90 protein-coding genes (1 of these 90 running past the window's edge) are annotated in these 115,343 nt (G+C 38.6%); 62 read left to right on the top strand and 28 right to left on the bottom strand.

Features of this window, described 5'->3' with window-relative positions:
* The 3 genes from AN944_RS10605 to AN944_RS10595 all read left to right on the top strand — a co-directional run.
* Positions 1 to 1,198, top strand: the 3' portion of a protein-coding gene (locus AN944_RS10605) for an AbgT family transporter (protein WP_055024586.1). It extends 353 nt beyond the left edge of the window; only the last 1,198 of its 1,551 coding nucleotides appear in the window; its start codon lies beyond the left edge, outside the window; it ends in the stop codon at positions 1,196 to 1,198.
* A 193-nt stretch (positions 1,199 to 1,391) separates the two neighbouring features.
* Positions 1,392 to 2,630 carry a GGDEF domain-containing protein gene (locus tag AN944_RS10600; RefSeq protein WP_200913370.1) on the top strand — a complete coding sequence of 413 codons (1,239 nt, stop codon included), beginning with the start codon at positions 1,392 to 1,394 and terminating at the stop codon, positions 2,628 to 2,630.
* 99 nt (positions 2,631 to 2,729) lie between these two features.
* Complete coding sequence (locus AN944_RS10595) at positions 2,730 to 3,248, top strand: YciI family protein (RefSeq protein WP_055024584.1); 519 nt, start codon at positions 2,730 to 2,732, stop codon at positions 3,246 to 3,248.
* A gap of 14 nt (positions 3,249 to 3,262) precedes the next feature.
* On the opposite strand, the gene AN944_RS10590 is transcribed toward AN944_RS10595, so the two are convergent.
* Positions 3,263 to 4,612, bottom strand: a complete 1,350-nt coding sequence (locus tag AN944_RS10590) for an MATE family efflux transporter (protein WP_055024583.1) — start codon at positions 4,610 to 4,612, stop codon at positions 3,263 to 3,265.
* Between the two features lie 134 nt (positions 4,613 to 4,746).
* On the opposite strand from AN944_RS10590, the gene AN944_RS10585 reads away from it, so the two are divergent.
* Positions 4,747 to 5,637, top strand: coding sequence for a LysR family transcriptional regulator (locus tag AN944_RS10585; protein ID WP_055024582.1), 891 nt, complete (start codon positions 4,747 to 4,749; stop codon positions 5,635 to 5,637).
* Positions 5,638 to 5,759: 122 nt separating this feature from the next.
* Here the strand turns inward: AN944_RS10585 and yfaE are convergent, their stop codons facing one another.
* The 5 genes from yfaE to ubiG form a co-directional block, all read right to left on the bottom strand.
* Positions 5,760 to 6,113, bottom strand: coding sequence for a class I ribonucleotide reductase maintenance protein YfaE (gene yfaE / locus AN944_RS10580; RefSeq protein WP_055024581.1), 354 nt, complete (start codon positions 6,111 to 6,113; stop codon positions 5,760 to 5,762).
* Complete coding sequence (gene nrdB / locus AN944_RS10575) at positions 6,088 to 7,218, bottom strand: class Ia ribonucleoside-diphosphate reductase subunit beta (protein WP_055024580.1); 1,131 nt, start codon at positions 7,216 to 7,218, stop codon at positions 6,088 to 6,090. Before nrdB ends, yfaE begins: the two co-directional genes overlap by 26 nt.
* 56 nt (positions 7,219 to 7,274) lie before the next feature.
* Positions 7,275 to 9,563, bottom strand: coding sequence for a class 1a ribonucleoside-diphosphate reductase subunit alpha (nrdA, locus tag AN944_RS10570; RefSeq protein ID WP_055024579.1), 2,289 nt, complete (start codon positions 9,561 to 9,563; stop codon positions 7,275 to 7,277).
* An 807-nt stretch (positions 9,564 to 10,370) separates the two neighbouring features.
* Positions 10,371 to 11,042: an HAD family hydrolase gene (locus AN944_RS10565; RefSeq protein ID WP_055024578.1), complete on the bottom strand. Its 672-nt coding sequence runs from the start codon at positions 11,040 to 11,042 to the stop codon at positions 10,371 to 10,373.
* 258 nt (positions 11,043 to 11,300) lie between these two features.
* Entirely contained in the window at positions 11,301 to 12,026 is a 726-nt protein-coding gene (gene ubiG, locus AN944_RS10560; RefSeq protein WP_055024619.1) for a bifunctional 2-polyprenyl-6-hydroxyphenol methylase/3-demethylubiquinol 3-O-methyltransferase UbiG, read from the bottom strand.
* Positions 12,027 to 12,381: 355 nt separating this feature from the next.
* Between ubiG and gyrA the strand changes: the two genes are divergently transcribed.
* Positions 12,382 to 15,063 carry a DNA gyrase subunit A gene (gene gyrA / locus AN944_RS10555; RefSeq protein WP_055024577.1) on the top strand — a complete coding sequence of 894 codons (2,682 nt, stop codon included), beginning with the start codon at positions 12,382 to 12,384 and terminating at the stop codon, positions 15,061 to 15,063.
* Positions 15,064 to 15,170: 107 nt separating this feature from the next.
* Here gyrA and AN944_RS10550 read toward each other — a convergent pair whose 3' ends face one another.
* Complete coding sequence (locus AN944_RS10550; protein WP_055024576.1) at positions 15,171 to 16,322, bottom strand: serine hydrolase; 1,152 nt, start codon at positions 16,320 to 16,322, stop codon at positions 15,171 to 15,173.
* A gap of 376 nt (positions 16,323 to 16,698) precedes the next feature.
* Here AN944_RS10550 and serC point away from each other — a divergent pair, with 376 nt between their 5' ends.
* Positions 16,699 to 17,790 (top strand): 3-phosphoserine/phosphohydroxythreonine transaminase, encoded by a 1,092-nt coding sequence (serC, locus tag AN944_RS10545; RefSeq protein ID WP_055024575.1) that lies wholly within the window; start codon positions 16,699 to 16,701, stop codon positions 17,788 to 17,790.
* Between the two features lie 255 nt (positions 17,791 to 18,045).
* Here serC and AN944_RS10540 read toward each other — a convergent pair whose 3' ends face one another.
* Positions 18,046 to 19,236: an amino acid aminotransferase gene (locus tag AN944_RS10540; RefSeq protein ID WP_055024574.1), complete on the bottom strand. Its 1,191-nt coding sequence runs from the start codon at positions 19,234 to 19,236 to the stop codon at positions 18,046 to 18,048.
* 394 nt (positions 19,237 to 19,630) lie between these two features.
* Between AN944_RS10540 and aroA the strand changes: the two genes are divergently transcribed.
* The 11 genes from aroA (at position 19,631) to AN944_RS10485 (ending at position 30,708) form a co-directional block, all read left to right on the top strand.
* On the top strand, positions 19,631 to 20,911 hold the full coding sequence (gene aroA, locus AN944_RS10535; RefSeq protein ID WP_055024573.1) for a 3-phosphoshikimate 1-carboxyvinyltransferase: 1,281 nt from the start codon (positions 19,631 to 19,633) through the stop codon (positions 20,909 to 20,911).
* A 180-nt stretch (positions 20,912 to 21,091) separates the two neighbouring features.
* The gene (gene cmk / locus AN944_RS10530; protein ID WP_055024572.1) at positions 21,092 to 21,769 is read left to right on the top strand and encodes a (d)CMP kinase; all 678 of its coding nucleotides are present in this window, start codon (positions 21,092 to 21,094) and stop codon (positions 21,767 to 21,769) included.
* A 92-nt stretch (positions 21,770 to 21,861) separates the two neighbouring features.
* Positions 21,862 to 23,550, top strand: a complete 1,689-nt coding sequence (rpsA, locus tag AN944_RS10525; protein ID WP_263863673.1) for a 30S ribosomal protein S1 — start codon at positions 21,862 to 21,864, stop codon at positions 23,548 to 23,550.
* Between the two features lie 78 nt (positions 23,551 to 23,628).
* Positions 23,629 to 23,916, top strand: coding sequence for an integration host factor subunit beta (ihfB, locus tag AN944_RS10520; RefSeq protein WP_055024570.1), 288 nt, complete (start codon positions 23,629 to 23,631; stop codon positions 23,914 to 23,916).
* Between the two features lie 133 nt (positions 23,917 to 24,049).
* Positions 24,050 to 24,349, top strand: a complete 300-nt coding sequence (locus tag AN944_RS10515; RefSeq protein WP_247663178.1) for a LapA family protein — start codon at positions 24,050 to 24,052, stop codon at positions 24,347 to 24,349.
* A 1-nt stretch (position 24,350) separates the two neighbouring features.
* Entirely contained in the window at positions 24,351 to 25,511 is a 1,161-nt protein-coding gene (lapB, locus tag AN944_RS10510) for a lipopolysaccharide assembly protein LapB (RefSeq protein WP_055024568.1), read from the top strand.
* Positions 25,512 to 25,607: 96 nt separating this feature from the next.
* Positions 25,608 to 26,303 (top strand): orotidine-5'-phosphate decarboxylase, encoded by a 696-nt coding sequence (gene pyrF / locus AN944_RS10505; protein ID WP_055024567.1) that lies wholly within the window; start codon positions 25,608 to 25,610, stop codon positions 26,301 to 26,303.
* Between the two features lie 94 nt (positions 26,304 to 26,397).
* Positions 26,398 to 27,225 (top strand): SDR family oxidoreductase, encoded by an 828-nt coding sequence (locus AN944_RS10500; protein ID WP_055024566.1) that lies wholly within the window; start codon positions 26,398 to 26,400, stop codon positions 27,223 to 27,225.
* 23 nt (positions 27,226 to 27,248) lie between these two features.
* The gene (locus tag AN944_RS10495) at positions 27,249 to 27,800 is read left to right on the top strand and encodes a DUF2058 domain-containing protein (protein WP_055024565.1); all 552 of its coding nucleotides are present in this window, start codon (positions 27,249 to 27,251) and stop codon (positions 27,798 to 27,800) included.
* Positions 27,801 to 27,889: 89 nt separating this feature from the next.
* Positions 27,890 to 28,678: a CLCA_X family protein gene (locus AN944_RS10490; protein ID WP_055024564.1), complete on the top strand. Its 789-nt coding sequence runs from the start codon at positions 27,890 to 27,892 to the stop codon at positions 28,676 to 28,678.
* Positions 28,679 to 28,950: 272 nt separating this feature from the next.
* Positions 28,951 to 30,708, top strand: a complete 1,758-nt coding sequence (locus AN944_RS10485) for an acyl-CoA dehydrogenase family protein (RefSeq protein WP_055024563.1) — start codon at positions 28,951 to 28,953, stop codon at positions 30,706 to 30,708.
* 119 nt (positions 30,709 to 30,827) lie between these two features.
* On the opposite strand, the gene dacB is transcribed toward AN944_RS10485, so the two are convergent.
* Positions 30,828 to 32,270: a D-alanyl-D-alanine carboxypeptidase/D-alanyl-D-alanine-endopeptidase gene (gene dacB / locus AN944_RS10480; protein WP_055024562.1), complete on the bottom strand. Its 1,443-nt coding sequence runs from the start codon at positions 32,268 to 32,270 to the stop codon at positions 30,828 to 30,830.
* Positions 32,271 to 32,739: 469 nt separating this feature from the next.
* Between dacB and pssA the strand changes: the two genes are divergently transcribed.
* The 5 genes from pssA to AN944_RS10455 all read left to right on the top strand — a co-directional run bounded on the left by pssA (position 32,740) and on the right by AN944_RS10455 (position 37,748).
* A complete protein-coding gene (gene pssA / locus AN944_RS10475) occupies positions 32,740 to 34,053 on the top strand; it encodes a CDP-diacylglycerol--serine O-phosphatidyltransferase (protein WP_055024561.1) in 1,314 nt (437 codons plus the stop codon).
* A 171-nt stretch (positions 34,054 to 34,224) separates the two neighbouring features.
* The gene (locus AN944_RS10470; RefSeq protein WP_055024560.1) at positions 34,225 to 35,040 is read left to right on the top strand and encodes a tRNA-uridine aminocarboxypropyltransferase; all 816 of its coding nucleotides are present in this window, start codon (positions 34,225 to 34,227) and stop codon (positions 35,038 to 35,040) included.
* A gap of 68 nt (positions 35,041 to 35,108) precedes the next feature.
* Complete coding sequence (locus AN944_RS10465; RefSeq protein ID WP_055024559.1) at positions 35,109 to 35,432, top strand: hypothetical protein; 324 nt, start codon at positions 35,109 to 35,111, stop codon at positions 35,430 to 35,432.
* 49 nt (positions 35,433 to 35,481) lie between these two features.
* Positions 35,482 to 37,452, top strand: a complete 1,971-nt coding sequence (locus AN944_RS10460; protein WP_055024618.1) for an ATP-dependent DNA helicase RecQ — start codon at positions 35,482 to 35,484, stop codon at positions 37,450 to 37,452.
* Between the two features lie 17 nt (positions 37,453 to 37,469).
* Positions 37,470 to 37,748: a hypothetical protein gene (locus tag AN944_RS10455; protein ID WP_055024558.1), complete on the top strand. Its 279-nt coding sequence runs from the start codon at positions 37,470 to 37,472 to the stop codon at positions 37,746 to 37,748.
* Positions 37,749 to 37,840: 92 nt separating this feature from the next.
* On the opposite strand, the gene eco is transcribed toward AN944_RS10455, so the two are convergent.
* Complete coding sequence (eco, locus tag AN944_RS10450; RefSeq protein WP_055024557.1) at positions 37,841 to 38,407, bottom strand: serine protease inhibitor ecotin; 567 nt, start codon at positions 38,405 to 38,407, stop codon at positions 37,841 to 37,843.
* A gap of 350 nt (positions 38,408 to 38,757) precedes the next feature.
* Here eco and AN944_RS10445 point away from each other — a divergent pair, with 350 nt between their 5' ends.
* Positions 38,758 to 39,732, top strand: coding sequence for a GGDEF domain-containing protein (locus tag AN944_RS10445; protein WP_055024617.1), 975 nt, complete (start codon positions 38,758 to 38,760; stop codon positions 39,730 to 39,732).
* 175 nt (positions 39,733 to 39,907) lie between these two features.
* Here the strand turns inward: AN944_RS10445 and AN944_RS10440 are convergent, their stop codons facing one another.
* Both AN944_RS10440 and AN944_RS10435 read right to left on the bottom strand, forming a co-directional pair.
* The gene (locus AN944_RS10440) at positions 39,908 to 42,616 is read right to left on the bottom strand and encodes a bifunctional acetate--CoA ligase family protein/GNAT family N-acetyltransferase (RefSeq protein ID WP_055024556.1); all 2,709 of its coding nucleotides are present in this window, start codon (positions 42,614 to 42,616) and stop codon (positions 39,908 to 39,910) included.
* A 60-nt stretch (positions 42,617 to 42,676) separates the two neighbouring features.
* Complete coding sequence (locus AN944_RS10435) at positions 42,677 to 43,483, bottom strand: LysR family transcriptional regulator (RefSeq protein ID WP_055024555.1); 807 nt, start codon at positions 43,481 to 43,483, stop codon at positions 42,677 to 42,679.
* Between the two features lie 167 nt (positions 43,484 to 43,650).
* Between AN944_RS10435 and AN944_RS10430 the strand changes: the two genes are divergently transcribed.
* On the top strand, positions 43,651 to 44,133 hold the full coding sequence (locus AN944_RS10430) for a hypothetical protein (RefSeq protein ID WP_055024554.1): 483 nt from the start codon (positions 43,651 to 43,653) through the stop codon (positions 44,131 to 44,133).
* The gene (locus tag AN944_RS10425) at positions 44,134 to 45,207 is read left to right on the top strand and encodes an HlyD family secretion protein (protein WP_055024553.1); all 1,074 of its coding nucleotides are present in this window, start codon (positions 44,134 to 44,136) and stop codon (positions 45,205 to 45,207) included.
* Positions 45,208 to 45,331: 124 nt separating this feature from the next.
* Here AN944_RS10425 and AN944_RS10420 read toward each other — a convergent pair whose 3' ends face one another.
* From AN944_RS10420 to AN944_RS10410, 3 genes are all read right to left on the bottom strand, one after another.
* Positions 45,332 to 45,913 (bottom strand): YgjV family protein, encoded by a 582-nt coding sequence (locus AN944_RS10420; protein WP_235530888.1) that lies wholly within the window; start codon positions 45,911 to 45,913, stop codon positions 45,332 to 45,334.
* Positions 45,914 to 46,197: 284 nt separating this feature from the next.
* A complete protein-coding gene (locus tag AN944_RS10415; RefSeq protein ID WP_055024551.1) occupies positions 46,198 to 47,454 on the bottom strand; it encodes a Y-family DNA polymerase in 1,257 nt (418 codons plus the stop codon).
* A gap of 3 nt (positions 47,455 to 47,457) precedes the next feature.
* Positions 47,458 to 47,865, bottom strand: coding sequence for a LexA family transcriptional regulator (locus tag AN944_RS10410; protein WP_055024550.1), 408 nt, complete (start codon positions 47,863 to 47,865; stop codon positions 47,458 to 47,460).
* Positions 47,866 to 48,295: 430 nt separating this feature from the next.
* On the opposite strand from AN944_RS10410, the gene AN944_RS10405 reads away from it, so the two are divergent.
* Positions 48,296 to 48,715 carry a hypothetical protein gene (locus tag AN944_RS10405; RefSeq protein ID WP_055024549.1) on the top strand — a complete coding sequence of 140 codons (420 nt, stop codon included), beginning with the start codon at positions 48,296 to 48,298 and terminating at the stop codon, positions 48,713 to 48,715.
* Positions 48,716 to 48,841: 126 nt separating this feature from the next.
* On the opposite strand, the gene AN944_RS10400 is transcribed toward AN944_RS10405, so the two are convergent.
* The gene (locus AN944_RS10400; RefSeq protein WP_055024548.1) at positions 48,842 to 49,162 is read right to left on the bottom strand and encodes a glutaredoxin family protein; all 321 of its coding nucleotides are present in this window, start codon (positions 49,160 to 49,162) and stop codon (positions 48,842 to 48,844) included.
* A 352-nt stretch (positions 49,163 to 49,514) separates the two neighbouring features.
* On the opposite strand from AN944_RS10400, the gene AN944_RS10395 reads away from it, so the two are divergent.
* Positions 49,515 to 51,509 (top strand): TonB-dependent copper receptor, encoded by a 1,995-nt coding sequence (locus tag AN944_RS10395; RefSeq protein ID WP_055024547.1) that lies wholly within the window; start codon positions 49,515 to 49,517, stop codon positions 51,507 to 51,509.
* Between the two features lie 83 nt (positions 51,510 to 51,592).
* On the opposite strand, the gene AN944_RS10390 is transcribed toward AN944_RS10395, so the two are convergent.
* Positions 51,593 to 52,441 carry an enoyl-CoA hydratase/isomerase family protein gene (locus AN944_RS10390; RefSeq protein ID WP_055024546.1) on the bottom strand — a complete coding sequence of 283 codons (849 nt, stop codon included), beginning with the start codon at positions 52,439 to 52,441 and terminating at the stop codon, positions 51,593 to 51,595.
* A gap of 267 nt (positions 52,442 to 52,708) precedes the next feature.
* On the opposite strand from AN944_RS10390, the gene AN944_RS10385 reads away from it, so the two are divergent.
* Positions 52,709 to 53,623 (top strand): LysR family transcriptional regulator, encoded by a 915-nt coding sequence (locus AN944_RS10385; protein ID WP_055024545.1) that lies wholly within the window; start codon positions 52,709 to 52,711, stop codon positions 53,621 to 53,623.
* Positions 53,624 to 53,822: 199 nt separating this feature from the next.
* Here the strand turns inward: AN944_RS10385 and AN944_RS10380 are convergent, their stop codons facing one another.
* Entirely contained in the window at positions 53,823 to 54,905 is a 1,083-nt protein-coding gene (locus tag AN944_RS10380; protein WP_055024544.1) for a hypothetical protein, read from the bottom strand.
* Positions 54,906 to 55,057: 152 nt separating this feature from the next.
* Here AN944_RS10380 and AN944_RS10375 point away from each other — a divergent pair, with 152 nt between their 5' ends.
* The 6 genes from AN944_RS10375 to AN944_RS10350 all read left to right on the top strand — a co-directional run bounded on the left by AN944_RS10375 (position 55,058) and on the right by AN944_RS10350 (position 61,530).
* On the top strand, positions 55,058 to 55,927 hold the full coding sequence (locus AN944_RS10375) for an AraC family transcriptional regulator (RefSeq protein ID WP_055024543.1): 870 nt from the start codon (positions 55,058 to 55,060) through the stop codon (positions 55,925 to 55,927).
* Between the two features lie 239 nt (positions 55,928 to 56,166).
* Entirely contained in the window at positions 56,167 to 57,276 is a 1,110-nt protein-coding gene (locus tag AN944_RS10370; protein ID WP_055024542.1) for a mandelate racemase/muconate lactonizing enzyme family protein, read from the top strand.
* 10 nt (positions 57,277 to 57,286) lie between these two features.
* Positions 57,287 to 58,309 (top strand): (R,R)-butanediol dehydrogenase, encoded by a 1,023-nt coding sequence (locus AN944_RS10365; RefSeq protein WP_055024541.1) that lies wholly within the window; start codon positions 57,287 to 57,289, stop codon positions 58,307 to 58,309.
* 10 nt (positions 58,310 to 58,319) lie between these two features.
* The gene (locus tag AN944_RS10360; RefSeq protein WP_055024540.1) at positions 58,320 to 59,096 is read left to right on the top strand and encodes an SDR family oxidoreductase; all 777 of its coding nucleotides are present in this window, start codon (positions 58,320 to 58,322) and stop codon (positions 59,094 to 59,096) included.
* A 4-nt stretch (positions 59,097 to 59,100) separates the two neighbouring features.
* Positions 59,101 to 60,549, top strand: a complete 1,449-nt coding sequence (gene aldA, locus AN944_RS10355) for an aldehyde dehydrogenase (RefSeq protein ID WP_144430171.1) — start codon at positions 59,101 to 59,103, stop codon at positions 60,547 to 60,549.
* 345 nt (positions 60,550 to 60,894) lie between these two features.
* Positions 60,895 to 61,530 (top strand): HAD family phosphatase, encoded by a 636-nt coding sequence (locus AN944_RS10350; RefSeq protein WP_055024538.1) that lies wholly within the window; start codon positions 60,895 to 60,897, stop codon positions 61,528 to 61,530.
* A gap of 92 nt (positions 61,531 to 61,622) precedes the next feature.
* Here the strand turns inward: AN944_RS10350 and AN944_RS10345 are convergent, their stop codons facing one another.
* Positions 61,623 to 63,971, bottom strand: coding sequence for a CRTAC1 family protein (locus AN944_RS10345; protein WP_055024537.1), 2,349 nt, complete (start codon positions 63,969 to 63,971; stop codon positions 61,623 to 61,625).
* A 465-nt stretch (positions 63,972 to 64,436) separates the two neighbouring features.
* On the opposite strand from AN944_RS10345, the gene AN944_RS10340 reads away from it, so the two are divergent.
* The 3 genes from AN944_RS10340 to AN944_RS10330 all read left to right on the top strand — a co-directional run bounded on the left by AN944_RS10340 (position 64,437) and on the right by AN944_RS10330 (position 69,797).
* Positions 64,437 to 67,211 carry a TonB-dependent receptor gene (locus tag AN944_RS10340; RefSeq protein ID WP_055024536.1) on the top strand — a complete coding sequence of 925 codons (2,775 nt, stop codon included), beginning with the start codon at positions 64,437 to 64,439 and terminating at the stop codon, positions 67,209 to 67,211.
* 207 nt (positions 67,212 to 67,418) lie between these two features.
* Positions 67,419 to 69,020: a tryptophan halogenase family protein gene (locus AN944_RS10335; protein WP_055024535.1), complete on the top strand. Its 1,602-nt coding sequence runs from the start codon at positions 67,419 to 67,421 to the stop codon at positions 69,018 to 69,020.
* 18 nt (positions 69,021 to 69,038) lie between these two features.
* A complete protein-coding gene (locus tag AN944_RS10330; protein ID WP_055024534.1) occupies positions 69,039 to 69,797 on the top strand; it encodes a SapC family protein in 759 nt (252 codons plus the stop codon).
* A gap of 102 nt (positions 69,798 to 69,899) precedes the next feature.
* On the opposite strand, the gene AN944_RS10325 is transcribed toward AN944_RS10330, so the two are convergent.
* On the bottom strand, positions 69,900 to 70,328 hold the full coding sequence (locus AN944_RS10325; protein ID WP_055024533.1) for a hypothetical protein: 429 nt from the start codon (positions 70,326 to 70,328) through the stop codon (positions 69,900 to 69,902).
* 364 nt (positions 70,329 to 70,692) lie between these two features.
* Here AN944_RS10325 and AN944_RS10320 point away from each other — a divergent pair, with 364 nt between their 5' ends.
* From AN944_RS10320 to AN944_RS10305, 4 genes are all read left to right on the top strand, one after another.
* Positions 70,693 to 71,445, top strand: coding sequence for a hypothetical protein (locus AN944_RS10320; RefSeq protein ID WP_055024532.1), 753 nt, complete (start codon positions 70,693 to 70,695; stop codon positions 71,443 to 71,445).
* 96 nt (positions 71,446 to 71,541) lie between these two features.
* A complete protein-coding gene (locus AN944_RS10315; RefSeq protein WP_055024531.1) occupies positions 71,542 to 72,246 on the top strand; it encodes a pseudouridine synthase in 705 nt (234 codons plus the stop codon).
* Between the two features lie 109 nt (positions 72,247 to 72,355).
* Positions 72,356 to 72,676 carry a YkgJ family cysteine cluster protein gene (locus tag AN944_RS10310; protein WP_055024530.1) on the top strand — a complete coding sequence of 107 codons (321 nt, stop codon included), beginning with the start codon at positions 72,356 to 72,358 and terminating at the stop codon, positions 72,674 to 72,676.
* A gap of 68 nt (positions 72,677 to 72,744) precedes the next feature.
* Positions 72,745 to 73,290: a HEPN domain-containing protein gene (locus AN944_RS10305; protein WP_235530887.1), complete on the top strand. Its 546-nt coding sequence runs from the start codon at positions 72,745 to 72,747 to the stop codon at positions 73,288 to 73,290.
* Positions 73,291 to 73,447: 157 nt separating this feature from the next.
* Here the strand turns inward: AN944_RS10305 and AN944_RS10300 are convergent, their stop codons facing one another.
* The 4 genes from AN944_RS10300 to AN944_RS10285 form a co-directional block, all read right to left on the bottom strand.
* A complete protein-coding gene (locus AN944_RS10300) occupies positions 73,448 to 74,821 on the bottom strand; it encodes an RICIN domain-containing protein (RefSeq protein WP_235530886.1) in 1,374 nt (457 codons plus the stop codon).
* A 198-nt stretch (positions 74,822 to 75,019) separates the two neighbouring features.
* Positions 75,020 to 75,352, bottom strand: a complete 333-nt coding sequence (locus AN944_RS10295; RefSeq protein ID WP_055024528.1) for a hypothetical protein — start codon at positions 75,350 to 75,352, stop codon at positions 75,020 to 75,022.
* A gap of 681 nt (positions 75,353 to 76,033) precedes the next feature.
* Complete coding sequence (locus AN944_RS10290) at positions 76,034 to 76,651, bottom strand: GntR family transcriptional regulator (RefSeq protein ID WP_055024527.1); 618 nt, start codon at positions 76,649 to 76,651, stop codon at positions 76,034 to 76,036.
* A gap of 315 nt (positions 76,652 to 76,966) precedes the next feature.
* Positions 76,967 to 79,333, bottom strand: a complete 2,367-nt coding sequence (locus tag AN944_RS10285; protein WP_055024526.1) for a beta-galactosidase — start codon at positions 79,331 to 79,333, stop codon at positions 76,967 to 76,969.
* A 441-nt stretch (positions 79,334 to 79,774) separates the two neighbouring features.
* Between AN944_RS10285 and AN944_RS10280 the strand changes: the two genes are divergently transcribed.
* The 9 genes from AN944_RS10280 (at position 79,775) to AN944_RS10240 (ending at position 98,711) form a co-directional block, all read left to right on the top strand.
* Positions 79,775 to 81,388: a sugar porter family MFS transporter gene (locus AN944_RS10280; protein ID WP_055024525.1), complete on the top strand. Its 1,614-nt coding sequence runs from the start codon at positions 79,775 to 79,777 to the stop codon at positions 81,386 to 81,388.
* A 2-nt stretch (positions 81,389 to 81,390) separates the two neighbouring features.
* Positions 81,391 to 82,341, top strand: coding sequence for a sugar kinase (locus AN944_RS10275; protein ID WP_055024524.1), 951 nt, complete (start codon positions 81,391 to 81,393; stop codon positions 82,339 to 82,341).
* 76 nt (positions 82,342 to 82,417) lie between these two features.
* The gene (locus tag AN944_RS10270; RefSeq protein WP_055024523.1) at positions 82,418 to 83,494 is read left to right on the top strand and encodes a family 43 glycosylhydrolase; all 1,077 of its coding nucleotides are present in this window, start codon (positions 82,418 to 82,420) and stop codon (positions 83,492 to 83,494) included.
* A gap of 81 nt (positions 83,495 to 83,575) precedes the next feature.
* Positions 83,576 to 85,939: a hypothetical protein gene (locus tag AN944_RS10265; protein ID WP_055024522.1), complete on the top strand. Its 2,364-nt coding sequence runs from the start codon at positions 83,576 to 83,578 to the stop codon at positions 85,937 to 85,939.
* Between the two features lie 583 nt (positions 85,940 to 86,522).
* Positions 86,523 to 89,981, top strand: a complete 3,459-nt coding sequence (locus tag AN944_RS10260; protein WP_055024521.1) for a TonB-dependent receptor — start codon at positions 86,523 to 86,525, stop codon at positions 89,979 to 89,981.
* A gap of 194 nt (positions 89,982 to 90,175) precedes the next feature.
* Complete coding sequence (locus AN944_RS10255; RefSeq protein WP_055024520.1) at positions 90,176 to 91,390, top strand: EAL domain-containing protein; 1,215 nt, start codon at positions 90,176 to 90,178, stop codon at positions 91,388 to 91,390.
* On the top strand, positions 91,387 to 96,174 hold the full coding sequence (locus AN944_RS10250) for a PAS domain S-box protein (protein ID WP_055024519.1): 4,788 nt from the start codon (positions 91,387 to 91,389) through the stop codon (positions 96,172 to 96,174). The genes AN944_RS10255 and AN944_RS10250 overlap by 4 nt, the downstream gene beginning before the upstream one ends.
* A 53-nt stretch (positions 96,175 to 96,227) precedes the next feature.
* Positions 96,228 to 97,313, top strand: a complete 1,086-nt coding sequence (locus AN944_RS10245) for a PleD family two-component system response regulator (RefSeq protein ID WP_055024518.1) — start codon at positions 96,228 to 96,230, stop codon at positions 97,311 to 97,313.
* Between the two features lie 114 nt (positions 97,314 to 97,427).
* Complete coding sequence (locus tag AN944_RS10240; RefSeq protein ID WP_055024517.1) at positions 97,428 to 98,711, top strand: site-specific integrase; 1,284 nt, start codon at positions 97,428 to 97,430, stop codon at positions 98,709 to 98,711.
* 1,156 nt (positions 98,712 to 99,867) lie between these two features.
* Here the strand turns inward: AN944_RS10240 and AN944_RS10230 are convergent.
* On the bottom strand, positions 99,868 to 100,320 hold the full coding sequence (locus AN944_RS10230; protein ID WP_119969270.1) for a hypothetical protein: 453 nt from the start codon (positions 100,318 to 100,320) through the stop codon (positions 99,868 to 99,870).
* Between the two features lie 271 nt (positions 100,321 to 100,591).
* Between AN944_RS10230 and ccoN the strand changes: the two genes are divergently transcribed.
* From ccoN to ttcA, 11 genes are all read left to right on the top strand, one after another.
* A complete protein-coding gene (gene ccoN, locus AN944_RS10225) occupies positions 100,592 to 102,025 on the top strand; it encodes a cytochrome-c oxidase, cbb3-type subunit I (protein ID WP_055024514.1) in 1,434 nt (477 codons plus the stop codon).
* Positions 102,026 to 102,036: 11 nt separating this feature from the next.
* Complete coding sequence (gene ccoO, locus AN944_RS10220) at positions 102,037 to 102,651, top strand: cytochrome-c oxidase, cbb3-type subunit II (protein ID WP_055024513.1); 615 nt, start codon at positions 102,037 to 102,039, stop codon at positions 102,649 to 102,651.
* A 10-nt stretch (positions 102,652 to 102,661) separates the two neighbouring features.
* Positions 102,662 to 102,838, top strand: a complete 177-nt coding sequence (locus tag AN944_RS10215; RefSeq protein ID WP_055024512.1) for a cbb3-type cytochrome c oxidase subunit 3 — start codon at positions 102,662 to 102,664, stop codon at positions 102,836 to 102,838.
* Positions 102,838 to 103,806 carry a cytochrome-c oxidase, cbb3-type subunit III gene (gene ccoP, locus AN944_RS10210; protein WP_055024511.1) on the top strand — a complete coding sequence of 323 codons (969 nt, stop codon included), beginning with the start codon at positions 102,838 to 102,840 and terminating at the stop codon, positions 103,804 to 103,806. Before AN944_RS10215 ends, ccoP begins: the two co-directional genes overlap by 1 nt.
* A 114-nt stretch (positions 103,807 to 103,920) precedes the next feature.
* A complete protein-coding gene (locus AN944_RS10205) occupies positions 103,921 to 104,400 on the top strand; it encodes a FixH family protein (protein ID WP_055024510.1) in 480 nt (159 codons plus the stop codon).
* A 5-nt stretch (positions 104,401 to 104,405) separates the two neighbouring features.
* Positions 104,406 to 106,799 carry a heavy metal translocating P-type ATPase gene (locus AN944_RS10200; RefSeq protein WP_055024509.1) on the top strand — a complete coding sequence of 798 codons (2,394 nt, stop codon included), beginning with the start codon at positions 104,406 to 104,408 and terminating at the stop codon, positions 106,797 to 106,799.
* Positions 106,796 to 107,059: a cbb3-type cytochrome oxidase assembly protein CcoS gene (ccoS, locus tag AN944_RS21865; protein ID WP_055024508.1), complete on the top strand. Its 264-nt coding sequence runs from the start codon at positions 106,796 to 106,798 to the stop codon at positions 107,057 to 107,059. Before AN944_RS10200 ends, ccoS begins: the two co-directional genes overlap by 4 nt.
* Positions 107,052 to 107,741, top strand: coding sequence for a sulfite exporter TauE/SafE family protein (locus AN944_RS10190; protein WP_055024507.1), 690 nt, complete (start codon positions 107,052 to 107,054; stop codon positions 107,739 to 107,741). The genes ccoS and AN944_RS10190 overlap by 8 nt, the downstream gene beginning before the upstream one ends.
* A gap of 55 nt (positions 107,742 to 107,796) precedes the next feature.
* On the top strand, positions 107,797 to 108,549 hold the full coding sequence (gene etrA, locus AN944_RS10185; RefSeq protein WP_055024506.1) for an electron transport transcriptional regulator EtrA: 753 nt from the start codon (positions 107,797 to 107,799) through the stop codon (positions 108,547 to 108,549).
* Between the two features lie 81 nt (positions 108,550 to 108,630).
* Complete coding sequence (gene uspE, locus AN944_RS10180; protein ID WP_055024505.1) at positions 108,631 to 109,560, top strand: universal stress protein UspE; 930 nt, start codon at positions 108,631 to 108,633, stop codon at positions 109,558 to 109,560.
* A 69-nt stretch (positions 109,561 to 109,629) separates the two neighbouring features.
* A complete protein-coding gene (gene ttcA, locus AN944_RS10175) occupies positions 109,630 to 110,568 on the top strand; it encodes a tRNA 2-thiocytidine(32) synthetase TtcA (protein WP_055024504.1) in 939 nt (312 codons plus the stop codon).
* A 77-nt stretch (positions 110,569 to 110,645) separates the two neighbouring features.
* Here ttcA and AN944_RS10170 read toward each other — a convergent pair whose 3' ends face one another.
* Entirely contained in the window at positions 110,646 to 111,281 is a 636-nt protein-coding gene (locus AN944_RS10170; protein WP_055024503.1) for a DUF2987 domain-containing protein, read from the bottom strand.
* Positions 111,282 to 112,088: a glucosaminidase domain-containing protein gene (locus AN944_RS10165; RefSeq protein WP_055024502.1), complete on the bottom strand. Its 807-nt coding sequence runs from the start codon at positions 112,086 to 112,088 to the stop codon at positions 111,282 to 111,284.
* 173 nt (positions 112,089 to 112,261) lie between these two features.
* On the opposite strand from AN944_RS10165, the gene yvcK reads away from it, so the two are divergent.
* Positions 112,262 to 113,158 (top strand): uridine diphosphate-N-acetylglucosamine-binding protein YvcK, encoded by an 897-nt coding sequence (yvcK, locus tag AN944_RS10160; protein WP_144430170.1) that lies wholly within the window; start codon positions 112,262 to 112,264, stop codon positions 113,156 to 113,158.
* A gap of 141 nt (positions 113,159 to 113,299) precedes the next feature.
* Here the strand turns inward: yvcK and AN944_RS10155 are convergent, their stop codons facing one another.
* A complete protein-coding gene (locus AN944_RS10155; protein WP_055024501.1) occupies positions 113,300 to 114,493 on the bottom strand; it encodes an amino acid aminotransferase in 1,194 nt (397 codons plus the stop codon).
* Positions 114,494 to 115,343: the final 850 nt, after the last annotated feature.

The raw sequence follows: 115,343 nt of genomic DNA, 5'->3' as shown, positions 1-115,343 counted from the left end.
ACAAATGCTTAAAGTCACACCTGCTAAGCTATTAACGCCAGCGGTTGTTGTGGTCGGTATTATTTCGCATACCGCAACAGATGCGGGCTATGTTGTAGTAATACCACTTGCGGGTGTTATATTCTTTACCGTTGGTCGCCACCCACTTGCTGGTATTGCAGCGGCTTTTGCTGGTGTTTCTGGTGGATTCTGTGCCAACTTTATTCCATCAGGTATCGATCCTTTATTACAAAGCTTTACCCAGTCAGCAGCCCAGATTGTCGATCCTGATATTCAAATTAACCCATTGAATAATTGGTTTTTCGCGGCATCTTCGTGTATTCCGATTACCTTAGTGATTTGGTATTTAACCGATAAAATTTTAGAGCCAAGATTAAATAAAACGCACAAAGTAGAACGTGACCAAGTTGACTTACCAGCAATGGAAGAAGCAACACCAAAAGAAATGCGTGCATTTAGTGTGGCTTCTCTTGTTATGTTCGTTGCAATCATTGGTTTTTTCTCGCTTACCATTCCTGAAACTTCAACACTGCGAGATGAGCATGGTTCACTGACTAGCTTTGGTGCGCCGTTAATGCAATCTATTGTGCCATTGATTTTCATATTCTTTATGCTTCCGGGGGTAGTATATGGTTATATGACTGGCAGCTTTAAGTCGTCTGCAGACATCGTGCATGCAATGTCTAAATCCATGAGCGGCATGTCGCATTACATCGTAATGGCATTTTTCTGTGCTCAGTTTGTTGCTGCTTTTTCGGCGTCTAATTTAGGTGCATTAATTGCTGTTGAAGGAGCAGGTGGCCTTAAGGCGCTCAACCTTCCAGCTGAAGTGACCGTGGTCGGGATGATTATTTTAGTTGGATTTGTTAACTTATTCGTTGGGTCATCTTCTGCAAAATGGGCGTTGATTGGCCCAGTACTTGTGCCAATGTTAATGCAGCTAAACATTAGTCCAGACTTATCGCAAGCGGCTTACCGTATTGGTGACTCAAGTTCAAACATCATTACGCCATTAATGCCTTATTTCCCACTTGTCGTCGTATATTGTCAGCGCTATGTCAAAGGTATTGGGATAGGGACCTTAATCTCGATGATGTTGCCATTTAGTTTGGCACTTTTATCAATATGGAGTACATGGCTACTCATATACTGGTCCATTGGTTTACCTTTAGGACTAGGTGCAAGTTACACTTATTAACTGATTTTAAAATGAAAGTAGCGATATTATTCGCTACTTTTTTTTGGGGCCAACAAAAAGTCTTTTCATAAAACTAAAAGATTTAGAGGTCATTACAGTTAACATTTTTAACTTCGCAAGCTAGTGCAGTTAAGTTGTTTCTGCCTATAATTGTTGTATATCAATTAAAAGATTAATTTTATTAAAATCATTTATGCCAAAGATCAATATTGATTCAAGTTATGGAGTTATCATTATTCAGGACATGAATGCTGTTCATGTTGATGAACGATATGCTCAAATATATGGTTATAATTCAGCCAAAGAACTACTTACCAGCATCGATTCTTTTCTTGACCTTTTACCTGCAGAAAACCATCAAATTGCCACTCAAAACTACCATGACATAGTCAATGGAACACTTTATCCACGTGGTCATACATTCGTTAATATTGACAGAAATGGCCGAGAGTTCACGGTTTTTTCAGTGGATCATTTAATTGAATGGCAAGGACGTCCAGCATTACAGGTGACAGTGATTGATCTTTCAGTGTTAGTCGAAGCCAATAAGCGCATACGTGAAAAAGACCTAATGTATAAGCGGCTCATTACACGATCAGGTCAAGGTATTATGGTGCATCGGGAATTTAAGCCACTGATGGTAAACCAAGCCTGTGTAAAGCATTTACACGCAGACTCAATAGAGCAAGTGATGAGTTTGAGCTCGCTACTCACACTCATTCCTAAAACAGTTCAACAACAGGCCAAGCAGCATTATCAAGATATTGTTAATGGCGTGGCTGTTGGCAGTAACAGTGTGGTCGAAAATATCTGCTTTGATGGCATAAATCGATTTTTTAATATTTATGACAACCTTATTGAGTGGGACGGAGAACCTGCAGTACAAGTCGTAATGGAAGATGTAACCGAGAAAGTACAATTAGAAAAAGAACTGGCATTTAAAGCAAGTCATGATGGTTTGACGCACCTTTTAAATCGCAGTGCAGTGCAAGAATGGTTACAGAAACATATTGAAATCAGTGACCAGTTGACCTGTGTTTTACTTGATATTGATAATTTCAAATTAGTTAATGATACTCATGGTCATCACAATGGCGATCTCGTTATTCAAGCTCTTGCTGAAATTATACGTGATGCGTTTGCAGATCATAGTGGGGCTGTTGGTCGTTGGGGGGGAGAAGAGTTTATTGCATTCTTACCTTCAGCAAACCAACAAGCCGCATTACAAACTGCTGAAGTGATAAGAAGTCGTTTTGCTGAAAGGCATTTTAACGATTCTACTCATTCATTTTCTGTTTCAGTGAGCATCGGTTTAGCTGAGTCAAGTGACTGCTGCATGATGAACGATGTTGAGAGTTTAATAAAACTCACTGATAAACGTTTATATATTGCTAAATCCCAAGGCAAAAATACTATTTGTAGCGAAGGGTAATTTATACCATAACAGCTTATTCTTACCTTATTGAGTCGAATTTACATCTTAATTTAATTGCTCCATGATATTCATTATTGATAATAATTGGAGCAAACAATGACTTTCTTAGCATCAAACACATCACATTGTCAGTTCATATCAAGCTTTCGCTTATTGTGTTTTCTGACTTTGTTCTTGTCGGTTTCGTCTCTATGGGCTTCAGAAACCGTTACCAAGGTCAAAGATAACCCGAAATTTGATCCTGCATTAGCTAGCGAAGTTGGCGCAGATGAGTATGGCATGAAGCAATACGTTGTTGCATTCTTGAAACGAGGACCCAATCACGAACGAAGTGAGGAGGATGCCTTAGCTTTGCAAAAATCTCATATGGACAATATTACTAAGTTAGCCAATGAAGGAAAATTAGTTCTGGCTGGGCCTTTTCTTGGTAACGATGATTTACGAGGAATTTATATTTTTGATGTAAAAACCGTTGCTGAAGCCAAATTACTCACTGAATCAGATCCCGCCATTAAAGCTGGTAGCCTTACTTTGGAGTTAAAGCCTTGGTATGGCAGCGCTGCATTAATGAAAGTAAATCAGTTACATCAGCAAATGTCTAAAAAGCTGATGTAATGATAGATTGCTGATTAGTTATGTAGTACGTTTATCCGTTTATTTTCTGACAAAATTAATGGCGTCAGAATAAGACATAAGGCGACATTAGAAAGTGGCACTGATAGCCATATACCGTTGACGCCAATCAAGTTGGGCAACGTGAGTAAAAACGGAATTTGTATTGCCATATTAGCCATCGAAATAAACAATGACTTATTTCCTTGATTGACAGCCATAAAATACATGGTTGCGATAAAAATAAACCCATCCAGTACTAACGCAAATAAATGTAGACGCATACCGATTAAAGTTTCAGCCATAAGAGCATTATCATGATTACTGAAAAAACCTATGACAAAGTTGGGAAAAATATTTATAAATAAAACGGTAAAAACCCCCAGAATAGCAACAACTTTTACGGTCAGTTTCACTGTTTGTTTGATCTGTGGGATCTGCTTTGCACCGTAATAGTAACTAACAGGGGGCTGCATACCGCCAGCTATACCTTCTGCTAATAAATAAAAAGTCGTTGCAACGTAACCTACAATTGCAAAAGCAGCAACATGAACTGCCGAGCCATATTGCATAAAAAGGAAATTATGAAGTGCAATAATGAAGCTAAAGTACATAAACATAATCAAACTCGAACTGCCCAACACGAGTATTTTTTGTAGCTGTTTAAACTTAATATCTTTATAAGAAAACTTAAACCTGGTGTTAGCTTTCCTCGAAAAGAAGTAGTAAAAACCGAGTAGCATCACAATGGCTTGAGAAATCAATGTCGCAATTGCTGCGCCTGTTAGTCCTAAAGGATAAACAGCGATTAATAAGTAATCCAATGCGATATTCATGACTGCGCCAATCATTAACAACATAGTGGCAAAACCGGGCTGTTCATCATTTCTCACGAGTAAAGGCATTGCTGTAGCTGCAGTTGTAAAAAAAGCGCCATAGGCAAATACTTCGATATAATCTGATGCCATGATAAAGCTTTGTCCATCTGCTGCTTGCAGGAGCAATAACGTCTCACCGAAGAAGTGAATGAAAATTGCTGATGCGATACTCATTATGCCAATTAATACTATGGCATGGCTAAGTACTTTTTGTCCTTCTAAAGGCTTTTTCTCGCCACGGGTGATGGATAGTAAACTACCAGCGCCCATACCTATCATCATGCCAACACCCACAACACAGCATATAATTGGCCAAGCCATGTTAATGCCTGCTAAGCCTTCAAATCCTACATAATGACCAACGAAAATCCCATCAATGATTTGATATAAGCCACTCACCAACATTGCTGCAATGGATGGAATAGCGTATTTCCAAAAATGCTGTTTAACAGTTAATTGATCAATTGACGCTGTTGATATTGCTAACATGATTTTCTCAATACTATCGGGATACAAAATAATATTGTTTATTATAATCTGATTTTAGATAGGAAAAAGTTAGTATCCATCCGATATTCGGATAGTTATAATGATTGGAATGAGCCATTACGGTTGGATAAAAGATGAACTGGTCTATAGAACAATTAAAAGCATTTGTTGCCGCTGCCAATACTGGTTCGTTTTCAGCTGCGTCACGTGATTTAGGTAAAGCGCAATCAAGAGTCAGTACGGCAATTTCAAATTTAGAAATTGATTTAGGCTTTAAGCTATTTGATCGTAGCCACCGTTTACCTGTGCTAACAGAGCAGGGGGAACAGTTATTAATTGAAGCTAAAGCCGTGATTGCGCAGTGTGAGCGTTTAAACTCAAGAGCAATGTCAGTTCAAACAAATAACGAATTAGCATTAACCATTGCGATTGACGAAGCTGTCCCAATTTCTACTTTCGAAGTTTTTTTTGATAAAACGGCTGAGACTTTTCCATTGTTGAAACTCACTATTTTAAATGGCTCAAGGGATGATATTGCCCATTGGGTAGATATTGGAAAAGCGGACTTAGGTGTGTTATTTCAAGGCGAGCAACTTTGTGAACGTCTAGAGTTTTTTACTATTGATAGCTTTCATCAATCTCTTATCGTATCGGTTGATCATCCATTAGCAGATATCCCGGTTCCAAACATATCGCAGCTAAATGAATATCGACAACTGGTAATTTGTGACTTGCAAACTGCAAGTAAACCCATATCTGCAAATTGTTGGCATGTTGACAGTTACTATTACATGACATCCCTTGTTACTCGTGGCTTGGGTTGGGCGTTGGTTCCAGAACATATTGCCGGTTCTCAGTGGTATTCAGGTGAAATAAAAGAGTTGAGCACTTACCATATACCCGAATCATTGTTGATTGAAATGGGGTTAGTTAAACGACGAGACAAAGGTGCTGGCAATATTATGAATTGGATGTTTGCTGAACTTGAAGCTATGTTTCTTGAGGCTAAAAAGAACAAAAATTAGGGTTAACTATTTATCTTAGCGACTTTTTTGTTGATATTTGGATTATTACGGTGATGAGATAATCGGTAAAAACGAATACTTGCTATTGAAAATTGAAACGAACGAGAAGGTTCGTTTCATATTTAATCGAGTGTAATCAGTGTTTTGTTATGCTGAACATAAAGGTTACTTGGTTCATCTGTAGTGAGATCGAGATCTAGGTTCGTCTCAGGTACACAGCAACAAGGCAAGCATTCATCAGCTTCTAGTTCGACCAAAGGTTCAGAAATATAAGTCACTGAACCTTTATTGATACGAGTTTTACACGAACCGCAAAAACCATTTCTGCACTCAGAAAAGATATTTACTTTTTTTATCTCGAGTACATCTAGTAAGGTGTGTTGCTGTTGATTAAACAACAACACTGGCTCACCATTTAAACTAACAATAGGTGCTTTTTTGAAGTTGGGCTTATAGGTCAAAGTCAGAAAACTCATCGCTGTCAACGGCCGAATCAATTTGACCAACTAAGTAAGATGAGACTTCAACTTCTTGTGGTGCCACTTGTACAGCATCACTTTCAAGCCAGTTTTTCATCCATGGTAACGGGTTAGTTTGTTCAGCATAGGGTTGAGGCAAGTTAACGGCTTTCATACGTTGGTTAGTAATGTACTCAACGTACTGACATAAAATTTGCTCATTTAAACCGATCATTGAACCGTCTTTGAATAAGTATTTAGCCCATTCTTTCTCTTGCTCTGCTGCTTTATAAAAAATGTCGTAGGCTTGATCGTGACACTCTTTGGCAATTTCACCCATTTCAGGATCATCTTTGCCGCCTTGCATAATATTAAGAATATGCTGAGTGCTATTTAAATGTAAGGCTTCATCACGGGCAATTAAACGAATAATTTTCGCATTGCCTTCCATTAATTTACGTTCAGCAAAAGCAAATGAACATGCAAAACTGACATAAAAACGAATCGCTTCTAATGCATTTACAGACATCATGCATAAATACAGAGACTTTTTAAGGATACGTGGACTAACAGTGATTTCTTTACCGTTAACCAGATGTGTTCCTTCACCATGTAAATTAAGCACTTGGGTCAGTTCAATTAAATCATCGTAGTATTGAGCAATATCACCTGCACGTTTTAAAATTTCTTTATTCACCACGATATCATCAAATACGACAGACGGATCATTAACAATATTACGAATAATGTGGGTATAAGAACGCGAGTGAATTGTTTCTGAAAAAGACCAAGTTTCAATCCATGTTTCTAATTCAGGTAACGATACTAACGGTAATAACGCCACATTCGGTGAGCGACCTTGAATAGAATCTAATAATGTTTGGTACTTAAGGTTTGAAATGAAAATGTGTTTTTCATGTTCTGGTAAACCTTGGTAATCAATTTTGTCTTTGCTTACGTCTACTTCTTCTGGGCGCCAGAAAAAAGATAATTGCTTTTCAATTAGCTTTTCAAAAACTTCATATTTTTGTTGATCATAACGAGCAACGTTAACTGACTGTCCCATGAACATAGGTTCGTTCATCGGATTATTTGGTGTTTGACAAAAAGTAGAATAAGCCATTTATATATCCTAAAAAAGCGGGGATAAGTCCCCGCATTTAAATGCAAATTGTTGAATTAAATCTTACAAGCGCCGCCTGCACAGCCATCATCTTCTTTCTCAACGACGGTAATGTCGTCAAGGTTGTCTGATGCTCCATCACGGGTGTTGTGGTAGTAAAGTGTTTTAACACCAAGTTTATAGGCTGTTAATAGATCTTTCAGCAAAGTTTTCATCGGTACTTTTTGACCGTCAAAACGTGTTGGATCGTAGTTCGTGTTAGCCGAAATTGCTTGGTCGACGAATTTTTGCATGATACCAACGAGCTGTAAATAACCATCATTATTTGGCATATTCCACAGCAATTCATATTGATGTTTTAGCTCATCAAAGTCAGGTACGACTTGCTTTAATTGCCCATCCTTACTTGCTTTAACGCTGATTAAGCCACGTGGCGGCTCGATGCCATTTGTTGCATTAGAAATTTGCGAAGACGTTTCTGATGGCATTAATGCTGATAGAGTAGAGTTACGTAAGCCGTGAGCTTTAATGTCACTACGTAATCCTTCCCAATCCATATGTAATGGTTCATCACAGATTTTGTCTAAATCACGCTTATATGTGTCAATTGGTAAAACACCTTCAGCGTAAGTCGTTTCATTAAATAAAGGACATGCACCTTGCTCTTTTGCTAGGTTCATAGAAGCTTTGAGTAAGTAGAACTGAATCGCTTCAAATGTCTTATGGGTTAAGTTATTACCAGAGCCATCAGAATATTTCATGCCATTTTTCGCAAGGTAATTTGCGAAGTTAATAACGCCTATACCTAGCGTTCTACGGTTCATAGAACCCAGTTGAGCAGAGATAATTGGGTAATCTTGATAATCAAGTAAATTATCTAATGCACGAACGGCTAGGTCTGCAAGCGGTTCTAATTCAGATAAGTCTTTGATAGCACCCAAGTTAAGCGCTGATAAAGTACATAATGCAATTTCACCATTAGGATCTTCAATGTTACGCATTGGCTTAGTTGGTAAAGCGATTTCTAAACAAAGGTTAGACTGTTTAATTGGCGCTACTTGCGGGTCAAATGGACTATGAGTATTACAGTGATCAACATTTTGAATATAGATTCGGCCAGTTGATGCTCGTTCTTGCATCATTAATGAAAATAATTCAACAGCTTTAATCTCTTTACGACGAATGCTGCTATCCGCTTCGTATTGAAGATATAGGCGCTCAAACTCTACTTGGTCAGCGAAGAATGCATCGTATAACCCAGGTACATCAGATGGGCTAAATAAGCTAATATTTTCAGACTTAATTAAACGTTGGTACATCAATTTGTTTAATTGCACGCCGTAATCTAAATGACGAACACGGTTATCTTCTACACCACGGTTATTTTTAAGCACAAGAAGTGATTCAACCTCTAGGTGCCATAATGGGTAAAATAATGTGGCTGCGCCGCCACGAACTCCGCCTTGTGAGCAAGACTTTACCGCAGTTTGGAAATATTTATAAAACGGTAAGCAACCAGTGTGGAATGCTTCACCGCCTCGGATTGGGCTACCTAAAGCTCGAATACGACCTGCGTTAATACCAATACCCGCACGTTGACTTACGTATTTTACAATTGAAGATGCTGTCGCATTGATTGAATCAAGGCTATCGTCACATTCAATTAATACGCACGAACTGAATTGACGAGTAGGGGTGCGCACACCAGCCATGATTGGCGTTGGAAGTGAAATTTTAAATGTCGATACGGCATCGTAGAAACGCTTAATGTAGTCAAGGCGTGTTTCTTTTGGATACTTAGCAAATAAGCAAGCAGCTACCAAGATATAGAGAAACTGTGCACTTTCGTAAATTTCATTAGTCACTCGGTTTTGAACTAAGTATTTCCCTTCGAGTTGCTTAACAGCAGCATATGAGAAGTCCATGTCACGCCAGTGGTCGATGTAGCTATCTAAGATAGTTAACTCTTCTGCTGTGTAGTCTTCGATAATGTGCTTGTCGTACTTACCCAACTCAACCAAACGATTGACTTGATCAATTAATTTTGGAGGCTCGAATTGACCGAAGGCTTTTTTACGCAGATGAAAAACAGCTAAACGCGCAGCAAGAAATTGGTAATCTGGTGACTCTGGAGAGATTAAGTCAGCTGCTGCTTTGATGATTGTTTCGTGAATAGCCTCTGTAGGAATGCCTTCAAAAAACTGTAAGTGAGAACGTAATTCTACTTCTGAAACTGATACGTTGTTTAAGCCTTTGGCTGCCCACTCGATTACGCGATGGATTTTATCTAAATCGATTGTTTCGCGTTCGCCACTGCGTTTAGTGACTGTCATATTGCTGTTCATTAAAAAGAGGCCTTGATTCGATATTTATTGGTGTAATTTATTCATTGGATCTTTTTTTATCGACTACGTTACGATCGCCAATAAATCACAATACGTCCCTTGTAAGTTGATCATCCAAATTCAATTAACAAACTAATATTGATAAAAATACTAGTGTTACAGCGAGATACTGCGCTTTTATCGCTAGTGCCTCGTATTGATGTCACACACAAGATATGGTGTTTTATAAAAACTAACATACAAGATAGTGAGGTTGGTCACCATTTGCAAGTAGGATTTTGATTAATAAGTTGTGGATATCTTCTGGATAGTCATTCAAGTTAGTAAAAGCTAACCTGCTAACGCAAAATAGCCTTTGAATTTCTCGTGACGTTGTTTTTTTAGACAGTTAACGTGATTAGATTGATCGCTAAAATATTCAGCGATCGATTGTTTTTATATAAAAATAGTTTGATTTTTTTTGTGATGTTTGAACGTAAAATGAAAAATGAGTTTTCATTTGGCTTTATGAGATAAAGTACAGTGTCATTGATGAGTTCATTGCACTAAATTGACTACTGTTATCCTTAGAACAGTGAGATAAAAAGTGAAGTGACAGCAATGCCGTTAGTACAGAAAAGTCGTTAGTAAAGAAACTCTATAGTGAGGGCATTAAAGGCTTGCTGATATGTATCGAAAGTGAGTCATGTCAATGATGCTTCAACTGCGACATTTGAAGCAGCAATTTACCAATCACTTTTGCATCATTACATTAAGATTTACATGTAAGCATTGAATTTATGAAGAGTACTATTTTAGTTGTTCTTGTTATTCAAAAAATTGGAGTAAATCGTTAACTGTGTTAAATACAATTTTACTTGGCCATAAGTCTGGCTGGTCATCGTCTGAAAGATATCCCCACATAGCAGTGCCGCCAATCATGCCCGCATTACTAGCTGCGACTAGATCTCGCTCAGCATCACCTAGGTATAATATATTTGCAGGCGCACAGTTAATTTGCTGAGCTGCTAATAACATAGGGGCAGTGTGAGGTTTAGGGTGAAGGGTAGAGTCGCCACTAACGATGCTAGTTAAACGTTCAGTTAGCCCTAAAGCATCAATTAACGGACGAGTAAACTTTGCTTGTTTATTTGTTACCACCCCAAACGGTATTGCTTTTGTTTCAAGTAAAGTGAGAAATGAAGCTAAACCTTCGAATAAAGAGGCTTTTTGACCATTCACTTTTTTATAGTGTTCAAGCAGACTCTGTTGAATGCTTACTTGCTCTGATTCATTTAACTCTGGTACAGCAGCATTTACTAAGGCCAAACTTCCGTGTGAAGCTGAATAGCGTAGTGCTTCGACGGACTTAGGGGAGATTTCGCGCTCTTGCAAGGCTAAATTTAATGCATATACCAGATCTGGTGCGGTATCAGCCAAGGTTCCATCCAAATCAAATAATACTGCTTTAATCTGATCCGTCGCACTAATTTGATTCATTGTACTACCTTAGGTTTTAATTCGTTTATCAATAATGGAAAGAGTAACGTCACGTTATATTGGGTTAAGTAATCAAACGAATAAATAGATTAACTAAGCAAGCTAAGTAAACAGACTAATAATGACATTAAATAAAAGTGTAGAACATCAACTAGCCTGGTTTTGAACACTGCTAATAGGCAATAAGTGGTCATGTCCTTTAATCATTAACCATTAACCATTAACTATTAAACAATGACATGACCTGAATTGTGTGTTTTATCCAGCTTTTTGAGTCGCTATCATATAGTTTACGTCAAGTTTATTGGTATATTTATACACACCTGTTAACGGGTTATGAGTAATGCCTAAGGCATCTCTACAGATTAAATCAGTTTGATCGACCAAATTGATTAATTCTGACGGCTTAATAAACTTACTGTGATCATGGGTACCAACAGGCAGCATCTTTAATACATATTCTGCGCCTACTATCGCTTGTATGTAAGACATCATATTTCTATTTATGGTAGAAAAGAAAACAAATCCATCTGGTTTTACCATATCGCAGCATGCACGAATCACTGATAATGGATCCGGTACGTGCTCAAGCATTTCCATACACGTTACGACATCATATTTTTCGCTATTGTTAGCAGCGTGTTCTTCTGCAGTCATAGTGTCATAGTGAATATCGATACCAGTTTCGAGCGCATGAAGCTTGGCCACTTCAATTTGCGCATCACCCATATCAAGACCGGTTACTTTAGCGCCGACTTTTGCCATGCTCTCAGATAAAATACCGCCGCCACAACCGATATCAATAACATGTTTATCAAACAAACCGCCGCAAGTTTGATCGATATAATTTAATCTTAAAGGATTAAGTTGGTGTAGTGGTTTGAAATCACCATTTGGATCCCACCAAGACTGTGCCATTTGCGCAAACTTTTCGATTTCTTGGTGATCAACATTCTGTTGATTTTGGTTTTCTTGATTAGACATAACAGGACCCATAATATATTTATGATTATTGCAGGTATTATAACCATCCGTTTCAATAAACAAAGTGAGATAAAACAAGATTAATTTTCAATTGATTATATAAGCAGCAATCTTTGCCGATAAAAAACACATTAATTCTCAAAACACGTATATCAGGAAATTAAAAAGTAGAACTTACGAATCAAATTAGGGGAATTATCGCTGTTTTTATTAAGTTTTTCACTTGCATTCACTTATTGTTGTTCTAGGGTCTAGCCACTTTATATATCTGTGTTAGAATGCCAAATCACGTTTTTGAGCTACACAATAAAATGGAATAATTATTGTGCGCTAATTTTAGGGGAACGAGCAGTTTATGACTGATCTGGCAACATCAATTTCGCCAATTAACATCGAAGACGAACTAAAGAATTCTTATTTAGATTATGCGATGAGTGTAATCGTAGGTCGTGCATTACCCGACGTTCGTGACGGGTTAAAACCTGTTCACCGTCGTGTTCTATTCGCAATGAACGAATTAAAGAACGACTACAATAAGCCTTATAAAAAATCAGCTCGTGTTGTTGGTGACGTAATCGGTAAGTATCACCCACATGGTGATACAGCTGTATATGACACAATCGTTCGTTTGGCGCAGCCATTCTCAATGCGTTATACGCTTGTTGACGGCCAAGGTAACTTTGGTTCAGTAGATGGTGATTCTGCTGCGGCAATGCGTTATACCGAAATCCGTATGGAAAAATTGGCTCATTCACTTTTAGCCGATTTAGAAAAAGAAACAGTAGATTTTGTACCTAACTATGATGGTACAGAGTTTATTCCAGCAGTATTACCAACACGCGTACCAACCTTATTAATTAATGGTTCATCCGGTATTGCTGTGGGTATGGCGACCAATATCCCGCCTCATAATATCACTGAAGTGATTAATGGCTGTTTAGCTTTGATTGCTGAACCAAGTCTTTCAATCGAACAGTTAATGGAACATATTCCAGGACCTGATTTCCCAACAGCTGCAACAATTAATGGCCGTAAAGGTATTATTGATGCTTACAAAACGGGTCGTGGCCGTGCCGTCATGCGCTCTAAAGCTGAGATTGAAGAAGATAACGGTCGTGAACGTATTATCGTTACCGAAATTCCTTATCAAGTTAACAAAGCACGTTTGATTGAAAAAATCGCCGAGCTTGTTAAGGATAAGAAAATTGAAGGTATTACAGGTTTACGTGATGAGTCTGACAAAGACGGTATGCGTATCGTTGTTGAGATTAAACGTGGTGAAGTAGGCGAAGTTGTTCTGAACAACTTATACGCTCAAACTCAGATGCAATGTTCTTTTGGTATCAACATGGTGGCATTGACTAACGGTCAGCCTAAATTGTTCAACCTTAAAGAAATGCTTGAGTGCTTTATTCTTCATCGCCGAGAAGTTGTTACTCGTCGTACTGTTTTTGAATTACGTAAAGCGCGTGACCGTGCACATATCCTTGAAGCACTTGCGATTGCATTAGCGAATATCGATCCGATTATTGCGTTGATTAAGAACTCACCAACGCCAGCTGAAGCTAAAGTGAAATTAGTTGAGCAAGGGTGGGATTTAGGCCACGTACAAGGCATGCTTGAAAAAGCAGGTGATGATGCAGCTCGTCCAGAATGGTTAGAACCAGATTTTGGTATCCGCGATGGCAAATACTATTTAACTGAGCAACAAGCTCAAGCCATTCTTGAACTACGCCTTCATCGCTTAACAGGCCTTGAACACGAGAAAATTCTAAACGAATACGAAGAATTACTTGAGTTCATTGCAAGCTTGCTGTTCATTCTTCGTAGCCCTGAACGCTTAATGGAAGTGATCAAAGAAGAGCTCGAAGAAATGCTTGAGCAGTATGGTGATGAACGCCGCACTGTGATTAATCAAAATGAAGTTGATATGAGTCTTGAAGACTTAATCAATGAAGAAGATGTTGTTGTAACGCTATCTCATATGGGATATGCGAAGTATCAGCCTCTAACTGATTACCAAGCTCAACGTCGTGGTGGTAAGGGTAAAGCGGCAACGAAAGTGAAAGACGAAGATTTCGTTGAAAAACTGCTTGTTGCGAATACTCACGATACGATTTTATGTTTCTCTGACTTTGGCAAAATGTACTGGCTTAAAGTGTACCAGTTACCACTTGCAAGTCGAACAGCTCGTGGCCGTCCAATTATTAACTTATTACCTCTTGCTGATGGTGAGCGCATTACTGCTATCTTACCTGTACGCGAATACGCTGATGATAAGTTTATTGTTATGGCAACAGCGCACGGTACGGTTAAGAAAACGGCATTGACTGCATACAGTAATCCACGTGCAAACGGCATTATTGCAGTAAACCTTAAAGATGATGACCAATTAATTGGCGTCGATATTACTAACGGTAGTGACGACATTATGTTGTTCTCTAACGAAGGTAAAGTGGTTCGCTTCAACGAAAAAGTACGTGATTCAGAAACGGGTGAAGTGAAAAAAGACCCTGAAACTGGTGAAGATTTAATTGCTATCCGTCCAATGGGCCGAACGGCTACAGGTGTTCGCGGTATTAAACTTGAAGATGGTCAAAAAGTTGTTTCCATGATCATTCCGAAAGAAGAAGGTGCAATTCTTACTGTTACCGAAAACGGTTACGGCAAACGTACCGACTTATCAGAGTACCCAGCGAAGAGTCGTGGCACGAAAGGTGTTGTTTCTATCAAAGTCAGTGAACGTAATGGTGCCGTAGTTGGCGCAGTTCAAGTTACTGAATCTGAAGAAATCATGCTCATTAGTAACAAAGGTACGCTTGTTCGTACTCCTTCAAATGGTGTTTCACTGATTGGTCGTAACACGCAAGGTGTCACCATTATTCGAACCGCAGACGATGAGAAAGTGGTTGGCTTGCAGCGTCTTGATGAAATTGAAGAAGATGAGCAAATCGAAGAAGGTGCAGAAGGCGAAACCGCTGAGAGCATTGAAACGAATGCTGCTGACGATTCAGCTACACCAGAATCAGATGCTTAATCACCAATAACATTCTGATAGTGTGATACAAAAAAGGATGCCAAATGGCATCCTTTTTTATGCTTGAATGTTTATAAAGATAACAAGTGGATAGGGAGAGTTACGCACTAAGATTTATTTTTATTCGCTTGTTCGAAAGCATTTTTCCAAAAGGTAGAGCTTAATTTAGCAATCACTCTTGATTCACCGTTTAACAACATCGCCATACCAATATTCAACTCGGGTGAGTACGATATTTCTGCCACGTAACCAGCGACCCAACCAGCATGATAAATTAATGGACGGCCTTCAAATTCATATACTCGCCAGCCTTTACCGTAATGTGCATTATCAAGGTGTGCTCGCCAGTCACGGCGGCGTAACTCTTTGGTTGTTCTGACGCCTGGCGTCGTGACATCTTTAATCACACTGTTTGAAATGACACCAGGATTCTCACCTAAATTGGCAATTAGCCATTTCGATATGTCATTGATACTGGCATTGACGCCTGCAGCGGATGGTAATTTATAGTAATTAGGCTTTACCGTGACTTTACGAAAACCCGATTTTGTTTTTACATGAGGTTCTGCACGGTTTTCTCTTGCCATGAAAGCATCATAGCCGACTGTTGCAGTATTCATATCTAGAGGCGAAAAAATCTTTTGTTGCAATAAATCTTCATAAGCCATTCCAGATTGCTGCTCTATGGCCGTTTCAATAAATGAAAATGCTACGTTCTGATAGCCATAACAAACTCCGGGGCTACACATTGGGGTTAGCTCAGAGAACTTGTTGATAATTTTGTCCATTTTAACATTGGCATTAATTAAATTATCGTAACTATTAGGCATCAAACCGGTACTTTGACCAATTACATGCGCTAAGGTTATTTCTTCAGCGTTAGCTTTATTGGCGAGAGTGAATTCTGGTAAGTACTTAACAATAGGTTGTTGCCAGCTTAGCTTTCGCTCATTGACTAACATACTCGCTAAGCTACCGGCGAAGGTTTTTGATACAGATGCCAAACGAAAAACAGTGTCTTGATTTACATTGAGTTTGCCACCTTTTTTACGTTTGCCGAAGGTACTTAGTGATAAAACTTCATTTCCCTCAACAATAACGAAGGCCCCACCAGGTACCTTGCTTTGCTTCAATTGCTGGTGAAAGTGTTGTTTAAACTGATCTGCGACGGTTATGTAGTCAGATTGTTTTGCATTGGCTTGTGAGCAGACACTGGCAATTGTTACAGTGCCAAACAGCAAAAAGGGTTTTAAATACATCAATCGATCCAATTTCCGTTAAAACGGATTATTCATTATTGTTACAGTCTCAGTTTAGTACTAAGACCATATTTTACTGACTTATTTGTGATTACGCTTGTGTAATCATAAGTGGTTTACCCGTTATCAATTTTTATTTATTCATTGAGTTTGATTATAAGGTCAGCTCAGTAAGTACATAAAAATTAAAAACAGCAGTGAATTCTATCAAAAAAAGTGTACAAAAAGTTAATTCAGTTCAAGTTTATATAAACAAGTTTCTAATACAAAATTTAAATGATTTTTTTTCATTTTAGCAAGCAAACAGTTGCTATATACTGCATATCAAATTGCTATAAAAAGAAAGTTTTACCATCAAACGATAAAGGATACTGCTGTGAGCGATATTTTCAATTTTTGTGCCGGACCTGCCATGTTACCTCAAGCTGTGATGCAAAAAGCTCAGCAGGAATTAATCGATTGGAATGGTCTTGGCGTCTCCGTGATGGAAATAAGCCACCGAAGTAAAGAATTTATTGCCCTGACTCAGCATGCTGAAAAAACATTACGTGAACTAATGAACATACCTTCTAACTATCATGTTCTGTTTATGCATGGCGGTGGAAGAGGGCAATTTACTAATGTGGTTAACAATTTTCTTGGTGACAACGGTAAAGCGCTCTATCTAGTTAATGGACAATGGTCTTCGGCTGCGGTAAAAGAAGCCGTCAAGATAGTCGGTGAAAACAACATTGATCAAATCAATATTGTCGAAAAACAAGATGGATTAAATCAAGTGGTCTTGCCTGACTTACATAAACTGGATGATGATTATCGTTACGTTCATTATTGTGCCAATGAAACCGTAGATGGAATTGAAATTTTTGATGACTTAGACAGTCCATGGCCTGTAGTTGTCGACTTATCATCAACCATAATGTCTCGTGATATCGATGTCAGTAAATACGCGGTTATCTATGCTGGTGCACAAAAAAATATCGGTCCATCAGGGTTATCAATTGTAATTGTTCGAGATGATATGTTGAAATTACCGAGTCTAACTCAATCATCAATAATGGATTACTCAGTCGCACAAGCGAATGACTCAATGTTTAATACCCCACCTACATTTGCATGGTACCTTGCTGCTGAAGTGTTTGATTGGTTATCTGCGCAAGGGGGCGTTAAAGCTATGGAGGCCCTTAACAAGCAAAAAGCAGCCTTACTTTATCAATGCATTGATAATAATCCATTTTATACTAATGGGGTTGCAATTCAGAATCGCTCTCGAATGAATGTGACTTTTCAATTAGTGGACAGCTCGCTCGATAGTGAATTTTTAAAACAAGCTGAACAGGCAGGCTTAGTGGCATTAAAAGGTCATAGGATTGTTGGCGGCATGCGCGCCAGTATCTACAATGCAATGCCATTAGAAGGCGTAAAAGCCTTAGTGACATTTATGGAAGCTTTTGCACGTCAGTACAAATAATGACTCAGTTTTCGTCCCTATAAAACCATTGCCTTAAAAAAGCCACTTTTATGAGTGGCTTTTTTATTAATGACAGTTCGTTTGAGCTGCAATCAAGTTGTAAGATTTAACCTTATGCTAGCTGATTAAAAACATGATTCATGATGCTCAGTTAACAAGTAAGTCAGAACAAAATGTAAACCCCAAAAGTCTAAACTTAAAAAAAAGCGAATTGATGAAAACAATTCGCTTTTACATTTCTGAATAAAAGAAAGCTTACAGAATTCTAGCAATAGATTTAGCCAGATAATCTACATTTGATTCGCTAATACCAGCGATACTCATTCTGCTTGAATCGACCATATAGATACTGTGCTCTTGTTTCAATTGCTCCACTTGTGCAGGATTAATACCCAAGAATGAAAACATCCCTTTTTGTTTGGCAATGAAGCTAAAGTCCTGTGTTACGCCATTTTCAATTAGTTTATCCACTAACATTTGACGATTACCGTTTATGCGATCACGCATTACGGTCAGTTCATTTAGCCATTGCTGTTTAAGCTCTGCAGTCCCGAGAATGGTTTCAACTAGCGCTGCACCATGGGCAGGCGGCATTGAGTATATACAGCGAACTACATACAAAAGCACAGAAAAAGCGATGTTTGCAGTTTGGCTATTGTCAGCAACAAGCGTACACGCCCCAATTCTTTCGCGGTAAAGACCAAAGTTCTTAGAGCAAGAGCTACATAAAATCATTTCCTCTACTGCAGCAGCCATTTGGCGTACACCATAAGCATCTTCATCAACGCCATCCCCAAAACCTTGATATGCCATATCAATTAATGGAGTAAATCCTTGTTTTGCAGTAATAGCAATGACTTCATCCCACTGCTCGGTAGATAAATCCATACCACTAGGGTTATGGCAACAGGCATGAAGTAAAACGACATCATCCGGACCAATTTGACTAAGTGCTGCCTTCATTTCATTAAATTTTAAGGTTTTAGTATCGTAATCGTAATAAGGATAAGTGTTAACTGTTAAGCCAGCAGCTTTAAACAATCCAGTATGATTCGCCCATGTTGGGTCGCTTACCCAAATAACAGCATTCGGTTTACAGCTTTTAATAAACTCAGCTGCAACTCTTAATGCGCCAGTGCCACCTGGTGTGGAAACCGTCTTTACACGATTAGCAAGTAAAGCAGGGTGGGTTTGTCCGAATGCAAGTTCAGACATTAACTGATTAAAGTTTTCAGAGCCTGTAGGGCCGATATAGACTTTGGTTGTTTCGGTGTCTGTGCGTTGTTGCTCTGCTATTTTTACGCAGTCTAAAATGGGCGTATGGCCAGCAGGATCTTTATAAACGCCAACACCTAAGTCGATTTTTTGTGGGTGAGAGTCTTGTCGATATTGTGTCAGCAAACCAAGAATTGGATCTGCTGGCATGGCTGTTAATGTTTTGAACATGGTCATTGACCTTATAAATATCAAATAATGGTAGGATTCGCTTTAGGATAACGTGGTTTAATTGCGGATTGAAATGTAAAAAAATAACTAATTTTAAAATTAACTGTTTTTCTAAATGAAGGTTTACAGTGCAAGGTTAATTTTTGTCATTTAAGCTAAATCAGTAAGTAAAATAGTGGTTTTTTCATTCATTTTATTCAAGTTCGACATAAATCCGTCATTTTTTTATTAAAAGCCCTTGTATCGTGGGCTGCAATGAGTAAATTTGTAGTCAAGAATAATTATTATCTAACTATCAATCAGAATCGTATAGATAAATTGACATAGACGTCGCTTTGTCTTTAATCATATCCATTCTTGCATTTTGCTAGAACTCATTTAAGAAGAATTTTTCATGAAACAGTTGCGTCTTGAACCCGTAGAAAAAGTCAGTGGTGTTGTTAACATTCCAGGCTCAAAAAGTATCTCTAACAGAGCCTTACTATTGGCTACTCTTGCTAAAGGTAAAACAACCTTAACGAATTTACTGGACTCTGATGATATTCGATACATGTTAGCCTCGCTTAAACAGCTGGGCGTTCAATATGAGTTATCAGATAATAATACCGTTTGCGAACTTGAAGGTTTAGGAAAACCTATCACTGCAAAGCAAGCTGAAACGCTATTTTTAGGTAATGCTGGTACAGCAATGAGACCGCTTTGCGCTGCGTTAACACTTGGTTCAGGGGAATTTACATTAACAGGTGAGCCGAGAATGGAAGAAAGACCAATTGGCGATTTGGTTGATTCTCTGCGTCAGTTAGGCGCTAATGTGACTTACTTAAAAAATGATGGTTTTCCACCTTTAACCATTAATGCTGATGGATTAAATGGTGGAGAAGTTGAGATAGCTGGCGACTTGTCGAGCCAGTTCTTAACTGCATTACTCATGGTTGCGCCATTAACTAAAGACTCAGTTAATATTAATATTAGAGGTGAGTTAGTTTCTAAACCTTATATTGATATCACTATAGCCTTAATGGCTCAATTTGGGGTTGAAGTCATAAACCACGACTACCGCAGATTTGAAATCAAATCCGGCCAGCAATATGTATCACCAGGTAAAGTGTTAGTTGAAGGTGACGCTTCATCGGCATCGTATTTTCTGGCTGCAGGTGCAATTCAAGGCGGTGAAGTCAAAGTAACAGGTGTTGGTAAATTAAGCATACAAGGTGATGTCAAATTTGCAGATGTCCTTGAAAAAATGGGCGCTGATATCGAGTGGGGTGATGATTATATTATTTCACGTCAAGCGAAACTAACAGCGGTTGATTTAGATATGAATCATATTCCTGATGCTGCAATGACAATTGCAACAGTGGCATTATTTGCAGAAGGAACAACCAAAATAACCAATATTTATAATTGGCGTATTAAAGAAACCGATCGTTTAGCAGCTATGGCTACAGAACTTAGAAAGGTTGGAGCAACAGTAGAAGAGGGCCATGATTATATTTCAGTCACGCCTCCTGCTGTATTGAATACTGCTGATATCGATACCTATAACGACCATCGTATGGCGATGTGTTTTTCAATGATGGCCTTTGCGCCTTGTGGAATTACGATTAACGATCCTGATTGTACTTCTAAAACCTTCCCGACTTATTTCAGTGAGTTCGCACGTTTAGCTTGCTAATTTAATCTTACCAAGCATAAAAATAATGACGGCAGTCAATTAACTGCCGTTGTTATGATCTTCTTTATGAACTTACAAAATTCTCCAGTTTTTTGGTTCAAATTGTTATACAATGCCGCCCGCTCATTTTGATGAACCTTTTTTACATTCATGGAAGATTGTTTTTTTTCGGAGGAATTTATGTCTGAACGTGCTCCAGTAGTCACAATCGACGGACCAAGCGGTGCAGGAAAAGGGACAATATGCCAACTCGTTGCTGAACGATTAGATTGGCATTTACTAGATAGCGGCGCTATTTATCGTGTTTTAGCCCTTGCAGCCATTCATCACGATGTTGAATTAGAAAATGAAGAAGCCATTACCTTGTTAGCTTCTCATTTAGACGTGCAGTTTTTAGCCGGAAATGATTTAGTGAAAGTCATTTTAGAAGGTGAAGATGTATCAACCAGTATTCGCACTCAAGAATGTGGAAATGCAGCTTCTAAGATAGCCGCTTTTCCACGTGTTAGAGAAGCACTACTTAGACGCCAACGTGCTTTTAGTGCTGAACCTGGATTAGTAGCTGATGGCCGTGACATGGGAACCGTCGTTTTTCCTAATGCACCAGCCAAAATCTTCCTTACTGCATCAGCAGAGGAAAGAGCGCAGCGACGCTATAAACAGTTGCAGGACAAGGGGTTCGATGTTAATATCGATCGCCTTTTATCTGAAATCATTGAACGTGATGACCGCGATATTAATCGTTCAGTCTCGCCTTTAGTGCCTGCGGATGATGCGCTAGTGATTGATACTAGTGGCATAGGTATTAATGAAGTGCTTGAGCTAGTGCTTGAACACATCAATAAAAACTTAACGTAATTTCTTAATTCTGAGAAGTTATGAAACAACATTTATGTCACGGATGATGTAAATAAATTAATTGACTCCACATCTAGGATGGATGGTGGTTTATAAAAGAAAGTAATCATAAAATGACTGAATCTTTTGCTGATCTATTTGAACAATCCCTAAATGAACTTGAGTTCCGTCCTGGTTCTATCGTACGTGGTGTAGTTGTTCGCATCGAAAACGGTACTGTACTAGTTGACGCTGGTCTTAAGTCTGAAAGCCCAATTTCTGCTGACGAATTCAAAAACGCTCAAGGTGTTTTAGAAATCGCTGTTGGCGACGAAGTTGATGTTGCACTTGACTCTGTTGAAGACGGTTTCGGTGAAACTCAATTATCTCGTGAGAAAGCGAAACGTCACGAAGCTTGGATTGTTCTAGAAAAAGCTTATGAAGATGCTGAAACTGTAATCGGTATCATCAATGGTAAAGTTAAAGGTGGTTTCACTGTTGAATTAAACGGTATCCGTGCCTTCTTACCTGGTTCTCTAGTAGACGTTCGCCCAGTTCGCGATACTGCTCACCTAGAGTACAAAGAATTAGAATTCAAAGTTATCAAACTTGACCAGAAGCGTAACAACGTTGTTGTTTCTCGTCGTGCTGTTATCGAATCAGAAAGCAGTGCAGAACGTGATGCTCTTCTTGAGAACCTTCAAGAAGGTCAAGCAGTTAAAGGTATCGTTAAGAACCTCACTGACTACGGTGCATTCGTAGACTTAGGTGGCGTTGACGGTCTTCTACATATCACTGATATGGCTTGGAAGCGTGTTAAGCACCCATCTGAAATCGTTAATGTTGGTGACGAAATCAACGTTAAAGTTCTTAAGTATGACCGTGAGCGTACTCGCGTATCACTAGGTCTTAAGCAACTTGGCGAAGATCCATGGTTAGAAATCAGCAAGCGCTACCCAGAAAACACACGTTTAACTGGTCGCGTAACGAACTTAACTGACTACGGTTGTTTCGTTGAAATCGAAGAAGGCGTTGAAGGTCTTGTTCACGTTTCTGAAATGGATTGGACTAACAAGAACATCCACCCATCTAAAGTTGTTAACTTAGGTGATGAAGTAGAAGTTCTAGTTCTAGACATCGATGAAGAACGTCGTCGTATTTCTCTAGGTCTTAAGCAATGTAAGACTAACCCATGGGATGATTTCGCTACTCGTTTCAACAAGGGCGATAAAGTTTCTGGTAAGATCAAGTCTATCACTGACTTCGGTATCTTCATTGGTCTTGACGGTGGCATCGACGGTCTTGTTCACTTATCTGACATTTCTTGGAACGGTACTGGCGAAGACGCTGTATCTGAGTACAAGAAAGGTGACGAAATCCACGCAGTAGTTCTTTCTGTTGACCCTGAGCGTGAGCGTATCAGCTTAGGCGTTAAGCAAACTGAAGACGATCCTTTCAATGCTTACTTGGCAGACAAGAAGAAAGGTACTATTGTAAATGGTGTAGTTACTGCTGTTGACGCTAAAGGCGTTACAATTGAACTAGCTGAAACTGTTGAAGGTTACCTTCGCGTTGCAGATATCTCTCGCGAGCGTATCGAAGACGCATCTACAGTATTCTCTGTAGGTGACAAAGTTGAATCTAAGTTCATGGGCGTTGATCGTAAGAACCGTTCTATCAGCTTATCTATCCGTGCGAAAGATGAAGCAGATGAGAAAGAAGCAATGGCAACTATTAACAAGCAAGATGATGCTGTTATTAGTAATGCTATGGCTGAAGCGTTTAAAGCAGCTCGTAAGTAATAAATCGCCTGTAGTGTGGGAAACACCTGGTGTTTCCCTTTAGGCGACTGTGTTTGGCTTGATAATAGAGGGTATAGGATGACAAAATCCGAACTGATCGAAAAACTTGCCACTAGGCAGTCGCAGTTGTCGGCAAAAGAAGTGGAAAGTGCTATTAAAGAAATGTTGGAGCAAATGGCAACAACATTAGAAGGCGGTGATCGTATTGAGATCCGTGGATTTGGTAGTTTTTCTCTTCACTATCGTGCACCGCGTGTTGGCCGTAATCCAAAAACTGGTACCTCAGTTGAATTGGAAGGCAAATACGTACCGCACTTTAAGCCTGGCAAAGAACTGCGCGAACGTGTCGATGCGGTTAATCATTGATTAACGCTTGATTAAAAAGCCTCCTTTTGGAGGCTTTTTTGTATCTATTGCTTTTCAAAGCTGGTTACTTGGCTAAATATCTTGGATAATCAGTTGTATTGATAAGATTGAATTTTTATCACTCACAGATTGAATGGAGCTGCATGTGAAATCGTTTATTGCCATTATCATTGTTGGATTATTTTTTGTTCTCGCCTTATTGTTTGGTGCCAAAAACGAACAAATTGTGACGGTCAGCTATTTTGTTGCAGAAGGCCAATATCGTTTACCTGTTGTTTTGGCCATTGTGTTTTTAGCAGGTTTTTTGATTAGCTGGTTATTTGCCGGTTACTATATTCTCAAAATGAAAATGGTCATTCGTAAGCGAAATAAAACCATTGCTCAGCTAACTGATAAAGTGTCTGATCCAATAGCACAGGATACCACTGCATAATATGCTAGAAATCCTCTTTCTGTTGTTACCTATAGCAGCCGGTTACGGTTGGTATATGGGGCGTAGAAGTATACGACAGAATCAAAAGCAACAAAGTAAGAAACTCAGTAGAGACTATTTCACTGGGCTTAATTTTTTGCTTTCAAATGAATCAGACAAAGCGGTTGATCTCTTTATTACTATGCTAGATGTCGATGATGAAACAATCGACACACATCTATCTTTAGGTTCATTATTTCGTAAACGTGGTGAAGTCGATCGCTCAATCCGTATCCATCAAAACCTCATCGCAAGGCCCAGTCTCACCACCGAACAACGTGACATTGCCATGATGGAACTGGGAAAAGATTATTTAGCAGCGGGCTTTTATGATCGTGCAGAAGAAATTTTTCTCAATCTCGTTAGTCAAGATGAACATAGCGAAGAAGCAGAAAGTGAATTAATCTCGATTTATCAAGTGACCAAAGAATGGCAAAACGCCATTAACATCACTAAAGGCTTAAGTCGTAAACGTCAGCAAGCACTCAAATCCATCACTGCACATTTTTATTGCCAGTTATCTGATGAAGCGACTGAAAGCGATGAGAAAATCAAATTACTTCAACAAGCCATTAAGCTTGATGAGCATTGTGGCAGAGCTTGGTTAACCCTCGCAAAAATCTATCTTGATTCAAATCAAGTCTCCCAATGTAAAAAAGCCATCTTAGAATTAAAGCTTGCAGATATCGAATTGTTTGCCGACGCTATTGGTGTTGCTAGACAAGTTTACCGTGACAGTAATGACTTAGAAGGCTATCAATCTCTCTTACAGCAAGCACTAGAGTCCGGCGGTGGAGCCAGTGTTATTATTGCCCTTGCTAAACACAAAATTGAGCAAGGAAATACTAAGAATGCTGAAAAAATGGTGCTAGACCACTTGTATCGTCACCCTACGATGAAGGGGTTTCAACATCTAATGCAGTTACATATCAAGCAGGCTGAAGATGGACAAGCAAAACAAAGCTTATCGATGCTTGAAAAGTTAGTAGAGCAACAAATTAAATTTAGACCAAGTTACCGCTGTTGTTCATGTGGGTTCCCAGCGCATAGCTTGTATTGGCATTGCCCATCTTGCAAAGAGTGGGGCAGCATTAAGCGTGTTAAAGGACTTGATGGTGAGTAAACCAAGACATCAACAATCTAGCGTTACAAAACGAACACCCATACGTCATTACATATTCATTGTGAGTATGCTTAATGATTATCTTACGGAGTAAACATGACTGATAAACCAATTGTAGTAGCCTTAGATTACGATAATAAAAATGAAGCGTTATCATTAATCGACAAGCTTGATCCAACGATGTGCCGTTTAAAAGTGGGTAAAGAAATGTTCACTTTATTTGGGCCACAATTGGTTAAAGACATACATGACCGTGACTTTGATTTATTTCTAGATTTAAAATTTCATGATATTCCAAATACCGTTGCTAAGGCAGTGTCAGCTGCTGCAGATTTAGGGGTATGGATGACCAACGTTCATGCAAGTGGTGGGCTAGCCATGATGGAAGCTGCCAAGAGAGCGCTTGTTAACTACGGCAATGATGCGCCATTACTTATCGCTGTAACCGTTTTAACATCGATGAGCGATGAAGACTTAGCGCTTTTGGGCATTAATGTGCCTGCACAAGAGCACGTTAAGCGCTTAGCTGCGCTTACACATAGAGCAGGCCTTGACGGGGTTGTATGTTCTGCCCAAGAAGCGACGATGTTAAAGTCATCTTTTGGCCAATCGTTTAATTTAGTGACTCCAGGTATTAGGCCTGTTGGCTCCGATGTAGGCGATCAACACCGCGTGATGACACCACCTAAAGCAATAGCGGCAGGCTCTGACTTTTTAGTGATTGGAAGACCGATCACTAAAGCGGCAGATCCACTGGCTTCATTGCACCAAATTGTTGATTCACTTAAATAGAGTCGATTACAGCTGAGAGTAAAAGTAAACCTGCGATACGTTTAACAAGTGTCAATACGATTTACTTTACAACACAACAAATCAGGAGCGTTTAATGTTTGATTATCAAGGAAAGAATGTTGTTGTTATAGGTGGCACCAGTGGAATTAATCTTGGCATAGCATGCGCTTTTGCTAAGCAAGGAGCCAATGTTGCTGTAGCGAGTCGTAGTGTTGAAAAAGTTAACTCAGCTGTAAATGAACTTAAATTAGTAAACCCAAATGGCAAGCATCTTGGGGTCAGTTTTGATGTCCGTGACATTGAGGCTGTTAGTCAAGGTTTTGCCAATATTGAACAAGCATTTGGCCATATCGATGTTCTGGTAAGCGGCGCTGCAGGGAATTTTCCTTCGCGCGCTAAAGATCTATCAGCGAATGGATTTAAATCAGTAATGGACATTGACCTGCTTGGAAGTTTCCAAGTTATTAAGCAAGCTTATCCACTGCTGAGAAAAGCAGTTAGTCAAGCTGACGGTAAAACCAGTGCCAATGTTATTCAGATTTCTGCGCCACAAGCTTATGTACCAATGGCGCTGCAAGTACATGTTTGTGCAGCCAAAGCCGGTGTAGATATGCTAACTCGCACGTTAGCAATAGAATGGGGCGTAGATGGAATTAGAGTCAATTCGATAGTACCAGGACCTATTGACGAAACAGAAGGTTTTGATCGCTTAGCACCAAGTAAAGCATTAAAATCAATGATAGCTGATAGTGTGCCATTGAAACGCAATGGAGTTAAATCAGATATTGCAAACGCAGCATTATTTTTAGCATCGGATATGGCGTCTTACATCACTGGAACAATCTTACCCGTTGATGGTGGTTGGTCATTAGGTGGTGCAGGCGCGGCAATGGATGCACTAGCGAAACACATGCCAGAATAGTAAATAATTTTAAGGTGATTTAAATGGCAAACGCATTACAAGAGCAATTGCTTAAAGCAGGATTAGCGAGCAAACAAAAAGCGCGTGATGTTAAAACTCAAAAACGTAAGCAGAAGAAAGCCAAGATAGATGATGGTAGTGCAGATTTAAAGCAACAAATTGCACAGCAAAAACTTGAGCAAGCTGAGAAAGATCGTGCATTAAATGAAAAACGTTTTGCAGAAGCTGAAGAAAAAGGCCAAGTGCGTGGACTCATCACTGAGTTTACCAAGTTCGCCATTTCAATTCCTACTGATGCTGAAATTAAGTTTAACTTCACGGTTAATAATAAAATCTTATCAGTTTATGTGAATGAGAAATTACAAGGTCAGTTACTTTCTGGCGCAGTTGGTATTATCCGTTACGAAGATAAAAGCTATCTAGTACCGCATAAATTAGCTGAACGCGTCAATTTATTGGTACCAGAATGGTGTGGTTATCTTTGGATTGATACTGATGATAATCAAACTGAGCAAGTGACTAAAGAAGATGATCCATATGCGGATTATGCTATCCCTGATGACCTTATGTGGTAATTCATTATCTTAAAAAATGCCTCATATTGAGGCATTTTTTATGACTTTTTTATCGTTTGTAAATTTAGCCACGAATAGGTTATTCAGTTTTGCTGCAACATACACAATATTTTCGCAATGGACTAGATTATCGCCTTGGCGAGCAAGCCAATTTCAATGATATCAAACAAACGTTTGGCTTAAGGCATATCAGTGTGGGTAAATGGGTGACTGCTGATGAGTCAAAAATTGCAGCAAATTTAGTTTTTGATTCTTTAGCAGATCTTTCTCAGATACTGAATGTTCCCACTGAACTTATTGGTCTTAGAAAGACATTAAATATGCTATTTGGTCGTGGTGGCCAAAAAGGTGTGCAAGCACATTATTCCCCAAGCACAAGAGAGTTAGCATTAGCTAAAAATGCCGGTGCTGGTGCGTTAGCGCATGAGTTTTGGCATGCATTTGATCATTATATAGTGGCAAAAGCCTTTGAAGATCGTCACAGCAAGTATGCTTGTGCATCAGATTTATGGCTTAATGATCATCTATTAAAACCACATGCGCTTAACGATAAGCTATCAAACTTGTTTAAACTTGTTTTATTAAGTGAAGATGGTCAGTCTGCTAGTGAGTTTGTAACCAATGCAATTAAGGTTGATAAGGTACAAGGTAGTTATTATTTCTCTAAGCCTACAGAACTAATGGCGCGTGCTTTTGAATCTTCAATAGAATCGTTTGGTTCATTAAGAAATAATTATCTTGTGTCAGGGACGACTAAATCAGATCAAGCCACTCGGTTAATATATCCAAATGTCGGCCATAGAGAGCAAATTATGGCTGCTATTTTAGATTACTTTTCTCTACTTGGTGCAGCATTCGAACGTTCATCGGCTCAATAACATGTTTAAGCCGTTATCTCACTCAATTGCGTTTTTGTTTTCTTTAGCAAGTATGTAGTTGTTCCTTTTATACTCACTTCGAATTCAAAACCTTGTCTAATTTTCGCTATTTTTAGGCGTATTTATGCGACTCATAACCAAGTAGTGAGTGGGATGTTTATTTGTAAAATTTATTCATTATTTATGCTTTTTACTACAGATACAGCTTGTGTTTCATAGTCCTTTTGTATAAATTGAAACAACTGTTTTAATTATCTGTTTAAGAGTGTGATATGAATCCTTACCAAGCTCCTTTGAAAGACATGCAATTCTTATTAGAAAACGTCTTTGATGCCAATACCACATGGCAAAACATGCCAGCTATGGCTGAAATGGTCGATATGGACACCGCAGTCGCTATTCTAGATGAAGCTAGCAAGATTAGCCGTGACTTGATTCAACCTATTAACAGAAATGGTGATGAGCAAGAAGTAAGGCACGAAGGTAGCAAGGTTATTACGCCAGATGGATTTAAAGAAGCTTATCAACAATTTTCCGATGGTGGCTGGGTTGGCTTATGTGGTGAGCCGGATTTTGGCGGTATGGGTATGCCAAAAATGTTAGGCGTTTTAGTTGATGAAATGAACTACAGCGCATGTAACTCTTTCACTTTATACAGCTCACTGACTGCTGGTGCTGCTTTATGTATCAATGCTCATGCTACAGAAGAATTAAAAGAGAAATATTTACCAAACCTATATTCAGGGCAATGGTCTGGTGCCATGGACATGACAGAACCGCAAGCCGGTTCAGATCTTCGTAATATTCGTACTAAAGCTGAACCACAAGAAGATGGCAGTTACTTAATTTCTGGTAGTAAAATTTTCATTACTGGCGGCGATCATGATTTAACCGAAAACGTTATTCATTTAGTGCTTGCTAAACTGCCGAACTCTAAAGGTATTTCGTTATTTTTAGTTCCAAAGATTTCAGTCAACGATGATGGGACTTTGGGCGAGCCTAACGGCGTATCTGTTGGCTCAATTGAACACAAAATGGGGCTTAAAGCGTCAGCGACTTGTGTTATGAATTATGATAATGCACAAGGCTACTTAGTTGGTAGAGTCGACCGTGGTTTAGTGTGTATGTTCACTATGATGAACTATGAGCGTCTTGCGATAGGTATTCAAGGCTTAGGCAGTGCTCAGGGTGCGTATCAAATGGCTGCTGATTATGCCAAAGAACGTGTTCAAGGGGTTGCTGCTGGCGGCTCACCTACAGGCGCTGCTGCTGACCCCATTATCGTTCACGGTGATGTCCGTAGAATGTTACTGACTATTAAATCAATCACAGATGCGGGTAGAGCACTTTCAGTTTTCACTGGCAAGCAATTAGATTTAGCCAAACATGGCGAAGGTGACGTTCAAACAAAGGCTGCAAAATACGTTGGACTACTCACGCCAGTATCTAAAGCATTTCTAACTGATCGTGGTTTAGATGCAACAATTATGGCTCAGCAAGTATTTGGTGGTCATGGTTATATTCGCGAAACAGGCATTGAGCAATTTGTGCGTGACACACGGATCGCACAAATTTATGAAGGGACTAATGGTATTCAAGCCATTGACTTCTTAGGCCGTAAAGTGACAGGTGATAACCTAGCAACATTGAGTCAATTTGTTGCAGAAATTACTGCTGAGCTAAATGAGTTACAACACGTTTCAGCTGAAGATAAATCTGCTATTAGCACTCGATTTGATAACCTACTTAGCATTGCGAGTCACATCAATGATAATAAGCTAACTCAGCCTGCATTAATCAACGCAAGCGCTGTAGATTTCTTAGATGCCTTTGGTTACATACTTTATGGTTACTATTCATTACTGCTAGCTGACAAAGCGGTAGGGCATGACGATGCAAACTTTACCGAACAAAAAAGCTACGTCGCTAAGTTTTATATGGAAAAAGTATTACCTAAAGCTGACTTCCATCTAGCGCAGGTTTCTCGAGGCGATAGCGCTATTATGGATATGCCAGTAGAGTTATTTTAGGGAACAATCTCGTCTGCTAAAACCGTTTGGCTTGTATGCGAGCAAATAAGAAAATTAAAAGCACTTTGAGTTATTCAAAGTGCTTTTTTATGTCGTTTTAAAAGGTTAAATCTTTATTGTTAATTTGGTAAGTCATTTAAGGTTTGCAGAAAAAGGGCACTAAATGGCGCCAGGCGAGCTTTTTTTGCCTTAGCACTTAGGCCATTTTCGATGATGACAAAAGCATATTGTTTACCATTACTCGCAGTGATATAACCCGCTAAATTCTCAACCCCCATCATAGTCCCTGTTTTTGCTTGAACCACATTTTTTAGCGGTGGCTGATTATAATAAGCTTTGTGTTTTAAAGTGCCAGAGCGACCTGATACAGGTAATAACTGCTCAATATACTGAGTGTCTTTATCTTGTTTTATGAACTGCAATAAGGACATCATTTGTTGTGCGGTCAATAAGTTATAGCGAGATAAACCCGAGCCGTCAGTTATATTGGCTTCAATGAACGGGAGACCAATCTCTAGCATGATACTTTCAATCGCTCTTGCGCCTAGAGTAAAGCTATCACTGCGAGCAGATTGAGTAATATCATCATGGTGATTAACTTTATGCTTTTTTTGATGGAAATAGCTTAGGCCAATTTGTTTTAATAAACTATCAGCGATTAAATTATCTGATTTTTGCAACATGATTTTAAGTAAATCAGGTAGAGGCTTTGAATAATGGGTTGCGATTACTGTTTGTGTAGTCGGGGCATTTTCGGCCGTTTTGACCTCAGTAAACTGGATGCCTTTTTGGGTTAATAAATCACTGATGACCTGTTGGCTATATAATTTAGGGTCATTGACTGCGATAGCGAGTCTGATTGGTTTCTTCCCTGGATAACAACCCTCTATTTTATAATGGTTGCCGTCAAAGCGTTGCATGTGTAATTCACAAAAATGCATTTGCGCATCTTTTACCGGAATTGTTGGATCAAACTCTGCTGTCGTTTTGATGTTTATAGGGTAAATCGATTTAACTTTAACAGTTGAACGTTCTTCAGTTGGGCTTAATGTCGCTTTGGCACAGTTTCTATCAATAATAAAATTTGATACTGGCGCCGCATAACAAATACCTAAATCGTCCCATGCCCAACCAGGTGCTCTGGTTTGATTTGATGCATGAGCAATCAAGGTTACATCACCTGAGATCTGGCTGATTTTTAATTCAGTGAGTTGGTTGATTAACGTCGTTAAGTGGGCGCGTTTTAAGGTTGGATCACCTTGAAAGTGCAGATACAGATTCCCATTTAATGTGCCATCATTGATAGCGCCATCATAGGTAAGGCTTGTTTCATATTGAAAAGTTTTGCCTAACTGATTACTTGCAGCAACGGCAGTGATTACCTTTTGAATGCTGGCAGGTAACATTAATGTTTGATCATTAATGCGATACACAGTTTTACCATTAGATACATCCCAAATATTCACGGCAATTTGAGATTGCGCAGGACTAATGATTTTCATCATGTTATCGATGTACTCATTAGCTTTGACAGGTAAACTCAAGCCAAGTAAGAGTATCATTGGCGTTGGCTTGAAGGAGGTTAGCCAAGATTTTTTTATAAAAGACATAAGCAGCTAAGGAAGGTTGTGTTATCGATAAAATACGCCATTTAGCTTAGGTTTACACCTAATGAATCTATAATCAGTTAAAATTTCGATTTTTTTAACCTTTGATACCTGTAAATACTTGCGTTATTTCGTGAGAAATTCGTTAGGTTTTATTCTTAATTGTATTAATTGCCTCTCATAAACTAACCAAACAGTTGTTTGAATGCAGAAAAACCTTGCCCCGCAGCCTATTAGTAGGTAATTTCTATTTCCAAATATTTTGTTAATTAGTTTTTACGACGCGTTATATTTACAAACAGAATGAGTACCACATCAATACGTTTAGTACTTCTTTAAAGAACTACTTTCTGTATTAGGTATTCGTAAAATTGCGCGTACGTTTGCTCAATGAAGTCATTGAGGAACATTTAAGGAGGTTGCCTTGCTGGATAAGCTAGGTGGTATCGCATTACAAGCGGATTCATTAAAATGGTTGCTAGAACCGCTTCAGTTTAAAACTGAGTTATTATCACGTATTGCGACGGCAAAGAATGCCATTTATATCGCAGCCCTCTATCTTGAAGATGATGAGGCTGGCCGTGAAGTTTTAACTGCGTTACTTGCTGCCAAAGCAGCAAACCCCGATTTAGACATTGTCGTGTTAGTTGATTATCACCGCGCTCGCCGTGGACTTATTGGTCATAAAGGTGATAGTGGCAATTATATTATGTACCGAAAAGCTATGTTAGAGGCTGAGGTACCGTTCGATATCCTTGGGGTACCTGTAAAATCTCGCGAATTTATGGGGGTTCTGCACCTTAAAGGTTTTATTATCGATGATGCCGTAATTTTTAGTGGCGCCAGTATCAATAATATTTACTTCCAACAGTTTGAAAAATATCGTTTCGATCGCTATCACTTAATTGAGTCTGCTGAGTTAGCTCGAAGCATGCGTCAATATATTCATCAGTTCTTAGTCAGCGATCCCGCTGTATGTTCATTAACTCAAGATAAAGACGTTGAGCAATGTCCTGAGAAAAATGATGTTCGTACTTTTAAAGTGCGTTTAGGTCGTTCTAAATATGAATTTGAAAGCACACGTATTGGTAACCGGGTTACACCGCTAGTTGGCTTGGGCCGAAAAAAGAATAAGTTAAATGAGGTAGTAGTAAAGCTTGTTGACGAATCACAAGAGTCACTATTCATTTGTACGCCTTACTTTAATCCGCCGAATGCATTGGTTAGGGCACTTACTCGCCATTTAAGAAATGGCAAAAGTATTGATATTGTTGTCGGTGATAAAACGGCAAATGACTTTTATATTCCGCCAGAAAAAGAATTTTCAACCATTGGCGCGCTTCCGTATATGTATGAGCAATCATTACGAAAGTTTGTTAAACGCCAACAATGGGCAGTTGAAAGTGGTCAACTACGCATACACCTTTGGAAAAATGGTATTAATAGTTACCATTTAAAAGGGATAAGTGCTGATGGTAAAAAGCATCTGATTACTGGTTCAAATTTAAACCCAAGAGCTTGGGCGTTAGATTTAGAAAACGGTCTGTTGTTGCATGATGAATCTGGCGCTTGGAAAGAAAAGTTTGAGCAAGAACAAGACTATATTCTGACGCATACTGAAAAGCTGTTCCATTATAGCCAAATTGAAACGTTACAGAAGTATCCTGTTCCTGTGAAAAAAATTATGACTAGAATTAAGCGGCTTAAAGCGGATTTCTTGCTTCGCAGAATACTTTAGTTCTAAGTTTATAATTCATCACCTTCGGGTGATGAATTATTTTAACAGCATTAATCGCGTGTTATAATCTGAATTAAGCCATAATGGCTATGTGATTGCTGTCCGTTATTCATTTCCAAATACTAGCTGACATCATCATGATGCTATAGTCATTTTCAAAGAGAGCCTTGCATGTTGGCGTTACCTAAAGAGCAGCAACATGCTGTTCATCGTCTTTATCAATATCGTAAATCCATTTCAACTAAACCTTTTGCAGCAAGAGGCAAAAAGTTAGTCCGCTGCCCATGGTGTTTATTAGGCGAACTTTTTTGCACTTGCTTGCATAGAGAGTATCTTAAAACGTCTGCTAACTTCATGTTGATAATGTACGATGATGAAGTACTAAAACCTACCAATAGTGGCAGGCTAATAGCTGATCTTGTTCCTAATACCAGTGCTTTTCTGTGGTCTCGTACTGAGCCGAGTAAGCAGATGGTCGATATGATAAATGATCCTAAATATCAACCTATGCTGATATTTCCAGAACAGTATGCCCAAGAGGGTCAGCCAGTGATTGAACATATTAATCAACTGAACTGCTCGACTGAGAATCCTCATATCATCCCGCAGGCTAACCATGGTTCATCTGCTCCAAAGATACCTCTATTGATTTTATTAGATGGTAGCTGGCGCCAAGCAATTAAAATGTTCAAAAAAAGCCCGTACCTTCATAAACTGCCATTGTTATCTTTCACACCGGAAACGTTAGCCACTTATGAGTTAAGAAAAGGCAGCCATGATTTTCAATTATCTACTGCAGAAGTTGCTGCATTAGCATTTCACGCAATTGATGAACCATTACAAGGCTTGGCTTTGTCAGCATGGTTTGATTTATTCGTTGAATCATCTTTGCTTGGGCGTAATCGCCGACTTAAAGAAGATATCGTTCCAATTCAGCACTATATTGATAACTTTAAACAGGCTATGATTAACGCCAATCAGCTATAAATTTATGATTGTTATTTTTCATAAATGTTATAAGAATTCTTGTTTACGCATAGGATGCGACGCTCAACATGTTTGATAATAAATTAATCGTGCTGTATCGCCTTGAGCCAGGATGCTTAGGGCCAGATGGAATAGAGCACATCGACACGTTCTGCCAACTAGCACAACAAACATTAGCGAATTTAGATACAGAAACATGCCAATGGTTTCTTGAACCGCGATTTGATAAAAAGCGCGATGAAATGGCTTATTGTTTAGCCAATAAGATGTTAACTCGTGCACAAGCCGCAAAGTATCTTCATCGTTTCGGACAAGATTTAGAGCTTGTACAGGAAACGTTTGAAGATAAATTAACATTATTAATCAACCAGTATATTGCTCGAAAATCATAACAGTTTGACTGTTTTTCTTCTTTTTCCATAAGGTATTCAAATGAATCCTATGCATGACTCAACTCAAGTTTTACAAGCCGCTGATAGTGAATTTCTACATCAGCAACTTAAACAACAATTTGGGTTTGATGGATTTCGTGAAGGACAACAAGCTATTATTGAACATATCCTTTTAGGACGTTCCTCTCTAGCTATTTTCCCTACTGGCTCTGGTAAATCTTTGTGTTATCAATTTAGTGCCTTACAGCTAGCTAACGTTACTTTGGTTATCTCACCTTTATTAGCATTAATGAAAGATCAAATTGCTTTCCTCAAGGATAAAGGGATCAATGCCGCCAGTATTGATTCGAGTCAGAGTTACGATCAAAGTCAGCAAGTGATGCGAGACGTTCGAAGTGGCCACACTAAAATTTTAATGGTATCAGTTGAACGATTCAAAAATGAACGTTTTAGACAATTTCTCGCTTCTATTCAGATTTCTTTATTAGTGGTCGATGAGGCGCACTGTATTTCTGAGTGGGGTCATAATTTTCGACCTGACTACTTAAAAATACCGGTTTACTGTCAATCCTTTGCTATCCCTCAGGTATTGTTACTTACCGCTACGGCAACGGCTAAAGTCAAACAAGATATTGCTCAACACTTTGCTATTTCAGCAGAGCAAATTGTACAGACGGGGTTTTATCGACCCAATCTTGATATCAGTGTTAAGGCAACATTAGAACAAGATAAAAACATCGAATTATTGAATACCATTCACCATCATCAAGGTGCTGGGATTATTTATGTGACGTTGCAAAAAACGGCAGAAGATGTGGCGCAGTATCTTCGTTCACAGGGAGTTAATTGTACTGCATATCATGCAGGGTTAGATGCTGAAATCCGCCATCGGATCCAACAGCAATTTATGACAGGTCAAATCCCGATTATTGTTGCGACAATCGCATTTGGTATGGGAATAGACAAAAGCGATATTCGATTTGTCATTCACTACGATTTGCCTAAGTCTATTGAAAATTACAGCCAAGAGATTGGGCGAGCAGGACGAGATGGCCAGCTGTCTCATTGTGTCACTTTAGCCAACAAAGATGGTTTGAATACCATAGAGAATTTTGTTTATGGCGACACGCCTGAAGCTAGTGCAATACAAAAGCTTATCCAACATATTAGTCAAGAAACTGATAATGGTCAGTGGGAAATGCAAGAGTCTGCTATTTCAACCAGTACCAATATAAAGCTTTTACCGTTAAAGACCTTGCTTGTACAACTTGAGTTGGCGAATGTGTTAAAACCTAGCTTTGCTTACTTTGCTGAATTTAAATATCAATTTGTTCAAGATAAAGCGGCTGTCTTAGCGCAGTTTGATGAATCAAGACAAGCATTTTTAACTCAAATCTTTGCCCATACTCACTTTAAAAAAATATGGGGCCAGTTAAACTTTGACTCACTTTATCAAGAGTTTGGTGCTGAAAGACAACGAGTTGTAGCTGCATTAGATTATTTGGCTGACAAGCAGATGATTCTTCTTGAAACTAAAAAAATTACCCAAGTTTTTGAAGTTAACAGCAGTAGGCTAGTTCAAGCAGATCTTGTTGCTCAACTCTCTCAATATTTTCAAAGCAATGAAGTAAAAGAAATCTCACGTCTTAATCAGTTGTTAGATTTTTTCGAATCAAAGACGTGTATCACAGCTCGTTTGAACCATTATTTTGATGATAATAGATCCCCGCAGCAGTGTGGACATTGTAGCGTTTGTCGTGGTGAAGTCGCGATTTTGCCGCAAAAAAGTCATATAGCGTTAAATCAGTTAGCGAACGTTGAGCAGTATCTATCTGAATTTGTGTCGCATATGAACGCAAAAGGGCACTCAAGTATCTCTACTGCTGTAAAAGCTAAATTTCTTGCTGGTATGACATTGCCAATATTCGCTCGTATACGAGTGAAACAATTACCAGGATTTGGCTATTGTGGCGAGTATCGTTATCAAGAAATCATTCAACTTATTGAAGAGCGTCGTTAATCTTAAAAGAAGCCAATATGAAAAATAAAGTCGTTGATGGTTTACTCAAAAAACACGAACAATTAAATCACCTAGAGGGGGTAAAAGTTGTTTCGCACACCCAACGCGATAAAGACGAATGGGTGTTACATACTTTAATGATTGACGGTTATGATGTGGCTTTCACTTTTAAGCGACCTAAAAAATATAAGTCGCTAAAAGATCAATTCGTTAGTTTAACGTATTATAAAGAAGAAAAGATGCTTGCAGGTTTTTCGATTGAAGTGATGCAAGTTGTTCGTGTCAAACGATTTTAACAACATAGCATCGTAGCCTGTTATACAGCTCCTGACTTAAAACTTATATAACGCTAAGCTTATATAAATTAAAGTTACCATCACAGAGTCGATTACTGCCCTGAAAATTGATAAGTGTCATTAACTTGCCAAACTCGATAACGCAGTTCAGCACCTTCAGGTAAATAGAATACCTTTGGTAGTCTGCTGTCATAATCAATCATCAAACTTTTGCCCATAGTGACGAATTTCATGGTTTTAGGATCTGGGCACATCATCATAGTTGTTGGACCGTCCGTGAGTTGCTCAACGCTATAATATTGATAACCCCAACCTTGTAAGCTAATTTTGTCTAATTTGCCTGATAAATGATGGCTATTACAATCTACCAGCTTATTTTGGCCGATTTGTATTTCAATTTTATAGTCTGTTTCATTCTCCAGCGTGTCCAAAGACAGTATGTGTTGTACTTGATTAGCTGAAGGTTTAGGAAACATTTTTGCGGCGTCAACCTCTTGGTAATTGTCTTGATTATATTTATAGGTGGTTATCATTTGTGGTTTCTCAAATTGATTTGGTACAGGACTTGTTGCAGCTGCCGAGAAAGTCAGGGCTGTTAATAAACTGAGTGCAGAAAGTTTAGTTAGACTTTTTAATTTAGTATTCAGAATATTTTTCATATGGATTCTCACCTCTAAAATGCTAATGTAATACGATAGATTGATTCGACTGTTATTGATATAAACGGATGCTTTTTGAAAAAGGGTTTTATTTTTTCTAATTTTTTTCAATAACGTTTCACTCTCTGCTTTTTATAATGTTATGGTTGAATAAATAGTCTTAATTTTCAATATCTTTTATGTTGGATTAGGCTGTTAAGTATGATATTAATTTTATTAATATGCAGCATATAGCGTCATAATAAAGCGCACTTGCTAGGATGTCGGTTCACATTTATGTATGTAAGACACTAATGACATAGGATGTTAAATTGAATACTAACCTTGAAAACTCAGCGCAAATTTTACGCATGGCTGTTCCACAAATGTCAGCGTTAAATATTCCTGTTACGCCTGAAAACTATGCCATTTGGTATCAATATTATGCTGAAACCAATCTCAGTTTAAAACGCGCTATTGACGGTTTATTGGCTAACGAAGTTGAGTTTACTGCGTCAGTGAATCAAGGTCTTTACAATAATTTTATTCAAGAGCAATCTCCAGAGGTGATTGAGAATGTTCAGATAGAAACTCAAATCTTAATTAACAGCTTGCTGAATAAAATGGGACAAATCTCAACAGGCACAGATGACTTTTCTACTCACTTATCTGAGTTCAGTCATGAATTACAGTCTGAACCTACGCCACAATTACTCAATACATTAGTGAATAACATCAGTGCTGAAGTCGAAAAGGTCGTTAGCTTAAATCATTCAATGAAAGAAGACTTAGCAACCTTAGGTGATGAATTAACTCAATTAAAAATGGACATGGATAATTTAAGCAAGGTGGCGATGACAGATGAGTTAACCTCATTAAATAACCGTCGTGCTTATGAAATATTTTCAACTGAGCAAGTGAGCTTATTTACTCAAAGCCAAATTCCATGTTGTTTGTTAATGGTAGATATTGACCACTTTAAGACTTTTAATGATACGCACGGACACTTAGTTGGTGACAAGGTATTGGCTTTTGTTGGCTTTGCTTTAAAGCAATCCGTTAAAGGAAATGACTTTGTTGCACGTTACGGCGGGGAAGAGTTTGTGGTTATGCTTCCTAACACTGAATTTAAAGATGCGATGACAGTAGCAGAGAGTATCCGTGAACGTATTGCTATGAGGCAGCTCACCATAGGAAAAGAAAACAAACAGCAGTTAGGCCATATTACCGTGTCTATCGGTCTTGCTAATATTCAACCCGGTGATGACTCAGAAACGTTATTAAAACGTGCAGATGACATGCTTTATCAAGCTAAGTCATCAGGAAGGAATTGTGTAAAAGGTTAACTGTATGCAGGCGTTTAAGCCGTATTCTTTTAACAAGTTTTCGGCAGTTTCTAAGCGATTATTTTGCTATCACTAGCGATCTATTGCGATCAACTAGTGATAGTCGGCCTTTACTTGGTTATAAACAGACAAGAGCAATGCGCTAACTGGTATATCGCCCAGTTTTTATTGGCTTCTATGTTTTATCATTTTCAGGCTTAAGTGCCATATGCATTTTTATTAAATGCTCCTCCATATCAAAAGACACGGTAAAGCCTAGGTTTTTCGCTAAATTCGCCATACTGCGATTTTCAAACATTGTAAAACCAGCAAGGACAGGGGTATCTGAATCCTTGTAATAATTCACTAGTTTTTCAAGTAATAATCTGCCAAGACCAATACCTTGATAGTCGCCTCTGACGGCCATAGCAAACTCTGCTTCTGTATTATCAGGATCCGTTGATGCTCTAACGGCCCCCAAGGTGATTGATTCTCCATTTTCATCCATTGCGGTTGCAATAAAGGCCATTTCTCGAGCGTAATCGATTTGAGTTAGCACAGCCATTTCTTCATGGGTCATACGTGAGCGCACCCCAAAGTAACGTTTATAGCGGTCTTCGTCACTTAATGAGTTATCAAAGGCTAAATGCTTTGGTTCATCCTCTGGTAATATTGGTCTTAGCATGACCTCTTGACCATTTTTTAGTATCGCGGTTTGTTCAAGCTCTTTAGGGTAAGGCATGATGGCTAAACGTGTTTTTGGATCAATATCCATACTATTTAGCTTCATGTTTACATCAAGTAAGGTAATGGTTTCACCTGCCGCTAATACAGGGTTCAAATCCAGTGAAGCGATTTCTGGGCAATCAATGATTAAATGTGAAATTTGCGTAAGCATGACACATAGTGCATGCATATCTAGACCGAGCGGAAGATGCCGATCACGCAGTTTATTGGTTTTTAACGCCTGAATAACCATATAACGAGCGAGTGTCATATTTAAAGGTGGTAGGGCAACTGCGGCATCACGGGTGGGATCCCACTCGGAGCCTCCTTCACCTAAACAAATAGCAGGGCCAAAAACGGGGTCATTGATCACTGACACTCTGACTTCTTGTGCGCCTGCTGTCAGTGCCATTTTCTGCACTATCATGCCATCAATTTTGGCATCAGGATTGATTTCTTTAACACGGCTAACGATAGACTGCGCTGCTTGACGGACCTCATCATCGTTAGTTAGGTTTAGCATGACACCATGAACATCTGACTTATACATGAGATCCGGTGACTGTACTTTCAATGCCACTGGATAACCCACGTCATTGGCTAATTTGACGGCTGATTCAGCATTGTCAGCAAAACAGGTTTTAATGGTGTTAAGCCCATAAGCTTTTAAAATATCGCGTGTTTCATGGGTTTCTAATATGAATCTTTGCTCTTGCTGCGCCTTTTGCAGTAATCCACGAGCCACATTAACATTTGCAGGAATATTATCAGGAATAGATTGAGGTACCTCTTGGAGTAATCGTTGGTTACGACGATACTCAACCATATGCATAAAGGCTTTCACTGCGCCTTCAGGTGTTCGATAAGTTGGAATTCCCGCTTTATTAAAGATCTTTCTTGCCACATAGGCAGAGTCTTCACCACTCCAGTTAGTTAAGATGTTTAATTTATTGCGGTTTGTATGATTGCTGATTGTTGTTACTAAACTTTGTGCTATTTCATCGCTTTCTTCTAATGCAGACGGAGAATGTAGTACTAAAATAGCATCCATTTCTTGACTATCCATCAAGACTTCTAACACCTGAGTGTACCGCTTGCTATTGGCATCGCCAACAATATCTATGGGGTTTTGGCCTGACCATGTTGTGGGTAATAATGTGTTCAGCTTATCGACTGTTTCAGGCGATAGCTTGGCAAGCTTGCCACCTTTAATAATTAACTCATCTGCAGCAAGGACTGCAGGTCCTCCGCCATTACTGATGATCGCAACACGCTCACCTTTAAGCGGGGTTGAATGAGCCAAGCTTTCAACTGCGGCAAATAATTCAATTAAGTCATTTACTCTTAACATACCCGCACGTCTAAACGCGGCTTCATATACAGCATCATTGCCTCCCATGCCTCCAGTATGAAGCATGGCTGCTTTTATGCCTTCTTGGCTGCGTCCTGACTTAATCACAAATATTGGTTTATTACGTGCAGCGGCTCGCGCCGCGGAAAGAAAGTGTCTTTTTTCACTGATAGAGTCGATATAGAGCATGATGGCACTGGTACGGCTATCTCGTCCTAGATAATCGAGTAATTCGTCAAAATCAATATCTGTCGCATCACCAAGGGAGATAAATGATGAAAAGCCAATATCTTTATTGTTGGCCCAATCCAGTACAGTGGTACATATTGCAGCGGACTGAGAGACAAAGGCTATTTTACCTTTTTTAGCACCACTGTGGGCTAAACTTGCATTTAACCCTATTGTAGGGATGATCATACCTAGGCTATTTGAGCCTAATATACGCATGCCAAACCGTTTCGCATTTTGTAATGTGACTGAAAGTAAGCTTTCGCCATTTTCATCATATTCATCAGCCATGCCAGAAGCCATGATGATGACGACTTTACAGCCGAATTGGGCTAAGGTTTCAACGATATTAGGTACTCTGCTTGCCCTAGTACAGATAATGGCAAGATCAGGTTTTATCGGTAAGGATTCAATATTAGGGTAAGCCAAAACGCCCATAACAGCGTCATATTTTGGGGTGACAGGCATTATCGGCCCAGAAAAACCGCTTCCGAGTAAGTTTTTCATTAATACTCGACCAGCACGTTTTTCGGTATTGGAGGCACCTATGACAGCGATTGATTTAGGCTTAAACAAGGTGTGAATACTTCGTTGACTCATATTGCCTCACTATCGAATTTATTGGCTAACGTAACCCTAAAGCTGAATGGCGATTAGGCGTTAAATTTTGTTTTTATTATTTACCGCTTCTAATATCACTTTTTGACAAAGCTCAGACAGCCAGACAATTTTTGCTTCATGTCTTCTTGCTGCACTGGTAATGATAGCTAAGTCAACGGCCAAATTCTTATGTGCACCGTTCGATTCTAAATTAAATTGATACGAGTAATTATTTTTCAATAATTCCTGCTGAACCATATAGTTATCTACAATTATAGTAGGGTTACGTTTCTCATCAAAGGCACGATATAGCTCTACGTATTCGTTTAAGTCATCGACGATTAACTTAACGAACTCACCCTCTAAATTTCCACCTAATGATCCATAACCTGAAGCTATTTTTTTCTGATATAGCTGCTGGGGGCGATCTTTCAGTGTTTGTATACCAATATCGATTGAGCCTTCAATCAAACCATCATTACTGGTTTTACGCCATTGCCTTAATTCAATTACTGCGTTTGTTTCTCGGCGAATGGCTTCGATTAACGCTTTACCCATCATCACAGCTAATGGCTCTCCGATATGGACTGTGATGTATTGCAGGTTTTTGGGATCAAAATATTCAGGCTCTAAAGCAATATTGATTTGTTCTATTGAGCTTTGAATCTTTGGCGCAATTTTATCGGCGTAACTGGTGGGCTGCAGACCGTTTGCTGTTCGGATAAACAAAGGGTCGTTTAGTTCTTCACGTAATTGTGCAAGTACTTTTGAAACAAACGACTGTGATCGTCCAAGTAGTTTGGCAGCACGTTGGGTTGAACCTGATTTATACAGGGTAATAAACACATTAAGTGCATTAAGATCCATAATATACCGATAAATAAGAACATCTTAATTTCATATTACATCATTAAAACGTCAAACACAGTAATGGCATTCGCTAATTTGCACATATGGAATATGCCTTATTCCAAATTTACATATAGAGGTTGTTAATATTCCATTTAGTTATCTTATTACCCCTTGGAGAATACATGTCAGAACAGCACGAACTTGCCACCATCCCAGAAGAAAAACCAAGCATAGCGCTTGTTATTGCCAAAAAAAGTATGTGGTTCATTATCGCCGTAACAACAATCGGTTTGTTGAGTTATCTGTTTTCATTATTAACAGCTATTCACGGGAAATCATTACCCGAAAGTTACTTTGTTAATGGTTATCCATCCATTTTAGCGCTTCTGGATTCTGAGTTATTTATGGGGTTTGTGTTTGTCGTGACCGTCTCGATCATTTGCTACACATTACTTTTATTTTGGCGATTGCATGAAGTGGCAGTACACAAGGCTGAAGCCATGTCGAGTGCACACACGCAAATTGTATTTGCTTTGTCACTGTGTGGATTATTCATTGATAAAGCCTGGTGGGTTCTTGCCATAATCATTGCATTTGGTCGTTGGGATGTACTTGCCAATAGACTTTCAAGCATTATCAGCAACGGCATTAAAGGAGATAAGTAAATGAAAGAGATTATGCTCCCTTATGTATTAATCATTTGGTTACTGGTTAAACTTGGTGTTATACAGTGGAATCTAGCGAATGCTGTTCGCTCAGTTGGTTTAGGGTTCTTTATTGCCTTCATGCTATTTACGGCTCATCGTTTTTGGTCTCCAGCAGACTTAACTGACAGCTCAACGGTTAAAGCTCCTCATGCAGTGCTTAGCCCTTTGTTTGGTCAAGAAATCGAAGAGATTTTTGTTACTCATAACCAAATGGTTAAAAAAGGCGATTTGATTTACAAATTGGTGTCAGTCGACAGTGAAAAAGAAATCAGATCGTTAAAAGCGCAAAAAGCTGCTGAGCTTGCTAAGAAAGAAGCACTTAAACTGCGTATGGAAGCGCTAGAAGTGACGCTTAACAATGACAAACGTAACTTTGTTCGTGTCACAGACTTACGTGATTATGCCAGTGAAATGACACGAGATGACTTAGAAGCAAAAATACAATCTACCGAAGCTGAAATCGCATCAGTGGTTGCTGAGCTTGAAACTCATCGTGCGCAGTTACGCGCGTTTGATGCACAGATTGGTTCTGCTCAGTGGAATGATGAACGTCGTGAAATTAGAGCTCAATTTGACGGTCAACTTTCTATTACGAATGTAGCAGTAGGTAGTCGTATTGGTAACATGCACCTTTATGATACCTCTAAGAAGTTTTTAGAAATGCGAATTGCAGATCAATCGTATCGTTATATTAAGCCTGGCCAATTTGCCGAGTTTTACGTTGATGCTTTTCCTGGTGAGATATTTCGAGGTCGAGTGCACAGTGTGACTTCAGGTACAGGTGAATCGATGATCAGCCCATTAGCAGGAACTCAGCAAGTTAGGCAACATGTTGGTAATAACGCTGGAAGTCATGGGCGTACAGTGGTTATTGAATTTGAAGAGCCAGAAGGCTATTCAATCCCGATTGGCGCGACAGGTTCAGGCTGGATATCGGCTGAAAAGCCAGCGAGTTTCTTAGGCTTCATGGATATTATTGGCGCTGCAACAGTCAGACTTAAAGCCCTTAAAGCTTACCTAAGCGCTTTGTAATAAGAAGTAATAGATAGTTGCGGAAATATAAAAGGGAGCTTTGGCTCCCTTTTTTATGTGTTTTATGTGTATCACTTAGCGTGCTTACAATAAGATTCCCTAGAGCGTTAAAACAAATAACTCCTTATTGACTTAACGCTTGATTTGAGGAAATGGTGTCATTATTAGTCGCCAATTTAATTTGCTTGTATTGCTGAAATACACCTTGAGCTAGAATCGTTATTGTCATCACTTGATATAAAATTCCAGACCATGACATCAAATATATTGAAAGCATTAAGTTCAATGCATTACTCACTAGCATAGCGGCGCGAAGTGCCATTCCTTTACAATAAAATAGACTTATACTCATTACCACTGCTGCAAAAACTGCGCACCATTCACTCCAATGTTCTGCCCACATTACTCCCTGTAAAATTGCTACAGTAGAGAAGGTAACACTCATCATTAATGGCACGAATTCCGATTTCGTTGTATGGCCGAGTTGCTGGCAACAACGGAATCGAACCACATTTACAAGTTGATTCGCCATCCCAAGAAAGCTGCCTAGTAAGCCTAAGTGAATGGCTGTAAGAATGGATGCAAGCATATTGCCATGAATAAATTTGCAATCTTGTTTTTGGCTATTTGCCCACCAGCCGATAGCCATTGAAATGAAGCCTAGTAATTGCACAAAGAACAGTTGATTAAACGCAAACTCAGACACGCAGATGATACTCACTAAAAAATCGAAGGGCGTATTGTCTATATTTTCAGCAGCATTAATTTGATCTGAACGAGGTTTTCAGCTTTAGCCTTAATATTCAGCCTAAAAATAGTTATTTTCTGATTTAGTGTGCTTCAAAGGTGTAAGGTTTGTTCTTGATGGGTAATGGCTTTGTTTGTTATTTGTTGCACTTGTCAAGTTTGTGGTCGCTGTATACTATCCCGTTTTAATAACTACTCACGTCACTTCTTAATCGTTTTTCAACATTTCATTCAAACACTCACTTAACGACAACTGACCTTTGGGATATCTTGCCAACAGGTTGTGTATTGTGGGGTCAGTAGCTCTCTGCGCATATGCCACTTTCCAGTAATTCCTTGGGCGGCAACAAATATTGAGTCAGTGCCATAGCGCTGGTTAAGCTTATCGCAAACCTGCATGAGTGTCGGATCTTTGGCCGGAGTAAATAAGTCTCCCTGTAAATGCTGTACCGGAGAAAGGTCAATAAGACCAATGCCAATTTTATAATACCGTGTATTTGGATTAAATAACTGACTCCCTATGGCTGTTGCATAACTAATGAGTTCGCATGTGTCATTGGTCGGAAATGCACAACGATAATGGTATTTAAAACCGGAAGGTTGCTCATCGTATGGAGAGTTTTTGGCAAAAATAAGTAGACTACTGGCTGCTGAATCCTGTTGTCTCGCTTTAGCGGCAGCGATGGCTGCATGTTTACTCAGGGCTTGCAGCAAAGATTCTCTATCAGTGATCCGCTGGCCAACACTGCGGGTGGAAAAAATTTGCTGCTTATCAGCTCTTGCGCTATCCCATCCTTTACATTGCTCGCCATTGAGCTCTCGCACCGTACGCTCTATTTCAATACTAAAATTTTTACGGGCGATTCCAGGCTGTAAGTTCGCTAATGCTAAAGCAGTATGAACCCCCATTGCCTGGAGTTTTTTACCTATTCTTGAGCCGATCCCCCAGACATCGGTGGCTTTCATGTTTGCTAGAATAGCGCGGCGCTCTTCATCGGACTCGATGCAGCAAACACCGTCATACCCAGCAAGCTTTTTGGCTGCGTGGTTGGCCACTTTAGCGAGTGTTAAGGTTTCGCCAATGCCAACACAAACCGCTAAACGCGTTTCTTTCCATACTGCTCTGCGAATAAGAGAGGCGTGATGGCTTAAACATGGAATTGCTGGGTAACTACGCTTAAAAGAGAGAAAAGATTCATCAATACTGTATATGTGCTGTTCGGGGGCGAAGCGACCAATGACATCCATCATGTTATGAGACAAAGAGGCATAAAGCTCATAATTAGAAGAAAGTGCAATAACCCCTAGTTTTTCACATTGATGTTTAACTTCAAAGTAAGGGCCAAATTTACCAATGCCTAATGCTTTAGCTTGACGGTTGGCCGCGACAATACAGCCGTCATTATTGGATAGGACAACAATAGGGCGTCCACGCCATTCAGGCCTAAACACTTGCTCTGCGCTGCAATAAAAAGAGTTGGCATCGACTAAGGCATACATGGGTTAACGACCCGACAATATTGGGCTTTGACGGTGACAACGTATTGAACGGATCACCACACCTTCAACAGTAAAGCTGTCATGTTCTTGAATCAGTACACTATGGTGATTGTCATTCGCTGATAATAATAATCGCCGCTGAGTATCAATTAATTTGCAGACGAAGCAACCATTATAATTCGCCACAATAACATCGTGATTTTCCACATTAACATGGCGATCGACTATCAAAATGTCTTTATCAAAAATCCCTATCTTTTCCATTGAGTCGCCGCTGGCTTGACCGATAAATGTTGCGCTTGGGTGTTCAATCAGTAGCTCATCTAAACTGAGTGGTAGCTGTCGATATTCAGCAGCAGGGGACTCAAAACCTGTAATGCCAGCACTGGCAAAAATAGGGATCACATTCATAAATCTCACATCACAAAATTACTGTATATTTATACAGTATTATAGTGCTCCCCGTAAAATTGGCAATAATTTATCTGGTTTTGGCGGCTTTTTGAACGAAGTGTGCGTTTTGCGAACGGATTTTAGCTAGGAGCGACAGAGGTCATATTGATAAGTGACTAATAGGTATAGCTACTTGATAAATAAACAGGTCAAGTTGTAGAAAATACTGCCAGCTTGAGAAGTTAACTTTCTGTTCAGCTTAGGTTTAGCAAAATTCATTACTATAACAGTCAGATAATGATTATTTACTGTCGCTTAATAATATGAAATATGTGCCTTCTAGTTGTTCTTTGTCTCAATGAGGCGCGAAATGGTAACTAATGCGTCAGTGAGATGGATAAGATAGTGTCAATTAACCGGGCACATAATTGATTAAATCGGAGTGAGTATGAAAAAGTTAAAAACGATTACTGCATTTATTGCATTCAGTTTATTTTCAGTGGCTGCTAATGCCAGTTTTTCAACTCAGCAATCTGTGGTCATTCAAATAGACCAATCTATTGCCAACATCGATAGCGCTGTAAGCTGCTCAATAATTTACTCGCATACGCCGTTAGCGTCAGAAGCAGATTTTTATAAAGGCATGGTTTACGAGAACTATTCTAACCTAGTTGAGCAATTAGTATTAACAGGTCAGACAGAACAACAAGCAAGGCAAATTGCGATGGAAAAGGTAGTGAGCCAAGCTACGCATATGGAAACCTTAATAAAAGAGCAAAAAGCCGATGGCAACAAGGCGCAATTCACTCAGTTATTAAAAACCACAGCAGTGCAAAACCAGTGTGTTCACTATGCTAGTAATAACTAGTTAACGGTTTATTATCAATATCGGTAGTAATAACCATACGAATAAAAATATACCCGGTCACCACAATTGATGACCAGGTATATTTATTTAGCAGTGCCCATATTTAACAGGGTGCTAAGTAAATCGTTAATGCAGTGAAGAGACTATTTTATCCTGATTAAAGCCCCTGATAAGCGTGCCATTAACTTGCAATAAAGGGATCCCTTGGCCGTTTAATGCTTGATAACGTTCATTAGCAGCGAAAGATTTCTCAATATCAAACTCTTGATAAGCAATGCCATTATCGTCAAAAAAGATACGTGCCTTTTGGCAGTACTTGCACCAAGCTGTTGCATACATAATAACTTCATTACTGGCGGCATAGGTGGCACGGATAGGCTCGACCGGTGATTGATTCCAGTGTTGGTAAGCGGCGTAAAGGACCAACAACACAAATAGCTTTTTCAATGAATACCTTCCATGGGCTCAATGGGCTTAAAAAATAATCGTAATTATATAAATATCGGGATGAAAATTAAACCGCTATTTCAACATGACTAAATAAGCGATTACGAATAAATAAAGTGGGGATAAGACAGTATTTAACTAGTGAATGTAAGCAATTAAATCATGCCAGATTCATATCTCTTTTAAGGATATTTTTTGCGGCAACGATATCAAATAAAAGCACTTTAAAATCAGTAGTGTGATTCGCATCAAATTAGCCTGTGACAGATTGTCGCACTGTCTACGCTTCTGATTGAGCAAAGCGAATTAATCTGCGAAAACGTTCATAGATAAATAATAAATGGACGTTGTAATGAAATTTAATACTTCAATTTTAGCTGCGCTGATTGCGGCATCTTTAACGCCAAACTTGGCAATAGCAGATCATACTACAAAGACCTGTGATGGTGAGCAATGCGATGATTATATCGTTGTCACGGGTGAATTAATGAAAGAGCCATCTAAGGTTACTACCGATCCCAAAAAACCTCGCTTACCTTTACCAGCATACGATGGCGCAGGTTTCTTGAAAACGATACCAGGCTTTAGCATTAGTCGTAAGGGCGGCGCTGGTGGCGACCCTTCTTTGCGAGGAATGGGTGGTTCACGGGTCAGTATTGTTGATGATGGCCAACATGTTTATGGTACCTGCGGTGGCCGTATGGATCCTCCAACCGCATATATTTATCCTGAAGCCTATGACGCCATTACTGTCATTAAAGGACCGCAAACGGTTAAATATGGTCCAGTGGGCTCAGCCGGAACCGTTTTATTTGAAAAAGAGCGCCATAGCTTTGTAGAAAAAGACATGGAAGGCCGATTGAGTATGACAGGCGGCAGCTTTGGCCGAGAAGACTATTTGGTTGAAATGAAAGCTGGTACTGAGACGCATTATATTGACTTTGATATGAATAAATCCAAAAGCGATCACTATGAAGATGGCGATGGAAACACAATACAATCAAGTTATGATCGCAGTAATGTCAATGTGGCGCTTGGATGGACACCAGATGAAGATACCGTTGTTGAATTGGCCTATGGCAGTTCAAGTGGTGAAGCTGAATATGCAGACAGAGCAAATAAAGCACGCCAAATTGACAATGAAAACCTAACACTTTTGGCGAAACGAGACGTTAACTCATCATGGTTAAACAACGTCGAATTTCAATTTTATTCCAATGAAAACGATCACATCATGGATCAATTTGATCAAGGAGTAAATGCTGGTACCAATGTGCGCCGTGAGACCACAGGAGGGCATCTTTGGTTGGATATAGCGTTGAGTGATAAGTGGGAAACCCTAATCGGTATCGATTATATGGACAGTGCGCATGAAGGCAGAAGCATAGACAAGGAGTTAGATAACGGCCTTGATGATCTATTGGCTAAGCCTTTTAACAAAAACATGAGCTATGAGAATATCGGCGTGTTTGTTGAAGCCAATTACCATATCAGTTATGCGACAAGCCAAGGGAAAATTTTAACAGGGTTAAGATTGGATCAATGGGATACCGAGTTACACGTGGGACAAAAAGGTCAGCGAGAGGATGATCTTGTCAGTGGTTTTATTCGTTACGAGTACATGTCTGGTCACAGTCAGTACTATGCAGGTGTTGGTCGTGCTGAGCGCATTCCTGATTACTGGGAGTTTATGAAAGCTGATGATAGCAATATGGCCATTAAGGCATTTGATTTAGAACCTGAAAAAACAACCCAGCTTGATGTCGGTTGGATATATCAAAATGATTATGAAATCTCGACGGCATTTTATTATGGCAAGGTCGACGATTATATTTTAATTGATTCAAATGGGGCTAAAACATCTGCCTACAATGTTGATGCGACCATTTGGGGTGGTGAACTTGGTGTAATGTACCCCTTTAATGAACAATGGTCTGCACAAACGACGGTTAGCTACAGCCATGGCGACAATGACACCGCCGATACACCTCTTGGACAAATCTCGCCATTAGAAGGGCGTATATCAGTTAACTATGAATCTAATAATTGGACTGCTGGACTATTTTGGCGTCTTGTTGCAGCGCAAGATAGAGTTGCAGTAGGACAAGGCAATATATCGGGCCAAGATTTGGGGGAAAGTAGTGGCTTTGGCACCTTGTCGGTAAATGGAACGTGGAAGCATGATGACCTATTAGTCAGCTTTGGTGTTGAGAACCTGTTTGATCTAACCTACGCAGAACATATTAGTCGCTCAGGTGCAGGCAATGATATTCCCGGCAGTGAACCATTGTTTCAAGTTAATGAACCAGGTCGGACAGCTTGGGTTAAAGTGGATTACACTTTTTAAACGAAAGTCGCGTTAACCAAAGATAAAAAAGGTTCAGCATAAGCTGAACCTTTTTGTTACTACATCTATTATTGAGTCATTGTTTAGTCATTCACTTCTTGGACATTGATAACAAGTTGCTCCCAGTTACGTTGGTTATCAATGTCAAACTGTGCGCCTTGTTCGTCAGCCCAAGTAAATCGAGTAATTGCAGAAGTTTTACTGGTTGCTTGATATAACCAATAAGCTTCGGCCTTGAGTGCGTCTTCAATCGGTTTATCAATAGACTCATACACAGTTTGCTTACATGCATTGATAGACTCTGCAGGAAACTGTGCAATACGTCTTGCAAGATTTTCTACGTATTCACCTATCTCATCTGGCTCAAGCGCTTTATTGATAGTGCCGTATGCTTCTGCTTCATCTGCAGTAAAATCACGTGCGCTAAGAATGATTTCAAGGGCTCTGCCAAGTCCTGCTTGTCTTGCCATTCGAGAAGCGCCACCACCACAAGGCAAAATACCCATGCCAACTTCCATTTGCATAAACTTGTATTTGCCGCGGGCAGCAAAACGCATATCACAAGCTAATGCAAACTCATGACCACCACCACGAGCAAAACCTTCTAATTTCGCGATGGTTGCTTGTGGTAAACGACTGATACGCTCTAATACAGATTGTAGGTCGAGTAATTTCGCTTCGTCACGCGATACAACATCCTTAGACATGTCTCTAAGTAAGTTGGTATCGTAATGACATACCCAAATTTCAGGATGAGCAGATTGAAACACCACGACTTTTATTTCTCTATCACGTTCAAGACGCAACGCTAAACTGTTTAAATCTGCTAGCATCTCTTGCCCTTGAACATTCACAGGGGGAAAATCGATAGTAACCCATGCAATTCCATTGTCTTTTTCCACATTAAAAGTTGCAAAGTTCTTATATTCCATTGTTGATGTCCTTGTAATGTCCTAGCATGAATGAATTATGTGGCTGAATAACACTTGGTTATCATCTGGTTCACATTCATAAAAGTAGGCGATTGACTCTGCTAAGTGAATCCGAATTATTGATAAAGAGAATTTAGTATTTCTATTAACTAAATTAGGGCTATCTGGTGTTGTATTTGCTTAATCGGTCATTTAAGAATAAAAGTTTGGGATGAGCAGCTGTCACATGGCGAGTTGTAGAAGAAGGTTAAATAGGAACAAATAAATATGGACACAGAGAGCTTACGTCTATTTGTTAAGGTTGCAGAATCATTAAGTATTAGTGCCGCTGGCAGAACCTTAGGAATATCCCCAGCCATTGCGTCTGCAAGGTTATCAAAACTTGAGAATCAATTAGGTACAGACCTATTACATCGCTCTACAAGGAAAGTGTCGTTATCAACAGAAGGCGAAGGCTTCTTGCCATATGCGAAAGAGATTTTAGTACAGCAAGATGCAGCCATGGCTGCCATTGGCAGTGAAATTAATGAAGTGAAAGGGCTACTAAGATTTACCGCATCAAATACCTTTGCACAATTGTATATTTTACCGGTTCTACCTGAGTTTTTAGCTAAGTATCCAGAGTTAGATTTAGAGCTGAGGTTGAGTGATACTGAAGTGAATCTGATAGAGCATGGCATAGACTTAGCGCTAAGAAACACAGAGGCGAAAGACAGTGGTTTAAGAGCACGCAAATTAGCCGATGATCAACGTATTTTATGTGCATCACCCGACTATATCGCGGCGCACGGCACATTAGACACGCCCAAAGATTTAGTAGACCATCAGTTAATTGTATTTAAAGATGCTAAAGGCCGCAAACTGATTAGTGCCGCACAAGACGACCAGAACGAATATGTGTTTCCGCCGGTAAATGGCCGAATTAGATTGAATTGCGATGATGGTACCAGCATGAAGTTAGCGACTGTGGCAGGAGCTGGGATATCAATGAATTCTTATTGGAGCGTTGCTGAAGATTTAAAGCAAGGAAGCTTGATTAGAATATTGCCTGATTATAACGTCGATGATCATACTGCTATATGGCTGGTATACCCTAAGGCCAATGCGTTAAGCGCTAAGGTGAGGGTATTTATTGACTTTTTAGTTGAAAAACTAGGAGCTGCGGACTGGGATAATAGTTAATACAGATCCTATCTCTGCAATTACGACAGCGACTAAGTCAACGCTAACCTAACGCTAGTCAAAATCAGTCAAAATCAGTCAAAACCAGTCAAACCAGTACACCGCTTGTAAAAAGCGGTGCCGACCTATTTTAACGAGAGTGTCATTAATCGATTTTTATAAAATCAAAAATGTTTTCATTAAACCTTTAAAACGGTTATTACACTCTGACTAATTGTATTGGAAAACTTTGATTTGCATTCCATTGTCCAACATAAATATTGTCATCATCGTCGATACATAAGCCATGACAATGACGAAACACATCCCAACTGGTATGCATAGGTTGAAGTTCACCGTTTACATACTCAGGCTGAGCCCCCCCAAGATTAGCGACGACTTGATTGTGTTTATCAAATACACTGATGAAACCTGAGTTATCTGCATTTGTACCATTAATATGTGACCAACATACAGGCGCGAAAAAATGCTCTCCCTTAAAAACGGGTCCGCCTATATAGGCACCTGGAACACTGATAGTATTAAGGTAATCTCCAGATAGAGAATATTGTTTTAATGCATGTTCAGCCCTAGAACTTATCAGCAGTGTCGGAGAAGCATCAGTAGGAGAGCTTGATACGAGCCGCTTATCAATGGCAATGCCATGGGTGTTTTGTAAATTTAAACGTGTATCAAGATTATCATGTCCGCCCCAATACCGAATAAACTGACCATTGCTGTCATATTGCAGTACATAATCAGAGCCATAGCCGTCAGTAATATATAAATCGCCATTATCCGCGATCGCGATATCAGTGGGACGAAAGGCTTGGTTAGGCTGATAAACGCCAATGGTTTGAGGATGGCTAATGGTATAAACAACTTGGCCTGTTAACGTCAGTTTGGCAATAAAACCAGTCTGAGGGATCACTCTTTCTAAGCCATTGGTTGGCGTCCATTGACGGTTAATGACCCAGCCACAATCAACAACATATAAAAAGTCTTCACCATTTTCATGGTTGATCTTTATTGCATGTGCTCCCGGAAATTGTCCGCCCCAAGCATCAATTAATTTGCCGTCTTTATTGTAAATAATAATATTATTTTGCGGGTGATCGCTGACCATAATAATTCTGCCTTGTGAGTCAAACGCTAAGTCATGGCAGTTCTCAATAGGTAACTGTGAAGCGGTCATTTTATTCCATTGAGTATTAACTCGATAAGTGAACTCCCCTTGACCAATGATTAACCCATGAGGGTCAAACCTTGCATTATCACGAGAAGCTGGAATAGCTGTATTCATATTTTATCCTTGTAATCTGCACTAGCAACTTTGGTTAATTGTTAACAATGATAAATATGTATAAGATAAAAACTGTTAGATTTTTGCACTTATGTGTGCAGGACATTTGTTGAATAGTACGATCTATTTAGCCAGATAAAACAGGGAGTCAAATGCACACACGTAATAAAGCAGGCATACATTGTGAACCAATTTCCATTAAACCGGGATATCAATTTGAAGTTCATCGTGTGGCTTACCAACGAAATGAAGTGTATGCATGTATGATGCATTTTCATCAAGTTCATGAGTTTATTATTTTTGAAGATGTACAAGGAATATACTATCACTCACAAGGTCAGTCAGCGATCCAAAAAGGTGATGTGGTATTTACCCCAGCACTCGAGACCCATGACTATGAGTTAACTGAACATGCAAAAGCTTGGTATATTATCCAGTTTATGCCGCAATTTTTAATTGATAATGGTCTGCTGTATGAAGAGGCGATACTAAGTCGTGGTTTACAACTACGTTTTAGTCAGCAAGATTGGCAAAGCATTCAACAACAAGTTAATTGGCTAGAGCAAAGCTATTTAGACGACCCACACAGCGTAAAAAGTGCAACCTTATTAAAATTAATCATTATTTGGCTTGTCGCCCAAGGTAAAGCGGTTTTACCCAATGCAGAGCGTGCTTTAGTGACCGACGCCTCGTACAAAAAACTCAGTCCTATTTTAAGCTTATTTAGAGAGCAAGATGTGGTAGAGCTTACTTTAGTTGAAGCCGCAGCAATGTGTCACATTTCAACCTCGTACTTTTCTAGAATGTTTAAACGCACCTTTAACTGTAACTACTCGCAGTTTGTTGTACAGCATAAGCTGTATACCAGCGCACGTTGGTTAGGACAAAGTGAAAAAAGCATTACCCAAATAAGTTACGATCTTAACTTTTCAAACCCATCTCATTTTATTTCTATGTTTAAACGCTACTTCTCAAAGACGCCAAATCAATATCGAAAAGCGCTCAGGAAACAGCTTAGTTAACAGCGATACAGACAAAATTAAACATAGTGTCAATTGTCACTTAAATGGTAAGTGTTGGATATTAGGGCATGTAACCGCTGTCATTGTCAGATAATTTAAACAGGTAGAACACTCGATTATTGCAAACTTGAGTTTGACTCAATAAACAAATTAGCGCTAACAATTACTTTACATTTAAAAACCTCTTGTGTAGATTGTTAACAATAAACTGTTTGTAAGCTTCATTTAAAGGTGAGTCAATGACAAAGGAAGCCAATAAGATTGAGTCGGTTAAGGTTGAGTACTATCAAGTCCCTTTGGCTGAAGTCTTGTCTGATGCTAAGCATGGTGATCACACTCATTTTGAGTTGATTTTAACACGCATTAAAACGTCGAATGGTATAGAGGGCGTGGGATACACTTATACAGGAGGCAAGGGCGGAAGAGCTATCTATTCTTTACTAAATGATGAAATGAAGCCATTACTCATAGGTAAAGATGCGTCAGATATTATGGCGATATGGGATGAGCTTCAATGGCACTTTCACTATGTTGGCCGAGGTGGGTTATTAAGCTTTGCTATTTCTGCTGTAGATATTGCTCTGTGGGACATTAAATGTAAAAACCTAGGTTTACCTCTGTGGAAAGTTGCTGGTGGCGCGAGTAACCAAGTTAATTGCTACGCTGGTGGCATTGATCTTAATTTTGACCATCAAAAGTTACTGAGCAATATTCAAACTTATTTAGATCGTGGCTTTGAAGCGGTAAAAATTAAAGTCGGTAAAAGCGATTACAAAGAAGACGTCAGACGTGTTGAAGCTGTACGGGAATTAATTGGACCCGATCGTATCTTCATGGTTGATGCAAATTATTCGATGACCAAAGAGCAAGCTATTCGTTTTGCTAATGCAATTGCCCATTGCGATATTAAGTGGTTTGAAGAGCCAACAATTCCAGATGACTATTTAGGCTATGCAGATATTGCAGATGCTATTGATATTCCATTGGCTATGGGTGAAAACCTACATACCATTCATGAGTTTACCTATGCAATTTCGCAATCTAAGTTAGGTTTTTTGCAACCTGACGCCTCAAATATTGGCGGCATAACGGGCTTTTTAATGGTGGCGCAACTGGCATACGCTAATAACATTCCAGTGTGTAGTCATGGTATGCATGAATTACACGTTAGTTTACTTGCCTCGCAGCCACATTCTGGTTACCTCGAAGTACATTCGTTTCCAATTGATGAATACACCACAACCCCTTTAAAAATCATTAATGGCAAAGCGGTCGCACCTGATATTCCAGGTACTGGCGTTGTTTTTGATGATGCATTATTAACTCCTCATTTAAAAATGAGCTCATAAGGTCAAGATTATGCAAGCTGCTCAATATATAGGTAATAAATCGTTTAGAGTTGTTGAATCACAAGCAATTAGTCCTGGTGATGATGAAGTACGCTTAAACGTAGGCTATGTTGGTATTTGTGGCACAGATATGCACATATACCATGGTGTAATGGACACTCGAGTGAATCCGCCGCACACGATAGGCCATGAAATTTCAGGCACCATTGCTGAAATTGGCAAAAATGTAACGGGTTATGAGATTGGCGAGCGCGTTGTAGTGAGACCATTAGACTGGTGCGGACAATGTCCAGCCTGTGATGCAGGGCATTCGCATGTTTGTCAAAACCTTAAATTTATGGGGATTGATACACCAGGCGCCTTTCAAAACTCGTGGACTGTAAAGTCTCGCACTTTACATAAACTGCCCGCAAACGTTAGCTTACAACAAGGTGCTTTGATAGAGCCTTTGTCTGTTGCCTGCCATGATGTCGCACGTTCACGTTTAACTGCGGGTGAAAAAGCCGTTGTTATTGGTGGCGGGCCAATTGGCCAGCTAGTTGCTTTAGTTGCAAAATCAGTTGGGGCAGAAGTGATTATTTCTGAGCCAAATGAAAGCCGTCGTGATTTTTCAAATAAGTTTGCTATTCCAACGGTGAACCCTATTGAGCAAGATCTTAAGGATTTTGTAGATACATGGACGCAAGGTAAAGGGGCTGATGTGGTGTTTGAAGTTTCTGGGGTACAACCTGCAGTTGATGCAATGGTCGATATCGCCTCAGTTCGTGGCCGTATATGTATGGTCGCAATACATGCACAAAAACCACAAGTTGATTTGTTTCAATTTTTCTGGAAAGAACTCGAGTTACTTGGTGCGAGAGTTTACGAACACGCAGATTTCGATATGGCAATTGATTTAGTTGCTTCAGGTAGCATAGATCTCGCGCCATTTATTACCTCTGTGAGCAAGTTAAGTCATATCAGTAATGCATTCGAGAATATGGATAACAACCCAACAGGAATGAAAGCACTTGTGTCATGTGCTGTAGAGTAAAGGAAGCATCATGCAAAATAATGTACTAAGTAAATTCGATTTAACTGGCAAGCTGGCCTTAGTGACCGGTTGTAGTCGTGGTATTGGTAAAGCCATGGCGGTAGCCTTAGCAGAAGCTGGTGCTGACATCATTGGTGTATCTGCTTCTTTAGCGGCGTCAGGTTCCGATGTTGAATCTGAAGTTACCGCTTTAGGACGTCAATTCTATGCCTACCAGTGTGACTTTTCAGACCGAAAAAGCCTGTATCAATTTGTAGAAACCGTTAACGGCCAACATGACACCATTGATATTCTTGTGAATAATGCAGGTTCGATATTGCGTGAGCCAGCCATTGAACATCGCGATCAATACTGGGATAAAATCATGGAGATAAACTTAAACTCTCAGTTTATCCTCAGTCGTGAAATCGGCAAAAAAATGGTAGCACGTGGTGAAGGGAAGATTATTTTTACGGCTTCATTGCTCACATTTCAGGGTGGAATTACTGTTCCTGGTTACGCAGCGAGTAAGGGCGCAATTGGGCAACTGGCTAAGGCGCTTGCAAATGAATGGGCTGGCAAAGGTGTCAATGTAAATGCAATCGCTCCTGGGTATATTGCCACTGATAATACAGAAGCACTAAGAGATGATCCCGTTCGTTCTAAATCAATCTTAGAGCGTATTCCACAAGGCCGTTGGGGTACACCTGAAGACTTTAAAGGGCCAACGGTATTTTTAGCGTCCGCTGCATCAGATTATATGAATGGCGGTATTTTATTGGTTGATGGCGGTTGGATGGGGAGATAGTCCAATGGAAATTAGAAATAAGGTAAACTTTATTAACGGTGAGTATGTGCCATCAAAAGCGGATGGCACTATTTCAGTGTTTTCACCGAGTACCGGTGAGCTTGTTGGTGTAATTCCCAAAGGCTGCGTTGATGATGCACAAGATGCATTAGAAATTGCCCAGCAAGCACAAAAAGACTGGGCTAAAAAAACGCCAAGAGCCCGGGCAACCATCCTAAGAAAGTTTGCCAGTGGTATTCGCCAAAGTGGCGAAGCGTTAGCGGTGTTGCTTGTAAAAGAGCAAGGCAAATTAATTGATGTTGCACGCATGGAAGTTGAAGCAACGGCCACATTCGTTGAATATGCTTGCGATAATGCTTTGACACTACAAGGTGATATTTTACCGTCAGATAATGAAAACGAAAAAATTTATATTCATAAAGTTCCCAAAGGGGTTGTGGTCGCAATTACAGCGTGGAATTTTCCTTTAGCATTGGCGGGTCGTAAAATCGGTCCTGCATTAATTACTGGTAATGCCATTGTTGTTAAGCCTACACAAGAAACACCATTGGCTACGATGGAACTTGGCCGTATTGCTAACGAAGCAGGGATCCCCGCTGGCGTGCTGAATATTATAAATGGGAGTGGTTCCATTGTTGGTCAGCATTTATGTGAAAGCCCGATTACAGAGTTAATTACAATGACTGGCAGTACTCGAGCTGGGCAAATTATTTATCAAGCCAGTGGTAAGCACTTAACGCCAGTGATGCTAGAACTCGGCGGTAAAGCTCCCTTTATTGTGATGGAAGATGCTGATTTAGATAAAGCGGTAGATGATGCGCTGATTGCTCGCTTTGCTAATTGTGGTCAAGTGTGTACGTGTGCTGAACGTTTATATGTGCATGCGGATGTGTACGATACATTTACTGAAAAGTTTGTACCAAAGGTGAATGCGCTGAAAGTTGGTGATCCTATGGATTCAAATTCAGATATGGGCCCAAAAGTTAACCAGAGTGAAATCAAAAATATTCATACATTGGTAGAGAAGAGTATTGAACAAGGGGCGAAACTGGTGACAGGTGGCCAAGTCGCATCGGTTGCAGGTTTTGAAGGTGGCAATTGGTATGAGCCAACTGTGTTAGTGGATGTAGAGCAAGACAACATTTTAGTGCATGAAGAAACCTTTGGACCAGTACTTCCTATCATTAAAATTCACAGCATTGAAGATGCTATTACTTATACTAACGATAGTGAGTATGGATTATCAGCTTACTTGTACACCAAAAACCTTGATTATATTCATCAATCCATTGCAGAAATGGAAGTAGGTGAAGTGTATGTTAACCGCGGTTTGGGTGAGCAGCACCAGGGTTTTCACAATGGCTGGAAAATGAGTGGTGTCGGCGGTGAAGATGGTAAATATGGTCTTGAGCAATATGTAGAGAAAAAGACGGTATATTTTAACGAAGCCTAATATCTTCTATATCTTAACGAAGCCTAATATCTTCTATATCAGAGTCCTAGTATTGAGATTCAACAGAAATTATAGTGTTAACCAAAGCCAACTGTATCCCCCCCAGCAGTTGGTTTTTTTTGGGCTAGGTAAAGGTGTTACAGCCTGTTATCTTGGTTTTCGTAAATCTAGCCATGTTTACCCACAACCTAAGACCGTAAGCAGTATAATTAAAAAAAACTGTTTCAATAGTTATTGAATATCAAATCAAACCAACAGTTAGCGCCCAAATCAACCCAAAAGCAACGTGCGTATAAGGGATTAATCGTAGTAAAGTAATCAAAAGCAGTCACCGCTGGAGAAAACGTGAAAGATTATCAACTATTTCTATTTGATATGGATGGCACCTTAGTCAACTCTGAGCCACTCAAAGGTCAAGCTATAGCGAAGGCCTGTGCTGTATATGGTGCAAAAGTTGATTATCATCATTATCAAGAAGTGATGGGACAAAACTGGGGGATTGTGACTCAGTTCTTCTTCGATAAAGCGAATATTTCTCCAGATATTAATGAATTTAATCAGATATTTAAAAAACACTATCAAGATTTGCTACTGCAAGCGTTGCAGTTAACTCCTGGTGCACTTCAATATTTAACCTATCTACAATTACAAGGTAGAACTTGTGGGCTAGTGACGTCAGCCGCAAAGTGGATGGCCAATGATATTCTTCAAGCCCTCAATTTAACTGCCATGTTTGAAGTTATTATTACTAAAGAAGATGTTAGCAAGCATAAACCTGATCCTGCTGCTTATTTATTAGCCCTTAATAAATTATCAATGTCGCCAAACAATACCGTGATATTTGAAGATTCATTCGCCGGTATTAGTGCTGGAATAGCCAGTGGGTGTGATGTTATCGCGATACAACATGAATTTAATATTAACAATAATTTATTGGTGGCAAGCAAAGTGATAAGCGACTTTAGAGAATTGATTTTATAGCTTTTATAATTCATACAGATTTTTTAAATAGAGTGTGCAGCAGGACTGATATAACCAAACTGCACCTGAACCTAAACTTTCACATTAACGTTTCATTTTCCCATTGTAATTAATTGGTTTGCGTTAACGTTAATCATTGTTTGCTCCGAACCATCTCGCCAGCGCACTTGTATCTTATCGATACGATCTTGGTTACCTAAACCAAAATGCACAATATTCTTCAAACTTTGTGAATGACTCGCACTGTCAGAACCGATCCATTTAAACTGAACTGTATTTGCGTTTGTCATGGTTTTGTTGTTTGAGAAACGCTGCGGCGTGTCTTTGTTGCTTGTAAATATTCTTACCTCAGCGGCATGCGGGTCAATGCCAGACTTTGAATAGCCAACATGCATGAGTAAATATTGATGATGAATAGAATGAGTCGTTTGTTTGGTGTGATTGTCAGTAAGGAGTTGATCCTTTAAACGGTTTTGATAAAGGTACCAACGGCCATTGTCATCGTCACCACTGAGTATATCGACATAACCATCTTGATTGTGATCAAATGCACTCCCCATATCGCCATGAGCATGACGGTTTACCATGGTTGCGTTGTGACTTTCATGCGCTACAAAGCCCCTTGATGGTGTTGCATTATCGTCTATAGCTTGTATATGAGCCTTGTGGTGAGTGGGTAAATTGTTTTCGCTACGGTTACTGCTTGGGATGTTATCCAGTTCACTGAGATGAAGCGTGTTGAGCAACATAACATCATTGACTCGTTGTGTTAGCTCGCCAAAGCGATAAATAAAGAAATCATTGTAGCTATCGTTATTAAAATCAGCTGTGATAACGCCCCAATTGTTATCATGGTGCTGCGCAGGAAGGAGGTGGCTTAGGTAAGTAAAGTGATCGCCATCGTTTCTAAGTAAAATATCGCTGACGCCTAAATCTTGTGGTACCCAATCAAGTTCAACACTATCGACCCCTATAATAGATGCTCGTAAATCCCAAGCAAGATTATCAGTTAATAACCATTCTAATCGCCATTGATCATCACCTAAATAACCTAAGTACCAACCACTTTGAGATACAGATGAAGGAAACCCTAACGCTTGCTGAGGAGAAACGCTAATTTGCTTGTCAGGAAACCCTGCTGTGAGTCTTTCTGATGGGGTTTTATCTGCGCCTAAAAATAATGGAATAGTGATTTTATCTGCGCCACGGGGAAAGTGATAAAAATCCGTTAATAAGATATCACTGCTTGCTTTAAAGCTTAATCCATCATGGCTTTTATTACCTTCATCACGTAAATCTAATCGCTGTTTTTGTTCGTTAAAAGACACCGCATTATTGGCAATTTGATAATGAACTTTACCTCTGGATAAGTAGTAATCCATATCGCCGTCATTATCGATATCAGCTTGTGCAATTGCCGTTACATGTGTTGTATCTGGATCTTTCCCTAAGTATTGGCTGGTGACATCTTTAAACGAAAAATCTATTTGTCCTAAAAGGACTATTACAGGAGAATAGGGTGAAAATGCGATTAAATCAGCGATATGATCTTTGTTGATGTCAGTAACAATGACTCGTTCAGCATCAACTTGTTCAAAAGTAGGGCTCGATTTATAGATAAACTGGCCATTGCCAATGTTTTCAAAAATAATGTTTCTGGGGATAGTTTCACCCATCATTTGCGCCGCGTTAATTTGTAAAAAATCTAAATCACCGTCTAAATCCAGATCAACCCAACGTACTGAGCGGCCTCTAGCCCCCATTTTGCTTAACCCTGATTGCTCAGTGACATCAACAAACAAGCCGTTATCGTTTCGAAGCAGTCGCTGTGGCTGTGGTTGTGTTCCATTACCGCCACCTAAAGCTAATAACAGGTCATTGTCACCATCATTATCATAATCACCTAATGCAACACCATGGGCGTCAGCTTTTGCAAAAGGACTTGGCTGTTTGGCATATTGAACATGCGCCATCGGATCTTTATAAACAGGTGTTGCAGTGAGGCTTGATGTGTAAATTGCTATGGGCGTCGTATCATGGTTAGTTAATACCATGTCGTAAAAGCCATCGTTATTGATATCTGCAATACTGGGGCCGCCATATTTCCAAGCATCAGTGGTATGTAAATTAACCGCTTGGGTGACATTACTGAATCTGGGTTTGGTTAAGGTAATTGGGACTGGTAAGCCCGAGACCAAGTCAGTGTCTCTGTTATTCATAATGCCTAAGTCATTATCCAGTTGATTGATGGAGGATGTCTGAGCAGGAAGATGTGCAACATCATTATCAGTATTTTTAAATGAACCCGTTTCTGTTACCTGTTGACATCCCGTAATGAAAATAAAAGCCATAGGGTAGAGATAAGGCTTAATTGTCGCGCTAATAGTATTCAGTTGTTCCCAAGAATTACCGATAAGGTATTCTTCGTTCTGTGCAAACATATTCCATCCTTAGTGTTTATTTGTCATCAAAAAGTACGATTCAACACAGCAAAAAGTAGGTAACCAATTAGTCTAATAAACCTTAAAGATAGTTTTCTGATTAGAATAATATTTAAAAGCAAAAAATTGTTATCTTGACTGTCAGGTATTTAAACCTTTTTATCTCGAATCATTGTTAAGTAGTTGTATATAAATCTAAAAAAGTTCATTTCAGTAGAAGTTATTAGATAATTAGTTGTATTAATTACTCACTTTTTTGTGTGTAAATTCACCACTTACGAACACCATATTGCACGCAATTGATAATTGTCAACAATTAACTAACTCCAAAAAACAGTTGACACAATGTTTAAAAAGTAGCTAGATTGTTAACAGGGTCAGGCTTCGCTATGCCGTTGGCAATGTCATTTACATTGTTCTTGTGAGCAAGACACCTTTTAAACCAAATAATAAGAAGGTTTTAAGATGAAACAGTGTAAGTTCAAACTCAACGCGTTATCTGCAGCAATGATCATTGCTACCAGTACAGGCGTACAGGCTGATGACCTAGCCGCTGACACACAAGCACAAGAAACTGAAGTCATTCAGGTCAAAGGGATCAGAAGCTCGTTGACCAAATCCGCGTCAACTAAACGTTATTCAGATGGTGTTGTAGATGCCATTAGTGCAGAAGATATAGGTAAGTTACCCGATACTAACTTAGCTGAATCTTTACAACGGATAGCGGGTGTATCTATTGACCGAGCAAACAACGAAGGTAACAAGGTTACGGTTCGTGGTTTTGGTCCAGAATTTAATTTGGTGACGCTAAATGGTCGTCAAATGCCAAACTCGTCAGCATTACAATCAGAAGGGGTGTCTCGTAGCTTTAACTTCCGTGAAATCGCAGCTGAAAGCGTTTCTGGAGTAAATGTTTATAAGACAGGTAAAGCTGATATTACGTCAGGTGGTATTGGGGCAACAATTGATATTACCACTGCAAGACCGTTTGATTATGACGGCTTTAAAGCATTTGTGAGTGCGAAAGGTATTTACGATACTAGTGTTGAAACTGGTGATTCTGTGACGCCCGAAATTTCGGGCATGATTAGCCAAACATTTGCAGATGACAAGGTTGGCTTTTTATTATCTGCCTCTCATGCTGAGCGTGACAGCCATACTGATATAGTGGGTACCGATGGCTGGGTAAGAAACCGCAGCAGAGATAATGTTGATTTGTCTGCAATTGATACCAATAAAAACCCAGAACAAGCCATTTGGACACCTTGGACAGCTAAAACTGAACTACTAGATACAGAGCGTACTCGCCAAAATGCACAAGCTGTGCTGCAAATTCAGCCTGTAGATTCTGTCATTGCGACTGTTGATTACACTATTTCTCGATTCGAGCAAACCAGTTATACCAATCGTTCAGCATTTTGGTTTGATAACCCAAGTGGGGCAGCAAATGCAAATGGCACACTTTGGAACCCTCGAGATCAAGACGATGAATTAAACTTTTGGGCTTGGGAATATTATGAAGAAAAAGAAAATGATTCGTTAGGTCTAAACATAGAATGGCAAGCAACAGATACATTAAAGTTTGAACTTGATGTTCATGATTCAACATCTAAATCAAATCCTGATGGTCAAACAGCTGAAACCCTTGCGAACCTTAAAAACCCTTCGGGTTCAGTTGCATTAATTGGTGCAAACTTCATTGGTGATATTCCAGAAGTCATTGTTGATGATTCTAATTTACCAGGCGGCGCATATAACAAAGACAATATTGTCTCTGATTTATATCAAAAGCGTGGTTATTCAATGGATAACAACATTAAGCAATATCGTTTTTCTGGTACATGGGAAAACGAAGCGTCTGACAGTGCGTTAACCAAAATCAACTTTGGTATCATGAATACGGACTATACGATTGATACACGCTTAAGTGAGGTATTTTCTTTTGTTGATGTTCCACTTGACGACCTTGATTTAGGTTTCATTCCTTTAGGTGACACTGCTGATCAATTCCCTGGGGCGAATAACCTTTTCCCATATATCTCTCAATATGATGTTCACCAATTTATCGATATTGTCAAAGCTGAAGGTTTATTTGCTGAACCGAATATCAAAACAAACGGGGTTAATGAAGAAACGTTAGCAGCATATTTATCATTTGATTTTGATACTGAATTTAATGATATGCCTGTCAAAATGAATGTGGGTGTACGTTACGAAGATACTGACGTTACAGCGTACTCAGTACAAAATGGCATCATTGCAATGAATTATCGCCATGCACAGGAGTTGCGACCTGTATATGATGATACGCCTACGGCTGAAGAGCTAACCGGTAGCTATACTCGTATTTTGCCGAATTTTGACTTTAATATGTCAGTCACAGATGAACTCGTAACCCGTTTCTCATATAGCCGAACCTTATCTCGTGCTGGTATCAGTGCAATGTTCCCTGCGACCAATGTATCAGCAAGACCTGGTGGGCCATTTAATGCCTCACAAGGTAACCCTAATTTGCTGCCAATTACCTCTGACAACTTTGATTTGTCGTTGGAGTGGTACTTTGATGATGGCAGTTTTGCCTCTGCAGGTTACTTTAAAAAATACGTAGAAAACTTCATCGGTGCTGGCACAGAAAACAGATCGATCAATGACGTTAACGGTCAAGCGTTAACAGATCCAAGTGTTAACCCAAGAGCGGGTTGTCCTGATGCCTCTGATACGCCGAACCCTAACTGTTTAGGTCAGGCTACCGATCCAGTGATTACTTGGGAAGTGGCAACACCAGATAACCTACAAAATCGTGAAGTAGACGGTTGGGAGCTTAATGCTCAATACATGTTCTGGGATAGTGGTTTTGGCGCAGTTGCTAACTACACCATTGTTAACAGTGATGAATCGTTTGACCCTTATAATTTTGATCAAACCATTGCATTAACAGGTTTAAGTGACTCGGGTAACTTGGTCGCATTTTATGAAAATGATAGTTTCCAAGCGCGTATTGCTTATAACTGGCGTGATGAGTTCTTGCTCGCTTTAGGTAATGAGCCAACATTTACTGAGGCGTATGGTCAACTTGATTTAAGTCTCAGCTACGATATCAATGATACATTCACTGTATCGTTTGATGGCTTAAACTTAACTGACGAAACAGTAAGACGCTATGGTCGTTTTGAAGAGCAGTTATTAGCTGCAGAGCAATACGGTCCACGTTATACCGTTGGCATCAGTGCTAAGTTTTAATCAGTATCTCAACGCTTATGTCAATTTTATATAAGCAAGGTATCAGTCCAAATCATCAAGACAACATCTTGCTGACTTGGGCTAGTATTCTAAGTCTGATGACTAAAATTGTTCGTTAAAATTCAATGTGGTTGCCATATGTATGGTAACCACATTTTTATTTATAAATAACAGTTAAAAGTTTTCACAACAAGAATTGGAGTTAATATGCCTAATCCAATCGACTCGGTTAACACCGCGAATGCGGCCAATGAACAGTCTAAAAATATTCAACATATTGTCGTTGTTGGTGGTGGTAGTGCTGGTTGGATAACCGCTGGAACCATAGCAGCTAAACTTAACAATACCTTTGCTGGTCAGTACTCTGTCACCTTGGTTGAATCTGCCAACGTTGCGCCAATTGGGGTCGGCGAGGGAACGTGGCCAACAATGAGAACGACGTTAAAAAAAATGGGGATCCGAGAAACAGACTTTATTAAACAATGTCATGTATCTTTTAAACAGGGAGCAAAGTTTGCTAAGTGGGTGACAGGTAAACAGGATGACTATTATTATCATCCCTTGATGTTGCCAGAAGGACAAAACAGTGAAACTTCGATTCGTCAGTGGTTTACTACCGATTATAATCATTCACTTTCTACATCCTTGAGTCCACAAGAATCACTGTGTGAAGCCGGCCTTGCTCCTAAATACATAACAACGGCTGAATATGATGCTGAAGCTAATTATGCCTATCATTTGGATGCTGGTAAGTTTTCTGAATTTTTAAAAAAACATTGTGTGAATAAACTGGATGTAAGTCACCTCGTAACAGATGTGGTTGCCATAAATAATGATGATTATGGTTATATTGATTCGTTAACCACTGAAGACGAAGGTGATATTCATGGCGATTTGTTCATTGATTGTACAGGCTTTAACTCATTATTACTGGCTAAGCATTTTGATGTGCCATTTAAAAGCTGCAAAGACATTTTGTTTGTGGATTCTGCTATAGCTGTTCAAGTTCCTTATGAAAGTGAGCAATCGTCTATTGCTTCACATACTATTTCAACTGCGCAGTCTTGTGGCTGGATTTGGGATATTGGCCTGTCAAATAGACGGGGGGTTGGCCATGTTTATGCTAGTCAGTACATTAGCGAGCAAGAAGCTTTAAATGAGTTAAAAACGTATTTAGCTGACTCAGTAGATGACGTTGAGTCATTATCGTTTCGAAAAATTCCAATCAACCCTGGTCATAGGGAAAAGTTCTGGCATAAAAACTGTGTCGCTGTGGGTTTATCTGCTGGTTTTTTAGAACCGTTAGAGGCGTCAGCATTATTATTAGTAGAAATATCAGCGGCAATGATTGCAGAACAATTACCTGCTAACCGTGAATCGATGGAAATTGTTGCCCAACGTTTTAATGATACATTTTTATATCGATGGGAACGAATCATTGATTTTCTAAAATTGCATTACATGTTGAATCAGCGCAATGACAGTGCTTTTTGGATAGATAATCGAAAGGCTGCGTCAATTCCAAACAGTTTACAGACCCTATTAACGTTATGGCAGACACAAGTGCCGTCTGATAATGATTTTATTCATGCTACAGAGGTTTTTCCTGCAGCGAGTTATCAATATGTGCTTTATGGAATGGGCTTTAATACACACAATGCTCCCTGGGCACTTAATGAAAAACAACAAGACTTAGCGCGAACTCAATTCAACCTTACAAAGCAAAAAACGCAGCAGTTAATGAATACATTACCGAGTAATCGGGCACTGCTTAATTTAATTCATCAGTATGGTTTACAAAAAATATAATAAACCTGAGGGATCATAATGAATAATGTAATAGTCGACCCTAAACAACATCTTAATACCGCCGTGCTAACCCAATATGGCAAACAATTTGGCGATAATGTCCATTATGTGCCAGTTATTGCTGATGAATTAAGAAAGCTAGTGATTGAATACCCCTGTTGTTTACTTAAAAACAATCAAACAGGCCAATTTGGATTACATGCTTTATTAGGGTTTGAGTCAGGTGAAAATCTGTTTCTAACTAAGGATAATTGGGATGCAACTATGATCCCTATGCATGTGAAACGACAGCCTTTCATGCTTGCCCGATTAGGTGGCGCTGACAACGAGTCACTAAACACCGACAATACCGCATTAACTATCGATATGAACGCGAAACGCGTTGTTGAACTTCCTTGCTCTAATGTCGATGCGAAGCAATTGTTTGAGAATGATGGTTCAGCCAGTGCCTATTTAAAGGACATGCATCAGCTAGTGTATCAATTGGCACAAGGGATCATAAAAACAGATGCGTTTATTACAACACTGATTGAACTCGACTTAATTGAGGCTGTTGAAGTTTCTGTAACATTCATTGATGGACAACAGCATACATTTAATGGCTTATATGTCATTAATGAGACTGAGTTAATCAACTTAACACCCGCAGCATTGACTGAGTTAACTAAGCAAGGGTACTTGCAAGCATGTTATTTAATGATTGCGTCGATGGGAAATATACAAAAGTTGATAAAGTTAAAAAACCAACAATTACAACAGGCTAAATCTGAAAGATAGTTTTCAGTAACAGCTGACAAAAGGCTATTAAAAAGAGCTGAACATCTTGTGTCAGCTCTGTAGTAAATTCCTATTCAAACTTATCATTAACAAGCGTAATGATTATTTATACTCTATAACACGGGCTATGAAGGTAAATTTACCAGAGTCATTACGATAATCACGATACAAATCAACAGAAAAAGCGGTTGGTTTGTCAGCATCTATCCTTGCCGCTATTTTATGACTCAATGCATCAATATCAACTTCATTATAGATATAGAATTTTTTAACTTTTTCTAAACCGTGTTCTTTGGCCTCGTGGCTAGTTACGTAGATTTCACTGTAGATGTCAGTAATAAATCCCTGATAAGTGACGCTTTCAAAACTTGCATCTTCATCTACCGTAATAAAAATATCCGTTTGCTCATCGACAACGGTAAGTTGTTCCATAGCAGAATTAAGTTTATCGGTTGATGCTTGATTAGATTCTGCTTGCGCACCTGCACTTAACGTCATCATTGTTAGCGCTATTATTGTTTTCTTCATCATTTATATACCTAGTCATTCAGCTTCAAAAGTGCTGTAGTTCGAATACTGGTATGTTACAAACAATAAAGGGCTTAGCAGAATCGGTTATGTAGGATTGAACCCATCAAAAAGCAACATGTAATCAACTAAAATAGTTTAGCCGTCTGTTGTCTTATTTGTTAACCGAGGTTAAACGAGAACAGCAACTTTACAATATTGTCATGTTTTTTAAAATTAGGTTTGTATCTGGTTTTACTTTGACAGTTACCGATTAATGGTTTTGCTGCGACGGTCAAAGGCCTGATAATTAGCCAATAATCTCCATTGACTAAGATTTTTATTTAGCCTACGGTGTACTCTTATTTTGTAAGGGTGGGGCGTTTAAATGTATAAAGCAGTGGCTATTTGTATCATTGGGTTAAGTTTATCCGGTTGTGATATTTTAGAAGAGTTAGTTCATCCATCGCCTACAGATCCAGAAGCCAAAATTGATTCTGGCTTTAAAGACCAAGCTGCACAACTCGGTTTAAGTGAAGCTGTTATTAATCGCCTATGTACTGCAACTAAAAAAATAGAAACTCATTGTATAAATGTCGTTAATGCGAATAACGTGAGAGAAGTAAAAGTTGAGTACACCATGGAAGAAGCCGTTATCAGTAATGGTAATGGTAATGCTAAATCGTACAATGTTAGTCGTGTTGTTTTTCACCTTGAAACAGATGACAGTGCTTCGAAAGTCTTTTTTGAAAATAGCCGTACTTACAAACAAGATGATGGTTATAGCTACACTTGGTCAGAGCCTGAAGGTTATGACGTAGCGAACTTAGTACTCAGTAGTGATTCAGAGAATCCAATTGCGTTAGCAAACATGACAACAATCGACGCCATCTCAAATTCTGAACTATCAGAAATCGCCTATACTGAGTTAAGTAATGATGAGTATAAATTAGTGGCTGGTGCTGAGATTATGGATGATATCAGTATCGTAGAGTTTCCTTCATTGACCTATGTGTTAACAGCTGATGGTGAAACCGAAGAGGAAGATACTAGCTTCGCTATGTACACTGGTGGTCACTCGAATATACTTGGTAATTTCGCGCCAGTAATTGCAGATGCAATTGAACAAGTTTGGTATTAACTTAGTTAGCATAGTTGTTTTTATCATTTTAAGCGGCCGCAAGGCCGTTTTTCATTTTCATCAATGCCCGAAAATAAATAAGGCTATATAAGTCCGATGCGGTTAGATAAGTTTGTGCTTCGTAGTACACAATTGAATAAACAACAGGTAGTGAATGTCATTGAGTCGGGATTAGTCGAGGTTAATCAACAAGTCATTACTGACTGTGCAATTCAAGTACACGAAAACAATCATATAACTTACACTGGTAAACGGTTAACGCCACGGCCTTTTAGGTATCTTGTACTGCACAAAACACCTGATACATTGTGCTCAAATGTTGATGGTGAATACCCATCTGTATTTAATGACATCGATATCGAAAATAAAGATGAGCTACACATTGTGGGTCGCTTGGATGCTGACACATCTGGTTTGGTATTAATTACTGACGATGGCCGTTGGTCCTTTAATATTACTCGACCAGATATGCATTGCCCCAAAGTGTATCGGGTTACATTAGCAAAACCGATCACTGAAGAAGCGATAACTAAATTAGAACAAGGACTGTTATTACAGGGGGAGTCAACTAGCACAAGACCCGCTAAGATAATTAAAATTGATGACTTACACGTGCTATTAACGATTACTGAAGGGCGCTACCATCAAGTTAAACGAATGTTTTTTGCTGTAGGAAACAGAGTCAATCAACTACATCGTGAAAAAGTTGGTGCCGTATCATTGGATCTTGATTCAAAGCAATGGCGTCATTTAACGGCCTCTGAAATTAGTTCCTTCGGAATGTATAGCCAGCAAGCATAATGCGTCAATATGGGTTTATTAAACTCTCCGTTATCTAATATCTACCCAATCAGTTATTATGGTGTTCTTCTTATACAGGTGTTGATGCTAATCAATATCAAGTGAGCACATGAAAATAGACATCAACGAAATTCCGAGCCAAACCCTAAATGAGATTGATCCTAACGCAACTTGCATCACTTGCAAGGCTTGCTGCTGTAAATTAGAAGTAATGATAATTTCTGATACCGGCGTACCCGATGAATACATCAGTGAAGATAGTTGGGGAGGGCAAGTAATGAAGCGTCTTGATGATGGTTGGTGCGCGGCTGTTGATCGAGGCACATTGATGTGCACGATTTATGAAAATAGGCCTTGGATATGCAGAGAATTTGAAATGGGATCTTTTGAATGTGTTGAAGAACGAAAACAGTTAACAGTTGAAGATTAAAAGCGTTTTAGGCTATTCTCTTGCTGCGCCAAACTTAATAACAAAGGATATGTATCTTAATGAATGGTATGCAATTTATTATAGAGTTATTGGATAAACTCGCTTGGCCTTTAGTGTTTGTATTTTGCGTTTTGAAGTTACAAAAACCCATCGCTCGTTTGATCCCTTTGGCTAGAAAACTAAAGTTTAAAGACTTTGAAGTTGAATTTGGACAAGAATTAAAGGCTGTATCAAAACATGCACAAGGGGCTTTTCCTGAGCTTAAACAAAATAAAAAAGCAATTTTGATTGCCTCTGTAGATAACTTACCTAGCTCCTCAATTCTAGAAGCTTGGCGAGAGGTTGATGATGCAGCTGAAAACCTGATAGTAGCAAAGCTCGATAACGTGGATCTTGAATCTAGTACTCGCTACAAATTAATTGAAGAAACCTTGATTTCACAGCATTTAGTTGATACTAAAAAAGCTAAACTATTTAATGAATTACGCCAGTTACGTAACAAAGTTGCCCATGCAAAAGATTACCAGGTTGGTAAGTTAGAAGCGGTACAGTATATCGAGCTGTGTTTTGTATTGGTTGATCACTTTAATCAACTGTTAAACCAAGAATCCTGAGCTCATAATAATGTTAAATAAACACTTTATATTAATGGCACTTAACACTCATGATTTAAAAGCGCCCATACTTCGCTAACCTGTGATTGCTATGTTTTAGCATGGCAGTCACGACCTTGTTAGCATTGGGTGCTGTCGGTTAAATCACTTTTGGTATTTACTCTACTTTAAATTGTTGATTGGTTCCGTTATAGCAGCTCCACTGAGTCAGAGAAGCGCCATCATTAGTGGACTTACCGGCGATATCAAGACACTTATTACTGACTTTGCTGATTATCTCGTAATATCCATCACCTTTATCTGCTAAATTCCACATTTGGTTTTGATTACTACTATTACACACCCACTGTTGAATTTTAGCGCCATTACTTGTGCTACCGGCAGATAAATCTAAACATAAATTGCTAACGTTTGATCTAATCGTATAAAAGCCGTTACTTAATTGGTTAAGAGTGAACTTCTGTGCATTGGTGTTAGTACAAGATGCTTGCTGATACTGAGAGCCGTTATAGGTTTGACTATTGATAACATCAATACACTTATTACTGTGCTTAGCGACAAAGTTGTACTGAGTATTTGGTTCTATACTGCCATCATTGCCACCATTATCGCCTCCAGAGCCGCCATTAGTAACTGGTTGATAGACTCGTATCCAATCTACATACATTTTGTTTTTGCTTTGATCGGCAAGATCAGCATCCGTTGCCACATTGCCAGCTTCAGAACGCCATGAATGATCTTCAGTATCCAATATAATGAACATCTCTTCATTCATCGTATATTGGTATTTGTCCATGATGGCACCAGTATAATCTTTATCCTTCATTACGACTTCAGCCCATGAGCCTTGAGGGGTTTCTTGTCCATCAATATAAAAAGTCACATCGGTAGGGCTTTTCCAATAAGCGCCAAAGCGATGAAACCCTTCACGCCAATAGTTTCCCCAAGTGGGAGTATTATGGGTTTGGTCGTTAAAGTCACTTCGTATGCTGTTATCACTATTGCGTAAAAAGACATGGAAGTTGGTTGACATATTTTGAGTAAACCAGGTTTCACGAGACCCACCATATACTTCTAGAATATCAATTTCCCGTTCGTCATTTTCACTCAGGAGCCAGAAATTGGAAGATAACTCTAAGTTACTAACCTTGATGTTAGCTTCAAGGAATATAGGATACTTAACTTTTGTTTTAGAGGTAATAACACCCGCATTAACTAGGTTTGGCGCTTTACGTGAGGCACTAATAATTAAATTACCATCAGAAACCCATGATTCGTTTTGACTCCATCGAGTTAAACCAGGGCCTTCCCAATTATTAAAGTAGGTATCATTCCATTTACTGTTAAAAGTGGCATTTTTACCTTGATAATTAAATGAATCAGAATATTGTTCATTTAGTTGCCAAACTAAACCGTTACCAGGATCCGCAGGTAATGGAATATTATCCCAATCAGCTGCAATACAAACAGTGGTTAATGCACTGGTGGCCATCAAAGTAGTAGCATAGATAACATTCATACTAGGTTTCATAAATTTCCCTTTCTTATGAAGAACACTTTCTTGTAAAAAGTGTTTAACTAATGGCTATTTTTGATTAAACAAAAATAGATCCAGCCAGATTGAATACCACTTACAAACTGACAAGATGTGTTCAGCTCCTGCTTGCTATACAAGCAAGAGCATGAATTGCTCAGAAATAAACTGAACGAATAAAAATAGTCTTATCAGTTATTCAAAATGATTCAGTGGTTTTGATTGAGCAAAATATTGCATTGAAATTGAGGTAATGAACTCACCGGTGACATTGACATCTACCGAGGTATTTATTTCTGAGATATGGATAACCTCAGAGGCATTTTTGCTCGCTAGTGGTGCATTTGTTATTGGCGTAAAATGAAATGGATCTGGAGCGCTGTCAGGTACAATGACATTGTCGACTATGGGGGCATTTACTTCATTGTTATCTGCAGTTGAAGAACCACAACCTAACAAAGTTATAAACATAGCAATGATAATAATAGCGTTGAGACGTTGTTTATCGCCTAGATTATTCGAGGTCATATATGTTCACTTTTATTTATTTAACATAACAGGACACAATAACTTCGTAGACAACAAGGTGACGATTTACGGATCACCTTCAAACATATCTATCCTTAATTAAGATATCGCTAACCTAACATTGTTTAATGAATATTGTTAACAAAATTTATTAAGGTTAATTTTTACTATTTGAGGCGTTGAATTAAATTGCTAGTGTAAACAATTGTATTTTATACTTAAAAGTAGCAATTGATAATCAATTGGTTTTTAAATGCAATTTAATTCACGGGTAAATACTGTAAAGAATCCCTAATCAATATAAAAACAAGCATCAAGATAGAGTTATTCATGTGATTCGATGTATTGTTAATAACTTATCTAAGTAAAAAATTGAAAGTAATAACGTCTGATCTAAAGGTTCGAAAAGGCGAGTATCAAGACTATTTTGAATTAACCATTGAGTTAATTAATGAGCTTGAAGCCAACGTTTTGGAGTGTTTGTTGTTCAAGGGATTCGAATTCACCTAGGAAACAAGGATTAATCCTTGTTAGTTAATCGATGCTAGTTAATTGTTGGCTGTTAAGTTTAATGGTTGAGCGTTTCACGAAAAAACATTCATTTTAAAAAACATTCAATTTTAAAAAGCCAAAAGGGCAGTGAAAACTGCCCTTGATAATAGATAAGAGAAACTTGCTGATTTATTTAATATTAGCTTTTATCGCTTTAGATGCTCGACTAATGTCACCTTCACGTAAGGCCTGTAATATTCCTCTGTGCTCTTCAACACACTCAGAACTTGATGTAATACGTTTATAATTTAAACGCATACGCATTACATATGGATACCAAATATTCACCAAATCTTCGCCACCGGCTTTATAAATTAGGTAATTATGGAAGGAAATATCAACCTTAGTGACTTCTGTGAAATCTTCTCTATCAAACGCCGCTTGTAGTTCATCTAGAATCGACTCTAATTGAGCAACATCATCATCTGTTAATGGGTTTTGCTTGAGATTTTCAATCGCATAAACCTCTATATTTTGACGAAGATTTATCATTAACTTTTGCAGCTTAGGTTCTAATATACTGTTAACTGAAGCGCCGCAATTGTTCTTAGAAATTAGCAAGCCTTCTTTGGTTAACTGCAGGATAACATCACGGATTGGCCCACGTGAAAGCCCAAATCTTTTAGCAAGTTCTTGTTCATTTAATTTGGTATTCGGGGCCAAATCTCCCGAGATAATATCTGAACGTAATTGATCAGCAATTTGGTCTTTTACCGATAAGATTTTGGTAGGTTTAGCTGCAGCCATGATATATCCAATTTATTCATATTATTTAACATTCTAGACATTGAGCTATTTTATTACAATTGTCAAATGTCATATTGTTAAAAATATACACTTTAATTTTTTATAAGTGCCTGAATTTAAAGTGCAAGATTTATATCCTACTTTTAAAAAAGCAAAAAAATGCCCATTTACCATTATATTGTTAACAAATTACATGGCTAACTAACGGTAAAATGGGCAACCTGAAGACCTGTTCAGATGACAAACAACCTTAATAGGTTGGAGCAAAATGAAGTACTCACTGGGGAGAGAAATACTTCGATAAATTGAATCTGTTTATTTTTCCTTAAAACGTTGTTGATACATTGCTTTGTTGATTACTTTTGCAGCTTCCACCATATAGGGATAAGGCGTATCAGTTACCGAAACGAAACCCACATTGTAGTTTTCGCCATCATAGGCACGTCCGGTAATAGGTGAGTCAATATATTGGAACCAATGAGCACCGACAAAATAGGGATTATCGATGACAGACTTCATGTAGTCTTTGTACATAACAGCTCTGTCTTGTTGGTCTGATGCGAGAATAAGCCCAGGATGATATAAACCTGAATCTTTAGCACCAATATGGAATTCACCAATTATGCTCGGCATATCAATTTCTTGTAAAAATGCCCAAGACTTTTTGGTTAAGCCTTCTTTATATGAGTTAAAGCTTATAACATCTACATGCTTAGCTGATGCATTAACGACTTCTCGTGGCATTCCCCAATCTGGAAAACGAGAGCCTAAATACAGATGATTTGGCATGTAATGCTTTACTGCTTTATTAACAGTGCTGAAATATTTGTCAGCATAGGCTGTTAGCAATAATCCATAATCATTGATTTGTTCAGAGTTGTTTATACTCGAATCAATACCACTATCAAATTCTGCCCAATCAGTAATCGATTTGTTCCAAGCCTGATTTAACTTATTTATATCCACATACTTTTGTTTCATCAGACGAGTAAATTCAGCTTTGGTTGGTACTTCAGCACCGTTTTTAGTTAACGTATTGACGACAATGCCATAGCGGCTTTCTGTACTATCCGAACGGCCAAAGCTTTTTTCATTATCAACGAAAATACCTACGCACCATGGATTGCCTTTTACTTCATCGTATATGACCTTAGCGGTAGCATATGCGCGTTTTTCAAATTCGGGGTCAAATACATCTGGCATTGGCGCCCAAAAATCATCACCGCTAGAAACCGTTTTATAATTTCCAATGATCCAACCATTAGCAAAATAGGGGATTTTGTTGTTGTCGTAATACCTAGGGTCGGTCCAATTCCCTAAGGACGTAAAGCCCCAATCTAGCATTCGATTTACTGTGGTATCTTCCCATGCCTGCATATAGCCTTCAGCTTGTTGACCGTATTTACGTTCTAAGTTTGCCGAATAAAAACTGAACGTTTCTCCATGCTTTAATGGACCAGAATGTGCGCTGCGACGATAACCAAAATGTTTACCTAAAGGGGCATCGTAGTCGGGCAACCAACTGAACATGTTTGTGCGTGTGTCAGATGCGATAAATCGACTCGCTATTGCCTCATCAGATACGCGGTTTAATTTTTGAGAATCCTCTGGTGTGACATTATCTTTAGGTGGTTGGACAATATACGCTTGCTTAAAGTCATATCCGGTTAATGTTGAGGAATTAGATAAACGGATAATATCAATGCCTGTGGCCAAATATAGATATCCATCAGGGTCAACTAATGACCATTTACCGTTCACTTTTTCTGTTCTAAAAAAGCCTGTCGCCGTTAACTTAGGGCCTGATAACCATCCACCATAACGACTTCTATCTTCTGCGACTTTACCGGTAAATGTTTTAGCCTCGTCGACACGTTGTTGTTCTAACTCTAGATCATTATGAACTTTCCCAATAAAGTCCTGTTTTTTATTTTGTCCGTATTGATCAACGATATCAGTTAGAAAGAGGGGGTCAAATTTTGGATTTTGCCTAATTTGTACTCGACTAATATCGATAGATTTGTCATGCAGATTGCTTTGAACACTTAAACTAATTTTGGCGATGCCAGCCGTATTGAGATTCTTCTTCCCCCACATAGAGGTAAATTGATGTTCATTACTTTGCCAAGTATCAGGATTCGAACGTAAACCTGAGGTGAAGTTGAGTTCTACTTTATGATCGCTATCCATCACACCTAAGTCATGGCCAGCCATTTTTGCGTAATAGGTTTGAATGTTATCTCCAACAGGGACATTTACTGTTCGTGTATAAGTAAACCCATCAATATCACTGATATCAAGATACAACTGTACACTATGATTACTGGTATTAACGATATCAAAAGCTAAGTTAAAGTCATTCAAGTCACTCCAGTCCCATGCTTTTTCTGGAACAAAACTGACACCGCTATAATTATTATCTTTTGAGTTAAAAGCGACATGTAATTTGCCATCAGAAATGCTCGTCTGAGCGGCAACAGGTTTAATTATGTTGTTACTTTGGCTATTGAAGTTAATCAAATCCATCGCTTGTTTGCTGTTAACTACCAATGGCACACTTTCGGTTGGTGTCGTGTTTTGGCCTATATTTTGTGTGTCATGTTGACAAGCGATAGTGGACAAAATTGTTGTCGCTATGAAGCTATACCTAAGCGCATTTCGAGTATCTAATTTTATATTCATCTTTTTCCCAAAGCATTTTGACTTAGCTAAACAGTTAATAATTATTGTTAACAATCTACATTGTTAATTTTTTATTAGCAATACGTTAATGCTGAAACAAGGTAAAAATCTAAAAGTTTTGAATGTTGAATTAAGCAGGACTGTTATGGATTAACACTCTGTAGATTCTTAAGTAATTATAAAATATGACCTTTTAAGGTTATGGGGTAATTTGTTTACTTTGTTTTAGCAGAATAACTAAATTGATTTTGGTAAATTGTTAACAATAGTTGCTATCTATTTATTGTTAGTGCTAATGTAATGTTAATTGCATTGTTGGTCGCGAGATGAAGTCAAAGTCTGAAGAGCCAATAAGTGTGTTGTTAAAAGCATACCAAACATTTGGGTTACATTGCTCAGCACAAATATAAGTAGATAATTAAATAGATAGTGGATGTTAATATGATTATTAAAAGTCACAGTGTTTTATATTGTGCGTTGGTTGTGGCATTGGGCGGTTTTATTTTTGGCTTAGATGCAGCGTTGATATCTGGCACAGTGCGTTTTGTCACTACAGAATTTGATTTAACGGATCTTCAAATTGGAACTGTTGTCAGTGCACCTGGCTTCGGAGTTATATTTGCTTTGATGGTCACAGGGTTTATATGCGACAAGATAGGACGTAAAAAAACCTTAGTTATTATCTCATTTATCTACATTATTTCAGCGGTGTTATCAGTCATGGCCACCAGCTTTGAATCATTGGTTGTCGCTAGGTTTATTGGCGGGCTCGCATTTACCTCTTTATCCGTAGCTGCAATGTATATTGGTGAAATCGCACCATCGCATTTACGCGGTAAGTTAGTTTCTATAATTCAAATCAACATCGTAGTGGGTTTATCCATTGCTTACTTTGCAAACTTTGCCATATTAGAAATATCAGAAAGTGCGTACCCTTGGGTTTCATCATTGCATATCGACACCCATACATGGCGTTGGATGTTAGGTATCGAAATTTTACCCGCTATAGTGTGGTTTTTATTACTACTTAACATCCCGCAAAGCCCACGCTGGCTAATCATGAAGCGAAAAGAAGACAAAGCTAAACTGATTATTAATCAATTTAACAATACGACTCAGTGCGAAGATGAAGTCGCCCAGATCAAACAAAGCCTTAAAAGTCACAATGAAAAAGAATCATTTTGGGTACTCTTTAAAAGTCTTTTTGATAGTAAAGTCCGGGGCGTGGTGATTCTTGGATTAACCATAGGTATTGTGCAACAAATCACTGGGATCAATGCGATTATGTTTTACGCACCCACAGTATTTGAACAGCTTGGAATAGGCACTGATGCTGCATTTTTTCAAGCTGTTGTAGTCGGACTCGTCAGTATTATCTTTACTGTGGTCGCTATTTTATTAATCGATAAGCTTGGTCGAAGACCCTTAGTTATTTGGGGACTCGCTACAGCCACCATAAGTTTATTTGCTTGTTACTGGGGCTTTAGTCAGGCTACTTATTCATTAACAGAACAATCATTAGTGTCTCTAGCAGAACAAGTGAACATTGAGCCTTTAACATCTATGTTAAACGTTGTTTTTCAAAGTGACGTTGAATTTAAGACAGCCTTGATTAGTGTGCTAGGTGAGTCGGATGCTAAGCAATATGAAAGTGTGCTGCTGCAAAGTGCTGCAACCATCAATGCTAACTTAATTATCGCGGGTATTATTGGCTTCATTGCAGCTTTTCATTTTTCAATTGGCCCAATAATGTGGGTGTTATTTTCTGAAATATTCCCAACACATATTCGTGGTATTGCGATTCCTGTTTTTGCGTTTATCACAAGCTTCGTAAGTTATTTAGTGCAGCAGTTTTTCCCTTGGCAATTAAGTGTGTTTGGTGCTGATGAAATATTCTTGTTTTATGCTATTTGTGGTGCAATAGGATTTATTTTGTTGTTCAAAATCATGCCAGAGACGAAAAATAAAAGTATTGAAGAAATAGAAATTTTGCTCTCAGGCAAACACACTGATAACAAAGATAATAGTATCCCACTCGCTAAAAGAGAGGCATAAACATGAAGTCTATGTTAGCCATTGGCGAGTGCATGATGGAACTATCTGAATATTCTACGTCATTGTTACACCGTGCTTTTGCTGGTGACACATACAATGCTTTGGTCTACGCCAAACAATATGAGCCAAAAATTGATTGTCAATTCTTTAGTGCAATTGGTCATGATCAACCTAGTAAAGCAATGAGAGCTGCGTGGGATAAAAACGGTATTAACAGTCAATCGGCGTTAAGTATTGAGCAAGCAACAATTGGTATTTATGCCATCGCTACTGATAATCAAGGTGAACGCAGTTTCAGCTATTGGCGTAATCAGTCTGCAGCCACTCAGATGATGAAAGTGCTAACGACGGATAAATTATTAAACCGTATTGGTAAAGTTGATCTCGTGTTTTTTAGTGGTATTTCGTTAGGGATTCTCACTGATGAAGATAAACATTTACTGCTTAATCTCATACAGAAATTTCGCCAACAGGGTGCATTAATCGCCTTTGATCCTAATTACCGCATCGCAATGTGGCAGTCTGTTGAACATGCAAAAACGTGGTTTGATTTAGCTTACCAGCACTGTGATATTGCCTTACCTGGTGTAGAAGAACATCAGATTATTTATAACCATAACAACGCTACCGAAGTCGCTCTGTATTGCCAATCCTTAGCGGTATCAGAGATTGTAGTAAAGAGTGGCCTTGATGGTACTTATATATATGACTCTAGTTCGTTAATAGACCATCAAGCATTTAATCCAGCTCCTCAACAAGTCGATTCAACAGCTGCAGGTGACTCATTTGCTGGTACGTATCTCTCCAGTAGGTTAGCTGGCAACAGTATTTCTCTCGCACTTGCAGACGCTTGTTTTGTTGCTCGTGAAGTTGTGCAGCACAAAGGCGCTTTACTCCCTGGTGATGTTTATCAACAAATGATGAAATCTAAAATCAACAATAATTGTGCATAAACGTGATTAGTGATTACGACTTTAAAAATTAATAGCCGCATTAACTATAAAAACAAAAGATATTTTAGGAACCCAAATGAACCCTAATAAACCGTTGAGCCTTGCTAGTAAACGAGCAATCGAAAGAGGATATGACCAAACAACGTCTGATTGGTTAGTTGAGTTTGATGTAACGCCTTTGAAAGGTGATTTTGCCTATGAAGAAGGTGTAATTAGACGGGATCCTTCATCTGTGATTAGTGTCGATGGAGTCTTGCATTGCTGGTATACCAAAGGTATCGGGGAAACGGTCGGCTTTGGTTCTGAAAACGTAGACGACAAAGTGTTTCCTTGGGATTTAACGGAAGTCTGGCATGCAACGTCGACAGATGGTGAAACATGGAAAGAGCAAGGTGTAGCCATTGAACGGGGCCAAAGTGGCCAATATGATGATCGCGCTATTTTTACACCTGAAGTATTAGCTCACCAAGGTCGTTATTACCTTGTCTATCAAACTGTGACGACACCTTACACCAACAGACAATATGAAGAAATTGCATTGGCCAGTTCAGATAGCCCTTATGGCCCTTGGCATAAATCAGCTTCTCCTATCTTAAGTCCAAGTAAAGATGGGCAATGGCGAGGAGATGAAGATAATCGCTTTCATGTTACCAGCAAAGGGAGTTTTGACAGCCATAAAGTACATGATCCGTGTTTACTGTTTTTCGATAACAAGTTCTACCTTTATTACAAAGGTGAAACTATGGGTGAAGAAATGAATTTTGGCGGACGTGAAATTAAGCATGGTGTGGCAGTTGCTGACAATATTCAAGGACCGTATATCAAATCTGAGTTAAACCCAATTTCAAACAGTGGACACGAAGTGGTGGTTTGGAATTTTGAAGGTGGTATAGCGTCATTATTAACAACAGACGGACCAGAAAAAAATACCATACAGTTTGCCAAAGATGGCCAAAATTTTGAAATCAAAGCTCATATTAAAGGCGCACCTGAAGCTATTGGCTTGTATCGTGGCGGCTCTGAAACAGCTAAACCAGGTTTAGATTGGGGCTTATGTCATAAGTATGATCCAAGCTGGAATTGGAATTATATTTGTCGCTTTAGCATAAAACGACAAATCCTTGATGCAGGCACATTTCAAAACAGTAACTAAACACTATTTAATTACTAGGCCTAATTGTTGAAGGTTTAACTATCTAAGTCATTTCAGTGACAAATTAAAAATGAGGCGCTTATGGATAGGCGAAGTTTTATAAAGCTGTCAGCGTTAGCTGCAGGAAGCATGCTGTTTCCGACACAAGCAGCAAGAGCTGCAGCTAGTAGACGCTCATTAACAAAAACAACCCCCGTTGAATTATTGCCAAGCAATGTTCAACGCCCTTGGCTTGGAAAAGCGTTTTGGGGTAATCGTTTGCAAGATTGGCGCTTGAATGCGGGTAAAATTGAATGTATTCGCGGTGAGCGTGGTTTTGAAATGCGCACAGTGTCTATTTTAACTCGCCAACTCAACAACGCACCAAAGCCAGCACGTATCAAAGCAAAAGTCAGTAACTTAACGCCGACTAAAGCCGGTTTTTGTGGTTTTTTATTAGCGGCAGGTGCAGACCAACTTGATTACCGTGCTAGTGCGTTAATTCAACGCGCATCGGGAAAAAATGGCGGCTTTATGGCGGTCATTAATGACAAAGGTGAGCTAAGTTTTAGAGATTTTTCTGACACCAATAAGCCGCTGGCTTTCGAAAAAGTGGTTAGAACTAATACAGTTAATATCGGCCAACTTCATGACCGTGAAATCATTTTAGATTGCCATATTGACCCAGTATCAAATAATAACTTTGATGTGCGTTTGATCGCCATAGACAGTAAAACCAACAAAGAATTAGGCTTTATTGTTCGTACTAGTGTACCTAGTTCTGAATTACTTGGCGGCGTGATGTTGTTGTCATCAATGCCATCAAAAAAAAGTGGCGCAAGATGGGCGTTTGAAGATATTCAGTCCGGTGGTGACAAACTGTCTCAATCTGATGATAGAGGATTAGGACCAGTTATTGGCTGTATGCATAGCCTGAATAAATCAGTATTAAAGCTAAGTGCACAATTTATGCCTGTTGCTGATAATGAATATCGCAAGGTTACACTTGAATATCGTCAATCATCAAACACCGAATGGCAATCTACTACTTCGCAAATTGAACCCGGTTATGTCATTCAATTTAGAGTAGAGGGGTGGGATAATACACAAGAATATGATTACCGGGTTGTTAGTCATGATAAAGGTATCGCAGAGGTACTTTACCAAGGTCAAATATTAAAAGATCCTGGTCAGTCTAAGACGTTGTCGATTGCATTATATTCTTGTTTAGTTCCGACCAACTTGTCACTAGATATTGAACACTACAAAACGCGCTTGAAACAAGAAAAGCTATTAGGTCGTTTTGGTCCTGAAAACATTTTATTTCCGCATACTGAGTTAGTCGGTAATTGTGATAGTCATGAACCCGATATGTATGTGTTTTGTGGTGATCAATATTATGAAGCAACGCCCACGCAAGTATGGCGTGGAAGACCTGATTCTTATTTAGATATGTTGTATCGCTGGTACTTATGGTATTGGACATTTGGAGATTCAATACGAAATAAACCGTCGATATTGCTAGCCGATGACCATGATGTATTACAAGGCAATTTGTGGGGAGTCGGCGGTAGGGATCCTGTGGTACTAGAAGGAGACAAACGCACTGAAGAAGATGGCGGCTATATGGAAACCAAAGCGCTGGTTAAAATGGTTTACCGTATGCAGCATGGTCATAATCCGGATGCGTATGATCCTACGCCAATAGATCATGATATTCCGGTAACTTATGGTGCCTTTGTGTATGGTGGCGTGAGTTTTGCGCTGGTTGAAGATAGAAAGTTTAAATCAAGGCGTAATATTAATATCAATCCAGTACACACTCAGGGAGAGTTGTTAGGTCATCGTCAAGAGCAGTTTTTGCGTGCATGGGCCGATATGGACAAAGGCTTACCTAAAGTGTGTATTGCCTCCTCTATTTGGGGATCACCTCAAACTAAAAGCAACTTAGAGCCGCTATTAGATTATGACTCAAACGGCTATCCACCTGATGGTAGAACCCGTGCAGTTAAGCTGATTAAAGACGCCGGTGCCGTGGTGATCTGTGGCGACCAACATTTACCAATGATGGCCAAACAAGGGCTTGATACCTTTGATGATGGACCGCTATTTTTCGCCGGCCCTGCAGCAGCCGCATTCTGGCAGCGTTGGTTTGAAGGTTTAGGCAAACTTGATAACCCGTTCAATAATGATCCTAATACTGGCAACTTTACCGACATCTTTGGTAATAAAATGCGCGTATTGGCCGTTGCCAACCCGAAAGTAACTTATGATGACTTTAAGCAACAAACCAAAAATTCATGGAGTAACTTTTTGGCAGACCGATCATTGAAGAGCGAGGGCTATGGTATTGTGAAGGTTGACCACAAAGCCCAACAATTTGAATTTGAATGTTGGGAATGGAATACCGATCCAAACAAAGGTAAGCAATTTCCAGGTTGGCCTTTTTTGCACAAATGGTCTTAAACCATTTTCAAGCGACAATTCATAAAATGATATATGCCGGTCATAAAATGATATATGCCGGTCATAAAATGATATATGCCGGCTAAAGTCAAACACTAAGATTTACCGGCATATTTTTATCAAAAAATTAACATTTCACGCCTATCAACTCATAAAATCACTCTTTTATTTTCCGCAATTTGAACAAACATTCAATAACAAATACTGCATTTTTGTGGCGTATTTATCTAGATATTGACTCAATACAGTAGAAAATGCTATTGCGCTTTATTTCAAAATTCTGACTATGCCGCTAATTATTATTAGATAGATATTATCAATAAAATCAGCGGCTAATAGATTAGTGTCAGTAATTTATTTCTCACGTAATACACGTTAATATATTGTAAAAAAACCGTTTATTATAAAATAAACCTTAATTATAAATGGCATTGTTTAGGAATATGATTAATTGAATATTGTTAACAAAATTATGTTGACAGTTATTTTATTGATCAGTAATGTCTACAAACAGAGTTGCAACATTATTTTAACTTTTGCAGTTCAATGAGGCAGAAACATAAACGCTCTTGGGGGAGTAGACATGCCATTTAAAAACAAAACTTATAAATACAGCTCAGTGTATCTGGCCTTGCTAACTGCGATGTCATTACAGGTATCAGCAGAAGAAGGGAATAATGACTCCACAGAAGAAATGGAAGTAATCCAAGTAAAAGGATTAAAAGGGAGTTTAAAAAAATCCATTAACGATAAACGCTTTGCGGAAAATTTAACTGACTCAATCAATGCAGAAGATATTGGTAAATCAACGGATCAAAATATTGCTGATGCATTATCTCGTGTTACCGGTGTGACTGTTCAATCAGTTGATGGTGAAGGGTCGAGAATTACTGTTCGTGGTGCAAATTCACAACAAAATAATATTAGCTTAAATGGGGTACAGTTAGGTTCAACAGACTTTAGCCAAAGTGTCGATTTATCGCAGTATTCATCAGATATTTTATCAAAAATCGAGGTAGTAAAAACACCGAGTGCAGATCATGAAGAAGGCGCTTTAGGTGCAAATATTAATTTAATAACCAATAAGCCCTTAGATTTAAATTATGAAATCCGCAATTTGACTGTTGAAGGCCGTTATAACGATTTACTGGAAGATGAAAATTATCGTTTATCTGGGACGATTTCAGAAAAATTCTTAGATGACACGTTTGGTCTTATATTTACCGCAGTATCCGAAACAAATTCATATCGTCGTGATCAATATGCCGCTGATCAATGGGTTTCAGAATTTTCACACCTTGCAACAGACACACAAGGCAACCAAGTACAAGATGTGTGGGGCATCACCAACAAGAATAGCCGATACGAATTAAGTCATAATGATGTTGAACGCCTTAATTTTAATTTAGGTCTGCAATGGGCACCAACCAGTGCAACAGAATTTAACCTCAACACCAATTATACCAAACAAGATTTCGAAAGCTCGATGCATGGTGTACAAGTAAGAAGTGGCCAGCAAGGTAATATGATCGAGGGTGTCGATCCAGGATTAGGTGGTGGCCCATCTGCTTGGAGTGATCCACAAGAAAATTGGCATACGATTGATACCAAAACAAATACGTTCACAAAGTATCTAAATCGATTTGGCGACGGTGGTTTAATTCAGTCTGAAAACAAATATGAAGAAGAAAACACTTTAATCTCATTTGACGTTCGCCACGACATTTCAGATAACTTCATTATGGAAGCGGGTTTAGGTTACTCGAAGTCTGAGCGTATCCCAGACAATCAAGTGTATATTGCCATGCAAAACTATGGCAACATCAATCGCTGGTTGATTAAGAATGTTCCAGCAACAGATATTGAACCTGTTGGTTATGACTGTACTAACGGACCTTGTACCCTAGTGGGTGGTCAGGGCTTAATTGATTACGGTGCGAATAACGAATTTGGCGACCCGTTAAATGTTTGGGATAACTATAGCACCACAGGCTTTAATCCTGATGAATTAGATGCGCAGCATTTAACCTTTTTAAATCGATCAGTTGTTGCTGTGGAAGATGTTCAAAAATCAGCATTTGTAGATTTTGATTGGGTGTTAGATGCTGGGCCTATCACCAGCGTTGAATTTGGCGCTAAATACACTGAACGCGAAAAATATGTTGATGATCAACAAAATGCATTCAACAGCGTTGGAGAAGGTATTGTGGTTAACAACCCTTATACCGGTAATCCTGCTGTGCTCAATGATGGCTTGATATCCCTTAGTGGTGATTTATTTGCAACAGACACCGATTTCCCTGTTGACGATTTTATGTCAAGCAATGGCTATGGACGTGATGCATTTACAGATGGTTGGGCCACGTTCTCTGCCTTTAAAGCATTCGATGTCGCCTTGGGTTCTCCATCTGTTGGCTTTTCGCCCGATGATTCTAATACCCGCTCAGCTGAACTTGAAAATTTTGCTACTTATTTAAAAGCAAACTTTGACTTATTTGAAGGCCGATTGTCAGGTGATCTTGGTGTGCGTTATGTAAAAACAGAAGTATCAACAGCAGGATCATCAGGGGTGCAATTTGCTTTTGACCCAGGAAACGTTGGCCGTTTAATGGATCCCTTTAAACTTGCTGAACTACGGGATTCAAGTTTACCTGAATGTGGTGGTATTCCATTTTATGGTACAGACTGGAATGCTGAAGCGCGTTGGGGACGAGTTGATGGACAAGGTTATGATACCGTTGGAACAAATGATCTAACCGATGATGTTTTAATTGCTGATCAAGGCCCATGTTTCGACCCAAATACTGTGCGTGGCAATCCTAACGAGACTGATTGGTGGTTGTGGCGTCACAGTGATGTCTCTACTGAAAAATTCTATGTATATGGTGATCGTCAGTTTGATGAGAATGGTCAATTAGTTGCTACAGAAGATCGAAGTCGTCGAACTTTTGATGTTACTGGTACACATGACTATGACGTGTTTTTACCGAGTTTAAATCTAAATTACATGCTTTTAGACGATACGATTTTACGTTTTGCAGCATCTAAAACCATGTCTAGACCACAAATAGACTCATTACGTCCTGGTTTTAAAGTGAGTGAAACACAATGGGGTGGTTACAACCGTAATAATACAATCACATTAACCTCACCAAAGCTTGACCCACTTGAGTCAGTCAACCTAGATTTATCATATGAATGGTATTTCAATGAAACCAGTATGCTTTCAGCAGGATTATTCTACAAAGATATGACTAACTTTGAAGAATCAGAAACCGTTGTTACCTACATGGATGATTTACGTGATGTTGGTTTAACTGAAGGTGAGTCATATAATCCTGATGATCTCGTGTTAGTTGCAGGACAAGACAGTCTTGAACAATGTATGCCTAAACGCTTCCAAGGCAGTGATGAGTTCCGTGAAGACTGGATGTACTCAGGTGATTTAGAACAAATGTGTGCGCAATTTAAAACCACACGAATTAAAAATGGTAAAGGTGCGACGATTAAAGGGGTTGAATTACAGTATATTCAAACCTTTGACATGTTGCCTGGTTGGTTATCTGGTTTAGGTGTTCAAACAAACTATACATACCAAGATAGTGAATATGACCAAGAGGTGTCATCGATAGATGATTCAGTGAAATTACCAGCTTTACAAGTCGCCTACACACCAGAGCATAGTTATAATGTCACCGCATTTTGGGAAAAGAATGGTCATCAACTTAGGTTGTCATACCGAGGTAATAGTGATCAATTAGCTAAACGTTCTTGGGAGTCAGGTTCTCTATGGGAAGAAGGGCGTCAAACCCTCGATTTCTCAGCTAGTTATAAACTAAATGATTTTGTTACCTTTTCATTCCAAGCAGTGAATTTAACTGATGAAGGCATTCGCCAATACTATACAAGCCGATTCTTAAATGTGAATGGCAATGTGTTAGATGAGGGAAGCCCAATTAGTGGAGATGCAACAGATTCGCGTACCGTTTATCAATATCAAACGGGTCGTACATTCCGTTTAAATGCCCGAATGAATTTCTAATCAAATTCTTTATTCGAAAAAAGCCGCCTTTGGCGGCTTTTTTGTTTCTAAAATAGCACTTCGCCGTTTAAACGAATAAGCAAAGCATAACATTCATCAGATACAAGGACTTATACTTTTGGTTAGCTACCCGTTTTTAATATTCCTGACTATACTCATATTTAAGAAAGGGATATTCGCATAACGGAGGGACGGTGACGAAGGAAATACGCTCTGTATTAATAGTTGATGACCAAGCTGTCATCCGAAAAATTTTCTCGAAAAGTCTTGGCCTATTAGGTCAATACACTATTGCAGAAGCTGCTGATGGATTAGAGGCCTTCGAATTAATAAAAACAAATCATTTCGACCTGATATTTTGTGATTTAAATATGCCAGTGAAAGATGGCTTATACCTTTTACAAAGACTTATTGAGTTACAGTATGCTACCCCAATAGTATTATTTAGTGGAGAAGATCAGAGCTTACTTAACTCTGCTAAAGTACTCGCAACCCATTATCACCTTAATATTCTAGGTATTGTCCCTAAACCAATCACCTCCGATATGCTTCAGTCGTTTATTAAGCAAGCAGCATCAATAAACATGAAGCAGTATCAAACTCCATTGCCAGATATTACCGAGCATGATCTCAAGGATTATATTGTTAATGGACATGTAAAAGCGTTTTTTCAACCACAATATAATCTATTGACCAATGAAATATGTGGTTTTGAAGCATTAGCAAGAATTGTAGACAATGGTCAAATTATCTTGCCTTCACAGTTTATTAATAAAGCCGAAGAAACTGATTTAATCATGCCGTTGACTAAAGCCGTTATCAATGATGCGTTTCAGTATTTTTCAATGTTAAAACCCGAATATAAAAAACTAAACTTATCGATTAATTTATCTGGCAAGTTGTTAGATGATGAGACTATTCCACATTGGCTTGAACAAACAGCGGCAACACACGGCATAAACAATGACGCAATAACCTGCGAATTAACTGAAACAGCGATTCCTTCTAATCCGTCAGTGATGATTGTTGCTTTACTGCGCCTTAGAATGATGAAGTTTAAATTATCTATAGATGATTTTGGAACAGGGTTCGCTTCACTTGAACAACTGCACATGTTGCCTTTTAACGAACTTAAAATAGATCGTTGCTTCGTTGCTGACATACTAAACAACGATAAGTCTAAAGCCCTGTTTAGACGTAGTATTTCATTAGCAAAAGATTTGGATCTGTTAGCCGTGGCAGAGGGGGTTGAAGATTTTGAAACCAAGCAATTAATCATAAAGCTCGGATGTAAAGTTGCACAAGGTTTCTATTTTAGTCAACCGCTGGCCGCTCATGACATTGTTAATGAGATAAATGAAAGCGGTTTGAGCTATGGGGTAAACTCGTTAGAGGAATCAAAACTTTGAAACTTTCTAAGCCTATTCCAACGATATTTTTTATATCTATTTGCATCTTGTTTGTGGGTGTATTGGTCTTTTCAATTTCAATAAATAATTTGTTAAAAGAGCAGACTATTTCTTTCTATGAACGTGATGCAAAATTACTCACAAGCTTAATAGAAAAGAGCCTTTATCAAAGCTATCTAGATGCTGAGTTTTTGCCGTTATTCTTAGGTGAGATTGATCAAACGAGTTTCAATACAAAGTTAACATCGGAACTGTTCCAACAAGAATTAAATAATCTAGCTAAAAGTCGCAATACATTGACTAAAATTGCTGTACTTGATCTACAAGGTAAAATTCTTGTCGAAAACACAGAGAATTACAAATCAATTTCTATACCGCCATCTAATTTAGACCAAGTTACCATCGCTAATTCCCAATGGTTTAAAGCCATTAAAAATCATAAAAATAATAGAAGTAATCAAGTTTATTTATTCGGTCCACAACGAAGCTTTATTGATAAGTATGAAAATAGATTTGATCTACTTATTGGCACACCTTTACTGAGCACTGAAGGGGAAATGATAGGCATCTGGGTCAATATCATCGACTTTTATGTGGTAGAAGAAGTATTTAAAAGTATCTATAACCAGCTTGCAGAAAAAGATCTTCATCACGTAGAACTGTCCTTAATTGATGCCAAAGGTGTATTGATAGTTGAATATGATCCAATTGGTTTTAAACAATCAAAATATGTACGTAACTTTGACCGTATCAGCAACATTAACCTTGTTAAAGAGGGTGTTATCGGTGCAGATAGAGCAATAGCCGGTTTTTCTGGTACTGAAATATCATCCTATGATCAAAATGATGAGCAGCAAATAACAATTTATAATCACTTTGAGGGTTACAATGAATTACAAGGAATAGGTTGGTCCACACTCGTCAGAATTGATCATGATGAGGCCTTTTCCGCATCGGTTGTGATGATACAAAATGCCAGTATCTTTTTATTTTTCTTATTTATTGTCTTTTTCATACTAATGTATTCGGTATTTAAGAACTTATTGAATCCTTTGAACGAACTTTCTAATTTTGTTAGTGATTTAGCTACAGACTCTTCAACTAGTATTGATAGTAAATATATTTCAGCAGATTTACATGTCGCGTTAAAAGAGCTTGAAAGTAAATTTATAGAAAGAACAAAGCTAATTAATAAAAATGTAGAACAACGAGAGTTACTCGAGTTACAACGTAGTGCGATTAATTCTACGTCCACAGGTATTGTCGTTTCAGATGTGCGTTTACCTGATCAACCTATCATCTTTATTAATCGAGCTTTTACCCAAATTACTGGCTATAGACCCGAAGAGGTTTTGGGTAAAAACTGCCGTTTTTTACAAGGGGCTAAAACAGAAAAAGACAAGGTTAAACATCTGGCACATGCTATTAATAAAGGAGTCTCATGCAATGTTGTTATTACTAATTACACCAAAACGGGTGAGACCTTTATTAATAATTTGTCTATAGGCCCTGTATATAATAAAAACAAGGAGTTAACTCATTTTATTGGCGTACAAAATGACATAACCGAAGACAAAAGAAAAGAAGAAGAAACGATGACAGAAATGTCATTAATACTTGAAGAGCGAACTAAAGAGTCGAAAAATTCTGCAGATAGATTAAGAGCCGTTTTTGATGCGGCGCTAGACGGTACAATCGTATTAAATCAAAACGGTATTATTCAAGATGCTAATCGCTCTTTAGAATTAATATTCGGCCGAAACCGTAACGACTTACTCGATAAAAACATTAATATACTATTAGCAGGTTTACAGCCAACACAATTGGAACAAGCAAACAATATTCCATTCAACTCATGGATAAAAGATTACATTGGCGAACCTAAAAAACTGTTTGGGCTCCATAAAGCTGGGCACCAGATACCAATTGAAATGTCAGTTGGCGAAACAACATTAGATGCTAAAGCTATGTATGTCGCCATAATCAGAGATATTTCATTCCAAGAACAAATTAAGCAAAGAGAATTAGCATTACAAACAAAATTGTATGAACAAGAATTGATTTATAGAACGGCATTTAACCAAGCAGCCGTTGGTATCGGTCGGATTGGGGTAGATACTAAGTTTGTCGAAGTTAATACCAAAATGTGCGAAATATTAGGTTATGACGAAGATACACTGCTTAGTAAAAGTATCAAAGACGTGACTTATAAAGATGATTTAGAGCAATCTTATCAATACATTAAGCAGTTATTAGCAGATGAAATAACGTATTTTAATACCGACAAACGTTATATAAGAAATGATGGTTCTTTTTTCTGGGCTAATTTATCTGTGTCATTAGTAAGAGATGCAGACAGTAACGAACCAAAATTCTTTATTGCTGTAGTAGAAGATATAACTGAACGACAACAGTCTGCAGAAGAGCTACATCGTGCAAATTCTGAACGTGATAAATTATTGAGTGGTTTAAATTTAGCATCAGAAGCTGGCGGCGTTTGTAATTGGTCATTTGATATAAAAACAGGTCAGTTAAATTGGGATTCAAGAATGTACCGCTTATACGGAGTTGAAGACGGTAAGAGTATTGAATACAAGGATTGGCGAGATAATGTGCACCCTGATGACGTAGAACAGGCCGAACAAGAAGTCAGCGATGCAATTTCTAACATAACATCATTAAAGACCGAATTTAGAATCATAAATCGAAAAGACAAAACCATTCATTGGCTGCAGTGTGCTGCAAACTTATCACTGGATGAAAATAATCTACCTGTGACGATGTACGGTATTAATGTCGATCTGACCCATGAAAAACAAGTACAACAAAAATTAGAAAAAGAAACAGAGTCAGCGCGTCAGGCGAGTAAAGCTAAATCTCGTTTCTTAGCAACCATGAGCCACGAAATTAGAACACCGATGAATGGTGTTATTGGTATGATTGATCTGCTCAAAAATACGCCATTAAATGCAGACCAAAAACGAATGGCCACGACTATTCGTGATTCGTCTTTTTCACTGTTAGATATTATTAATGATATTTTGGATTTTTCTAAAATTGAATCTGGACAAATAGAGTTAGATATAAATCCATGTAACGTACTGTCTATTTTAGAAAAAACTATCGATAGCCTTTGGATTAATGCTTCAAACAATAATGTGGAAATTTATATTTACCCAGATTTATCAATACCGAAAGAATTGTTATTTGATTCAGTTAGGTTAAGACAAATTATTTTAAATCTAACGGGCAATGCTGTTAAGTTTTCGAAAAGCCTTAATTCAAAAGGTGTAGTGGTTATCAGGACTCAATTAACTAATGAGAATCTTATTTTAGAAGTCATAGATAACGGTGTTGGGATATCACAGTCTCAACAAGAAACCTTATTTGTTCCATTTACACAGGCTGATACCTCAACGACGCGTAAATTTGGCGGAACGGGTTTGGGGCTAAGTATTACTAAGTCATTTATTGAACTAATGAATGGAAACATTGAAATTGAAAGTGAAGTAGGTAAGGGAAGTAACTTTAAGGTCACTTTGCCCTTAATAGAAAAGCTAACGCAACTTGATAACGGCGCTTTTTCACAATTTGATTTTAAAAAGTTCAATGTTTTAGTATCGATAAGTAATGAAGAACGTAAACATGCGTGTTTGATGATTCTAAATCAATTGTGTTGTAATCGAGTATCAAGTGTTGAGTTCGATGAACTTGAAAGTCTAGCTCAGGATACCTCTAATGCTTTACTGATTACCGATAACAATAGTGTATCTTTTACTGAAATAAGTCAGTCAATTAAAACACTTATTCTTAATGATGATCCTATTGCAACAAAGGGACATTTAGATCCTTATACTTATGTTTGTGCCGCTCATCCTTACAAACCCACAGAGTTTATATTCGGAATGGCGGTATTGTGCGGCCTTGAAAGCCCTGCATTAGATTGGTCAACTGAAAACAGTCAATCGTTTGAGAAAGTCATTACGCAAACGATTGAAGAAGCAGAACAAACTAATAGCTTAATATTGGTTGCGGAAGACCAGCCAACAAATCGCCTCGTACTAGGTAAACAATTAGAAAGCCTGGGTTATGCATATGAAATGTCAAATGATGGTGTTGAAGCTCTTGAAAAATGGCAGTCTGGTCGATTCAATTTATTACTTACTGATTGTCATATGCCAAATATGGACGGTCTTGAATTGACTAGAACCATTAGAGAGCAAGAGTTAAAACAAAATTGTTCACCAATAACCATCATTGCAGTAACAGCAAACGCAATGGTGGGCGAATCAGAAAACTGTTTAGAAGCAGGTATGGATGACTATTTAGCTAAACCAATAGAAATAGATCTTCTTCAAGAAAAGCTAGTTCAATATTTACCGCTTACTGGTATTCACCAACAGCCCGAAAGTGTTTCTTACTCAATGACAAATGGTGTTGAGCAACACAATAATTCAATTGATTTTGAAAAATTAAAAGCGGTCATTGGAACAGATGATGAAAGTATCACTAATGAAATTTTAGCCATGTTTTGGACTAGCGTGAATGAAGACTATGAAGCATTAAAACAACATTGCGCCGAAAGAAACTCAGAAATCATTCGCAGTAAAAGTCATGCAGCGAAAGGCGCATCAGTTTCTAGTGGCGCGATTGAGTTGAGTGATATTTTTAAATGGATAGAAAAAAATAACACTGACTTTGATGGTATTGAAAGTAAGTATCCTAAAATAGATAAAGAACTCAGCGCAATTAATCAAATATTAAAACAAAGAGAAGTTGTATAACTGCGCCTTGTGTTAAACGACATGGTCGATAACTCATATAAGAAGGACAACCTATGGACAATTTGGTAAATGTCGTTGTTTTTTATCAATCTATAGAGATAAAAAAAGTGATACAAGAGATACTTAGGAATAAGTATCAAAAGATATTGTATTGCGAAATAAACACAAACCAAGACCAATTTATAAAATTTACCGAAGATAAGACACGACCTTTGCTGTTCATTTATGCATTTGAAGAGCCGAAAGAGGCGGTAGAATTTAATGAAATTATTGAAAAACTGAACGATTCAAAAAATTTATTCAATAAGGAGCATTTGTCTTTGTTAATTTGCTGTCGAGAGCATCGTGAAGCAGCATATTTTGAGTGTTCAAAAGGGCGGTTCTACAGTTACGAAACGTTTAAACCAATATATGATATGAACCGAATTCGACTTTCAATAGCCCAGATGTGCGATTTGCTTACAAGTCAGGATAAAGTGCACTTATACGAAGAAGACAAAAAAACGATTATTAATAAATTACAAAACGTCTCTATACAATTGCATGAAGTTGAAACTTCAATCAGCGATGAGAAGGGGATTCAACATGAATTGTTAAATGAGCTCATCGCTGAGATCGATAACCTCTGTAGCCTTGAACCTACTGATTCAATTGAAACAATGAATGGCCATGTATCAAAAATAAAACCTAAAGTTGAAAATTTCAAGGCACATAACCAAAGCTATTTCAAAGAGATAGGCAGCAAAGTGAAGGGCGCTACATCAAGTTTTAAAAAGAAAATGCCGTTAGTTCTTGTGGTTGATGATCAGAATGTGATGTTAAAAATCATTACCACGATTTTAAAACCAAAAGGGTTTGATGTAGAAGTCGCCACTAATGGAGCAGAGGCCATCAATAAACTAAAAAACTGCAAACCTGAACTAGTATTGCTCGATATTGACATGCCGGTTCTAAATGGCATAGATACCTTAAAAACGATGAACAAAATGAACATACTCGATAAACTGCCAGTTATTATGCTGACAAGTAATTCAGATAAAGAAAGTTTTATTGAATGCAGAGAACTTGGCGCTATAGATTACATTGTGAAACCAACCAATGCGGAAACCTTGTTGAAAAAAGTACTCGCTGTAATCTAATCATCATTTAATTTCAGGTATTTTAATGCCGATAAATAACGTTATCGGCATTAATCATACGGGAATAAACTTGTTATAATCAACGCCTTATTGAGCTTATATTGCAGATGAACTATGTCGCAAGAATTTCCCCCTGTATATCCGTTGTTTGATAAATCTGAATTTATATTAACTGGAAATAGTTATGTTAATCAGTATATTACTCAGGTTTCCTTAACCAAAGTCCATGATGCTGGTTTAATTATTGAGCACTGTTCAGATTGGTTGTTTGAACAAAGACAATCAGAAAATAACTATAAAACCTATCGTAGCGAACTCACTACATTTCTACACTGGTGTTTTGATGTAGCCTCATTATCACCAATTCATCTCACTAGAAAAGATATCAGTCGTTATATTAGTTATTGTGAAAAACCACCTGAGCAGCTTATTGGCTACTTCAATGTTGCCCAATTTAAGCAAGATGAAACATTGGATGAACGAGTGCCAAATGCGCAATGGCGCCCATTTGTTGGCAAAAAACAGTACGGTGAAAAACAACCTTATGTATTGAGTGACAATGCACTTAAAACAAAAATCGCTATTCTTTCTTCATTTTATGGATATTTAAATAGTGAAGAATACACAGAAAGAAACCCAGCTCAACTATGGCTTAAGCATAGCCGTTTTGCGATTAATCATAAATATGTAAAGAATGAAGATGATAACAATCATGCATTCACGAAGTTACAATGGTCTTATGTTGTCAGTACCGTAAACAATATGGCTGAACACGAACCTGAAAAACATCAACGTAGCTTGTTTCTCATTAATCTGATGTATTGCTGTTATTTACGTATATCAGAAATCAGTGCCAGAGCTGGTTATTCACCAATGATGTCGCAATTTAGACAAGACAGTCATACTCAAACTTGGTACTTCCATGTGCCATTTTCTAAAAGTGGCAAAGCCAGAAATATTGCCGTTTCAAAAAGTTTATTAAAAAGTTTAACTCAATACCGAGCTTACTTAGGGTTAACAGACTTACCAAGTATCACTGAACAACATCCATTGTTTACTAGGCATAAAGCGGCAGCACATGGTCGAGAAGCTGGACAAATTAGCGCGAACCTAGGCATAAGACAAATTCGAGACGAGCTGGATAAAATCATTGGCCTGGCTGCAGATAAAGCACTTGAAGATGGGTTTGAACAAGATAGCTTATTAATGAGAAAACTAACTGCGCATAATATCCGCCATACTGGGATAACACATGATATTAATATAAACCAAAGGCCATTGTCGCACGTTCAAGCTGATGCGGGTCATGAAAGCATTGATACCACATCCCAGTATTTACACACCACACAAATAGAAAGACACCAAAGTGCAGCAAACAAACCGCTAGATCACATCTAATTTATCGCGTCGCTACGTAAAATCTGAAAAGGTAATCAAGGGCAATACCCATAGAATTTACACAGCGACGCGTGTTAATTCATCAATTTTACAGAAATGGGTAAGGATACGGGCTAAAGGTAGTGAGTTCGGTTACGTAGTTAGATTGAGTATGTATATTGATAATTATCTTATTTAACATAATATACATTGTGCGAAGTCGTGTGTGATTGTTTGTTGAATGAGTGTTTGCAGTCTTTAATGTTTATATCTTTAGATTGACTTGCCTATGACAGATATCGAGTTTTTCATTCAGTTGTTTTCCAAAGACAATGATTCGTTCTTGAGACAATCATTGGTCTTGTTAGAACTTCGTCAGATTGTGACTTTAATTGTGACTTTAATTGTGACTTTATAAATAATGACTTTAAATAATACTCGTGAGATGTAAATGTGATCTCATGAAGCATCTCATTGGAGACATTCATGATTGATTGTTTTAGCTAAAGCAGCGCGTATATTCAATCGCTGTTGTCTTGAACACAGTTATGCCACCTTCAGATATTTTATGGCCGGTATTCATATTTGAAGAATAGCCTGCAGATTAAAAGACAACTCAGAAGTCAAAGCTATTGCCAGGTATGCATAGCTAATAAAATGAAAGTTATAAGCCAGAAATACTCTTCAATTACAGAATTATTGCTAATCTATTGTTAGGAGATTTCTTGATACCAACCTGAACAACGAAACTAAGTAAACTATTGAATAAACGAATCCTTTAAGCTTAATTAGCTCTAACACGCTTAAACTCAAGTAAGGTCGGCTATGTCAATCCTGTCAGTTTCAAGCTGACTTTCTTGTTCAATCAGATCCATAAATTGACTGGCGTTAGTACAATTAACCCTTTTTTTGCATGATAATAAACACAGTTGCCATAGCTTTTGTTTTGTTTGTTGATCCAAACTTTTAAAGTCTGCTACACATAAATGTCCGCTTTGAATAAGTAGAGCCATTTTTTCTAATGGGATAGATATGTTTAAATTAGCCATAATGTTAATCTCTAATTGAACCTAGACTAATTATAGCTTAATGATAATGATTATCAATAGCGTTTATTCTTTTTTAACTACAGATTGAAATAATCCCTCCTATATAAGTCAAGCTAACAACAAACACATTAACCGGAGTTGTCGGCTAAGAAGTCAAACCAAGTAGATTGAGTTTGACCTTGATATGAATAGCTGACAAATGCTCGCCATACCATGTAATCACTGCTGCATGAACCATAAATACCAGTGCCAGTGTAATTAACTTCATCAACAGATTGAAGATTAACAGGGATGACTCCCATAAACATATCTCGCCCTTCAATTCGCATCTGAACATCTGAAACAGGCGCAGAAAAGTGTAATTTAATCTGTAATGGTTTTTCACTTGGCGCAAAAACCGGGTTAATCATAAGCCCCACTACGAGATCATTAACATCTTGATTACAAACTTCACGATGAAACTGACATAAAGTCTTATCGATCGATTGTATGACTTTATGTTCTGCATGCGTTTGTGAATCGCATCCCACTAAATTAGTAATAAAAAATAACAAGAAAACGGCTTTTGTTAAAAACTGCACAAATAATAACCTCATGACTCATTTTGATAACATTATCTTTAGGAAATTGATCTGGATCAAGTTTACTCATGGCCAGTGAGTATCTTTTTTGACGCAGCTCAAGTATCATTGCATTGCCTCGTGATAGATATTAAAAACATGAGGTAATACCTTGACATAGCGGTAAAAACCAACTTCAAAACAGTTTGTTTTTTCGTCAAGTGTCACCTGAACAGGTAAAGCACCGTCTTTACTATAATTAAAAGTAAAAGTAATAAGCCGTGGAAGCATTATGATGAATCATTCCCAGCCTACAGGCGCTGATTACAACTACACTATTGTTCGCCAATTTGCATTAACCACTGTTTTGTGGGGAATCGTTGGTATGGCAGTAGGTGTATTGATTGCGGCCCAGTTAATCTGGCCTCAACTAAACTTCGAAACACCATGGTTAACGTATAGTCGTCTTAGACCGCTTCATACGAATGCCGTGATTTTCGCGTTTGGTACTTCAGCCCTATTCGCAACATCCTACTATATCGTACAACGCACCTGTCAAACCCGTTTATTTGCACCTAAATTAGCTGCATTTACATTCTGGGGATGGCAAGCCATTATTCTCTCAGCTGCAATCACGCTACCAATGGGTTTTACCTCTGGTAAAGAATATGCAGAACTTGAGTGGCCTATTGATATTGCAATCACCGTTGTGTGGGTAGCATATGCAGTAGTGTTCTTTGGCACAATCATTAAACGAACGACGTCGCACATTTATGTTGCAAACTGGTTCTTTGGTGCTTTCATTATCACGGTAGCAGTACTTCACATTGTGAATTCAATGGCAGTACCTGTCAGCTTATTCAAATCGTATTCTATGTACTCTGGCGCAGTCGATGCCATGGTGCAATGGTGGTATGGCCATAATGCGGTAGGTTTCCTACTGACTGCTGGTTTCTTGGGTATGATGTATTACTTTGTTCCTAAGCAAGCTGGACGTCCTGTTTACTCATACAGACTGTCTATTGTTCACTTCTGGGCATTGATTGCACTGTATATTTGGGCAGGTCCTCACCACTTACATTACACAGCTTTACCTGATTGGACACAAACGTTAGGCATGGTGATGTCGCTGATTTTATTCGCTCCTTCTTGGGGTGGCATGATCAACGGTATTATGACCTTATCAGGCGCTTGGCATAAACTACGTACCGATCCTGTGTTACGTTTCTTAGTTGTTTCATTATCTTTCTATGGTATGTCTACCTTCGAAGGACCAATGATGGCAATTAAAACTGTAAACGCCCTTTCCCATTACACAGACTGGACTGTAGGTCACGTGCATTCAGGTGCGTTAGGCTGGGTTGCGATGGTGTCTATTGGTTCTTTATATCACCTTATCCCGGTATTGTTCGGTCACGGCCGTATGTACAGCACTAACCTTGTTAATGTTCATTTCTGGTTAGCAACAATTGGTACTGTGTTATACATCGTAGCAATGTGGATTTCTGGTGTTATGCAAGGTCTTATGTGGCGTGCTGTTAACTCTGATGGAACATTAACTTATAGTTTCGTTGAGAGTTTAGAAGCCTCTTACCCATTCTACTTTGTACGCTTTATTGGTGGTGTGTTCTTCTTAACTGGTATGTTCATTATGGCGTACAACGTTATGCGTACAGTGAATGCCCCTAAAGATTCTTTACCAGCATTAGCTGAAGAAAAAGCATAAGGAGCAGAACGATGAAATTTAATCATGAAATAATCGAGAAAAACATCGGTCTGCTAGGTATCTTTACCGTTATTGCTATCAGTTTTGGTGGTTTGGTACAGATTACTCCGCTTTTATTTGCTAAAGATACGACTGAACCAGTTGAAGGGTTAAAGCCGTATAATGCATTAGAAATTGAAGGTCGCGACATTTATGTTCGTGAAGGCTGCTATAACTGTCACAGTCAAATGATCCGCCCTTTACGTGCTGAAACTGAACGTTATGGTCACTACTCTGTAGCTGGCGAATCTGTATGGGATCACCCGTTCCAATGGGGTTCTAAACGAACAGGTCCAGATTTAGCTCGTGTTGGTGGACGTTACAGTGACAAATGGCATGAAGTGCATTTAATCAATCCACGTGATGTTGTACCACAGTCAAATATGCCAGCTTACCCATGGTTAGCTGACAACCGACTAGATGGCAAACTCACTGGTAATAAGATGCAAATCTTAAGTAATTTCCACCCGGATCATAATTTGTATACCGAAGAAGAAATTGCTGGCGCACAAGCGGCTGTTGAAGGCAAAACTGAATTAGAAGCGTTAATCGCTTATCTTCAGTCTTTAGGCCACGCGCTTAAATAAGGAGGCAATTATGGATTATGGAACGTTACAAGGCATTCTAACCATTATTGTTATGGTCGTTTTTGCCGGCATATTTTACTGGGCCTATAGCTCAAAAAGTAAAGCTGGCTTTGATGAAGCCGCAAACTTAATTTTTTCAGAAGAAGAAATTGCAAAACAAACTCAACATTCAGGAGATAATAAGTAATGAGTATCTTTTGGAATGTTTGGATTATTTTCCCAACACTGTTAGTTATTGCAGGTTGTTTCTTACTTCTTCGTGCTTGTTCAAAGAACAAAACAGGTATTGAAGAAGGTGAATCAATGGGGCATAAGTTTGATGGTATTGAAGAACTCAATAACCCACTCCCTAAGTGGTGGGCTTATATGTTCTACATCAGTATTGTATTTGGCTTAATTTACTTGGCTTTATATCCTGGTCTTGGTAGTTACCAGGGGTTATTTGGTTGGACAAGCTCTAATCAAAGTGTTGGTTATGAAGAAGGTATTAAAGTTGATTCAAAAAAGGCTGTTGAACTTGCTAAAAGTGAAAACCGTCTTTCACAATACGACCGTGAAGTTGCCGCTGCAGATGAAAAATACGGCCCTATCTTTGCTGCATACTTAGCGACTCCTTTAGAAGAGTTAGTTAAAGATGAAGAAGCACTAAAGGTTGGTGGACGTTTATTCCTGCAAAACTGTGCTCAGTGTCATGGCTCTGATGCTAGAGGTAGCATTGGCTTCCCTAACTTAACTGATAATAATTGGTTATACGGTGGTGAGTTAGCTACGATCAAAACATCTATTATGAACGGACGTAACGGTATGATGCCGCCTAAAGGTGGATTACCAATTGAAGACAGCGAAATTCAAGGTTTAGCCGAATATGTCTTCAAACTTTCTGGCCGTGATCATGACGCCACACTTGCTGCGCAAGGTCAGGCATCATTCATGAAAGGTTGTTTTGCCTGTCACGGTATGGATGGAACTGGTAATAAGTTTATGGGTGCACCAAACTTAACTGACGATGCTTGGTTATATGGAAGCAGCCGTTTACAAGTTATGCAATCTATTGCTAATGGCCGTTCAGGTGTAATGCCTGCATGGAATGATATTCTAGGCGAAGAAAAAGTCCATGTGATTTCTGCTTACGTTTATAGCTTATCAAACAAATAGTTACAGCTTGATAACATAAAGGCTTCGTGAAAACGAAGCCTTTTTTTTAAGTGATTATTAAGGCTTTTCGAGTTAAAATAATCACATAATAATTCTTATTTTTAGGACCGTTTTATGTCTGCCCCTCTCCCTTGGTATAAGCATTTTTGGCCATGGTTCATCATCGTACTTTTACTTGTAGTTGTACTTAAAAGTATGGTTGCAATGAGCATTGCCATCGACAATGCAGATTCGCTAGTTTCAGATGATTATTACAAAGAAGGCAAAGCCATCAATATGGATTTGCGTAAAATAAAGCAAGCCAAAAATCTTGGTATGCAATACTTGGTTGAAGTTGATGATCACGAATTAAAAATTTCTCAACATGGCGGACCAGCATATACAGCAGCACTTAAAGTAAGCTTTATCCACCCCACTATTGAAGAAAAAGATTTTAATATCAATGCTACAGCTGATGGCGAAGGTAATTACCGAATTGGTTTATCTAATGCTATATCTGGACCGTGGAATGTTCGACTAGAAGGCTTCGATGCAAGTTGGAGAATTCAGCAACGAATTGAAATTACAGACGATGTTGAATATTGGTTGAACTAATTTAAATGCAGAATTGTTTTCATTGCAACGAGCCCGTAATCACAAAAGACGAGTTTACAACGGTTATCGACAATCAGCCACGTCAGATGTGTTGCCCAGGTTGTCAGGCTGTTTCTCAAGCGATTATTGATTCAGGTTTAAGCAGTTATTATCAGTATCGAAGCGAACCAGGAAGTCGTCAAACGGCCTTGGTTCCAACTGAATTATTACAATATTCAGCGTATGATTTGCCTGAAATTCAGCAGGATTTGGTTCATGCGGTCGAAAACAATAGTACCCTATCTTTGTCAATAGACGGTATTACATGTGCAGCTTGTGCTTGGTTAATTGAACATAAATTAAAGCAACTCAATGGCATCATCAGTATCTCGGTAAACTCCACCACCCAACGTGCTTTAGTCTCATGGGATAATCAATGCGTCAAACTCAGTGAAATCCTCGCTGAGATAAGTCGTATCGGTTACCAAGCTGCTCCGTATCAAATTGATGAACAAGAAAAACAAAGTAAGAAAGAGGGAAAAAAGTTCCTGTTAAGACTGGGTCTCGCTGGCTTTGCGACGATGCAGGTCATGATGTTTGCACTGGCACTTTATTCAGATTATTTTGTAACCTACGATACTGAAATGCGAGATTATTTTCGCTGGGTCAGTATGACATTAGCCGCTCCCGTTGTGTTTTACTCAGCTCAACCTTTTTATTTTAGTGCAGTAAGAAGTTTACTTGGCGCTCGAGTCAACATGGATTTATCTGTTTCGATTGCCATTATTGGTGCTTATATTGCGAGTTGTATTGCAACTATTAATGGAACAGGTGAAGTCTATTTTGAATCAGTTTCTATGTTCACTTTCTTTTTGTTACTTGGAAGATACTTTGAACAAAAAGCCAAGCAGACAGCATCAGAAAGTTCGAGTAATTTACATAAACTCATACCGCTAACAGCGCACCGAATTACCGTCGATGAAAATGGTACTGAAAGTATTGAAGAGATACCTGCTAAAAGGCTCAATATTGGCGATAAAATACTGGTTAAACCTGGCGATGTTGTAGCTGCAGATGGCGTCATTATTTCTGGTAAGTCCGGCCTCAATGAAGCGATGCTAACGGGAGAGCAACAGCCTGTCTTAAAAGCCACTGATGACTGTGTGTTTGCTGGCACTATCAATATCGACCAGCCCATCACAATTACTGTTACGGCACTGGGTCAAGACCAGCTAGTTGCTGAAATAATTCGGTTACAAGAAATTGCATCAAACAACAAGCCTAAAATTGCGTTAATGGTCGATAAATCCGCAAGTTACTTTTCAACAGCAATTATTGCTATTGCTGCTTTAACCTATGTTTTTTGGCATTTTATATCACCAGATGATGCATTTTGGGTCATGTTGTCAGTGTTGGTCGCTACATGTCCTTGCGCCCTAGCCTTAGCAACACCAACAGCAATAACATGTTCGACAGCGATTTTGACTAAACTTGGGATAATCATTCGTAAACCTGGTGTATTTGAAAAACTTCCTTTAATTGAACATGTTGTTTTTGATAAAACTGGAACATTAACTTGTGGTTCAGTGTCAATTAACCATATTGTCGTCACCGATAACATAGATGAGTTAACTGCTAGCCGCTATGCAGCAGCAATGGAAGTCGGTTCATTGCACCCAATTGCCAAAGCATTCGCAAATATCGAGCTTGATGGGATTACAGCTCAAAATATTACTAACCATGTTGGTTTGGGGCTTTCTGCTGTTATTAATGATTCAACCGTAAAGTTAGGCAACGCACAATTCGTTGGCGTTGATGCAAGTTTATGTCACGGCCAACTACTCTGGCTATCAGTAGATGAATTAATATGTGCATGTTTTGTTCTCCAAGATGCGATAAGAGAAAACAGTTATACCGCTGTGAATGGATTAATTAGCGTAAATATAGACGTCAGTATTGCGAGTGGTGATACTTCAGAGCATGTATTAGCTATTGCGAAAGAACTTAACATTAAAAACAGCTTTGCGGGATTAAGTCCAAAAGATAAACTGGACTTAGTCAACAAGTTACAACAAAAGCAAAACGTCGCCATGTTTGGTGATGGAATCAATGACGCCCCGGTTCTTGCTGGGGCAAACTTATCTGTTGCAATGGGAAGTGGTAGTGCTATTGCTAAAAATAGCGCAGATGTCATTCTTCTTGGCGACCAATTATCTAAATTTAGCCAAGCAATAACCGTGGCTAAAAAAACTAATCAAATCATAAAGCAAAATTTAATTTGGGCGTTTGCCTATAATATAATTATTTTACCGCTTGCGGTAACTGGTCATGTTGTTCCCTATATTGCTGCTTTAGGGATGTCATTAAGCTCTATTATTGTTGTTTCAAATAGCCTTCGTTTGCTAAGGATAAAACCATGAGCATCATTTATGTATTAATTCCAATAGCAATGTTATTTGTTGCCGTCGCTGTCGCCGTTTTTTTTTGGGCTGTAAAATCTGAACAGTTTGATGATCTCGATAGACAAAGTGTTTCAATTTTATTTGATGAAGACAATGTAACTCAAACAATTAAGAAAAACACCGAACAACAAAATAGTCATCAAGAAACTGATTCAGCATCTGAACCTACAACAGTGATAAAATCAACAAAAGCAACCGAGTCTACACAAGGTGATTGAGTACAATATTTGGGGAGCATTTTTAGTAGGGCTAATGGGAGCTGCGCATTGTTTCGGCATGTGTGGTGGCTTAATTGGTGCCTTTGCGAGTAATTTACCTAATACTAACGGTAATAGACTCGCAAACCAGTTAAGCTTTTTAATTAGCTACAATGCAGGTCGAATTATAAGTTATGGATTAGCTGGAGCGTTAGCTGGTGCCAGTACTGCAGCTTTAGGCTACATGTTTGATGTTGACAGTTATTTGATCGCTCTACGATTATTTGCTGGCATTATGATGATAGCAACAGGTTTGTATATCGCTCAGTTTTGGTTTGGCATTGTACAGATAGAAAAGCTCGGCCAAGGGTTATGGCGTGCGCTTAAGCCAATAGCTAATAGATTATTGCCAATTAAGAGTCGATATCAAGCTGTTATTGCTGGCATGATTTGGGGATGGCTTCCCTGTGGCTTAGTTTATAGCACATTAACTTGGTCAGTGGCGTCTGGGGATGCTTTAACTGGTGCATTAATTATGTTGGCATTCGGTGCGGGTACCCTACCTGCTTTATTAAGTGCCGGCGTTGCTGCAAAAACATTATCGACTTGGGTTCAAAAGAAGAACGTAAGGCGCTTAAGTGGGATCCTTATTGTAGTATTTGGATTACAGACTATTTATATCGCAATCATGCAGCTAAACTAGCTCAAGTAATGTTATTAGTTTAACATGGTGATGTAGTAATTAATTGAGAATATATATGCCTACAGATCAAACAAAACAACTTCGCGCATCAACAGGTGGTTGTGCCATTCATTGTCATGATTGCAGTATGGAGTCGCTTTGTATTCCTTTTACGCTAGATAACAACGAGCTAGATAAGCTCGATGAGATTATTGAGCGTAAAAAGCCCGTTCAAAAAGGCGATCAAATTTTCAAATCTGGTGATCCTCTTAAATCTCTTTTTGCAATCCGTTCAGGCACAATTAAAAGTTTCACTATCACTGAACAAGGTGATGAACAAATTACTGGCTTTCACCTTGCAGGTGATGTTATTGGATTTGACGGTATTCATTCTCAAACTCATCAAAGTTTCGCACAAGCCCTTGAAACTGCAATGGTATGTGAAATCCCTTTTGAAACGCTCGATACTTTATCTGGCACGATGCCAAAGTTAAGACAGCAAATCATGCGCCTAATGAGTAATGAAATTATGGGCGATCAGGAAATGATTTTATTACTTTCTAAGAAGAATGCAGAAGAACGTTTAGCAGCCTTTATTAACAACCTAGCTAATCGATTTGGTAGCCGCGGCTTCTCACCACATGAGTTTAGATTAACCATGACACGTGGTGATATTGGTAATTATTTAGGATTAACTGTCGAAACAATCAGCCGTTTGTTAGGCCGTTTTCAAAAGTCTGGCTTAATTGAGGTTAAAGGTAAATACATTACAATTATTGATCATGTCGCATTAAGTCAACTTGCTGGTAATGCACGGATTGCCACCTAATAAATTTTCCGTTTTATGATCTGACGCAACGACTTAAAACGCAATAACAGTGATAGTGATATAAAACAGCTTGGAGGTTTTATGAAGGATTATAATAAGATATTAGTTGTCATTAACCCAATGACCGACCATCAACCTGCATTGGCTCGAGCCGTTGAACTAGCTTCCAAATCCAATGCCACTATTACTGCTTTCCTTACGATATTTGATTTTTCTTATGAAATGACTTCTATTCTTTCTAGTCAAGAAAGAGAAGCCATGCGTCAAGGTGTGATAGATCAAAGAGAAAGTTGGTTAGCTGAAGCTATTACTCCGTATGCCCAAACAGGCTTAAATATTGACACCAAAGTTGTTTGGCATAACCGCCCTTTTGAAAGCGTTATTAAATTTGCCATAGAACAAAATTATGATTTACTTGTTAAAAGCACTCATGAACATGACAAGCTAAAATCAATTATCTTCACTCCTACGGATTGGCATTTATTACGTAAAGCGCCTATCCCAGTTTTAATGGTCAAAGAACATGATTGGCCAGTTGCTGGTAAGATTTTATGTGCAGTGAATGTAGCAACTGAAGATGAAGAACATTCTACATTAAACACAAAAATCATTGAAAACGCACTTAACCTAGCAGCTAAGTTCTCTGCACAAATTCACTTAGTTAATGGATACCCCGGTACTCCAGTCAATTTAGCTATTGAGTTACCAGAGTTTGATGCAGTTAGTTATAACGATACCGTTAGAATGCAGCACGAGCAACGCATTCAATATTTAGCCAATAGCTTTAATATTCCGCTTGAAAATTGCCACGTTGAAGAAGGTTTACCAGAAGACGTAATACCTGAACTTTCACAACAATTAGATGCTGAGCTGGTTATTTTAGGCACCGTTGGTCGTACTGGTTTTTCGGCAGCACTGATTGGTAATACAGCTGAACATGTGATTGATAGCATTAATTGTGATTTACTCGCTGTTAAACCTGACGGTTATAAATCACCTCTCGAAGACTAAAGGCTTTACCATAAGCCAGAATGCTGGAATAATACGCGCCCTGAAACGATAGTTACTGGGCGCTTTTTAATGTCTGAATTGCAACAACAAGAAAAACAATTGGCGGACCGCCAATCTAAATTACAAAAAAAATTACGTCATGAAGTTGGACGTGCCATCGGCGATTACCAAATGATCGAACATGGTGACGTAGTAATGTGTTGTCTGTCTGGCGGTAAAGACAGTTATGCAATGCTAGATATCTTATTAAACCTTCAAAAACGAGCGCCAATTAAGTTCGATATTGTTGCGGTTAATTTAGATCAGAAACAGCCTGGTTTCCCTGAAGATATCTTGCCAGCTTATCTTGATACTCTTGATGTCGCGTACCACATTTTAGAAAAAGATACCTATTCAATCGTAAAAGATAAAATCCCTGAAGGTAAAACGACCTGCTCATTATGTTCTCGTTTACGCCGTGGCACACTTTATGGGTTTGCACAAAAAATAGGAGCGACTAAGATAGCTTTGGGTCATCACCGCGACGATATTATCGAAACATTATTTTTGAATATGTTTTTTGGTGGAAAAATGAAAGCTATGCCGCCAAAGTTATTATCTGATGACGGCGCTAACATGGTTATACGCCCATTAGCCTACTGTAAAGAAAAAGACATTGCTGAATATGCGGAATTAAAACAATTCCCTATCATTCCATGTAACTTATGCGGTTCTCAAGAAAATCTTAAACGTGGTGCAGTTAAAGATATGCTTAACCAGTGGGACAGAAATTACCCTGGACGTATTGAAACCATATTTACAGCTATGCAAAATACTTCTCCTTCTCAAGGCGTTGATAGAAATGTGTTTGATTTCTTATCACTACAACGTGATGCAGATGCGCCACTTTCAGGTGATGTCGCTGAATCAGATTTACCCGCTTTTGATTTTTTAGATACGACCAATAATGGTCACATTAATCTAGATGAAGCAGCTAAGATTGATATTGTAACGACTTATAAACCGTAAAAACATACATTACGTCCCACAATAAAAAGCCCTTGAATGAGGGCTTTTTTGTCTTTGCTTGATTCAAACGCAAACTGTTAATTTACGTATGGGCTTAAAATTATTGGCTGTTTTGAAAAAGACAGCTGCTTTACAGTTTCAATTTCTGCTGAGGTAAGCTGTAATTTATCGCTAACAATGCTGACTTTACCATCTATGTTCGCCTCTACCGGTAAGTCAGTTGATGCAAATGAAAACGTTAATCCAGTAATCGGTTTACGAAAATATTTCATAGGAAATCCTTGTTGACCATCAAGCAAGGCATCCATGTCATTTTTTACAGCAACTAATTCGTCTTGATTATAAACAGATTGTACTTTCTTGGCTCTTACTTGCATGGCAACACCACATTGACTCGCGTCACCTGATACTTGCAAATTAATTAAGCCTCTATCTGATTTCAATTGGGCATCAAAGGGTAAGTAAAGACGCTGCTGTTTGTCATAAGTTAATGGGTATTGATGTTTCTCAGTGGTGATATTCCCTGAGATAATTTTACAATTTTCATTTCTTGGGACACTAAATACAACTTCAACTAGCTGGTAGTTATTTTTGTTAACTTGCTTGAGCCGTTCGTAAAACCCTGCATAAGGAATTGATACTGAATCTGCTAAAACTGCTGGTGATAATAAAAATAGCACTAAACAAGAAGCTAATTTTCTTATTTTTTTCATTTATAATCCTGCTAAATAAGCTTTGTTGTGACGAAGCATTTCTAATAGCTCGTCTATATAGGCATCTTTTCTTTCTGAGTAGTGTAATAATCCGTAAACGAGATCTTCCGCTGCTGGCTCTTTTCCTTGGCTTCGAAGATCCGCTCGAATAGAACGTAATAATCGATATGCTGAATTAGTGTTTAAATTTAGCATGTATGCAGCAATGGAGTCCTCAGGCGTTTCAAATGAGGCAACCTCATGATTCATCCCTGCTTTTCTAGATAAAGGAACTAATCCACAGCCTTTTGAAAAGCACCACTGGCCAAAATAATTATTACCTTCTTTGGCGAAACGAGAACTTCCCCAACCGGTTTCATTGGCGGCTTGGATAAGTACCATTCTTGCAGGTACTGTATCAACTCGCTCTAATAAAGGAGTTAATGTAACGAGATCAAACTTTTTAACTGTATATTTATATTTTTGAGTTAATTTTTCTAAATTAAAAATCTCTGCGTTAGTTAATGGCTGCTCGTTAGCAAGGTTTGCTAAAACCACCTTCAGAAAATTTCGTTCTTTTTCTATCAGCGCATTTTGATGGTTAACCGCTGGAGACATATAATCGAAAAAGGCAGACTTTTTGGTAGGTATATCTGCGATTGCTGTAAAGTCAGGTACAGTTTCCTCATCGACTTGATTTTGTTCGATCTCAGGTGTTTCAACCAGAATGTTCTCAATTGTAGGAACTAACCACACTCTGATTAGCATTATGCTGATGATTACAAACCCTAAACCAAGGGTAAACTTTCCAATTCTACCGGTTCTCAAAAAAAATCCTTAAAAAATAATTTGGTTAATTATACCGAGAAACAAGATTAATAGCAGCGAAGTATTTATGCTAATATTAATGATGATTCTATTTTAGCATCTTGTGATAGCTTAAATAAATCAATCAGTACAATAGCTTAAAAAATCATCATTACTGTATGAAAGGAATCAATATGATGAAACATGAATTAAATAGTGTCGATAGTATCGTGGCTATTGGAGGAGGACATGGCTTAGGTCGAGTGTTATCTTCACTCTCTTTCCTTGGTCCTAAGTTAACAGGTATTGTAACGACTACCGATAATGGTGGTTCAACCGGGCGGATCCGACAAGATGAAACAACCATTGCATGGGGCGATTTAAGAAACTGCCTTTCGCAACTTGCACATAGGCCAGCCATTGGCACAATGCTGTTTGATCATCGATTTAATGGAGATAATGAGTTAAACGGTCATAATCTCGGGAATATTATTTTATATGCACTAGAGCAGCTATGTGTTCGCCCTCTTGAAGCAATCAAACTAATTAGAACCATTTTAAAAATTGAAACTCGTGTCATTCCTATGTCTGAATCACCAACTCACCTAAGTGCGCTTAATGCGCAAGGTGAAACCGTTTTTGGTGAAATGAATGTTGACGATATGAAAGAGATACCAAGTCAACTGACTTTAGCTCCTAACGTTGCTGCAACTTGTGAAGCACTACAAGCAATCAATAAAGCTGACATTATCATCATTGCGCCAGGCAGTTTTTTTACGAGTGTAATGCCACCCTTACTTATCCCAAGTATTGCTAATGCGATTAAAGACTCATCTGCAAAAGTGATTCTAATCGACAATTTAACGTCAGAGCCTTCGTGTGCATCGTCTTTAACATTGGATGACAAAATAGAATGGATCAATCAATCAGTATCGACAAATAGAATTAATAAAATTATTAGAAACTCTGATGCTATTGATATAGGTGAATTAGTAAGTTATTTCCCTTTAGTCAGTGACCATCATTTAGGTTTGCATCACAAAGAAGCATTAGCAGAAGCGATAGCAACGGTCGTTAGCCAGAAAGCATAATGTAATGTTTAAAGTTATAGAAAAGCCCTTAAACAATGTCTAAGGGCTTTTGCATTTTTAGCTAATAATTTAAGACTGTTTTGCTCAACTAGTTTAACTTACAAGAAAAACAATCTCTAAACTAAAAATAGCTTAATGTACTTATAAAACCTGAGCTATTGCTTTACAAATTACAGGAATATTTTGTTTGGTCATACCCGCAACACTGATGCGTCCTGAGCCAACAATATAAACTCCGAATTCATCTTTTAAACGATTAACTTGTTCTTTGCTTAAACCTGAAAAGCTAAACATACCATTTTGACGAGAGATAAAGCTAAAGTCTTGCTTCACACCTTCGCTTTTTAACGTTTCTACAAATAGAACTCGCATTTCTGCAATACGTTGGCGCATTTCAGCCAACTCTACTTCCCACTCTTGGCGTAAAGTCTCATCAGAAAGTATGGTACTTACAATTAAACCACCGTGCGCAGGAGGATTAGAATAAGTAGCACGAATTGTTTTTTTAATCTGACTAAAACTTTTTTGTGCTGTTTCTTCATTTGCAGCAACGACAGTAATAGCACCAATACGTTCGTTATATAAACCAAAGTTTTTAGAGAAAGAGTTAGCGACTAATAGTTCAGGCACTTTAGTAGCAACAATCCGTAAGCCTAGCGCATCTTCTTCGATACCAGCGCCAAAGCCCTGGTAGGCAAAATCAAATAAAGGGACTAATTCTTTGTCAACACACAATTGACCTACTGTCTCCCATTGAGATGAACTTAAATCAATCCCTGTAGGGTTATGACAGCAACCATGAAGCAAAATAAGATCACCTGGTTGAGCAGCTTGTAAATCAGTCATCATTGCATCGAAATCCATGTCGTGGGTTTCTGCTTTGTAATAACCGTACTCTTTTATTGTTAAACCAGCTGTTTGGAAAATATTTTGATGGTTTGCCCAGGTAGGATTACTGACCCATAATGTTTTTGAATCAGTGTTACGAACTAAAAATTCAGCGGCTACACGTAATGAACCCGTTCCTCCTGGTGCTTGAGCTGTATATGCACGTTTCGCATTAATAATGTCACTTTTAGCACCAAATAATAATGTTTGAACTGCTGTGTTGTATAGCTCTACACCTTCAATTCCAAGATAGTTTTTTGTTTTCTCAGCGTCTAATAAAATGGCTTCAGCTTTTTTAACTGTTTTGAGTACCGGGGTTTGTCCGGCTTCATCTTTATAAATACCAACACCAAGATTAACTTTATCGGCACGTGGATCTTTTTTAAATGCGTCTGTTAAACCTAAAATGGGATCTGCTGGAGCTTGAGGGATTTGAGAAAATATCATTACTTCTTTCCTACTTATAAAGTGAACCACAATTTTTAGTATTTATACCATTGTATTGGCATTGGAAATAGTGACATTTAATCAACTAATCAGAAATTGTTCACACTTTAAGGATTTATCATTTTTTATCAGTATAAAATAAATAAAATACAATAAAGATTCTGTTCTCTTAGAAAACTTCAGTAGATATCACATATTAAATAGACATTCATGTGAGACATGGAGAGTTTGCAATTTCGCTATCGTACGTGTTTTGAAGATGCGGGTAGAATCGTTTTCTGCTAACTATAATGAGTTCTTATATTGATGTTTACTCACACTGTATTTCATTTAATGCTACCCTTCTGCTCCTGCATTCACTAACTTCGCAACAATCTTGAACCTATCAAGTTTCCTCCTTTTAACTCGTATGATGAACAATTATCTACATATGCATTTGTTACTTTAAACCTAGAAGGATTTGAATCTCCAAAAGCTAGAATTACACGTACGCCTTAATACTAAGTCGTATGCAAAGAAGGCAGCCGAGGCCATACTTAAACTGGCAAGCTTATCTTAAAAGGACGAGAGGTTTTATCTTTTCCCCAAGAAGCAAGTTACAAATTTTTGATACAAAAAGGCCCCGACTAATGTCGAGGCTTTCTTATAATGGTACCCGAGGCCAGACTTGAACTGGCACGCCTTATCTTAAAACGACGAGGGATTTATCTTTCCTCGAATTACTGGCACAAAAAAGCCCCGACTTATGTCGAGGCTTTCTTATAATGGTACCCGAGGCCAGACTTGAACTGGCACGCCTATTAAGCGAGGGATTTTAAATCCCTTGTGTCTACCGATTCCACCACTCGGG

Origin of the sequence: Shewanella sp. P1-14-1, from assembly GCF_001401775.1 — a bacterium.
GTDB classification, from domain to species: Bacteria; Pseudomonadota; Gammaproteobacteria; order Enterobacterales; family Shewanellaceae; genus Shewanella; species Shewanella japonica.
The sequence above is the reverse complement of the archived record's forward strand: the minus strand, read 5'-3'. Positions and strand labels throughout refer to the sequence as shown.

Coding starts and splice junctions, on each gene's coding strand:
- AN944_RS10460 (WP_055024618.1), top strand. CDS start 35,482: ATGCATGACTCAACTCAAGTTTTACAAGCCGCTGATAGTGAATTTCTA.
- nrdA (WP_055024579.1), bottom strand. CDS start 9,563: ATGAACAGCAATATGACAGTCACTAAACGCAGTGGCGAACGCGAAACA.
- AN944_RS10445 (WP_055024617.1), top strand. CDS start 38,758: ATGGCTGTTCCACAAATGTCAGCGTTAAATATTCCTGTTACGCCTGAA.
- ihfB (WP_055024570.1), top strand. CDS start 23,629: ATGACAAAATCCGAACTGATCGAAAAACTTGCCACTAGGCAGTCGCAG.
- AN944_RS10155 (WP_055024501.1), bottom strand. CDS start 114,493: ATGATATTTTCTCAAATCCCTCAAGCTCCAGCAGATCCCATTTTAGGT.
- AN944_RS10385 (WP_055024545.1), top strand. CDS start 52,709: ATGGACACAGAGAGCTTACGTCTATTTGTTAAGGTTGCAGAATCATTA.
- AN944_RS10435 (WP_055024555.1), bottom strand. CDS start 43,483: ATGGATCTTAATGCACTTAATGTGTTTATTACCCTGTATAAATCAGGT.
- AN944_RS10465 (WP_055024559.1), top strand. CDS start 35,109: ATGTTTGATAATAAATTAATCGTGCTGTATCGCCTTGAGCCAGGATGC.
- ccoS (WP_055024508.1), top strand. CDS start 106,796: ATGAGCATCATTTATGTATTAATTCCAATAGCAATGTTATTTGTTGCC.
- AN944_RS10340 (WP_055024536.1), top strand. CDS start 64,437: ATGAAACAGTGTAAGTTCAAACTCAACGCGTTATCTGCAGCAATGATC.
- AN944_RS10320 (WP_055024532.1), top strand. CDS start 70,693: ATGTATAAAGCAGTGGCTATTTGTATCATTGGGTTAAGTTTATCCGGT.
- AN944_RS10515 (WP_247663178.1), top strand. CDS start 24,050: ATGGAGCTGCATGTGAAATCGTTTATTGCCATTATCATTGTTGGATTA.
- AN944_RS10390 (WP_055024546.1), bottom strand. CDS start 52,441: ATGGAATATAAGAACTTTGCAACTTTTAATGTGGAAAAAGACAATGGA.
- AN944_RS10405 (WP_055024549.1), top strand. CDS start 48,296: ATGAAAAAGTTAAAAACGATTACTGCATTTATTGCATTCAGTTTATTT.
- AN944_RS10290 (WP_055024527.1), bottom strand. CDS start 76,651: ATGGCTGCAGCTAAACCTACCAAAATCTTATCGGTAAAAGACCAAATT.
- yvcK (WP_144430170.1), top strand. CDS start 112,262: ATGATGAAACATGAATTAAATAGTGTCGATAGTATCGTGGCTATTGGA.
- AN944_RS10360 (WP_055024540.1), top strand. CDS start 58,320: ATGCAAAATAATGTACTAAGTAAATTCGATTTAACTGGCAAGCTGGCC.
- AN944_RS10370 (WP_055024542.1), top strand. CDS start 56,167: ATGACAAAGGAAGCCAATAAGATTGAGTCGGTTAAGGTTGAGTACTAT.
- AN944_RS10430 (WP_055024554.1), top strand. CDS start 43,651: ATGTCAGAACAGCACGAACTTGCCACCATCCCAGAAGAAAAACCAAGC.
- AN944_RS10170 (WP_055024503.1), bottom strand. CDS start 111,281: ATGAAAAAAATAAGAAAATTAGCTTCTTGTTTAGTGCTATTTTTATTA.
- ttcA (WP_055024504.1), top strand. CDS start 109,630: ATGTCTGAATTGCAACAACAAGAAAAACAATTGGCGGACCGCCAATCT.
- AN944_RS10270 (WP_055024523.1), top strand. CDS start 82,418: ATGAACCCTAATAAACCGTTGAGCCTTGCTAGTAAACGAGCAATCGAA.
- AN944_RS10415 (WP_055024551.1), bottom strand. CDS start 47,454: ATGTATGCCTTAGTCGATGCCAACTCTTTTTATTGCAGCGCAGAGCAA.
- lapB (WP_055024568.1), top strand. CDS start 24,351: ATGCTAGAAATCCTCTTTCTGTTGTTACCTATAGCAGCCGGTTACGGT.
- AN944_RS10240 (WP_055024517.1), top strand. CDS start 97,428: ATGTCGCAAGAATTTCCCCCTGTATATCCGTTGTTTGATAAATCTGAA.
- yfaE (WP_055024581.1), bottom strand. CDS start 6,113: ATGAGTTTTCTGACTTTGACCTATAAGCCCAACTTCAAAAAAGCACCT.
- AN944_RS10425 (WP_055024553.1), top strand. CDS start 44,134: ATGAAAGAGATTATGCTCCCTTATGTATTAATCATTTGGTTACTGGTT.
- ccoN (WP_055024514.1), top strand. CDS start 100,592: ATGATGAATCATTCCCAGCCTACAGGCGCTGATTACAACTACACTATT.
- ccoP (WP_055024511.1), top strand. CDS start 102,838: ATGAGTATCTTTTGGAATGTTTGGATTATTTTCCCAACACTGTTAGTT.
- AN944_RS10485 (WP_055024563.1), top strand. CDS start 28,951: ATGAATCCTTACCAAGCTCCTTTGAAAGACATGCAATTCTTATTAGAA.
- AN944_RS10205 (WP_055024510.1), top strand. CDS start 103,921: ATGTCTGCCCCTCTCCCTTGGTATAAGCATTTTTGGCCATGGTTCATC.
- AN944_RS10245 (WP_055024518.1), top strand. CDS start 96,228: ATGGACAATTTGGTAAATGTCGTTGTTTTTTATCAATCTATAGAGATA.
- AN944_RS10200 (WP_055024509.1), top strand. CDS start 104,406: ATGCAGAATTGTTTTCATTGCAACGAGCCCGTAATCACAAAAGACGAG.
- AN944_RS10275 (WP_055024524.1), top strand. CDS start 81,391: ATGAAGTCTATGTTAGCCATTGGCGAGTGCATGATGGAACTATCTGAA.
- AN944_RS10265 (WP_055024522.1), top strand. CDS start 83,576: ATGGATAGGCGAAGTTTTATAAAGCTGTCAGCGTTAGCTGCAGGAAGC.
- AN944_RS10395 (WP_055024547.1), top strand. CDS start 49,515: ATGAAATTTAATACTTCAATTTTAGCTGCGCTGATTGCGGCATCTTTA.
- AN944_RS10600 (WP_200913370.1), top strand. CDS start 1,392: ATGCCAAAGATCAATATTGATTCAAGTTATGGAGTTATCATTATTCAG.
- AN944_RS10305 (WP_235530887.1), top strand. CDS start 72,745: ATGCAATTTATTATAGAGTTATTGGATAAACTCGCTTGGCCTTTAGTG.
- etrA (WP_055024506.1), top strand. CDS start 107,797: ATGCCTACAGATCAAACAAAACAACTTCGCGCATCAACAGGTGGTTGT.
- AN944_RS10440 (WP_055024556.1), bottom strand. CDS start 42,616: ATGAGTCAACGAAGTATTCACACCTTGTTTAAGCCTAAATCAATCGCT.
- AN944_RS10550 (WP_055024576.1), bottom strand. CDS start 16,322: ATGTATTTAAAACCCTTTTTGCTGTTTGGCACTGTAACAATTGCCAGT.
- ccoO (WP_055024513.1), top strand. CDS start 102,037: ATGAAATTTAATCATGAAATAATCGAGAAAAACATCGGTCTGCTAGGT.
- nrdB (WP_055024580.1), bottom strand. CDS start 7,218: ATGGCTTATTCTACTTTTTGTCAAACACCAAATAATCCGATGAACGAA.
- AN944_RS10330 (WP_055024534.1), top strand. CDS start 69,039: ATGAATAATGTAATAGTCGACCCTAAACAACATCTTAATACCGCCGTG.
- AN944_RS10585 (WP_055024582.1), top strand. CDS start 4,747: ATGAACTGGTCTATAGAACAATTAAAAGCATTTGTTGCCGCTGCCAAT.
- AN944_RS10310 (WP_055024530.1), top strand. CDS start 72,356: ATGAAAATAGACATCAACGAAATTCCGAGCCAAACCCTAAATGAGATT.
- AN944_RS10325 (WP_055024533.1), bottom strand. CDS start 70,328: ATGATGAAGAAAACAATAATAGCGCTAACAATGATGACGTTAAGTGCA.
- gyrA (WP_055024577.1), top strand. CDS start 12,382: ATGACTGATCTGGCAACATCAATTTCGCCAATTAACATCGAAGACGAA.
- AN944_RS10300 (WP_235530886.1), bottom strand. CDS start 74,821: ATGAAACCTAGTATGAATGTTATCTATGCTACTACTTTGATGGCCACC.
- AN944_RS10470 (WP_055024560.1), top strand. CDS start 34,225: ATGTTGGCGTTACCTAAAGAGCAGCAACATGCTGTTCATCGTCTTTAT.
- uspE (WP_055024505.1), top strand. CDS start 108,631: ATGAAGGATTATAATAAGATATTAGTTGTCATTAACCCAATGACCGAC.
- cmk (WP_055024572.1), top strand. CDS start 21,092: ATGTCTGAACGTGCTCCAGTAGTCACAATCGACGGACCAAGCGGTGCA.
- AN944_RS10595 (WP_055024584.1), top strand. CDS start 2,730: ATGACTTTCTTAGCATCAAACACATCACATTGTCAGTTCATATCAAGC.
- AN944_RS10280 (WP_055024525.1), top strand. CDS start 79,775: ATGATTATTAAAAGTCACAGTGTTTTATATTGTGCGTTGGTTGTGGCA.
- AN944_RS10295 (WP_055024528.1), bottom strand. CDS start 75,352: ATGACCTCGAATAATCTAGGCGATAAACAACGTCTCAACGCTATTATT.
- AN944_RS10365 (WP_055024541.1), top strand. CDS start 57,287: ATGCAAGCTGCTCAATATATAGGTAATAAATCGTTTAGAGTTGTTGAA.
- AN944_RS10215 (WP_055024512.1), top strand. CDS start 102,662: ATGGATTATGGAACGTTACAAGGCATTCTAACCATTATTGTTATGGTC.
- AN944_RS10590 (WP_055024583.1), bottom strand. CDS start 4,612: ATGTTAGCAATATCAACAGCGTCAATTGATCAATTAACTGTTAAACAG.
- AN944_RS10565 (WP_055024578.1), bottom strand. CDS start 11,042: ATGAATCAAATTAGTGCGACGGATCAGATTAAAGCAGTATTATTTGAT.
- AN944_RS10375 (WP_055024543.1), top strand. CDS start 55,058: ATGCACACACGTAATAAAGCAGGCATACATTGTGAACCAATTTCCATT.
- AN944_RS10500 (WP_055024566.1), top strand. CDS start 26,398: ATGTTTGATTATCAAGGAAAGAATGTTGTTGTTATAGGTGGCACCAGT.
- AN944_RS10495 (WP_055024565.1), top strand. CDS start 27,249: ATGGCAAACGCATTACAAGAGCAATTGCTTAAAGCAGGATTAGCGAGC.
- AN944_RS10285 (WP_055024526.1), bottom strand. CDS start 79,333: ATGAATATAAAATTAGATACTCGAAATGCGCTTAGGTATAGCTTCATA.
- AN944_RS10260 (WP_055024521.1), top strand. CDS start 86,523: ATGCCATTTAAAAACAAAACTTATAAATACAGCTCAGTGTATCTGGCC.
- dacB (WP_055024562.1), bottom strand. CDS start 32,270: ATGATACTCTTACTTGGCTTGAGTTTACCTGTCAAAGCTAATGAGTAC.
- AN944_RS10410 (WP_055024550.1), bottom strand. CDS start 47,865: ATGAATGTGATCCCTATTTTTGCCAGTGCTGGCATTACAGGTTTTGAG.
- AN944_RS10315 (WP_055024531.1), top strand. CDS start 71,542: ATGCGGTTAGATAAGTTTGTGCTTCGTAGTACACAATTGAATAAACAA.
- AN944_RS10335 (WP_055024535.1), top strand. CDS start 67,419: ATGCCTAATCCAATCGACTCGGTTAACACCGCGAATGCGGCCAATGAA.
- aroA (WP_055024573.1), top strand. CDS start 19,631: ATGAAACAGTTGCGTCTTGAACCCGTAGAAAAAGTCAGTGGTGTTGTT.
- AN944_RS10540 (WP_055024574.1), bottom strand. CDS start 19,236: ATGTTCAAAACATTAACAGCCATGCCAGCAGATCCAATTCTTGGTTTG.
- ubiG (WP_055024619.1), bottom strand. CDS start 12,026: ATGTCTAATCAAGAAAACCAAAATCAACAGAATGTTGATCACCAAGAA.
- AN944_RS10345 (WP_055024537.1), bottom strand. CDS start 63,971: ATGTTTGCACAGAACGAAGAATACCTTATCGGTAATTCTTGGGAACAA.
- eco (WP_055024557.1), bottom strand. CDS start 38,407: ATGAAAAATATTCTGAATACTAAATTAAAAAGTCTAACTAAACTTTCT.
- AN944_RS10455 (WP_055024558.1), top strand. CDS start 37,470: ATGAAAAATAAAGTCGTTGATGGTTTACTCAAAAAACACGAACAATTA.
- pyrF (WP_055024567.1), top strand. CDS start 25,608: ATGACTGATAAACCAATTGTAGTAGCCTTAGATTACGATAATAAAAAT.
- AN944_RS10380 (WP_055024544.1), bottom strand. CDS start 54,905: ATGAATACAGCTATTCCAGCTTCTCGTGATAATGCAAGGTTTGACCCT.
- aldA (WP_144430171.1), top strand. CDS start 59,101: ATGGAAATTAGAAATAAGGTAAACTTTATTAACGGTGAGTATGTGCCA.